Consider the following 114,163-nt stretch of genomic DNA (forward strand, 5'->3'; position numbering starts at 1 on the left):
CGGATTGCCACTGGTTTGATAGATGGTCATCTGACCGTTTTTATCCGGTGACAGGAACATGTGGCTGGCACGCGCGGCGCGAATCGCATCGACCGCGATCTGCACGTTACCGTCGGTGCCGTTTTTGAAACCGACTGGACAGGAGAGCGCTGACGCCATTTCACGATGAATCTGGCTTTCGGTGGTACGCGCGCCAATCGCGCCCCAGCTGATTAAGTCGGCAATAAACTGGCCGATCACCATATCGAGGAATTCAGTGGCGGTTGGCATGCCCAGCGCGTTGATATCCAGCAGCAGTTTGCGCGCAATGGCGATGCCGCGGTTTACATCGTAGCTGCCATCCAGATCGGGATCGGAGATCAGGCCTTTCCAGCCAATCACGGTGCGCGGTTTTTCGAAATAGGCACGCATCACGATTTCCAGACGATCTTTATGGCGCTCACGCAGCACGTTCAGACGTTCAGCATACTCAATCGCCGCTTTAGGATCGTGCAGCGAGCAAGGGCCAATAATCACCAGCAGACGCGGATCTTCACCGGTCAGAATGCGCGCGATGCGCTGGCGGGAAGCGGTGACGTTGGCGGCAATCTCTGCCGAAATAGGGTGTTCATGCGCGAGCGCAGCCGGAGTCAGCAGGCTACCGATGCGCGCGGTACGCAGTTCATCAGTCTTGTTCATTGAGATTCTCAAAAATTTGTTCTTCGCAGCGGTGAAATACCGGGAAGTGATGGTGATCACAATAAACTAATAGCCTGCGAATTCAACCTGCTAAAAACAAAGGTCTTAAAACCAGACGGAAGCCAGACTTTACGATTGCAATACAGGCCAGGTATGTGGCGGGAGGTCGCCATTTATGGCGACCGGCAGAGAAACCTAATACATGCTGCGGCTCAGACCCATGATATCGAGGATTTTGGTGGCGATCTCTTCCACCGAATAGTTGGTGCTGTTGAGATAACGAATCTGGTTGGTACGGAACAGCGCTTCCACTTCGCCTACTTCGAGACGGCACTGGCGCAACGAAGCGTAGCGGGTATTTTCCGCGCGCTCCTGGCGAATCGCCGCCAGGCGTTCCGGGTCGATGGTTAAACCAAACAACTTATGCTGATGTGCACGCAGCGCCGGCGGCAGTTTCAGGTTATCCATATCATCGGCGATAAACGGATAGTTAGCGGCACGCACGCCAAACTGCATTGCCAGATACAAGCTGGTGGGCGTCTTCCCGCAGCGAGATACGCCGAGCAGAATCACCTGCGCATCTTCGAGGCCGCGCAGGGAAATGCCATCATCATGCGCAAGGGTGTAATCGATGGCGGCGATGCGCGCGTCATATTTGCCGAGGTTGCTGGCGGTCAAACCGTGCGTGCGGTGCGCCACCGGCATTGACGCCACGCCGAGTTCGCTCTGCAACGGTGCTACCAGCGCCTGCACGATGTCCTGACAAAAGCCTTCGCTTTCGAGAATAATTTCACGGACGTCGGGTGTGACGATGGAGAAGAACACCAGCGGGCGCACGCCGCTCTGCTGGTAGAGCGCGTTGATCTGCGCTTTAACCGCCTGAGCGCGTTGCACATTCTCGACAAATGGCAGCGTCACGGTGTGGGTCATCACCGGGAACTGGGACAACACCGCATGGCCCAGCACTTCGGCGGTAATGGCGGTGCCATCAGAGATGTAAAATACGCTGCGTTCAGTGTTCATAGTGCAAATATCCTCTTGCCTGGCAATGCCCAAATTGTCGATGGTAATATTTCATTTTAAATAATAATAAAATGAAATATCCATATTGTCCGCTATTGCGCTCACAAAGATGAATCAGCGAATAATCAATATTAGATGAAATGCTGTTTTGAAAAGCATTATTTTCGCGCATTTTCCTTTTCGCGCATGAAATAAAGTTTGACGGCGTTGCGCAACAAAAATCAATCGCTAACCCTCTGAAAAGGGGAAAAATATCGCTACAGCAATCTATTAGCGTGAAATAGGGTGGTTGCGCAACACAATTAATTCTAAGTACTAATCCGATTTTGTCTTTCTTTTCCTGCTTTAACGATTCAACACTTAGTCTTTATTAATCGGTTGTGCCAGGCTGGTTTGGCGAATAGCAAAATGTTCCATGTGTGTTCACATCATTTAAAAGGATAATCTCAATGTCCAATCAAGACCAACAGTCGCTAGTGCTCTGGTACAACCAGCTTGGCATGCATGATGTTGATCGGGTGGGAGGCAAGAATGCTTCCCTTGGAGAAATGATTACGAATTTGTCGTCGCTGGGTGTTTCCGTCCCAAACGGTTATGCGACCACATCTTACGCGTTTAATCTGTTCCTCGATCAAAGCGGACTGAACCAGCGGATCTATGATTTGCTGGATAAAACGGATGTTGATGATGTTGCTGAGCTCGCGCAAGCGGGTAAACAGATTCGTCAATGGGTGATCGATACGCCATTCCAGCCTGAACTGGAAGCGGCAATTCGTAGCGCCTACGAACAACTCTCTGCTGATGATGCCGACGCCTCCTTTGCGGTGCGCTCGTCAGCCACCGCCGAGGATATGCCCGACGCCTCGTTTGCCGGCCAGCAGGAGACTTTCCTTAACGTGCAGGGTTATGACGCGGTCATCATCGCGGTGAAGCACGTTTATGCCTCCTTATTTAACGATCGTGCCATCTCCTACCGTGTGCATCAGGGCTACGACCATCGAGGCGTGGCGCTCTCGGCCGGTATTCAGCGCATGGTGCGATCGGACCTCGCCTCGTCGGGCGTGATGTTTACCATTGATACCGAATCGGGCTTTGATCAGGTGGTGTTTATCACGTCCGCCTTTGGTTTGGGCGAAATGGTGGTGCAGGGCGCGGTGAACCCCGACGAGTTCTACGTGCACAAACCAACACTGGCCGCCAATCGTCCGGCGATTGTGCGGCGCACCATGGGCTCAAAAAAGCTGCGCATGGTGTATGCGGATTCGCAGGAGCATGGCGAGCAGGTGCGGATTGAAGATGTCGAGCAGGAACAGCGCGATCGCTTCAGCTTAACCGATGACGAAGTGCAGGCGCTGGCGCGTCAGGCGGTGCTGATTGAGCAGCACTACAAACGCCCAATGGACATTGAATGGGCGAAAGATGGCCACACCGGCAAACTGTTCATCGTGCAGGCGCGTCCGGAAACGGTGCGCTCCAACGGTCAGGTGATGGAACGTTATACGCTGCAGGGCAAAGGCAACGTGGTGGTCGAAGGCCGCGCCATTGGTCATCGCATCGGTGCGGGTGAAGTCAAAGTCATCCACGACATCAGCGAGATGCATCGCATTGAAAAAGGCGATGTGCTGGTAACTGATATGACCGATCCCGATTGGGAACCGATCATGAAGAAAGCCTCAGCCATCGTCACCAATCGCGGCGGTCGTACTTGCCACGCGGCGATCATCGCGCGTGAGCTGGGCATTCCGGCGGTGGTGGGCTGTGGCGATGCCACCGATCACCTGAAAGATGGCCACAAAGTCACGGTTTCCTGCGCCGAAGGTGATACCGGTTATGTCTATGACGAACTGCTGGACTTCGAAGTGACCAGCTCGCAGGTCGATACCATGCCGGAACTGCCGCTGAAGATCATGATGAACATCGGTAATCCGGATCGTGCTTTCGATTTCGCCTGCTTGCCGAACGAAGGTGTTGGCCTGGCGCGTCTGGAGTTCATTATCAACCGTATGATTGGCGTGCATCCCAAAGCGTTGCTGGAGTTTGATCAGCAAACGCCGGAATTGCAGCAGCAGATTCGTCAGATGATGAAAGGCTTTGATGACCCGATTGAGTTCTACATCGGCCGTCTAACCGAAGGGATTGCGACGCTGGGTGCGGCATTTGCGCCGAAACGGGTGATTGTTCGTCTTTCCGATTTTAAAACCAACGAATACGCCAACCTGGTGGGTGGCGAGCGTTATGAGCCGGAAGAAGAGAACCCGATGCTCGGTTTCCGTGGCGCCGGTCGCTACGTTGCTGACAACTTCCGCGACTGCTTCAAGCTGGAGTGCGAAGCGGTGAAGCGCGTGCGTAACGAAATGGGGCTGACCAACGTTGAAATCATGATTCCGTTCGTGCGTACCGTCGATCAAGCCGAAGCGGTGATCGCCGAGCTGGCGAAAAACGGTCTGAAGCGCGGCGAGAATGGCCTGAAAGTGATCATGATGTGTGAGATCCCGTCCAACGCCTTGCTGGCTGAGCAGTTCCTCGAGCACTTCGATGGCTTCTCCATCGGCTCTAACGACATGACACAGCTGGCTCTGGGCCTCGATCGTGACTCTGGCGTGGTTTCCGCGCTGTTTGATGAACGTAATGATGCCGTGAAAGCGCTGTTATCGATGTCGATCAAAGCGGCAAAAAAACAGGGCAAATACGTCGGTATTTGTGGTCAGGGACCGTCGGATCATCAGGACTTCGCGGCATGGTTAATGGAGCAGGGCATTGATAGCCTGTCGCTTAATCCGGATACCGTGGTTGAAACCTGGTTGAGTTTGGCAGAGCTGAACGCATCCTAACATTAACCAGGCGGTAATTTGATGCATCAGATGAGAATCTGATGTGTCATTAGTGTAATTATCAAGGTCAGCGCCGCTGGCCTTATTTTTTTATCTAAAAAAAGCCAAAAAAAAGCCCATCACAGGGGATGGGCAAAGACTACACACAGCAATTCTTCACTTTACTCAGGGGAATAAGGTTGTTTAGAAATCAGTAGCTTGATTCAAAACATAGGAAACATGTTATTGATCAGGCTCGCTGGCGTCTTTAAGAATCCTCTTATTAGTTTAAAGCTGATAACCTTTCGTGGCCTTTTTCTTCCCTACTAAGCGGCAATTCAGCTGTAAAAATAATCATTCCGTAAGAGAATTCCGCCTAAAGCGCCTAAAACTGCGTTTTTTCTTAAAAACCGCTTATGAAAAAAAATTATTATCAGTAAGAAATGCGCGGGGGCGATGTTGGGGCATTAGGCGGGTTAAAGTAAGGCCAGTGTAAAACTGAGAGAACGTGTATCTTCGCTGAGTGGGCGTTAATGTGAATGAGGTCGCCATGAACGGCGACCCGGCGGGGAACGCTTAATGAAGTTCTTCTTCGTGATCGGCCAACGCTTCGATGGCGGTCTGCACATCGTCATCCGGTTCGGGCGCTTCATGCATCCACACTGAAACCAGACGATAAGAAACCGCTAAGACCACCGGACCGATAAACAGCCCAATCATACCGAAAGCAATCAATCCGCCAATAACGCCGGAAAGAATAAGGATCATCGGTAAATCGGCACCCATGCGAATCAACACCGGACGCAACACGCTGTCCAGCGTACCCACCACGCAACTCCATATCAGCAGCACCGTGCCCCACGTGGTATCGCCGCTCCAGTACAGCCAGATAATCGCTGGCACTAACACTACCAGCGGTCCGAGCTGCACCAGACAGGTCAGAATCATCAACACGGTTAACAGCGTGGCGTAAGGAATGCCGGAAATGGCTAAACCGATGCCGCCGAGCACGCCCTGAACCAACGCGGTGACCACCACGCCCAGCGCCACAGCACGAATCGCCTGACCGGCCAGCAGCACCGCAGCATCGCCACGGCGTCCACTCATGCGATAGGCAAAATGACGAATCCCGTGACCCACCTGCTCTCCGCGCCAGTACAGCAGCACGCTGAACAGCAGCATCACGATGAGATGCATCATAAAGCGACCAAAGTGGCCGGCCTGTGCCACGAAGAAGCCGGTGGTGCGACCAATATAAGGCTGCACCTGATTCAGTATCGCCGCGCCGCCGCCATCCACTAATTTGTGGTAGCTCGAGTAGAGTTTCCTGCCGATATAGGGAATCTGTCGCAACCAATCGAAGTCAGGCATCACCAGATGGCGCTGCGTTGCCCAGGCGATCACCGGCGCACTGTTATCAATCAGGCTGCTGACCAGCAGGGCGATAGGAATAATAAACAATAGTAAGAGCAAAATGGTCATGGCGATCACCGCCAGAGAGCGCCGTCCCCATAACATGTGCTGCAGACGAATCATCAACGGCCAGGTGGCGATCACCACCATGCTGGCCCAGGCGAAGCCGAGAATAAAGGGCTGCACCACCCACAGACTGGCGATGATCATGATCAGAATGAACATCAGCGAAAACAGCATTTGCGGTAAATCCATACCGCGTTGCAGGTCTTTCATCACAACGGTTAACCTCGATTGAGTCCTTCAGAGTGGGGCTGAACAGCCCTGATTAATGATGATCTATTTCCTGAAAATTAAACAGGAAAAGCAGCGACGGCGGTGCGCTTTCCTGAAAAAACAGCAGCCAGCAGAAAAGTATGATAAAACCAAGGGCTGAAAAAAATTACGACGCAAACGTTTACAACATCTCGGTCACTCAATAATGATCCCACAGATTTCTCAGGCACCGGGCCTCGTTCAACTGGTGCTGACATTCCTGCAGTCCTTAAAAGAGCAAGGCTTTACCGGCGATACCGCCACCAGCTATGCCGATCGCCTCTCGCTTGCCACCGACAATAGTATTTATCAGCTGCTGCCTGATGCGGCGCTGTTTCCACGCTCGACGGCGGATGTGGCGTTGATTGCGCGCCTTGCCGGTGAAACCCGCTTTACCAGCCTGGTGTTTACGCCACGCGGTGGCGGCACCGGCACCAACGGGCAGTCGCTGAATCAGGGCATCGTGGTGGATATGTCGCGCTACATGAACCGCATCCTGGAAATCAACACCGAGCAAGGATGGGTGCGTGTTGAAGCCGGCGTGGTGAAAGATCAGCTCAATGCGTGGCTCAAGCCGTATGGCTTCTTCTTCTCGCCGGAGCTCTCCACCAGCAACCGCGCCACGCTCGGCGGTATGATCAACACCGATGCTTCGGGCCAGGGTTCGCTGGTGTATGGCAAAACCTCCGATCACGTTGAAGGCCTGCGCGCGGTGCTACTGGGCGGCGATATCCTCGATACGCGCGCCATGCCGACCGAACTGGCGGAACAGCTGGCCAGCACGCCGACCGCGGAAGGGCGCATTTACCAGCAGGTGTTGAGTCGCTGCCGCGAACAGCGCGATTTGATTCTGGAGAAATTCCCCAAGCTCAATCGCTTCCTGACCGGCTACGATCTGCGCCATGTGTTCAGCGACGATTTGCAGACGTTTGATTTGACGCGCCTGCTGTGCGGCGCGGAAGGCACATTGGCCTTTATTACCGAAGCGCGCCTCGACATCACACCCATCCCTAAAGTGCGTCGTCTGGTAAACATCAAATACGATTCCTTCGACTCGGCCCTGCGTAACGCCCCTTTTATGGTGGAAGCCAAAGCGCTGTCGGTAGAAACCGTTGACTCGAAAGTACTGAATCTGGCGCGCGAAGATATCGTCTGGCATTCGGTTAATGAATTGATTACCGATGTGCCAAATAAAGAGATGCTGGGCCTCAACATCGTGGAGTTTGCCGGTGATGATGGCGAACTGATTGAGCAGCAGATCAGCACGCTGTGCCAGCGCCTGGATGAGCTGATGACCCAGCAGATGGGCGGCGTGATTGGCTATCAACTGTGTGACGATTTAGGCGGCATTGAGCGCATCTATAATATGCGCAAAAAAGCGGTTGGCCTGTTGGGGAACGCCAAAGGGCGCGCCAAGCCGATTCCGTTTGTGGAAGATACCGCGGTGCCGCCAGAACAGCTGGCGGATTACATCGTCGATTTTCGCGCGCTGCTCGACAGCCACGGCCTGAGCTACGGCATGTTTGGTCACGTGGATGCTGGCGTGCTGCATGTGCGTCCGGCGCTAGATATGTGCGATCCGCAACAGGAGCTGCTGATGAAGCAGATCTCCGATGAAGTAGTGGCGCTGACCGCGCGCTACGGCGGTTTATTGTGGGGCGAGCACGGCAAAGGTTTTCGCGCGCAGTACAGCCCGGAATTCTTTGGCGAAACGTTATTCAATGAGCTGCGCCGCATCAAAGCCGCGTTCGATCCTGACAACCGCATGAATCCCGGCAAAATCTGTACGCCGCTTGGCAGTAATGAACCGATGATGCAGGTTGATGCGGTGAAACGCGGCACCTACGATCGGCAGATTCCGGTTACGGTGCGCAACGAGTGGCGCGGTGCGATGGAGTGTAATGGCAACGGTTTGTGCTTCAACTTTGATGCACGTAGCCCAATGTGCCCGTCGATGAAAATCACCCGCAACCGTATTCACTCGCCGAAAGGGCGCGCCACACTCACGCGTGAATGGCTGCGTTTGCTCTCCGAGCTGGGCGTAGATCCAACCCAACTTGAGCAGGCGCTGCCGAAACAGGGCGCCAGCTTGCGTACGCTGATTCAGCGCACGCGCAATACCTGGCACGCGAATCAGGGCGAATATGACTTCTCGCACGAAGTGAAAGAGGCGATGTCGGGTTGCCTGGCGTGTAAAGCCTGCTCGACGCAGTGCCCGATCAAGATTGATGTGCCGAACTTCCGTTCACGCTTCCTGCAGCTGTATCACACCCGCTATCTGCGCCCGATGAGCGATCATCTGGTGGCCACCGTGGAGAGTTACGCGCCGTTGATGGCCAAAGCGCCCAAGGTGTTCAACTTCTTCCTTAAGCAACCGTGGATGCGCGAGCTGAGCAAAACGCATATCGGCATGGTGGATTTGCCGTTGCTGTCGTCGCCAAGCCTCAAGCAGCAGCTGAGCGGCCATCCGGCGATGAACCTGACGCTGGAGCAGTTAGAGGCGCTGGATGCAGCGCAACGCGAAAATTGCGTGCTGGTGGTACAAGATCCTTTCACCAGCTATTACGAGGCGCAGCTGGTTACCGATTTCGTCAAGCTGATTGAGAAACTCGGTTATCGTCCGGTGCTGCTGCCGTTCTCACCGAACGGCAAGGCGCAGCATGTGAAAGGCTTCCTGCAGCGCTTTGCACGTACCGCCAGCAAAACAGCCGATTTTCTCAACCGCGTAGCGAAACTGGGCATGCCGATGGTCGGCGTCGATCCGGCGACCGTACTCTGTTATCGCGATGAGTATAATCAGGTGCTGGGCGAGCAGCGCGGCGAGTTTAACGTGCAGCTGGTGCATGAGTGGCTGCAAACCGCCTTGTCTCCACGCGCGGAACAAACCGCCAGCGGCGAAGCCTGGTATCTGTTTGCGCATTGCACCGAAGTGACCGCGCTACCGTCCACGCCGAATCAGTGGCAGAGCATTTTTGCGCGCTTTGGTGCGAAGCTGGAAAACGTCAATGTGGGCTGCTGCGGAATGGCGGGAACCTATGGCCACGAAAGCGTAAACCTGGAGAATTCGCTGGGGATTTATGAGCTGTCCTGGCATCCACAATTGCAAAAGCTGCCGCGTCAGCGCTGTCTGGCAACCGGTTTTTCGTGTCGTAGTCAGGTAAAACGCGCAGAGGGCAATGGTATGCGTCATCCACTGCAAGCATTACTGGAAATGATGTAAACAAATTGTAGGAGACGTCACAAAGCTGGATTAGAATATCCAGCCTGCGTGGCGAACAAAATCACTCTGTAGGCGGGTAGCTTGATCCCACTCGCCGCTGAGCGCCAGTTGATGACACAAACGTGTTAATGACAGGCGCGCCAGTTGATAGGCCTGAATCCGAAACAAACGGTCACGATCGGCATTGCCCATCTCCTGCACTAAGCGGTGATGGAGTTTGCCCATGGCATGTAGAAAGCTGTGATCGTCGCCGTTGAGTTCGCAGATTTCTGCCATATCGAGGCAGGTGTCGTTGAAGCGACGCAGTTGGTCGAGAGTGCAATCGGTGCGGTTGAGCTTTGCCTGAGCCATGTAGAAGTCAACGGTGATATCGCGCACCGAAAACTTATATTCGTCGATTTTATGTTGTAACCAGGCTGAGACGGTAAGCGTCATATTGCCACCTATTTAGGTTAATGATAATCATTATCATATTAAACCGCGTCAGGAATGCAATTCCCGCTGTGAAATTTTATTGATTTCTTCTGCCTGTTACTAAAATCGGCAATAACAATTTCTTTACATAGTGGAAAGGCGTAACCTATCAATCAGGATTAAATCGTAAAATTGATTTTAAAAAAATTGCGTCAATTTAACGGGTTACGCAGGTCAGGCGCGCACGGGAATGCCGCCGTCAATCTGCTTTGAAGCGACTATGCTTAATAAAGCAGCAATGAAAAATAGCACGAGATGATTATCCCTGCAAAACAAGAGGTTGAAGTGATACCTGATATCACTACCATAGAGGGATAGCCTGAAAAGGCCCAGACATACGAGGTAGCACAATGTCATCAGTAAATGCCGACTCCTTTTCACCCGAAGATTTCGTCTGGAAAGGGCTCACGCTGACCGAATCGGCAGCGAAACAGATTCTTAACCTGGTAGAACAAGACCCTGAAGTCAAGGGCTTTAAACTGGGTGTGAAAACGTCCGGCTGTGCCGGCTTTGGGTACGTTATGGACCTGGTGAAAGATCCTGCCGATGACGACCTGCAGTTTGAGCAATTCGGCGCAAAACTGTTTGTGCCACTTCAGGCGATGCCGTTTGTTGACGGTACCGAGCTGGATTATGTCCGCGAAGGCCTTAACCAGATTTTTAAATTCAACAACCCTAAAGCTCAACACGCCTGCGGGTGCGGTGAAAGCTTTGGCGTCGAGTAAGTAAAACATGTCACGACACACCGAAGCATCTGATGATGTACAAATGTGGGAAGGCAAGCTCAATTATAAAGAGGGCTTCTTTACCCAGTTACAAACCGAAGAATTTGCCCACGGCATCAATGAAGATGTGGTGCGTGCGATTTCGGCTAAACGTAACGAACCTGAATGGATGCTTGAATTCCGTCTCAAGGCGTTCCGCGCCTGGGAGCAAATGGAAGAGCCGCACTGGCTGAAAGCGCACTACGAAAAACTGGATTATCAGGATTACAGCTACTATTCCGCGCCGTCCTGCGGCAACTGCGATGACAGCTGTGCTTCTGAACCGGGCGCGACCCAAACTTCTGGCAGCGTCGCGTCCAGCGACTACCTGACGAAGGAAGTGGAAGACGCGTTCAACCAGTTAGGCGTTCCGGTGCGTGAAGGTCGTGAAGTGGCGGTGGATGCGATTTTCGACTCCGTCTCGGTTTCAACCACCTATCGCGGCAAGCTGGCGGAGCAGGGCATTATCTTCTGCTCGTTCGGCGAAGCGATTCACGATCACCCTGAGCTGGTGCAGAAGTATCTCGGCACCGTCGTGCCGCCAAACGATAACTTCTTCGCTGCGCTGAACTCCGCTGTGGCCTCTGACGGTACCTTCGTTTATATCCCGAAAGGCGTACGTTGCCCGATGGAGCTGTCGACCTATTTCCGCATCAACGCGGCAAAAACCGGTCAGTTCGAGCGCACCATTTTGATCGCCGATGAAGACAGCTACGTCAGCTACATCGAAGGTTGCTCTGCGCCTGTGCGTGACACCTATCAGCTGCACGCCGCAGTAGTAGAAGTGATCATCCACAAAAACGCTGAAGTGAAATACTCCACCGTACAGAACTGGTTCCCAGGCGGCGAAGGCGAGGGCGGTATCCTCAACTTCGTGACCAAACGTGCCCTGTGCGAAGGCGATCACAGCAAGATGTCCTGGACGCAGTCTGAGACCGGTTCGGCGATCACCTGGAAATATCCAAGCTGCATTCTGCGCGGTGATTACTCGATCGGTGAGTTCTACTCGGTCGCACTGACCGCAGGCCGCCAGCAGGCGGATACCGGTACCAAGATGATTCACATCGGTAAAAACACCAAGTCGACCATCATCTCCAAAGGTATCTCTGCCGGTAAGAGTCAGAACACCTATCGTGGCCTGGTGAAAATCATGCCAACCGCGACCAACGCGCGTAACTTCACCCAGTGTGACTCGATGCTGATTGGTGCCGAGTGCGGTGCGCACACCTTCCCGTATGTGGAAACGCGCAACAACACCGCCCATCTGGAGCACGAAGCCACCACCTCGCGCATCGGTGAAGATCAGATGTTCTACTGCCTGCAGCGTGGCATCAGCGAAGAAGATGCGATCTCAATGATTGTCAACGGCTTCTGCAAAGACGTTTTCTCCGAGCTGCCACTGGAATTCGCCGTGGAAGCGCAAAAATTGTTAGCTATCAGCCTTGAGCACAGTGTGGGCTGATGCCCGTTGCCGGAAGCAATGTGAAGGAAAGAGTATGTTAAGCATTAAAGATTTGCAGGTTAGCGTTGAAGACAAAGAGATTTTGCGCGGTCTGAACCTCGAAGTGAAACCGGGCGAAGTCCACGCCATCATGGGACCGAACGGTTCAGGTAAAAGTACCCTGTCTGCAACGCTGGCTGGCCGTGAAGATTACGAAGTCACTGGCGGTTCTGTCACCTTCAAGGGCAAAGACCTGCTGGAACTTGAGCCAGAAGAGCGTGCCGGTGAAGGCATCTTCATGGCGTTCCAGTATCCGGTAGAAATTCCGGGCGTCAGCAACCAGTTTTTCCTACAGACCTCGGTCAACGCGGTACGTAAATACCGTGAGCAGGAGCCGCTGGACCGTTTCGACTTCCAGGATTTCATCGAAGATAAAATCCAGCTGCTGAAGATGCCAGAAGATTTGCTGACCCGTTCAGTTAACGTGGGCTTCTCCGGTGGTGAGAAGAAGCGTAACGACATCCTGCAGATGGCGGCACTGGAACCTGAGCTGTGCATCCTTGATGAAACCGACTCCGGTCTGGATATCGATGCGCTGAAAATCGTGGCAGAAGGCGTAAACAGCCTGCGCGACGGTAAGCGTTCATTCATCATCGTGACGCACTACCAGCGTATTCTGGATTACATCAAGCCAGACCACGTACATGTGCTGTATCAGGGCAAGATCGTTAAATCTGGCGACTTCTCGCTGGTGAAACAGTTGGAGGAGCAAGGCTATGGCTGGCTTACCGACCAAGAGTGATAACGCCCTGCAGCAGTGGCATCATCTGTTTGAATCGCGCGGTGACGTACGTTCTTTGCAGGCGCAGCAGCACTGGCAGCAACTGATGCGTGTCGGCCTGCCGACGCGTAAGCATGAAAACTGGAAATACACGCCGCTTGATGGCCTGTTGGCGCAGCAGTTTGTGCTGCCGCAGCCGCAGGAAGTGAGCGCGGAACAAGTTGAAGCGCTGGCGCTGCCGGTTGATGCGGTGCGTTTGGTGTTTGTTGACGGTCGTTTTCAGGCTGAATTGAGCAGCCGTGATACCGGCCTGTTTGAAATTCAGCATGCGCAGGCTTCTGAGCGTCGTCCGCTACCGGCACCGATTCAGCCGGAAGTGTTCCTGCATCTGACTGAAAGTCTGGCAGAAGAAGCCACGACAATTCGTCTGGCGCGTGGTAAATCAGCGGCTAAACCGCTTTATCTGTTGCACATCACCAGCGGTCAGGATGCGGGCACTAACACCGTGCACCATCGCCACCATCTGCAGCTGGAAGCCAGCGCAGAAGCGGAAGTGATTGAGCACTACGTCACGCTGAATGACGTGGCGCACTTTACCGGCGCGCGTTTCACATTCGATGTGGCCGACAATGCCAAACTGCAGCACATTAAACTGTCATTTGAGAGCGAGAAGGCTTACCACTTCGCGCACAATGATGTGGTGATGGGCCGCGATGCGAATGTGGCCACCACTAGCTTCCTGCTGGGTGCGGGCTTATCGCGTCACAACACCAGCGCGCAGCTGAATGGCGAAAATACCAATCTGGCGATCAACAGCTTGTCGTTGCCGGTGAATCAGGAAGTGTGCGATACCCGCAGCTATCTGGAGCACAACAAAGGCTACTGCACCAGCCGTCAGATGCACAAAGTTATCGCGCGCGATAAAGGCCGTGCGGTGTTCAACGGCATGATCAAAGTGGCGCAGCACGCGCTGAAAACCGATGGACAGATGACCAACAACAACTTGTTGCTGGGCCGTCTGGCTGAAGTGGACACCAAGCCGCAGCTGGAAATCTATGCTGATGACGTGAAGTGCAGCCACGGTGCGACCATTGGTCGTATTGATGAAGAGCAGATGTTCTACTTGCGCTCGCGCGGTATCGATGAGACCGCCGCACAGCGTATGATCATCCATGCCTTTGCCGCTGAACTCACCGAAACGCTGGAGAATCCGGTATTGCGTCAGGTGGTGCTGCAGCGCATTGCCGCGCGTATCCCGGGAGTTGAGTCATGAGTTTCGATCTCGAACGCATCAGAGCGGAATTTCCGATTCTGAAACGTGAGGTCAACGGACATCCGCTGGCCTACCTTGATAGCGCGGCCAGCGCACAGCGCCCGCTCGCGGTCATCAATGCGGAAAGTTATTTCTACCAGCACGGCTATGCGGCCGTGCACCGTGGTATCCATTCGTTGAGCGCGCAGGCGACCACCGACATGGAGAACGTACGTCATCAGGCCGCGCGTTTTCTTAACGCCGCTTCGCCAGAAGAGATTATTTTCGTCAAAGGCACCACGGAAGCCATCAATCTAGTGGCGAACAGTTGGGGCGGCAGTCAGTTGCAGCCGGGCGACAACATCATCGTCACCGAGATGGAGCATCACGCTAACATCGTGCCGTGGCAGATGGTGGCGCAGCGTACCGGCGCAGAAATTCGCGTTCTGCCGCTGAATGCGCAGGGCGAGCTGGCGCTGGAACAGCTGAGCGGTTTGATGGATAGCCGCACCCGTTTGCTGGCGGTCACCCACGTTTCTAACGTGCTCGGTACCGTCAACCCTGTGAAAGCTATCGTGGCGCAAGCAAAAGCCGCTGGCGTGATTACGCTGGTGGATGGCGCGCAGGCGGTGATGCATCACAAGGTGGATGTGCAGGATATTGACTGCGACTTCTACGCTTTCTCCGGCCATAAGATTTATGGTCCGACCGGCATTGGTGTGTTGTATGCGCGTAAAGCGTTGCAGGAGATCATGCCACCGTGGGAAGGCGGCGGTTCGATGATTTCGGAGGTTGTGCTGCCAACCGGCACCACCTTTAACACTACACCATGGCGTTTCGAAGCGGGCACGCCGAATACCGGCGGCATCATTGGTTTGGGTGCGGCGTTAACGTGGATCAGCGAACTGGGCCTGGACGTGATTCATCAGCGCGAATCGATGCTGATGCGTTATGCGCTGGATAAACTGGCTTCGGTGCCGGATCTGGTGATTTACGGTCCGGAAAGTCGCAGCGGCGTGGTGGCCTTCAACCTCGGCAACCATCACGCCTTTGATGTCGGCAGTTTCCTTGATCAATACGGTATTGCGATCCGCACCGGCCATCACTGTGCGATGCCGCTGATGCGTCATTATGCGGTGCCGGCCATGTGTCGTGCCTCCTTCGCGCTGTACAACACCGAAGAAGAAGCCGATCGTCTGGCCGCAGGTTTGACCCGTATTCATCGTCTGCTGGGCGGTTGAGCAGATTTCAGGAGTGATTCATGGCGAATTTGCCAGATAAAGAGAGACTGGTTCGTAACTTCAATCGTTGCGCTAACTGGGAAGAGAAGTACCTCTACATCATTGAACTCGGTGGGAAATTACCAGAATCCTCCGAAAGCTTACAGCAGCCGGAACATGTGATTTCAGGTTGTCAGAGCCAGGTGTGGATACGCATGACCCCGCAGGCCGATGGCACCATCGCCCTCGAAGGCGACAGCGATGCCGCCATTGTTAAAGGGTTGATTGCAGTGGTATTTAGCCTGTATCAAGGGCTTAAGGCGTCAGAGGTTCTCGATCTCGATGTGCGTCACTGGTTCAGCGAATTGGCGCTGACCTCACATCTCACTCCCTCGCGTTCGCAGGGGCTGGAAGCCATGATCCGCGCGATCCGGCATAACGCTCAGACCCTCAGCTAAGTTACACTCTCCAGACCCCGGCTTGATCGGGGTCTGTTCTATCCGACAAAGAGAAAATTGCATGAAACCAGCCTTACGTTTAGCCGGTGCATTGCTGTTGTCCTGTTGCGGACTCTCTGCACCTGCATTTGCTACGGAATATCCCCTACCAGCCGATAACAGCCGTTTGATTGGCGAAAACACCCTGACCACCGTGCCGGATGATAAGCGGCCGCTGGAGAGCATTGCCGCACGTTACAAGATAGGCATGCTTGGCATGCTGGAAGCGAATCCAGGCGTTGATCCCTGGCTGCCCAAGGCCGGCACGCAATTAACCGTGCCGCTGCAGATGCTGCTACCCGATGCGCCACGTGAAGGTATTGTGATTAACCTCGCGGAGCTGCGGCTTTACTACTATCCGAAAGATGAAGATCGTGTGGTCGTCTATCCGATCGGGATTGGTCAGTTAGGCGCCATGACGCCAACCATGGTCACCAGCATCAGCCAGAAAATACCGAATCCTACCTGGACGCCAACCACCAATATCCGCAAGCGCTATGCCAAAGAGGGCATCACCTTGCCGGGCGTGGTGCCTGCCGGGCCAGACAACCCGATGGGGTTGTTTGCGATGCGTCTGGCGCGCGGAACCGGTCAATATCTGATTCACGGTACCAATGCCGACTTTGGTATTGGCATGCGCGTAAGTTCTGGCTGCATTCGTTTGCGACCGGATGATATTGAAGCGCTGTTCAACAGCGTGCCGAAAGGGACGCGCGTGCAGGTGATCAATCAGCCCATCAAGTATGCGATTGAGCCCGATGGGAAGCGCTACGTCGAGGTGCATCAGCCGTTATCGCGTAACGATAAGGACGATCCGCAAACCATGCCGATTGCGCAGTCAGCGCAGCTGAAAGCCTTCTCGAAGAGTGAGAAGAGTGATACGGCGCTGATTAAGGAAGCGATAGCCCGACGTTCCGGGATGCCGGTATTGGTAAGCAGCGGTGAGCCGGTGACGGATGAAAGCGCAGTAACAACGGAGCAGAGTGGTGAAGCCGTAGCGCAGCCCTGAATTCGGACCAGAGAAACGCAGAATCAGGACAAAAAAAATGGTGCCACATGGGCACCATTTTTCAACCAGTACTCTTACTTACGGTAAGAGTGAGCCTGGTTGTCCAGACGCTGGTTAGCGCGAGCTGCGTCATCTTTAGCAGCCTGAACGTCAGAACGGATTGCGTTCACGTCGTTGCTCAGCTGATCAACTTTAGCGTTCAGAGTCTGAACGTCTGAAGACAGTTGGTCGATTTTAGCGTTGCTTGAGCAACCAGCCAGCATAGTTGAAGCCAGGATTACAGCGCCCAGTACCAGTTTAGTGCGATTCATTCTTTATACCCTCTAGATTGAGTTAATCTCCATGTAGCGTTACAAGTATTACACAAAGCTTTTTGAGTTGAGAATAAATTTTTGATGAGAACATGCTTAAATTTGATCGTTCGCTCAAAGAAACAGCATTTAACAGAAGATGATGAAAATAATTAGCTAAAACAGAGAGATTTAATCGGACTAACCTTAATCATACGAGATTTTGAATAGTTAATTTCGATTGGAAATTTCTGGCTTTTGTATTACCTCTGCAATAAAAAAAGCGCCTTTAAAAGGCGCTTTTAAATAAAAATTCAGTTGCTAATCAGATTACATGTACAGACGCGGTGTTTGTCGTTCCGCTTGGTACTAATGCACCTGAAACCATTACCACCACATCGCCTTTCTGCGCATATCCGCTTTCCAGCGCCATTTCTTTACCAATGCGGTAGAAATCATCAGTCGAGGCAATTTCTCTCACCAGATGAGTTTCGATACCTTTGCTCAGAATCAGCTGACGAGCGGTGGTTTCGTTGGTGGTGAGCGCCAGAATGGTGGCATCCGGGAAATACTTACGGATAGCTTTAGCAGATTTACCACCTTCGGTGGCTACAACAATCAGTGGTGCTTCCAGCTTCTCTGCAGTCTCAACGGCACCGCGGCATACCGCTTCGGTGATGCGCAGCTTGCGTGAGTCCTGTAGTGAATCGATGCGGGATTTCATCACGCGATCGGTACGCTCACAGATGGTCGCCATGATGGTAACCGACTCCAGCGGATAACGACCTTTAGCACTCTCGCCCGACAGCATGACCGCATCGGTACCATCGAGGATGGCGTTCGCCACGTCGCCGGCTTCTGCGCGGGTAGGGCGCGGGTTTTTGATCATGGAATCCAGCATCTGCGTCGCGGTGATGACCACTTTGCGTGCTTTATTACACTTCTTGATCATCATCTTCTGCGCGAAGATCACTTCTTCAACCGGGATCTCAACGCCGAGGTCGCCACGAGCCACCATGATGCCGTCTGACGCTTCGAGGATCTCGTCGAAGTTGTTCAGGCCTTCCTGGTTCTCGATTTTTGAGATGATCTGAATGTGCTCGCCGCCGTGCGCTTTCAGGTGCTCACGGATTTCCAGCACGTCTGAACGCTTACGGATAAACGAAGCGGCGACGAAATCAACGTTCTGCTCGCAACCAAAGATCAGGTCGCGCTTATCTTTTTCCGCCAGTGCAGGCAGCTGAATGGAGACACCTGGCAGGTTAACGCCTTTGTTCTCACCCAGATCGCCATTGTTCAGGACATTACAAATAACTGAGTTCTCAGTCACTTCTGTGACCTGCATACCGATCAAACCATCGTCGACCAGAACGGTGTTACCAATTTTCAGGTCTTCAGTGAAACCGGCGTAGGTCACGGCAACACGTTCGCTGTTACCAATGACTGACTGATCGGTGGTGAAGGTGAAGGTCTGGCCGGCTTTCAACGACACATCGTTACCGCCTTCCAGTTTCATGGTACGAATTTCCGGACCTTTGGTGTCCAGCAGAATAGCGGCCTGACGACCGGTTTTTTCCATAACGGCACGCATGTTGGTGATGCGTTGGCCATGTTCAGCGTAATCCCCGTGCGAGAAGTTAAGGCGCATCACGTTCATGCCCGCTTCCAGCAGTTGGGTCAGCATCTCTTCGGACTCGGTTTTTGGACCGATAGTACAAACGATTTTGGTCTTTTTCATGTCAGGTTTTCTATAAGTTGTGATGGATGATAAAGGTCGGGATTCGATGCGCACGGCACCGAAGTGAGAATATTTATGGTGTTGGATCGGATTTCACAGAAATAAGAATAGGAGACGAAAGCAAAGCGTGCAGAGAAGTTATGCAGTACGCGAGGGAACTGAGTGATCAGTGTTGCGCAAATCATTGGAGTTGTTTGCATAGGCACGTTAGCGCTGAAACCTTTCAGGTGGAACAACGCGGCATAGTATAGTCGCTAAGTATGCGAAAACCAATATAAAATCGGCGTGATAAAGACGATGCAGATCAAGAAAAGGGTGTTGCGCAAGGAGATAAAACCAGAGTGGTGCGCTCTAATGGACTCGAACCATCGACCCCCACCATGTCAAGGTGGTGCTCTAACCAACTGAGCTAAGAGCGCATTGAGGAAATTCACTAATTGGTGCGTCCGAGTGGACTCGAACCACCGACCCCCACCATGTCAAGGTGGTGCTCTAACCAACTGAGCTACGGACGCACTTGGTGCGCTCTAATGGACTCGAACCATCGACCCCCACCATGTCAAGGTGGTGCTCTAACCAACTGAGCTAAGAGCGCAACACGCTGTCAGGGCGACAGCGGGGACGAATATTAACGGCAGGCCGTGATGCTGGCAAGGGGAAAAAGTGTTTTTCCCCTACGACTGACCAGCAACTGTGCTATGCGTCGTTTTTTTCGCCGTTACCAGCCACTTAGCGCGCGGCGCGCGCCAGGATGACCTGCGCAGGCAGGCGCTGCAAACGACGGATGCGCCAAATCATCATCACTGCTGCGGAGGTCAGGCCGATAATGAAGCCACACCAGAAACCGGCGGGACCCAATTTCGGCAATACCCAATCGGTCATCGCCAGTACATAACCCACCGGCAAGCCCAACACCCAATAGGCGATAAAGGTAATGAAGAAGATCGAGCGTGTGTCTTTATAACCGCGCAAGATACCGCTGCCGATCACCTGAATCGAATCTGAGAATTGATAGATCGCCGCCAGCAGCATCAGCTGCGCCGCAAGGGTAATGACTTCCGGATTTGCCGTGTACAGACCTGCGATATCATGGCGGAAAATCACGGTAAACAGCGCGGTGATTGCTGCCATGCTGATGCCGACGCCTTGCCCGGTCCACGCGGCAACGCACGCCTGTTCGGCTGAACCTTGCCCGAGTCGATAGCCAACGCGAATAGTGGTGGCAACGCCGAGCGACAGCGGCAACACGAACATCAGCGAACTAAAGTTGAGTGCAATCTGGTGTCCGGCCACTTTGACAATGCCGAGCGGTGATACCAACAGCGCCACCACGGCAAACAGCGTCACCTCAAAGAACAGCGCCAATGCCACCGGCAAACCCAGCGTGAACAGGCGTGACAAAATCCCGCGTGACGGTGCGGACCAGCGCGTTTTCATACGGATATCGCGCATGCTTGCCATGCGTTTCACCCAGAAGCGCATCACCAGGAACATCACCCAATAGACCGATGCCGTCGCCACGCCGCAGCCGACACCGCCTAAGGCCGGCATACCAAAATGGCCGTAAATGAACACATAGTTGAGTGGAATGTTCACCATGAGACCGAGAAAACCGAGCAGCATCGCCGGTTTGGTTTTCGACAAACCTTCACATTGGTTGCGCATCACCTGGAACAGCAGGTAACCCGGCGCCCCCCACAGCAACGCATGCAGGTATCCTTCGGCTTTGGCGGCCAATTCAGGATCAATGTCATGCATGGTGTTAATCAGATAACCGGCGTTCCACAGCACCACCATAATCAGTAGCGCAACGCCGATTGCCATCCAGTATCCCTGGCGCACTTGTTCCGCGATACGTTCGCGTCGTCCTGAACCGTTGAGTTGCGCAACGGTAGGCGTCAAAGCCAGTAGAAGACCATGACCAAACAGAATGGCGGGAAGCCAGATAGAGGTGCCGACAGCGACGGCGGCCATATCCGTGGCGCTTACCGCACCGGCCATAACAGTATCTACAAATCCCATCGCAGTCTGGGCCACCTGAGCAAGGATGACCGGGATCGCGAGGGCCAGCAATTGACGCGCTTCGGTAAAATACTTCTGCACGTTACACCTGCTTAATTAATGAAGAGAGCGGGGCGAAATCCCCAAAGAATGCGCGCACAGTGTAGCGGCAGCGCTGGCTTCCGCCAAACGTTGATCGCATTTTGTTTAGCAATTTGTGTAAAGTTTGAACTCCGCCAAATTAAGCTGCCGCCGACAAGCTGTGATAAACTGACGCAAACTTTGCAGAGGCTGAGATTATGTTTACTGGAATTGTGCAAGGCACGGCAGAAATTGTCGGCATTGAAGAGAAAGATCTGTTTCGTACCCATATTGTGCGCTTACCGGACGATCTGTTACCGGGACTGGCGCTGGGCGCATCGGTAGCACACAACGGCTGTTGCCTGACCGTGACCGAGATTAACGGCGACTTGGTCAGCTTCGATTTGATTAAAGAAACATTGCGCATTACCAACCTGGGTGAATTACAGGTGGGTGATGTGGTGAATATTGAGCGTGCAGCGAAGTTCAGCGATGAAATTGGCGGCCATTTAATGTCCGGCCATATTATGACCACGGCGGAAATCTGCAAAATCATCCAGTCAGAAAACAACCGCGAAATCTGGTTTAAATTACAGGACGCCACACAGATCAAATATATTCTGCATAAAGGTTTTGTGGGTATCGACGGAATTAGTTTGACCGTTGGCGACGTAACCAAAAGCAAATTCTGTGTGCATCTGATTCCGGAAACGCTGGAGCGCACTACTTTAGGCGCGAAGAAGTTTGGTCAGAAGGTCAATATCGAGATTGATCCTCATACGCAGGCCATTGTGGAAACCGTTGAACGCGTATTAGCGCAGCGTGAAGCCGCCGCACTGGCGCAGATTGCTAGCGCTGAATGATGGCGTTAAAAAAGGCGCCCTGCGGCGCCTTGATTTATTTCCAAAAGCTCATTAACGCGCCACGCGTAATCCGCCATCCTTGCCGCGACTGAATACCACCTGCCACAGCTGAATATCACGGGCACGAAACGCACCGGCGCAGGCGTTGAGATAATAGTCGAACATCCGTTTAAAACGTTCGCCATATTTCTCAGCCAGCTGTGGCCACGCCGCCTGAAAACGATCATACCAGGCCATTAACGTCGTATCGTAATCTGCGCCAAAGTTATGCCAATCTTCCATGACGAAATGTGGCTCACTGGCATCAGCGATTTGACGTACCGACGGCAGACAACCGTTCGGGAAGATATATTTATCAATCCACGGATCGACATTCATATCCGTTGTGAGAGCACCAATGGTGTGCAGTAAAAATATGCCGTCTGGTTTGAGGTTGCGGTCTACAACATCAAAATAAGTGGCATAGTTTTTCGGCCCGACATGTTCAAACATTCCGACAGAAACAATGCGATCATATTGATTATTCAGGTCGCGATAGTCCTGCAGTAATATAGTGACATCCAGTCCTTCACAGCGTTGTTGTGCCAGTTTTTGTTGCTCAGCAGAAATAGTAACGCCATGCACCGTGACGCCATAATGGCGCGCGGCATATTCCGCCAGTCCGCCCCAGCCACAACCGATATCCAACAGCGTCATGCCTGGTTCAAGTTGTAACTTGCGGCAAATCATATCAAGTTTTGCCTGCTGCGCGTTTTCTAACGTATCAGCATCTTTCCAGTAGCCGCAGGAATATTGCATATAAGGGTCAAGCATCAGTGAGAAGAGATCATTACCCAAATCGTAATGCTCTTTACCCACAATCCAGGCGCGTTTTTTGGATTGCAAATTAGTAAGACGCGCGGCGGCGATGCGCAACGTATCTTTAAAATGTCGCGGTAATTGTTTATCCAGATGGTGTTTTAAAACGCGATGGAAGAACATATCGAGCTGTTCGCACTCCCACCAACCATCCATGTAACTTTCACCTAATCCAAGCGATCCTTCCTCGAGCACGCGTTTAAAAAAATCTGGATGCTTTACCTGAATATCCCAGGGACGAGTGCCATTAACTGCAATATCAGCACGTTCTAGCAGTTCATTGACGATCCGAAACCAGTGGTTTTCTTCAAGGCTCACTTCTTCTATAACAGATGAACTCATAGCTTCTCCATCACCTTCCGATCTGAACCTGAGAAAAAGAATAGCCAATTTCCCAAGGCCTGTGAGAGAACTCACGGAAAATCCGTCCGCCAGAAATCCGACGTTTTACAGAGGCATGAATTTGAATAGAAAAGTTGGAGGCAACACTGGAGTATCGTGCAGACGCCATCCCGCGACAGAGTCGCTAAAGGTCTTACATTTATATTATTGATTTAATACAGAATTACTGACCCACAGAGTATATGCTCACGCGGGTCAATATTCAACGGGTTATCGTTAGTTTGCTAACGAAAAGCGTTGGGTTAGAGATTATCTTCGCAGGGACGGGGAGTGTGGGCAATATCACTTTGTGCGTTTGCCAATCGCTGGCAGACAAAGCCCGCCCACGCCAGTACCACGGTGGCGACCATCACTAACGTGGTGTTGAACAGCGCCTGCTCAAGGCCGGCGGAGACCAGCAGGCTGGCGACAAAGCACAATCCCAACTGGAATAAGTTCTGTAATCCTGCCGCTTTACCGGTGGCGTGCGGGAAGGGCGCTAATGCGCTGGCAACCACAATCGGATAGATCGCGCCATTGGCCAGCGCCATGCCGCAGAAGGGCATCAGCAGCACAAACAGCGGCGCTGAAGGCATCAGGGCGATGACAAACAGACTCAAAATACTCAGGCTGTACAGCACCAGCAACCACGGCAATAGTTGCGCGCCCTGATAACGATTTAACAGCGTGCGACAGCCAAAGCCGCCAATCAGAAACGCAATGGTCTGCGGAATATAACTCAGGCCAATGTCGCCCGGCGTCAGGCCAGCAGCGAAGAGAATGAAAGGTGAGCCCGTCAGCCAGGCAAAAAAGCTCGCCGAACATGCCGAATAGATCAAGACGTTACCGCTGTAAACGCGGGTGCCCAGCAAGGTGAACCAGCCGGGCTGTTTGCCTGTGGCAACTTTCTCGCGCTGAGGCGAGGTTAACTGCAGCGTACCGATCAGTAACACCACGGCAACCAGCGTCAGCGTGATAAAGATGCTGCGCCAGTGGAAGTGGCCGATAAGCCAGGCGCCGAGCAGCGGTGCCAGCGCCGGCGACAGCGCAACCAGCGGCATAATCGTCGCAAACACTTTATTGGCTTTGGCTTTTGGATAGTGATCCACCACCAGCGCCTGCCAGCTCACGGCAGCGGCACACACGCCAATCGCCTGCACAAAACGCAGCGCCAGCATCAGGCGGACATCGGTCACCCACAGCATCCCCAGACAGCCGAGGGCGAAGATGGCTAAGCCCGCCAGCAAAATCGGCTTACGTCCGTAACGATCCGACAGCGGTCCCCAAAAAACCTGGGCACAGGCAAAACCGCCAAGAAACAGACTCAGGCTGGCGCTGATGGTGCCGGGTGCGGTAGCAAAATCACGCTGCATATCGCCAAAGGCGGGTAAATACATATCCGTGGCAAGAAAGCCGAGCATGCTGAGCACGGCGAGATAAGGCATAAATGCTTTAGACGACAACATGTTGATTCTCTTTTGGGCAGGTTGAACGCCGGGGAGTGTAAAAGGATGCAGCGCGCTTTGTGAAACGCTAATATTTGCATAGTGCTGTTAAATTTTTTGAAGGCAAAATCATGTGGTCAGAATATGCGCTTGAAGTAGTGGATGCGGTGGCGCGCACCGGCAGTTTTAGCGCGGCAGCGCAGGAGCTGCATCGCGTGCCTTCTGCCGTCAGCTATACCGTGCGCCAGCTGGAAACCTGGCTGGCGGTGCCGCTGTTTGAACGCCAGCATCGCGAAGTGGTGATGACACCGGCGGGCGAGCATTTTGTGCGAGAAGGCCGATCTGTTATCAAAAAAATGCTGGCAACTCGCCGACAGTGTCAGCAACTGGCAAATGGCTGGCGCGGCGAGTTGAGCATCGCGGTCGACTGCATTGTAAAACCGCAGCGTACGCGACAGTTAGTGAAAGACTTCTACCGCCATTTTCCCGACATGGAGCTGATTATCAGCTACGAAGTGTTCAACGGCGTGTGGGATGCGTTGGCTGATGGTCGGGTGGATGTGGCGATTGGCGCAACTCAGGCCATCCCGGTGGGCGGACGTTTTGCCTTTCAGGATATGGGCGCGCTGAACTGGCGCTGTGTGGTAAGTCCCGATCATCCGCTGGTTAACAGCACGGAGCTGGATGATGAAACCTTGCGGGCGTGGCCATCGCTGGTGCTGGAAGATACCTCGCGTGCGTTGCCGCGCCGTATGACATGGACGCTGGATAATCAGCGGCGGTTGGTGGTGCCAGAGTGGGAAACCGGGATGGATTGTTTGCTGGCAGGATTGTGCGTCGGAATGGTACCGGGCCATTTGGCGCGTCCGCTGCTGGACAGCCAAAAACTGGTTGAACTGGCGCTGCCGCAGGCGTTTCCAGACAGTCCGTGCTGCGTTAGCTGGTCCGAACAGCGCGCGTCACCGGCGCTGGCGTGGTTACTGGCTTATCTCGGGGATGCCGAAACGCTGAACCACGAATGGCTCAGCGAAGTGTCGGCTTAGCGGCGATAGTCGCGGAACGGACCGTACGCCACCGAACGGCGTTCAATCAGCGTTGGCTGAACCTCGATGGTTTGCGGATCTTCACGCTTGCTGGTGATGCGATCCAGCAGCATTTCCAGCGCTTTTTCACCCAGTTCAGCTTTTGGCTGGTGCACGGTAGTCAACGCTGGGGTGAAATAGCGCGCGTTGCGCACGTTATCGTAACCAATCACCGAGATATCCTGCGGTACGCGTAAACCCATCTCATCAGCGGCGCAAATCGCGCCCATCGCCATGATATCGCCACCGCAGAACACCGCAGTTGGACGCTGTTTCTGATTTAAAATCTGCTGCATCGCCTGATAGCCCGATTCAGGTTCAAAGTCGCCCTGAACCACCCATTCCGGACGCACCGTGATGCCCGCTTCGTTCATTGCCTGCAGGAAGCCCGCATGACGTCCACCGCCGGTGTTGCGCTCCATTTGGCCAGGAATAGCACCGATATCGCGATGGCCACGTTCAATCAGATAACGCCCGGCGAGATAGCCGCCCTGAAATGCATTGTCCTGCACGGTATCGGTGAAATCACCGCGTGACGCGCCCCAATCCATCACCACCATGGGGATATTGCGGTTCTCTTCCAGCATCTGCAGCAAATCGTCTGGATATTCCGAACACATCACCAGCAGACCATCGACGCGCTTTTGCGCCATCATTGACAGGTAAGCGCGCTGCTTTTGCAGATCGTTGTGCGCATTGCCGAGAATCAGCGTATAGCCGCGTTCGAAGCAGCGGTTCTCCACCGCTTCGATAATTTCAGCGAAGTAGGGCGCTTCGCTGGAGGTCGCCAGCAGACCCAAGGTTTTGGTGTGATTGACTTTGAGACTACGCGCCACGGCACTGGGCGAGTAGTGTAATTCTTTGATCGCTTCCCATACGGCGTTACGCGTCTCTTCCGCAACAAAACGCGTTTTGTTGATGACATGCGAAACCGTGGTGGTTGAGACACCCGCGCGTTTTGCGACATCTTTAATTGTTGCCATGAAAATGGTGCTCCTGGGCTTATCGCAACTTACTGATAAGTATATTGTTAAACGTTTGCGTCTGCTAATGCTTTTACAGCCCAAAAAAAGGGGCAAAACGGCATGTTCAAGCAGGCGAAATCACTTCATCACGCTGTAAATACAGCCTGCGCAGAATCTGTTGCGCAACGAAAGGCGGCGATTCTAGCAAGCTGGCGCGGATAACACGAGATTTTTGCCTATTGCTGTGCGAAAATCGTCTTAACCCTGATAATTGTGTGACTAAGGAGTTGTGATGAATACCGACCTGAAGCTGGCGCTGATGACCACTGTTGGCGCACTGTTGATGATTATCGCCTTCAGCTTTACCGCGATCATGCATTAACAAAAAAGCCGGAGCTGAGAACAGCATCCGGCTTTTTTATGTCTGTTGCGCAACAACTAGCGAATTGTTTTCGGCGTCATCATACGACGCGCGCCCACATAGTGTTTCTGCCAGTAATCCTCACCCAATGCGCTAATCTGAATATCTTTGCCGGTACGCGGCGACTGAATGAATTTACCATTACCAAGATAAACGCCCACATGGTCGGCGGTACCGCGATTGTTGATGCGGAAGAACACCAGATCGCCTTTCTCCAGCATTTCACGCTTAATCGGTGCCGCATCCCGCAGGTGATACATCTCATTGGCGGTGCGTGGCAGTTTGAATTTCACCAGATCTTTATAGGCGTACCACACCAGGCCGCTGCAGTCGAAACCGGTATGTGGTGAAGCGCCGCCCCACTGATAAGGTTTGCCGAGTTGACCCATTAATTTGGTCATCACCGTTTCACGCGCTTTTTGATAACGCTGGCGGTGCGCTTTACTCATTTTGATGCCGGTCAGCGCTAACGCTTCATCATCGACGGCGATCTCAGGCGTTTTCTTCGCTAAACGTTGATGACCGTATTTCTTAGCAGAGAGTTTCAGCGGGGATTTTTTGCTGGTGGTTTTGTGCAGCGCGGTTTCTGTTTTGGTCTGTTTTTTGAGTTTGAATTTTTGAACAGCAGTCAGGCGCGATTTTTTAGTAGTGGTTTTCACCGGACGTCGTTTGCGGCGCTCGTCTTCACGTGCACTCTTTTTCTCTGCTTTAAGCGAACTGGCGTTAACGGGCGCATGCGGAGATGCAGCGGCCACATTAAAGAACAGTTGGGCTAAAGCCAGTATGAAAAGCGTAATTAGTAGACGCATAATCCGGTTACAGGTTAAGCAGGCTGAATCAAAGCAGACTGCGTAAAAGTGAGAGAAATCTGATCAAGTGACCAGCGCCGAGGCAATTCTAATCCACTTTTTTTGCAAAAGGTAAGGCCTTTTTCCATTAATATGTTACCAGATTGATTCTGTAGCAAAAATGAGCGATTTCAGCTGGTTAACACAGCGAAACTATTGCTAATTATTAATTTATTAATGCCAATTAATGATATGAAAATGTTATTTGTCATACGTTAACTTAACAAACATGGCGATTAGCCCGTGCAAACGCAAAATCCCGTTTTCAGTCCGGGAGCGAAATCGCTACAATAAACAAACACGAAGTAGAAGATTAAGGAAGGCAATAATGAGTACTGTTGAAAAAATTCAGCGTCAGATCGCAGAAAACCCGATTCTGCTGTACATGAAAGGTTCTCCAAAGCTGCCAAGCTGCGGTTTCTCGGCGCAAGCCGTGCAGGCGCTTTCCGCGTGTGGCGAGCGTTTCGCTTACGTGGACATTCTGCAGAACCCGGATATTCGTGCTGAAATGCCAAAATATGCTAACTGGCCAACCTTCCCGCAGCTGTGGGTCGATGGTGAACTGGTCGGCGGCTGCGACATCATCGTTGAGATGTTCCAGCGCGGTGAACTTCAGCCACTGCTGAAAGAGACCGCTGAGAAGTATAAAGAAGCGGAATAATGCAGAAGGCCGACAAATGTCGGCCTTTTCTTTGATTACCCGGCAGACGCCTCGTCTGCGGATTCTTCACTAAAAGCCAGCGGCCAGCCGCCCAGGCGTTTCCAGCGGTTTACCAACTCACAGAACAGCGTCGCGGTTTGCTCGGTGTCATACAGCGCCGAATGCGCTTGCGTGCTATCAAACTCCATTCCCGCCGCTTTACAGGCTTTCGCCAACACGGTTTGCCCCAGCACTAAACCGCTCAGTGCCGCGGTATCAAAAGTGGCAAACGGGTGGAACGGATTGCGCTTCAGGCTGGCGCGCTCGGCAGCCGCCATCACGAAGTTAAGATCGAAAGTGGCATTGTGCGCCACGATAATGGCGCGATTGCAGCCGCTATCTTTGGTGCCTTTGCGCACCATTTTAAAAATCGCGTGCAGGGCTTCATATTCACTTACCGCACCGCGCAGCGGATTGGTGGGGTCGATGCCGGTAAACGCCAGCGCCGCAGGATTCAGAATGGCGCCTTCAAACGGTTCCACATGGAAGTGCAGCGTTTCATCGCGGTGCAACCAGCCGTCTTCATCCATTTTCAGCGTGGTGGCTGCAATTTCCAGCAGTGCATCGGTTTGTGCATTGAAACCCGCGGTTTCAACGTCGATCACAACAGGATAAAAACCGCGGAAGCGTTGGTGGAGAGCGTTTAAAGCGTTCGATTCAGACATCAGGATCTCATGGCAATAAATAGGGCAGCGCGCATTATGGCAAAAATCGCAGGAGGGTGCAGCAGGAGAGGGAAGTCAGCCTGCAAATAGCAGGCTGACGAGCAACCTTAGTTGCCTAAGCCGTGACCGGCATGTTTGTTTTCAATCAGCTCGATTTTGTAGCCGTCCGGATCTTCAACAAATGCAATAATAGTCGAACCGCCTTTTACCGGGCCCGCTTCACGCGTCACGTTGCCGCCTGCGCTGCGAATGCGTTCGCAGGTATCAGCTACGTTGTCCACGCCCAGCGCGATATGGCCGTAAGCGTTGCCGAGATCGTATTTATCCACGCCCCAGTTGTAAGTCAGCTCAATCACCGCGCCTTCGCTCTCTTCGGTGTAGCCAACGAATGCCAGAGTGTATTTATACTCGGTGTTTTCGCTTTGACGCAGCACGCGCATGCCGAGCACGCGGGTGTAGAAATCGATAGAACGTTGCAAATCGCCAACGCGTAACATGGTGTGAAGTAAACGCATAACATCCTCTTTTTTAAAACGTCATCAGTGCATGACAAGCAACTTAGTATACACACTGATGAAACAACGCTGCCGCCTATCCGCCGCGGCAGCTATTTTCTTACAGGGTTGGATAATCGGTATAACCTTCCGCGCCGCCGCCGTAGAAGCTCTCAGGACGCTGCGGATTGAGTGGCGCATCCTGCTGCAGACGGGCAACCAGATCCGGGTTGGCGATAAAGTCGCGACCAAACGCCACCGCATCAATCAGACCACGCGCAATCAGATCGTCGGCTTTCTCAACAGTGTAAGCACCGGCACCGATGATCACGCCTGGGAACAGGGCGCGCACTTTTTCACGGAATGCGTCGCTGTAAGGCTGTCCGCCCGCCCAGTCTGGCTCAGAAAGGTGCAGATAGGCGATGCCGCGCTTGCCCAACTCGGCGATGTACCACAACGCCGCTTTTTCTTCTTCCGGGCCATTTTCCAGATTCTGGAAGGCACCGATTGGCGAAACGCGGATACCGATACGATCGGCAGACCAGTTAGCAATCGCCGCATCCACCACTTCCAGCGCGAAACGACCACGTTTCTCAATCGAACCGCCGTACTCATCGGTACGCTGGTTTGAGCCCGGTGCGAGGAACTGATGCATCAGATAGCCGTGCGCGGAGTGCAACTCCAGCAGGTCGAAATCGGCTTCGCGCGCATTGGCAGCGGCCTGACCAAAATCTTTTACGATTTGCTGAATTTCAGCCACTGACAACTCGCGCGGCACGGAAGTGTCTTCACGATAAACAGAACCATCCGCGGCGCGCAGGGAGGTGCGCGTACCCGCCGCCAGCGCGGTTGGCGCGACCGGCGCTTTGCCTTCGGGCTGCACGCTGTGATGAGAAATGCGTCCGGTGTGCCACAGCTGCACGGCGCTGTGACCGTTGGCGGCATGAATGCCTTCGTTAATCACTTTCCACGCGGCAATTTGCTGCTGTGTGTGCAGACCCGGCGCACCGGCATAGCCTTTCGCCTGGAAAGAGATCTGAGTGGCTTCGGTGATGATCAAACCGGCACTGGCGCGCTGTTGATAATATTCTGCCATCAGCGGCGTAGGGATATCGCCCGGCTCAATGCTGCGCAAACGCGTCAACGGGGCCATGAAAATGCGGTTCGGTACGGTAATCGCGCCCACTTTGAGTGGGGAGAACAGCTGCTTACTCGCCATATTGATTGCTCCAGGAAGACCGGTCGTCTAGTCACGACGCTTTTTAAAAATCAGTGACTTATCAGCCACTGTTCGATGGTGTTGAGCGCCAGGCTAATCGGGCCTGGCTCTCGGGAAATCTTGCTCTGCAAACTGGCTCCGAGCCACAGCAAGTAGCAGCGCTGCGCCAGCTGCTGCGGCGTTTGCCCAAACGGCAGTGGCTGCTCAGCCGCCACCTCAGTCAAACAGCGCGTATAGGCAGCGATGATGGCGTTGGCACCCTGTTGCAGTGCATCGCGCATCGGTTCAGAGAGATCGCACACTTCGGCTGACAACTTCACGCCAAGACAGCCAACAATATGACCTTGCTCGATAAACAGCCGTTCGCCATAGCGGAAATGCGCTAACAGGCGCTCGGTCGGCGTTAAATCGGGCAGATTCAACTGCTGATCAATCTGCTGCTGGAAGTGTGTGAAGTAGCGCTCAATCAGCGCAACGCCAAAGGCCTCTTTCGAACCGAAATAGTGGTAGAACGAGCCTTTGGTGACCTCCGCCAGCGCCAGCATCTCGATCAATCCCATGCCGGTAAAGCCGCGCTGTAAGCAAACCTGCTCGCCAATAGCGAGCAGATGTTCACGGGTATCGTTGCGTAGCAGAGTCTTATTCATGGGTCGCAGGTTATTAGACCAGTCAGTCTAACGCAACCCTCAGGCGGCAGTTTGGCACGATCTGATCATGTCCAGCTGTGGCTGATACTGCTGCGTCTGGATATTGAACATGCCTAAAACCGTATGGAAAAGATTATCTTGTGAAACCCTGACGTCGGCGGCTTGCTGGCGCAAACAGGCTTCATTGATGTGGTTCGCCGCCGCGTATCCCGGTGACATCCACATCAGCAGCGGAATGTGTGTTTGCTGCGCAGGCGCAAACAGGTAAGGCGCGCCGTGCAGATACATCCCGCGCTCGCCAAGCGATTCGCCGTGATCGGAGAGATAAACCAGCGCCACATTAAAGCGATCACTCAGGCCTTTAAGCTTATCGATGGTGCGACTCAGCATGTCGTCGGTATATAGCAGCGAATTATCGTAGGTATTCACCAGCGCCTGATGATCGCAATCCTGGATCTGCTTGCTGTCACAAGTGGGCGTGAAACGGCGGAACTCAGCCGGATAGCGCTGATAATAGGCTGGGCCGTGGCTGCCCATCTGATGCAGCACGATAATGCCGTCGTTGTGCAGGCTGGCAACATAGTTATCAAAACGATGCAGCAACACATCATCCTGGCAAAAACCATCATGACAATATTGCGGCAGTTTCCACTGCGTCATATCGGTGTGCGGCACGCGGTCACAGGCGCCTTTGCAGCCGCCATCATTTTCGCGCCACAGTACGCTCACGCCCGCATGGGCAAGGATGTCGAGTACGCCTTCCTGATGGTGCGCCAGATTGGCGTCGTAATGCACGCGGGGCATATTGGAGAACATACAGGGCACGGAAATAGCGGTTTCTGTGCCACAGGAACTGGCGTTGGGATAGTAAATCACCTGCTGTTTTTTCAGTTCTGGATTGGTCTCTCGCGCGTAACCGCCCAACGAGAAGTTCTCGGCGCGCGCCGTTTCGCCCACCACTAACACCACCAGCGTTTTACGGGTTGCTGCGGAGATGAACGGACCTTTATGCGCATCTTCACCGATTTTCACCAGCGCCTGGCTACCTTGCAGATAACGTTGATCGACATAGTGGCCGGTACCGCTGACGATATTGGCCGGGGTAATCATCTTGATCAGGTTTTTATTATTGCGAATCAGCGAGGCGTAATCTTTGTAAAACAGCGCCGCCATCAGCAGTATCACCAATATTGCGCCCAGTGCGCCCGTCAGGCGTTGCAGCAGATTCCACCACCAGCGCGGTCCACGACGAATACGCACGCCGCAAATCAGCGCCACCGGCACCATCCCCATCAACAGCATCCAGAGTAGATAGCGGCTGCTGAACAACGCTGAGGCTTCCTGCGGGTCAGATTCAAAGACGTTTTGCATCATATTGGTGTCGATCACCGTGCCAAAACTGTGCATGAAGTAATTGGCGGCGGCGCTGACGAACACCAGCACGATCAGCAACGGCTTGCGCAGATAAGGCCAGGCAGCAAGCGAGAAAATAAAATAGAAAGCCGAGGCCAGCACCAGTGGAATACTGGCGGCGAACAGATAATCGTGGGGATGATCGTAAGGAATCATTTCCCAGGCACGCAGCAAGAACAGGGCATTTAAAACTAGTGCGAAGAACAGCGCAGCAATAAGGTTAAATCCGCTGGTGCCGCACTGCAGGGTGGTCGGGAATCTCATGAAAACTCAACGGTAAGAAGTCGTGTGACAATCGTATGAAGACAAGCTGAGGAAAACCTTAACCAAGAGTAAACATAAACCATCCAAATTCTGTAAATGCTGGCTATTTGGTAAACAGGCGTAACCAGACGCCGTAATGGCTTGATTATGCGCAATCGGCGTCTACGCTTTGCACAATGTCATTAAGCTGTTATCAATGTGATATGAGATGTTAATTGCGGAGTGGATGTGGCCGAGCAACTTGAGTTCTTCCCCGTTCCCAGCCCGTGTCGCGGCATTTGCCAGAGCGACGCGCGTGGCTATTGTCGTGGCTGTTTACGCAGCCGGGAAGAGCGCTTTAACTGGATGAAATTCAGCGATGCGCAAAAGCGCGATGTGCTGCGCTTGTGCCGGCAACGCTTTTTGCGCCTGCAGCGGCAGCAAAAAGTGGATGAAGATCATGATCCACAACAACCGGAACTGTTTTAAGAAAACGATGATTTGCCTTTCCGTTATACTCCCGCTTTCGTCATCTGGAACCGTGTTTAGGGAGTTTAACCATGTTACAAGCGCAGGCTATTGCACCGCAGGGACCCTCATTTTCACCGCTGATCGCCGGTTACTGGCGTTTAATGGAGTGGGGCATGACGCCGCAGCAAGTGGTGCAGTTTATTGAGCACCATTTAGCGCTGGGCATCACCACCGTCGATCACGCCGACATCTACGGCGATTACCAATGTGAAGCCGCCTTTGGTGCCGCGCTGCGCCTCGCGCCAGGGTTACGTGAGAAGCTGCAAATCGTCACCAAATGCGGCATTGCGACGCGCGCAAAGCCTGAACACCGTATTGGTCACTACATCACCGAAGCCAGCCACATTCTGCACAGCGCCGAAAATTCGCTGCGCCATTTCCATACCGATTACCTCGATTTGCTATTGATTCATCGCCCGGATCCGTTGATGGACGCGGATGAGATTGCCGAAGCCTTTACGGCGCTGCATCAGAGCGGCAAAGTACGCCATTTTGGCGTCTCCAACTTCACCGCCTCGCAGTTCACGCTGCTGCAATCGCGTTTGCCGTTCAGTCTGGTCACCAATCAACTGGAGATCTCTCCGCTGGAACAAACGTCGCTGCTGGATGGCTCGCTTGACCAGTGCCAGCAAAATCGCATTCGCCCGATGGCGTGGTCATGCCTCGGCGGCGGTCGCCTGTTTAACGATCCGCATTATCAGCCGCTGCGCGATGAGCTGGAGCAGGTGAAGCAGGAGATCGGCGCCAGCAATATCGAGCAAGTGGTGTATGCATGGGTGATGAAACTGCCAAGCCGTCCGCTGCCGATTATTGGATCAGGTAAAATCGAACGTGTTAAAGAGGCGGTTGGCGCGTGCCAATTGACGCTGGATCGCCAGCAATGGTTCCGCATCCGTAAAGCCGCCATCGGCTACGATGTGCCCTAAAGCGTAAAGCTGCGTCAAATTACGGCAGCCTGGATGAAAGCAGTCCAGGCTTAGAGGGAATCTAACCGTAAGGAGACGTTATGAAGAAAACCCTCATTGTTATGCTGGCTCTGGCCTGCGCCGCGGGTGCGCAGGCGGCGTCAGAAGAAGTCACGCTGCATGAAACCACGGCGCAAGGCATCGGGACAGCGATTGGCACCGTCACGCTTAGCGAAACGCCATACGGTGTGCAATTTACCCCAGCGTTAAGCGGCCTGAAACCCGGCATTCATGGTTTCCACGTCCATGCTAAAGGCAGCTGTGAACCGGGCGAGTCGGACGGTAAAACGGTGGCGGCCGGTGCGGCGGGCGGACATCTCGATCCGCAAAAAACCGGCAAGCATCTTGGTCCGTATGCCGATGGTCACCTTGGCGACTTACCCGCGCTGTTTGTAACCGAAGATGGCAAGGCGACCTATCCGGTGGTTGCGCCACGCATCAAATCCCTGAGTGAAATCAAAGGTAAAGCCTTAATGGTGCATGTGGGCGGCGATAATCATGCCGACCATCCGCAACCGCTTGGCGGCGGCGGGGCGCGTTTTGCCTGCGGCGTAATTTAATGCTTTGGGCGGCAGCAGCTTGTCGCCCCAATTTCCTCACGCTGAAAAAAGTTGACCCATTTTCTTGCTACTCTCAGCGCTTTTTCCGTCCTATGATATTGATTCAGGAATAAAACCTTCAGGGGCAGGAATGAAAGCGCGTGGGATGATGTTGTTATGTTTATTGCTGGTGGGATGCGATCAACCCAACGACACACAGCTGCGTTTAGATGCCAGTCGACAACTGCAACGCACCATCGATACCAATCCGCTGCGCATCGGCTGTGAGAAGATTGCGCGCGGCCGTGAATGGCTGACACAGCACACACTTCATCGGCTCGAAGCTAACGGCTGCGAAAATGTCCTGCGCAGCGCCACCGAAACCAACTTCACCCACAGCGAAACTTATCGTCATGCGATGACGGTGGTGTGCGGCGGCATTCAGGGCAAAAGTTTCACCGGCACCACTTTGTATCGCCGCTTTATCTACTCTTCAGAGGAGAAGGCGCTGGTGATTGAACCGATGTCCGATCAGGATAAAACCCGCTTTGAAGGACAGAAATCACTGCATCAGTTGCAGGACGATTTTAATCGCCAAACCACGCAATATTGTCAGTAATCAATCCGGCACCGCCTGCGCTAACTGGGCGAGTGAGCAGCGCAGGCGCCACAAAATGCCCGCCAGCGTATTGGCTTCGCTCTCCTGTTGCTGCTGCAGTTGCTCAATCAGGGTTTCCAGCTCATCCAGCGCGGCCTGCAGCGCCGTGTGATGCACGCCGCGCAGACTCACAATCCGTTGCAGATCCTGCAGGCTGCTATCACGCATTTGCCCGAGCGTAGCCGACGTCGGCTGCCATTCGCGCAGCTGCCAGACAATGTGGGAACAGTTCAGCAACACCACGCCCCAGCGCAGCAGCCAGACGCGCGCTCGCTCGTCACGACTGTTACTGAGCTGACTGATGTGATGATAAATTTGCGATTCAAAGTGGCTTTCACTCAGGCGCGGATGACGGCGGAGCTGGTCGAGAAACGCATGGCGCAGGGCACGAATATGCCGACGACTGCGACGCGCATCGGAACTGGGACGCAGCACCTGAAACGCCAGCCACGCCAGCAGTACGCCGCACACCTTGGCGATATTGTCATTGAGGAAGCTTTGATAATCCCAGTCCGGCGGATTGGTGACGGCGATAAAGGATCCCATAAAAACAATGAATTGCCCCCACATCCCGGCACGTTTCTTCTGCTGCAGTTTGAACAACTGCAAGGTGAGCAGCAGCGGGAACAGCACCAGTAAAAACTGCCACAGCGCGCTGATTTGCACCATCAAACCGAACTGCAGCACAAAACTAAACAGTGACAGCCACAGCAAGGTTTTCAGCAACAGCGAGACGCTGCCACTGGGCGAGGGAGCGGAGGAGTAAAGCACGCAGGCGATGGCGGTAAGCGTCAGGGCGGCGGCACCGGAATCCCATTGCGTGGTGATCCAAAAGGCGCAGCCCAGCATGATGACGCTAAAGGTGCGCAGCGCGCTCCAGCCGGCTTCAGCACTGTCGCTTTCGCGCGCCAGCGAGGGCGCATACGGCGGCTGAAAACGGGTATCGGCATCGGCGCGTTCAATCAGGCGAATCCAGCGATTCACATTGAGATACACCCAGCAGAAATAACGCAGTCGCTGGACGAAGGCGCGTTGACGGTAATCACCGGTTGCTGATGGCGTGATGCCACGCAGAATCAGCGCCAAACGGTATTTGTCGCACTGCGGCTGCGCCAGTTCCTGCAACAGTTTGGCCATGGCGTCGTAAAGTTCGGGTGGCGCGTCGGGCCAGTTCAGCAACATGCGGCGCAGGCTGGAGAGTACGCTGGTGAGACGCAGCTGCTGGTGCAGTACATAGTTCAGCACGTTGTTCTGGCGGCGGAAGCGATAGTGGCTCCAGAACGCCTGAATGCGCAGCAGATTCATGGTGAGAATCTGGCTAATGACATTCTCATGGGCGGTGCGCACGTTATCAGTGCTGCCTTGCTGCAGTAATAACACCGCATGATCCAGCAAACGCGCGTGCATCTGACGCAGTGAACTCATCAGCGCGTTGCCATCTGAGGTGCTGGGCAGAATCATCATCATCAATCCGGCACACAGGATGCCGGAGATCACTTCGCACACGCGCGCCTGGGCGATATCCCACAGCTGAGTGACATCGGTGATGTTGACGCTGCTAAAGGCGATGATAGCGGCGGTATATCCCGCCAGCGAAAACGCGTAGGCCACGTTATTTTGGTAGTGATTGGCGATCCAGGTACAGAACGCCAGCCACCCGGCCATGAAAAAGGCAAACAGCCAGGGTTCGTTCAGCGTGTGTCCGGCGATCAGCAGCGCGGCGCTGGCACCGAGCAAACTGCCGACGATGCGCCCCAAACTTTTACTGATGGCACCGCCGACGGTGGGAAAACTCACCACCGCCGCCGAGGTCATGGCCCAGTAAGGTTCATCGAGTTGCAGTGCATAGGCGATGGTCAAGGCGAGACACATCGCGATGCCATTACGCAGCGCGTAGCGCCACTCGCCCCAACTTGCTTTTATCCACGGCAGATTTTGCCACGCCAGCCACTGAAAATTCATCACAACCTCAGTGAGCGATGGAGATGGTGCAGGTGGTGCCCGCCACCAGCGGCACGCCTTCCGGCAACGCATCTAAGCGAATACGCACCGGCACGCGCTGCGCAAGGCGCACCCACGGCACATTAGGCTTGATATCCGGCACCAGCCCGCCATCGCTGGCGACGCTTTGGTCATAAATGGCGCGTCCGATACTCTCCACCGTGCCCTGCAAATGCGCGCCGTTGCTGTACAACACAATTTGCGCGGCCGCGCCGGGCTGAATATGGCGCAGCTTGGTCTCTTCGAAATAGCCCATCACGTAATAAGAGTGGCTGTCGACCAGCGCAAACAGCGGCGTACCGGCGCTGGCGTAGTTGCCGGTGCGCAGCGTCAGGTTGCTGATCCAGCCATCGGTGGGCGCGGTGATGGTGGTTTGATCGAGATTCCAGCGTGCCTGATCAAGGCTGGCCTGCGCCGCTTTCGCCGTTGATGCCGCGGCATTGGCGGTTAAGCGCGCTGCGTCCATATCTTCCGCTGAAATAACGTTGCGCGGCAGGCTGGCGCGGCGATTGGCTTCATGTTGCGCTTTCGCCAGATCGGCCTGCGCTTTGGCCAGTTGGGCTTCGGCGTTGGCCTGCGCAATTTGCCACGGAACTGGATCGAGCTTCAGCAGCACGTCGCCTTTATGCACGAACTGATTGTCGCGCACTTGCAGAGCGATGATGCGACCGGACACTTCGGGCGTGATATCCACCAGCTCGGCGCGCACTTTGCCGTCACGCGTCCATGGCGATTGCATGTAGTAATTCCACATCCACCATCCGGCAAGCAGGGCCAGCGCAAAGATCACCAGAGTTGAAAAATACTTAAAAGGGTTGAATTTCATAGTGATTTATCCGAGGCTCAGTAACCACAATGCGCCAGCGACGCACAGCACAAACAGGGAAAGGTCCATTAAGGTGGGATGCCAGACATCGCCGGAGTAGATCCAGCCGCGTATCAGCGGGTGAATCAACAACCAGAAAAAGAAACCGAGTAACACCGCTTTAAACAGCGGCGGGAAAAACAGCGACGCACCGAACACCAGGTCGGTAAGCGGGGCGCTGGGGGAAAAAGCGGTTAGGGACACGTGTCATCATCCTTTTTGACCGGGAATCATCTAAATAGAGCGTAGACGGCAAGCGTATATGCAGGCCTGGTATTTGTAATTTGCCAGGTAAACTCGCAGAATAGTGTAAAATCTGGCTTAATAGCTAGCAAGCTAATTATAAGGAGATGCAATGGATACGCCCTTGGGAACCGATCTGTCTCGTCTGGTGCGCATTTGGCGCGCGTTAATCGATCAGCGCTTGAAACCGCTTGAGTTGACACAAACACACTGGGTGACGTTACACAATATTCATCAACTCCCGCCAGAGCAGTCACAGATTCAGCTGGCAAAAGCGATCGGCATTGAGCAGCCTTCGCTGGTGCGCACCCTGGATCAGCTGGAAGAGAAGGGATTGATCACCCGCGCCACCTGCGCCAACGATCGCCGCGCTAAGCGCATCAAGCTGACTAAGCAGGCCGAGCCGATTATTGAGCAGGTTGAGAATGTGATTGATGCCACGCGCGATGACATCCTTTCCGGCATCAGCCTGGAAGAAATCAATCAGATGGTGACGCTGATTGCGCGGCTGGAAAAAAACATTCTCGAGTTTCATAACCGCGAGAAATAAAAAAACCGACGCCAGGCGTCGGTTTTTTTTATCTGTTCGCTTAACGTGGCGAAACGGTAACCTGGCTGCCGTTTGACGCCATCACGACGCGCTGGCCAACCGAGTAACGAGTGGCCGCTTGCTTCTGCACCACCATGATGGTGTTGCCATCATCCTTGCGGATTTCCAGCTCGACACCGTCAGATTTGTTGACCGCACCCTGAACGCCCTGACCGGCTACGCCACCGAGTACCGCACCGCCAGCGGTTGCCAGACTGCGACCGCTGCCGCCGCCAATGGTGTTACCGAGGAAACCGCCCAGTACCGCACCACCAATTGCGCCAATCACGTTGTTTTCATCGCCGCCCTGGATTTTCACCGGACGAACAGAAACCAGCGTGCCATAGGAAACACTTTGTACTTGTTTAGCTTCGCTGGCGCTGTAAACGTCACCGGAAAGGGTGCTGTCGTTGGCACAACCTGCCAGAGTTAAGCCGGTCAATGCCACGGCTACAAAACGCTTAATCATCAGAACGCTCCTTAATGCAAAATAACGCCATGTTTCTCATCCTGTACTGCACAGAGTATAAGACAGAAAACTGGCAAATGACGCTAAGTCCGTATAAAACGCGGCTGGGGCGAAGCATAGACCATCGTCCCTCAACAAAAATTCAATTACCCAACGAAAATATTTCTGAGCTGCAATGCACTGTGCAGTGACGCTGAAAAGCGGAATTTTATCATAGAATTAGACCCGGTAATTTGCCAGGCTTAAGCCAGACGATGTTAAGGGAGTGAACCGCTATGAAATCAGGACGCTATATTGGCGTGATGTCCGGCACCAGCCTTGATGGCGTGGACGTGGTACTGGCGGCCATTGATGGGCAAATGGTGGCGCAGCAGGCCAGCTATTGTCACCCCATCCCGCAGGAATTACGCCAGCAGGTGCTGGCCATTTGTCAGGGACAAACCTTGACGCTGTCGCAGCTCGGGCAACTGGACACGCTGCTGGGCAAGCTGTTCGCCGAGGCGGTTTTAACCCTGATGCACCAGCAGTCGCTGGAGGCCAGCGACATTATGGCGATTGGCTGCCACGGACAAACAGTGTGGCATGAGCCGCAAAGTGATGCGCCGAATACGCTGCAAATTGGCGATAACAACCAGATCGCGGCGGCAACCGGCGTCACAGTGATTGGAGATTTTCGTCGCCGCGATATGGCGCTCGGCGGGCAGGGCGCGCCGCTGGTGCCAGCCTTCCATCAGGCGCTGTTGATGGACAGCGTCGAGCGCCGCATGGTGCTGAACATCGGCGGCATCGCCAATCTTTCACTGCTGATCCCCGGCCAGCCGGTACGCGGTTTTGATACCGGGCCGGGCAATATGCTGATCGATGCGTGGATTTGGCGTAATAAAGGTTTGCCGTACGACAAAGATGCCGCCTGGGCGCGCAGCGGTCAGGTGGTTCCAGCGCTGCTGGAGTTGATGCTGAGCGATCCGTGGTTTGCCCTGCCGCCGCCAAAAAGCACCGGGCGCGAATATTTCAATCTCAGCTGGATCGAGCAGCAGTTGCAGCGTTTCCCGGCGCTGCCACCACAGGATGTGCAGGCCACGCTGACCGAGCTGACGGCGTTAACCATCGCGCAGCAGGTGCAGCTCAACGACGGTTGCGATCGTCTGTTGGTTTGCGGGGGAGGCAGCCGAAATCCGCTGCTGATGGCGCGGCTAGCCACGCATTTGTCGGGAACTGAAGTTGGTACCACCGACGAAGCGGGCATTAGCGGTGATGATATGGAAGCGCTGGCCTTTGCCTGGCTGGCGTTTCGCACAGTAAATGGATTACCGGGCAACCTGCCAGCGGTAACGGGCGCGCGGGACATGAGCGTATTGGGCGCAATTTATCCGGCCAACCCCCGACCTGGTCGTTAAGAGGTAAAGATGAAAAAAATAATGATGATACTGAGCAGCGTGGCGCTATTAAGTGGCTGCGGCATGATGCATAAGCAGGAAGAGACGCCGCAACAGCTGCGCTATCAGTGCGGGACTTTGCCGCTGACGGTCACTCAGGATAACGCGAAGCAGCAGGTGAGCTTTATTCTGGACGGTAAGCCACTTACGTTGGCACAAACGGTGTCGGCCTCTGGCGCGCGCTACAGCGACGGCACTTACGTCTTCTGGTCAAAAGGCAATGGCGCTTTTGTTGAACGTAATAACAAAATCGTGATTAATGATTGTGAATTGCAGAACGCGGATACCTCCGTTCAGTAAACGTGAGAAAGAGAAACAGCATGAGCGACAGTGACAGCTTGCAACATATTGCCCATCTGCGTCGTGAATACACCCGCGGCGGGCTGCGACGTAAAGATCTGCCCGATAACCCTTTGGCGCTGTTTGAGCAGTGGCTGCAGCAGGCCTGCACCGCCCAACTGCCGGATCCGACTGCGATGACGGTTGCCACCGTTGACAGCAGCGGCCAGCCTTATCAGCGCATCGTGCTGCTGAAGCATTACGACGAGCAAGGCATGGTGTTCTATACCAACCTCGGCAGCCGCAAGGCGCTGCAGCTGGCAGAGAATCCGCGTATCTCGCTGCACTTTCCGTGGCACTTCCTTGAGCGTCAGGTGATGGTGCTGGGCGAAGTGGAAAAACTGTCGCCGCTGGAGGTGCTGAAGTACTTCAGCAGCCGCCCGCGTGATAGCCAGATTGGCGCATGGGTGTCGAAGCAATCAAGCCGCATCTCGGCGCGCGGCGTGCTGGAAGGCAAATTCCTCGAACTCAAACAGAAATTCCAGCAGGGCGACGTGCCGCTGCCGAGTTTCTGGGGCGGCTACCGCGTTAAATTTCACACCGTGGAGTTCTGGCAGGGCGGCGAACATCGCCTGCACGATCGCTTCCTCTACCAGCGTAATGACAATGGCTGGTCGATTGACCGATTAGCCCCGTAAAACTGCGTTTTATCCCCTTTCAATGCTGGCGCAGTTGGCGTCAGCGCTTTATGCTATAGCCCTCTTTTTTTCGTCTCCGCACGTCAGCGGAAAGCTGTGTACCAGCCTAGGTGCAGTCTGATCAATTTGGAGTCAGTGATGACCAGCAGTAACCTGATACAACAATTGCAAGAAAGGGGCTTAGTCGCCCAGGTAACGGATGAAGAAGCGTTAGCAGAGCGACTGGCGCAAGGGCCAATTGCACTCTATTGCGGCTTCGATCCTACCGCTGATAGCTTGCATTTGGGCCATCTGGTGCCGCTGCTCTGCCTGAAACGTTTTCAGGATGCCGGACACAAGCCGGTCGCGCTGGTGGGTGGTGCCACCGGTCTGATTGGCGATCCCAGCTTTAAAGCAGCAGAACGTAAACTTAACACCGCTGAAACCGTTGGCGAGTGGGTGGATAAGATCCGCAACCAGGTTGCGCCTTTCCTCAGCTTCGATTGCGGCGACAACAGCGCGATTGCCGCGAACAACTACGATTGGTTTGGCGGCATGAACGTGCTGACCTTCCTGCGCGACATCGGTAAGCACTTCTCTGTGAATCAGATGATCAACCGCGAAGCGGTGAAACAGCGTCTGAACCGCGAAGATCAGGGCATCTCTTACACCGAGTTCTCCTACAACCTGCTGCAGGGTTATGACTTTGCGGAGCTGAACAAGCGTCACGATGTGGTGCTACAGATTGGCGGTTCCGATCAGTGGGGCAACATCACCTCCGGTATCGATCTGACGCGTCGTTTGCATCAGCAGCAGGCGTGGGGCTTGACCGTACCGCTGATCACCAAGTCTGACGGCACCAAGTTCGGTAAAACCGAAGGTGGCGCAGTGTGGCTGGATGCGAAGAAAACCAGTCCATACAAGTTCTACCAGTTCTGGATCAACACTGCGGATGCCGACGTATATCGCTTCCTGAAGTTCTTCACCTTCATGAGCATTGAAGAGATCAATGCGCTGGAAGAAGAAGACAAAAACAGCGGCGCAGCGCCACGCGCGCAATACGTGCTGGCTGAGCAGGTGACGCGTCTGGTGCACGGCGAAAGCGGCTTAACTGCGGCAAAACGCATCACCGAGAGCCTGTTCTCCGGCAGCCTGAGCGCGATGACCGAAGCGGACTTCGAGCAGCTGGCGCAGGACGGCATGCCAACCATCACGCTGACGGCAGAAGACGATTTGCAGCAGGCGCTGGTGGCGGCTGAGCTGGTGCCATCACGCGGCCAGGCGCGCACCATGATCGGTTCTAACGCGGTATCGCTGAATGGCGAAAAACAGTCAGATGCGGAGTACCGTTTCAGCGACAGCGATAAACTGTTTGGACGTTTCACGTTGTTGCGTCGCGGTAAAAAACATTACTGCCTGATTAACTGGCAGTAAGCGTTCAGGGCCGGCTTCCGGCCCTTTTTTATGGCAAGACAGCAGTACAGGGCAAAATGAAAAATATTCTCGCAATTCAATCTCACGTTGTTTACGGACACGCCGGTAACAGCGCTGCCGAATTCCCGATGCGCCGCATGGGCGCAAACGTTTGGCCGCTGAATACCGTGCAATTTTCTAATCACACCCAATATGGACACTGGACCGGCACCGTGATGCCCGCCACGCATTTGACCGACATCGTTAAAGGCATTGCGGCGGTTGACCGCCTGAAGACCTGTGATGCGGTGTTGAGTGGCTATTTGGGATCGGCGGAGCAGGGCGAACAGATTCTGGAGATCGTGCGTCTGGTGAAAGAAGCCAATCCAAACGCGTGGTACTTCTGCGATCCGGTGATGGGCCATCCGGAAAAAGGCTGCATCGTGGCGCCGGGCGTGGCGGAGTTTCACTGCAAAATGGCGTTGCCTGCCAGTGACATCATTGCCCCAAACCTGCTGGAGCTGGAGATGCTCAGCGGCCATGAAGTGGCCAACGTGGAGCAAGCGGTGGTTGCCGCGCGTGAACTGATTAGCAAAGGCCCAAAAGTGGTGCTGGTGAAGCATCTGGCGCGTGCCGGACGTCGCAGCGACCGCTTTGAGATGCTGCTGGTAACCGCCGATGAGTGCTGGCACATCAGCCGTCCGCTGGTGGACTTTGGCGTGCGTCAGCCGGTTGGCGTGGGCGATCTCACCAGCGGTCTGCTGCTGGTCGATCTGCTGCACGGCAAGTCGCTGCAGGATGCGCTCGAGCACATCACCGCGGCGGTTTATGAAGTGATGCTGAAAACCCACGAAATGGGCGAGTACGAATTGCAGTTGGTGGCCGCGCAGGATGCGATTGCCAAGCCGACGCAGCATTTCGCGGCAGAAAAGCTGTAAATTCCCGTAGGGTGCGCATTAATGCGCACCTGTAATTGAGGTCGCCATTAATGGCGACCCTACGACAGGATTAAACCAAACCTTCCGCCTTCAAAGCCGCTTGCACCGCTGGGCGCTCCGCAACCCGATTAAACCAGGCGTCCAGCGCATCCAGTCCCGCTAAATCCAGCTTGATGGCTTTAGCCCAGCGCGTCACCACGAACAGATAGACATCGGCAACGGTAAAGCGCAATCCCAGCAACCACTGTTTATCCTGCAACGCCTCATTCACATGATGATACTTTTTCTCCAGTTGCGCACGCGCAATGGTTTTGTACTCTTCCGGCGTATCAGGACGGAACAGCGGGCTGAAACCCTTGTGCAGTTCGCTGCTGACAAAACTCAGCCACTCCAGCGTGTGATAGCGCGTCAGGCTACCGGTTGGTGCCAGCAGGTTGCGATCCGGCTTGAGATCCGCCAGATACTGCACAATCGCCACACCTTCGGTCAGGATGCTGCCATCGTCAAACTGCAGCGCCGGCACTTGTCCTTTCGGGTTAATCTGCCAGTAATCTTCTCCCTGCTCGGTCACTTTCTTCTGCAGGTCCACGTTCACCTGGGTGAAGTCGAGTCCGCATTCCAGCGCGACAATATGCGGTGATAGCGAACAGGCACCGGGCTTACAATAGAGTTTCATCATGGCTTCTCCTTGAGTGTTGTGGTGATCGAAGCAGCATAAGTCTGCCAGGGATTTTTACCCGTGACTGCGATCAGGAATTGTGGTCACCATTCAGGTTTATTCAGCAAAGCATGGCAGTAACGGCAGCTTTTCGAGCGCAAAATCCCAAAATTGCCGCACTTTAGGCGTCATATTCTTCACGCGCTGGGTGACTAACTGCACCGGCAGCGGCGCCGGTTCCCATTCAGGCAGTAAACGCAGCAGTTTCCCGCTGTGGATATCGTCGAGAACCTGATACGACAGCAGCCGTCCAATGCCGTGTGCGCTGCGCAGCGCTTCCAGCTGGCTCTCCACATCATTAACCCGCAGACGCGGCGTAATGCGCACGCGCAGGTCGTGAGCGAAGCGCCACTCACGCGTATGGCGCAGGCTGGTCACTAACGCATGTTGAGTCAGTTCAGCGGGATGAAGAGGCGTGCCAGCCTGATGCAGATAGTCGGGGCTGGCAATCAGCGTTGAACGCACCGTGCCAACCTGACGCGCCACCATCGAAGAGTCCTGCAGTTCACCAATGCGTAATGCGATATCGAGGCCGTTTTCAATCAGATCCTGATAGGTGTCGCTGAGCACCACTTCAATCTGCATCTCCGCATGCTGTTGCAGGAAGGCATTCACTAAAGGCATGACGTGGCGACGACCAAACTGCACCGGCGCGGTTAAACGCAGCAAGCCATGCAGGCCGCTATGGTGAGCGCTGTCGATGGCGCGCTGATAATCGCTTAGTACGCGTTGTGCCTGCTCAAACAGCTGCCAGCCGGCTTCGGTGGGTGCCAGCTGACGCGTGGTGCGTTCAATCAGGGTGATGGCGAGACGGGCTTCGAGGGTATTAAGAGTGCGAGTGATCACCGGTGGCGATCGCTGTAACAAACGCGCGGCACCAGCCAAACTGCCTTGCTGGATAACCGCGACAAACACCTCAAGCTCATCAAACCTGTCCATGCTTCTTCCACGTTGATTAACAGTGAGCCGACATCATGAAGTTAAGCGAGCAAAAAGCGAAGTGTGGGTAGCAGAAATCGTTAAAGGAAATGTGAATGGCGGCGAAATAGTGGGTAGAAAAAAGCCGGGACATGCCCGGCTTTCTGCTTACTGATTGGCGCTGGCGCGTTTCAGTTCAGTTTGACTATCATCCTGCGTCATGCGGTTCAGCATTGGCGCGGTGATTAACATCAGCAGGGCGATCACGCCGGTGGCGATACCAATCTGCTGGAACACATGGCTGTAGACCGCCAGTGACGTGTGTGGATCGGTCACATCATTCGGCACCGCCATCAGGTTCGCGACTTTACCGGCAATCATTGCCGCACCCGCGGTGGTCAGGAACCACGAACCCATGATGAAGCCCATTAAACGTTGTGGTACCAGTTGTGCCACCATTGCCAGGCCCAGACCGGAAATCATCAGCTCACCGATGCTCTGCAGCGCATAGCTAAGGATCAGCCAGTTCACTGAGACGATACCGGCTTCGTTGGCAAATTTGGCACCAAACGGCAGCACCAGGAAGGCCGCTGAACACAGCACCATACCGAAGGCGAATTTGTGTGGCATCGGCATTTTATCGCCAAGCTTGTTGTACACCGCGGCCAGAATCGGGCTTGCCAGCATAATCCAGAACGGGTTCAGCGCCTGGAACTGCTCCGGCTCAAAGGTGATGCCGAGAATCGCGTGCTCAACGTTGCGGATAGCGAAGAAGTTAAGTGAGGTCGGCATCTGCATGTAGAGCACGAAGAACACAATCGCTTCAACCATCAGCAGGAAGGCCACGATCATCTTACGACGTGCGGCCCCCTTCAGCGCGAAGGCTTCTTTAGCGAAGATCACCACGATACCTGCGGCGATGACGCCCAGCGTCATACGTGCGATGCTCTGGTGATGCAGCAGCCAGGCCGCCAGCGCAATCAGTGCTACCACGCCAATCAGCGTCATCAGCAGTTTACCCATCTGCAGCGGGGCAAAATCCGGCTTGGATCCGTAGTTTTTCACTACACGCTGGAAGAACAGGAAGTTCAGCAGCGTGATCACCAGACCGACAACCGACAGCGAGAACGCGGCGCCCCAGCCATATTTCGCCGCCAGCCACGGGGTCAGCATCATCGAGAACAGGGAACCGATGTTGATCGACATATAGAACATGGTGAAGGCACCGTCGAGGCGCGCGTCATCTTTCTCATAGCAGGTCGACAGCAGGGAAGACGGGTTAGCTTTAAACAAACCGCTACCAACGGCGATGGTCGCCATACCGATATACACCATTGAGGTGTCATGGCCGGAGAAAGCAATCAGCGCATAACCCAGCGCCAGCACCATTACGCCGAGCACGATGACGCGTTTGGTACCCAGTACTTTATCGCCGAGCCAGCCGCCGATGGCGACTAAACCATATACCAGCGCGCTAAACGAGGTGAACAGCGTAATGGAGTCCGCTTCGGACATGCCCAGCTGTTTAACCAGGTAAACCGCCATGATGGCTTGCAGGCCGTAGTAACCAAAACGTTCCCACAGCTCGATGGAGAAGATCAGATAAAACGCTTTCGGTTGCTTAAAAGCGTTGAGGCTTGGCGCCCCGTCAGTGTGTTTGTTTGCAGTTGACACTTGTACCTCAGTTTTAACATAGCCTGTTTTGCGACAGGAATTAAGTCTGCGTCGGGCTGGGTAATCCCGCGCAACATTGTTATTAGAAAGGAAAAACGGCGACTAATTTGGCTGAATCAGTCCAACAGGGCAAGCATTTTCTGCACGCTGTAATACTTGCAATAGATAGGGTTAATGCCGCTATACAAAGTTGTAAATCAGTGTTAAATCTCGCTGGGTGGCATTATATCAGGATAAACAGGTGAAATGCAGATCGGGAAGATCATTTTCCTGATATAAACTGCTCAAAGAGGCTTTATCAGAACATAACGCTAAAGTTCATAATTTATACAGAGATTATTATTGCCGTTGTGCGCAATATAAGCACAACAGCTTGATTGGTGAGCGTAATAAGCAGTCAAAAGATTCCAAAACGCTAATTAGTTGATCCTGCGCACAAAACCGCGAATTAATTATCAGGGTAAAAGAAGAAAACGTTTGCGTAGCTGACATCTGGCGAAGATTAGCGCGGTCTGACACCTTATTTGGCAGATAAACAGGCGGCCAAAAGCGCAATGCGTGGAAACGAAAGCCGCATAAATCGACGTTTAAAGGCGTTTAGACAGCGGGTTAACTTTGCTGTAACCTCCTTTTTTCCCTGAAAGGACGTAGTCATGATGAAGTCGATTCGTGTCGCCCTGATTGGCGATTACCGTGCTAATGCCGTTGCGCATCAGGCCATTCCTCCCGCTGTACAACTCGCTGCAAAAACCCTTTCACTCAACGTCAGCGCCGACTGGATCGCCACGCCGGAACTCAATCAGCACAACCTGAATGATTACCAGGCGATTTGGCTGGTTCCGGGCAGTCCTTATCTCAATGATGCGGGCGTGTTTGCCACCCTTCGCTGGGCGCGGGAAAGCGGTAAGCCATTTTTGGGCTCGTGCGGCGGATTTCAGTACGCCATCGTTGAGTACGCGCGCAATGTGCTGGGCTGGGAAGATGCGGCGCATGCGGAAACCGATCCCAGCGGTCGCTGGGTGATTGCGCCGCTGGCGTGTTCGCTGGTGGAACAGCGTGGCAGCGTGACCTTCCAGCCGGGTTCACGTATTGCTCAGGCTTACGGTGCGTTACAGAGCGATGAGGGCTACCACTGCAACTTTGGCGTCAACGCAGAGTTCAGCGCAGCGCTGGCGACGCAGAATCTGCAGATCACGTCATGGGATTCGGAAGGCGACGTGCGCGGCATTGAATTGACCGATCACCCGTTCTTTGTCGCCACCTTGTTCCAGTCCGAAAGGGCGGCGTTACAAAACCGACTGTCGCCGCTGGTGGTCGCCTGGCTGCAGGCCGCCGCAGGTTAAAATATACAGCTTGTTGTAAGGTCGCCATTCATGGCGACCCTACAACTGATCTGCAACAACGGCTTACGATCGCGCCCCGATTGGTGATAGCACTGAATAGCATCACGCCAGTTCTCCAGCGGGAAAATCTCCACCTCGCCACACTCACTGGCACGTAAGAGCGGCCAAAGCTCACCGAACAGCTGTTGCCAATTCTGATGCGCTAAACCTTCCAGCGTATGCCGCACGTGGAACCAGTGCAGCGCCGGACGTGGCGCATTGACCCGCACCGGCTTGCCGCTCAGCACGCCATAAGCAACGAATTCAGCGTCGACAGACAACGATTGCCAAATCAACTGGCCGATGTCCCCGCCGACCGCATCAAATACCCGATCGCACTGCTGAGCGACAGCCGCAATCTCTTCCCGCTGCGTTTCAAGTAGCGCAGCGATCCCCAACTGCTGCAACCGTGCGCCATGCTGCGGCGCACGATGAATCGCGGTGATGCTGCTCGCGCCCATCTGCCGCGCCCACTGCGCCAATAGCAGGGCACAAGCGGAACCGCCTGCGGTGATCAGTACGCGTTTACCGGCTGGCGACCACTGTTTGAACATCAGCAACGCCGCCAGCGGATTGATATAGGCGCGCGCCGCCAGCGTGGTGCTGATGTCGGGCGGAACCGGCACCGCAATCCGCGGGTCGCAATCAACATAACGCTGCCAGGTACCGGCGCAACGCAACGGCAGCACGCGCTGGCCAAGCAAATGGCTAAACGCGGGCGGAGCAGCGATCACCGTGCCGACGCCTTCATAGCCGGCGATGAGCGGCGGAGAGACGCGATGACGATAGGCGCCGGTAATCGGAATCAGGTCGGAAGCATTAATAGGAGCAAACTGCATCGCCGCGCGCAGCAGGCCAGCAGCGCAGGGCGCTAAAACAGAAGATTCGAGCGTGAGTACGCTAACAGGATCGCCAAACTGCCGATAAGTGAGGGCAAGATTGCTTAGCGGCAGCGATTCAGAGTTCAGTTTTGGCGTCGAATTCACACAAATCTTCGATCAGACAGGATCCGCAACGCGGTTTGCGCGCCACGCAGGTATAGCGACCGTGCAGAATCAGCCAGTGATGGCAATCGACTTTAAACGCCGCCGGCACCACTTTCAGCAGCTTATCTTCCACTTCTTCCACATTCTTGCCCGGCGCAAAGCGGGTGCGATTGCTGACGCGGAAAATATGGGTATCAACGGCGATGGTCGGCCAGCCGAAAGCGGTATTCAATACCACGTTGGCGGTTTTACGCCCGACGCCCGGCAGCGCTTCCAGCGCCGCACGATCTTCCGGCACTTCGCCACCGTGCTGTTCCAGCAGAATGCGGCAGGTCTTGATAACGTTCTCCGCCTTGCTGTTAAACAGGCCGATGGTTTTGATGTACTCCTTCACGCCATCCACGCCCAGTGCCAGCATCGTTGCCGGGGTATTCGCCACCGGATAGAGCTTCGCGGTAGCTTTGTTGACGCTGACGTCGGTGGCTTGCGCGGAGAGTAACACCGCAATCAACAACTCAAACGGCGTGCTAAAGTTCAGTTCTGTGGTCGGATGCGGATTCTCATCACGCAGGCGCGCCAGGATCTGCGCGCGTTTCTCTTTATTCACACCGCTTTCCCGGTTGCGCCTTGCGGCTCCGTTTCAGGCGCTGCCGCACGGGTGGCCGCACGCTGTTTCATCTTCTGATCGATCAGGTATTTTGCCGCCAGCAGCATGCCAAGGCCGATAAAGGCTCCCGGTGGCAGCATCGCCAGCAGCATCGGCGAATCAAAGTGCACCACTTCAATACGCAGCGCTTTGGCCCACGGCCCCAGCAGCTGATCCGCCCCGTTGAACAGCGTGCCGCTGCCAATCAGTTCACGAATCGATCCCAGCGTTACCATCGCGCAGGTTGCGCCCATGCCGATGGCAAAACCGTCCAGCGCCGAGAGCGGAATGCTGCTCTTTGAGGCGACCGCTTCGGCGCGACCCACCACAATGCAGTTAGTGACGATCAGCGGGATAAAGATGCCGAGCGACTGATACAAACCGTACGCATAGGCGTTGATCAGCATTTGCACGCAGCTCACCACTGAAGCGATGATCATCACGTAAATCGGAATACGGATTTCGGCCGGCACCCAACGACGCGAGGCGGAAATTGCGCTGTTGGTGATGGTCAGCACCAGCGTGGTCGCCAGGCCTAAACCGAGAGCGTTGGTCGCGGTTGAGGTCACCGCCAGCAGCGGACAGAGACCGAGCAGCTGCACCAGCGCGGAGTTATTTTTCCACAGGCCGCCGACCAGTAAATTTTTGGCTTCACTCATTTGCATCTCCACATTCAGGCAGCGAAGCAAGCTTCGCTGGCAGTGTTTCAATCAGCAGCGCGGTGCGCTTGGTGGCGTTGACCACCGCGCGTGGCGTAATGGTTGCGCCGGTAAATTGGTCGAATTCACCGCCGTCTTTTTTCACCGCAAAATTTTTGTCATCCGCGCCGTGGATCACTTTGCCATTGAAGCTGTTAATCCAGTCTGAAATACGCAGTTCGATTTTATCGCCGAGGCCCGGCGTTTCATGGTGCTCAACCACGCGCACGCCCAGCACTTTGCCGTGGAAATCGGCACCGACCAGCATCTGAATCGCCCCAGAATAGCCGTCTGGCGCGGTGGTCTCAAGCGCTGCGGCCACCGGCTGATCGCCTTTACGCGCTAAATAGAGATGGTGCGGGCGATCATTGCCCAGCGCCAGCGCATCGGTCACCAGATAACACTCTTGCTGGATGTGATTGTCGTACAGATCGGTCGGCACCACCTGATCTAACAGATTTTTCTGTTGCAGCGCAGTTTGATGCTCCACCGTCGGCTTGGTGACATAGTTAACCACCGCCGTTACGCCAGTGGTGATCACCGCAAAGGCCGCCAGCGTCACCGCATTTTTACGAATAGCTTCGATCATCTTCAATCCTTGCGATGGCCGTACACGCGCGGCTGAGTGTAGTAATCAATCAGCGGCACACAAATGTTGGCCAGCAATACCGCGAAGGCGACGCCGTCCGGATAGCCGCCAAAGCTGCGAATCAGCCACACCAGCAAACCAATCAGCGCGCCGTAAACCAGGCGGCCGCGATTGGTGGTGGAGGCGGTCACCGGATCGGTAGCAATAAAGAACGCGCCGAGCATGGTGGCACCGGAGAACAGATGAATCAGCGGTGAGTTAAGCGACGCCGGCGAGAAAATCCAGCCTAGCGTGGCGCAGAACGCCAGCGAGAAGAGGAAACTGACCGGAATGTGCCAGCGGATAGCATTCTTTGCCAGCAGCAGTGCGCCGCCCAGCAGATAACCGAGGTTAACCCACTGCCAGCCAACACCGGCTAACACGCCGCTGTAGATCGGCTCCGCCAGCAGCTGTTCGGCGCTGTGCCCAGCACGCAGGCCGGTTTTAAAGGTATCGAGCGGTGTCGCCTGGCTAACGCCATCAACGCCGAGCTGCAGCTGCTGCATGGTTTCACCGGCCAGCGTGTGGTGGGTGAAGATCATACTGAGCGAATCCAGCAGGCCGGGTTTGATCGCCTGCAGGCTATCGGGCGGCAGCCAGCTGGTCATCTGCACCGGGAAGGAGATCAGCAGCACCACGTAACCCACCATCGCCGGGTTAAACGGGTTTTGCCCCAAACCGCCGTACAGCTGTTTGGCAATGACGATGGCGAAAATGGTACCTAACACCACCAACCACCACGGCGCGAGCGGCGGCAGGCTGATGCCCAGCAGCAACGCGGTGAGCAGGGCAGAGTTATCGGATAAGGTCGGCAACACCGGCGTTTTACGCAGGCGCAGAATCGCCCCTTCGGTGGCCCACGCGGTGGCGGTGGCCAGCAAAACCTGAATTAAGAAACCGACGCCAAAGAAATACCATTGTGCGGCCATGCCCGGCAGCGCGGCAAACACCACCAGCAGCATGATATTGCCGGTGCTGCGGCGGTTGTGGGTATAGGGAGAACTTGCAATACGAAAAGCCATTTAATCCTCAGTCGTCGAAGGCTGCTGCTGCGCTTTACGCGCTTTGGCACGGGCGACCGCAGCGGCAATCGCCGCTTTGCGTGGGTCGGCGGAGTCAGGAGAGGCAGCAGCCTCCACTTCAGGAGATGTGGCTTCAGCCTGCTGCGCGGCAGCCGCGGCTTTCTTCGCTTTGGCGCGCGCAATCGCCGCTTCAACGGCGGCCTTGCGCGGGTCAACTTCAGCGGCAGGTGCATCAGCTGACGGCTCGGCGGGTGCCGGTGCAGCGGGTTGTGCGGAAGCGGCGGCTTTTTTGGCTTTGGCGCGCGCAATCGCCGCTTCAACGGCGGCCTTGCGCGGATCGACTTCAGCAGCAGGCGCGACGGCTGGCGGCTCAGCGGGTGCTGGTTCTGCCGCCGCGGCAGCTTTTTTCGCTTTCGCACGCGCAATCGCGGCTTCCACCGCCGCTTTACGCGGATCGACTTCTGCCGCAGGCGCATCAGCTGGCGGCTCGGCAAGCGCGACGTCAGCCGCTGGTGCGCCCACTTTCTTCGCTTTCGCACGGGCAATTGCCGCTTCCACCGCCGCTTTACGCGGATCGCCGGACTGACGACTCAGCGCCTGCGTTTCAGCTTGCTTCTCGGCCTGCTGCGCTAAGGCTTGTGCATGACGCGCTTCGCGTTCCGCAGCATCCTGCTCCGGCGTTTTTTCCTGACGCGCTTTCACACGTGCCACCGCAGCGTCTCGTTCACCCTGATCGCTACGCGCCACGCGCTGTTTAGCCTGTTCATGACGCGCTTCACGCGCCTGTTTTTCGCGTTCGAGACGTGCCAGACGCGCTTCAAAACGCGCTTTCGCTTCGGCGGTACGTTTCGCTTCGAGATCGATGGCGCGCAGTTCGGCTTTTTCCTGACGATAATATTGCACCAGCGGAATGTTACTCGGGCAGACGTAAGCGCAGGCGCCGCACTCAATGCAGTCATCAATATTGTGCGCGCGTGCTTTTTCGTGATCGCCGCCCTGGCTGTACCAGAACAGCTGCTGCGGCAGCAGTTTCGCTGGGCAGGCATCCGCGCAGGCGCTGCAGCGGATACAGGATTGCTCTTGCTGATCGTTGCCCATTTCGCTGGCCGACGGCGCCAGAATACAGTTGGATATTTTCACCAGCGGCACGTTCAGCGACGGCAGGGTAAAGCCCATTAGCGGACCGCCCATGATCACCATCTGGCGCGATCCCGGCGTAAAACCGGCATGCTGCAGCAGGTGGCTGATCGGCGTACCGAGCCGTCCCCAGACGTTGCGCGGGCGCGCCAGCGCTGCGCCGGTCAGCGTCACCACGCGTTCGGTGATCGGTTCGCCGTCTACGATGGCGCGTTTTACCGCCCACGCGGTGCCGACGTTTTGCATCAGCACACCGATATCGGTGGAACGTCCGCCGTGTGGCACTTCAAGGCCGGTGAGAATCTGCGTCAGCTGTTTCGCGCCGCCAGACGGATACTTGGTAGGAATCACGCGAATCTGTAATTCACGATCGCCGCCCAATGCCTGTTTCAGCGCGGCAATGGCTTGCGGTTTGTTATCTTCTATGCCGATCAGCACGCGTTCCGCCTGCAACACCCACGCCAGAATGCGGCAGCCTTCCAACACTTCGGCGGCACAATCCTGCATTAAACGGTCATCGGCAGTGATGTACGGCTCGCACTCGGCGGCGTTGATGATCAGGGTTTTTACGCCGCGCAGGCCGCCGCGCAGTTTGGTGGCGGTCGGGAAGCCCGCGCCGCCTAATCCGGCGATGCCGGCATTGTGAATGCGTTTTACCGCTTCTTCACGCGACAGGGCGCGGTAATCGGGCTGCGGATCGAGCGTGGTCCAGCGATCTTCGCCGTCGGCACGCAGGAAAATGCACAGCTCGGAGAGGCCAGAAGGGTGCGCCGTCATGTGTGGCGCAATCTCTTCGATGGTGCCGGACGTTGGCGCGTGCACCGGCAGCATGCGTCCGCCGCCAAAGGTCAGCGGCTGGCCGCGCAGCACTTTGTCGCCGGGCGCCACGCAAATCTCGCCTTCATGGCCGATATGCTGTTTTAACGGAATGATAAAGCGCTCAGGCAGGGGTAACTGGCTCAGCGGCGTACCGTTGGACTGTGTTTTCATCTCAGGCGGATGGATGCCGCCCTGAAAATCCCACAACTTCTCTTTGCGGAACAGGTTTAACAAATTAAGCATGGGTTTCTACCGGGATCACCCGTACAGGAATGGTGTCGAGATTCCACTTCCAGTTGGCCGTGGTGGTTGCAACCGGGCGCATCTCAATGCAGTCGGTCGGGCAAGGCGCAACGCAGAGATCGCAGCCGGTGCAGACATCGCTCAGCACGGTGTGCATGGCGCGCGTGGCACCCACGATGGCGTCCACCGGGCAAGCCTGAATACATTTGGTGCAGCCGATGCAGTTCTCTTCATCGATCCATGCCACGGTACGTATCGGCTCCAGCACGTCTGCGCCGCCGTCGAGCGGTTGCGGTTCAACGTTGAGCAGCGCGGCCAGCTTGAGCATGGTCTGCTCGCCGCCAGGCGCGCACTTATTGATGGCTTCACCGTTGTTGCCCACCGCATCGGCATACGGCCGGCAGCCGGGATAGCCGCACTGCCCACACTGGCTCTGCGGCAAAATCTCATCGATCTGCTCAACAATCGGATCTTCTTCCACCTCGAAGCGACGTGAGGCGTAACCCAGCAGGGCACCAAACACCAGGCCCAATGCAGCCAGCGCGATAATCGCAATCCAAATCGCGGTCATTAGAATTTCACCAGCCCGGTAAAGCCCATAAAGGCCAGCGCCATCAGACCTGCGGTGATCAGCGCAATCGAGTTACCTTTAAACGGCGCGGGAACATTCGCCAGTACCAGACGCTCGCGCATGCCCGCGAACAGCACCATCACCAGCGAGAAGCCGAGTGACGCACTGAAGCCATACAGCGCCGCCTGCAGGAAGGTGTGATTGAGGTTAACGCTCAGTAATGGCACGCCCAACACCGCACAGTTGGTGGTGATCAGCGGCAGAAAAATGCCCAGCAGGCGATAGAGTGACGGACTGGTTTTACGCACCACCATTTCGGTGAACTGCACCACAACAGCAATCACCAGGATATAGGCGAGGGTGCGCAGATAGACCAGATCGAGCGGCACCAGAATCAGGTGATTCACCAGCCAGGCGCAGATCGCCGCCAGCGTGATCACGAAAGTGGTGGCAAGTCCCATGCCAATGGCCGTTTCCAGTTTTTTTGACACGCCCATAAATGGGCAAAGGCCGAGGAATTTGACCAACACAAAGTTGTTCACCAGCACCGTGCCAACAAAGAGAAGTAAGTAATCGGTCATTTTTTAACCTGGGAAGCCGAAAGGCGTCTATTATCCGGAATTGAGAGGTGCATCTCAACCTTCAACGGGTTTGTGGGCGCGTTGAGAGCACTCAGAATTAAATTGCTGACGAAACTCACGTCATTATGGCTGGATAAACGTCTGTTTTACACGCTGAGAACGTTTGAAATAGGGCACAAACACCGCAGCAGCCAGCAGCGACAGCAGCAAAGTCTGAATCGCTTTGCCATCGGCCACCGGCGTGAAGGCAAAGGTTTTTAACGCCAGCAAGATGGTCATCAGCAGCCACAGAATGTAATGGCGCGGTAAGCGACGCGAACGTTTACAGAAAATCCAGCACACCCAAATGCTATATGCCCATACTACCGCAGCAGTCAGCAGCGAGATCGACCATTGCGTCAGCAAAGTGCCGCCGTGTGAGAACAGCGTCGTGCGTAATTCGGGTTTAAACAGCGGGCTCAGATACATCGCCACCACCAGCGCACTGGTCAGCATGGTCATGATCAGCCACGCCAGCGGCAGCAGTAGCCAGCCAGCAATACGTGGCGGGTTCACCGGTTGGGTCATCGACAAGATCCTGTTTGCAGAGAAGAGGGCGATGCAGAGCGTATCATGTCCAAACGGGGCACGCCCGACCTGGACAACGCAAGAGCGCAGATAGAGAGGGGATAAATCAATTAGATCACGTAACGCCAGACGGTTTTCGGCACGCGGCCCATATCGAACAGACGTCCGCCAGAGACCAGTTCAGCACGTCGATGGTCGGCGGCACGATACATATTGATGATCTCTTTATCATCAGTCAGCGAATAATTCAGATGGTCGTAGAGTTTTTCCAGACTATCGAGATTATTCACTTTGCGGAATTTCAGCAGGTAATCTAATGCAGTCATGATTGCCATTTAAATATAAAGTACTTGGAAGTGCCCAAGTATAGGGAGCACGCAGCGAGAGTCCATATGCGACTCATAAAAAAATACAAAATTCAGACAACATGCGCTAATTCGCTCATGAAACGACACTTTTTTGGCTTTTACGCGTTTTAAACGCGCATATAAAGTACGATTTAAGGCAAATTCAGGCCGGTATTTAGCGGGCTTGTGAGAAAATATCACGCTATTAACGCATGATTGGAAAGCCGTTATTTCTCCGTCTCTATAATAGGTATTTGCGATCGTGCTGCGAATGAATCCGCTGTTTATTCCGCTCTGGCCAGCAAATTTATGCACACGCCATGAAACCGGCACTCACATTCTGTGCGAGTAGTCACAAAACCAATAATTGATTGTCGCTGCAGACAATAACCATTCTTTACGCGCCCGCTGTAATCGTTTCCAGTAGTGAGAAGCATAACCGATTCTGTTTATTACATTTATTTAACCCCCTCCGTAATAATTAGCAGGCATTTTGTCCATAATGCCACGATCCATAAAGCATTGCCTGTTCGCGTAACTCCTTTAATTCACTCTGATTTGTGAAGTATGTCGCGCTTGTTTACGCGCTTTTCAGCCAGGCTTAATTCGCGTTTTGTACCCCTACAACACACTCCCTTCAGAGGAATGAAATTATGTGGAAACGTTTACTCTTGACCGCCATGGTGAGCTCGGCACTGAGTACGTCGGTGTTGGCTGCTGATATGACGGTGGGCTTCTCACAGGTTGGCTCGGAATCTGGCTGGCGTTCAGCAGAAACCAATGTGGCAAAAAGTGAAGCGCAAAAGCGCGGTATCACGCTGAAAATCGCCGATGGCCAGCAGAAACAAGAGAACCAAATCAAAGCGGTGCGCTCGTTCATCGCGCAGGGCGTTGATGCCATCTTCATTGCGCCGGTGGTGCAAACGGGATGGGAACCCGTGCTGGAAGAAGCCAAAGACGCCAAAATCCCGGTGTTCTTACTCGATCGCGCCATCGTGGTGAAAGACAAATCGCTGTACATGGCGGTGGTCACTGCGGACAACGTGCTGGAAGGCAAGTTGATTGGCGACTGGCTGGTGAAAACGGTCGCGGACAAAAAATGTAACGTCGTCGAGTTGCAAGGTACCGTCGGCGCCAGCGTGGCGATTGACCGTAAGAAAGGCTTCGCCGAAGCCATCGCCGGCCACGACAATATCAAAGTGATTCGCTCGCAGTCCGGTGACTTTACCCGCAGTAAAGGTAAAGAGGTGATGGAGAGCTTTATCAAGGCGGAAAACAACGGCAAGAACATCTGCATGGTTTACGCGCATAACGATGATATGGCGATCGGTGCGATTCAGGCGATTAAAGAAGCTGGCCTCAAGCCAGGCAAAGATATCCTGACCGGTTCGATTGATGGCGTGCCCGATATCTACAAAGCGATGCTGGCCGGTGAAGCCAATGCCAACGTGGAGCTGACGCCTAATATGGCCGGTCCAGCATTCGACGCGCTGGAGAAATTTAAGAAGGACGGCACGATGCCGCCGAAAATCATCAAAACAGAATCGAAACTGTATCTGCCGGACTCCGCACAGGCGCAGCTCGATACCAAAAAAGGCATGGGTTACTGATCCCCGCAACCGCCCTTCGGGGCGGTTTTTGATGACGTAAGGCGAGGTAGAACCTGATGAGCACCTCCGATGAAACCGCACTGCTGACCATTAGCGGCGTCAGCAAAGGCTTTCCCGGCGTGAAGGCGCTGGATAATGTCTCGTTCAGCATCCGCAAGGGCGAGATCATGGCGTTGCTGGGCGAAAACGGCGCGGGCAAATCCACGCTGATTAAAGTCCTGACAGGCGTGTATACCCGCGATGCCGGCACGGTAACCCTGAACGGCAAGGCGATTACGCCGCACAACACCGCCGATGCACAGGAGATGGGCATTGGCACGGTTTATCAGGAAGTGAATCTGCTGCCGAATATGTCGGTGGCGGATAATTTGTACATTGGCCGCGAGCCGCGTCGCTTCGGCATGATTGATCGCAAGCGCATGGTGCGCGACGCCGATGCGCTGATGCGCAACTACGGCTTTGTACTCGACGTAACGCGTCCGCTGGGGCATTACTCGGTGGCGATGCAGCAGATCATTGCGATTTGCCGCGCGGTCGATCTCTCCGCGCAGGTGCTGATCCTTGATGAACCGACCGCCAGCCTCGATGCCAATGAAGTCGAAATGCTGTTTACCTTGATGGCGCAGCTAAAAGCCAAAGGGATGAGCCTGATTTTTGTTACCCATTTTCTCGACCAGGTTTACCGCATTACCGATCGCATCACCGTGCTGCGTAACGGCCAGTTTATTGCCACGCGCGATACCGCCACGCTGCCGCAGATTGAACTGATCAAGCTGATGCTGGGACGCGAGCTGCTGGAAACCGCTTTGCAGCGTCAGGGCAGCACGCTGCGCAGCAATCAGCCGGTGGTGTCATTTGAAGATTATGGCAAGAAGGGCACCATTGAACCCTTCAACCTGCAGGTGCGTCCGGGTGAAGTGGTGGGACTGGCGGGATTGCTCGGTTCAGGCCGAACCGAAACCGCCGAAGTGCTGTTCGGCATTCGCCGGGCGGATCGCGGCACCGCGACCATCAAGGGCAAAGTGCAGAACATCCGCACGCCCGCGAAGGCTTCGCGCCTCGGTATGGGTTTCTGTCCGGAAGATCGTAAAACCGACGGCATCATTGGTGGCGCGTCGGTACGCGAAAATATCATTCTGGCGCTGCAGGCGCAGCGCGGCTGGCTGCGACCGATCAAGCGTCGTGAGCAGCAGGAGATCGCCGAGCGCTTTATCAAGAGTCTCGGCATTCGCACGCCGCATGCGGATCAACCGGTTGAGCTGTTGTCCGGCGGCAACCAGCAGAAGGTGCTGTTATCGCGCTGGCTGGTGACCAAACCGCAATTCCTGATCCTCGACGAGCCAACGCGCGGTATTGATGTGGGCGCGCACGCCGAGATCATTCGCTTAATTGAAACCCTGTGCGCCGACGGATTGGCGCTGCTGGTTATCTCCTCTGAACTCGAAGAACTGGTGGGCTATGCCGATCGCGTGTTGATCATGCGCGATTTGAAGCAGGTGGCCGAAATCCCGCTGGAGCAGCTGTCGGTGGCCGCGATCGTCAACGCCATCGCCGATGGAGGAGCACAACATGCTTGAATCCCCTATGACACATGACAAACCCGAACGACGTAAGCCGAAGCTGCCGCCTGGCATGCCGCAGATTGTGGCGCTGATTCTGGTGCTGCTGGTGGATAGCCTGGTAGCGAATAACTTTTTTGCCATTCACATTCAGGATGGCCGTTTGTTCGGCAGCCCAATTGATATTCTCAATCGCGCCGCGCCGGTGGCGTTGCTGGCAATTGGCATGACGCTGGTGATTGCCACCGGCGGGATCGATCTGTCGGTGGGCGCGGTGATGGCGATTGCGGGCGCGACGGCGGCAACTTTGACGGTGGCGGGGCACAGCTTACCGTTCATCATTCTGGTGACGCTCGGTACCGGCCTGGCTTGCGGTTTGTGGAATGGCATTTTGGTGGCGCTGCTAAAAATTCAGCCGTTTGTCGCCACCCTGATTTTGATGGTGGCGGGACGCGGCGTGGCGCAGCTGATCACGCAGGGCCAAATCGTCACCTTCAACAGCGATAGCCTGGCGTGGTTTGGCAGCGGTTCGCTGTGGCTGCTGCCGGTGCCGGTATGGATTACGCTGCTGGTGGCGTTAGTGGTGTGGCTGCTGACGCGCAAAACCGCGCTCGGACTGTTTATCGAAGCGGTCGGTATTAACCTGCGCGCGGCGCGCAATGCCGGTGTGAATGGCTGGCTGGTGGTGATGTCGACCTATGTGATTAGCGGCATGTGCGCGGCGGTGGCGGGCATGATCGTCGCTGCGGATATTCGCGGTGCCGATGCCAATAATGCCGGTTTGTGGCTGGAGCTGGATGCCATTCTGGCGGTGGTGATTGGCGGTGCTTCGTTGATGGGCGGGCGCTTCAATCTGGTGCTGTCACTGATTGGCGCGTTGATTATTCAGTCGATGAATACCGGTATTTTGCTGTCCGGCTTCCAGCCTGAACTCAATCAGGTGGTGAAAGCGGTGGTGGTGATGTGCGTATTGCTGCTGCAGTCGCCACGCTTTATTGCCATGTTGAAACGGAGACGCCCGAAATGATGAAACGTCATCTGCCCTTGATGATCACGCTGCTGGTGTTTGTGGCGGGTTATCTGTTTTGCCTGAGCCAATTTCCCGGCTTCGCTTCAACGCGCGTGATCTGCAATATCCTCACCGATAACGCTTTCCTCGGCATCATCGCCGTGGGGATGACGTTCGTGATTTTGTCCGGCGGGATTGATCTGTCGGTGGGCGCGGTGATTGCCTTTAGCGGCGTGTTCCTGGCACGGGTGATTGGTGATTATCATCTCGATCCGCTTCTGGCGTTTGCGCTGGTGCTGGCGATGGGCGCGCTGTTTGGCGCGATGATGGGCTGGCTGATCGATGCGCTGAAAATCCCGGCGTTTATCATTACGCTGGCGGGGATGTTTTTCCTGCGCGGCTGCAGCTATCTGGTGTCGGAGAATTCGATTCCTATCGATCATCCGCTCTATACCACGCTGTCGAGTCTGGCGTGGAAGATCCCTGGCGGCGGACGCCTGAGTTTGCTGGCGCTGATTATGCTGGTGGTGGTACTCGGCGGGATTATTCTGGCGCACCGTACGCGCTTTGGTAATCAGGTGTATGCGATTGGCGGCAGCCTGACTTCGGCGCAGTTGATGGGCGTGTCAACGCGCGCGACCACCATCAGGATTTATATGTTGTCGACCACGCTGGCGACATTAGCGGGCATTGTGTTCTCCATTTATACCTCGGCAGGCTATGCGCTAGCGGGATTGGGTGTGGAACTGGACGCGATTGCCTCGGTGGTGATTGGCGGCACCTTGTTGTCTGGCGGCGTGGGCACGGTGTTGGGCACGCTGTTCGGCGTGTTGATTCAGGGATTGATTCAGACCTGGATTAACTTCGACGGCACCTTGAGTTCATGGTGGACCAAGATCGCCATCGGCATTCTGCTGTTTGCGTTTATCGCGCTGCAACGCCTGCTCACCGTGATGTGGGATCGCCAGCAGAACGCACCTGTTAAGCGTTTGACCTCTTAACTTCTTCACCCGCCTTTCCCTCACCCCAACCCTCTCCCGCGCGCGGGAGAGGGAGCCGCCGGTGCAGCGATAAGCAGCACTCTTCCCTGAAGCAAAAACACACGTTGAGTTCGGAGTGACAGCGTTTATAAAACGGTTCCTTCCCCCGCTTGCGGGAGAAGGTTAGGATGAGGGGAATATCGCAGAGGACGAAATCAACGTGCCAGGCGGTAATACGCCTCATTCCAGCGCAGCGCATCTTTAAATGCCGGTAAGCGCGTCTCCTCATCAATCACCAGCACTTCAATGCCATTCAGCTCGCCGTACAGATACATATCATCCAGATCCAGCGCCTGGCTGAACACCGTGTGGTGCGCGCCGCCGGCCAGAATCCAGGCCTCTGATGCGGTGGCCAGCGACGGCTGGGCACGCCACAGCGCACGGGCCACCGGCAATTTTGGCAGCGGTTTTGGCTGTTCGATAGCATCCACCACATTCACCAGCAAACGGAAACGATCGCCAAGATCGATCACGCTGGCATTCACCGCGCGTCCTGCTGGCGTGGAGAAGATCATGCGCGCCGGATCGGCTTTGTCGCCAATGCCGAGGAACTGCACATCAATCAGCGGCTTCTCCTCTTTGGCGATGGACGGGCACACTTCCAGCATATGTGAGCCCAGCACCAAATCATTGCCCGGTGAGAAGTGATAGGTGTAATCCTCCATAAAGGATGTGCCGCCAGCGCGTGCGCCCGCCTGAATTTTGAGGATGTGCAGCAGCGCGGCGGTTTTCCAGTCGCCTTCACCGGCAAAGCCGTAGCCCTGGCCCATCAAGCGCTGCACCGCCAAACCGGGCAGCTGCGTCATGCCATGCAAGGTTTGGAAGTTGGTGGTGAAGGCTTTGCAGCCTTCAGCTTCGAGGAAACGTTTCAGACCGAGCTCAATGCGTGCCGCATCCAGTACGTTTTGACGTTTGTCGCCGTTGACGGCGGCGGCATCGGTAAAGCGATATTGGCTTTCGTATTCATCGATCAGCGCGTTGACGTCGCCATCGCTGACGCTGTTCACCACCTCGACCAAATCGCCCACGCCCCAGCCATTCACGGAGTAACCAAATTGAATCTGTGCTGCGACTTTATCGCCTTCGGTCACTGCCACTTCGCGCATGTTGTCGCCGAAGCGCGCCACTTTCAGCTGCTGGCTGGCCTGTTTTGCCAGCGCGGCATTGATCCAGCGTCCGATGCGCTGCTGGCTGGCTTTATCCTGCCAGTGACCGGTCACCACGCTGTGTTGCAAGCCCATACGCGCGCCGATAAAGCCGAACTCGCGGCCGCCGTGCGCGGTTTGGTTAAGATTCATAAAGTCCATATCCATGCTGTCCCACGGAATCTCCGCGTTGAACTGGGTATGGAATTGCAGCAGCGGCTTATTCAGGATGCTCAGGCCACCAATCCACATCTTGGCTGGCGAGAAGGTGTGCAGCCAGGTAATGATGCCGACGCACTGATTATCGTGGTTGGCGTCGCGGCACAATGCCAGCGCTTCGTCTGGTGATTTCACCAGCGGCTTCAGCACCAGCGATACCGGCAAGGTGCCGGCCTGATTCAATCCGTCCATCACCTGGCGAGCGTGCTGTTCTACCTGACGCAAGGTTTCCGCGCCGTAAAGGTGCTGCGTACCAATAACAAACCACACCTGTTGTGCGTTGTGCTGTTCCATTAAATCTCTCCTTTACTGAGCGGATACGGTGCGCGCGGCGTACTGCGGTTCAGCGGCCTGGCACCAGTTTTGATAACGTTGATAAAGTTGCTGATAAACCACCACGCGCTCGGCGTTGGGTTGCAGCGTCACATCAATCGGACTGGCCATCACCTGCTGGGCGGCAGGCACATCGGCATACACGCCCGCAGCAACGGCGGCAAAAATGGCGGCGCCGAGCGCACAGCATTCGTCAGAGGCGACGATATCCAGCGGACGGTTCATCACGTCGCAGCACGCCTGCATGATGGCGGGGGATTTGCGCGCGATGCCGCCGAGCGTCAGGATGCTCTGCACCGGAATCTGCTGCTGTTCGAAACACTCCATAATGGCGCGCGCGCCAAACGCGGTGGCGGCGATCAGGCCACCAAACAGCGCCGGCGCATCGGTGCCGAGATTGAGATCGGTGATCACGCCTTTTAAGCGCTGATTGGCGTCAGGCGTGCGGCGGCCGTTGAACCAGTCGAGCACCACCGGCAGATGATCGAGTTGCGGATTAGCCGCCCAGGCTTCGGTGAGGTTGCGGATCAGATCTTTTTGCAGCGCGGCTAACTGCGGTTGCAGCTCCGGATGGTGCTGCGCCGCCTGCTGCAGTGGCCAGCCAAGCAGGCGGCTGAACCAGGCATAAATATCGCCAAACGCCGACTGGCCGGCTTCGCAGCCAATCGCGCCCGGCACCACGCTGCCATCCACCTGGCCGCAGATGCCTTTGATCGCGCGGTCGCCAACGGTGTCGCTGTCGGCAATCAGAATGTCGCAGGTTGAGGTGCCAATCACTTTCACCAGCGTATAAGGCTGCGCACCGGCACCAACCGCGCCCATGTGGCAGTCAAACGCGCCGCCCGAAAGAATCACCTGTTGCGATAAGCCGAGGCGCTGCGCCCATTCGCTGCTGAGCGTGCCCACCGGCACATCGGCGGTCCAGGTGTCTGCGAATAAGGGGGAATCGAGCTGCTCGACCAGCAGAGGATCGAGCGCGCGGAAGAAGTCAGCCGGCGGCAAACCTTGCCACTCCGGATGCCACAGTGATTTGTGCCCGGCGGCACAGCGTCCACGACGCAGCTGCGCGGGTGCGGTAGTGCCGCTGAGGAGCGCGGGAACCCAATCGCACAGTTCCACCCAAGACACTGCCGCTTCACGTACCGCAGCATCGGCGCGTGACACGTGCAGTATCTTGGCCCAGAACCACTCCGACGAATAGACGCCGCCAATATAGCGGGTGTAATCGTTGAAACGACCGCTACGACACAGCTGATTGATCTCTTCGGCTTCTTCAATCGCGGTGTGATCTTTCCACAGCACGAACATCGCGTTGGGGTTGGTGGCGAATTCCGGGCGCAGCGCCAGCACGTTGCCATCACGATCGATAGGCGCAGGCGTCGAGCCGGTGGAATCCACGCCAATCCCCACTACGGCGGCGCGCTGTTCAGGCGTTAAGGCGTTAACCACGGTGACAATCGCCTGTTCTAACGCATCGATATAGTCCTGCGGATGGTGACGAAAGCGGTTGGTGTGCGCATCGCAAAATTCGCCGTTGGCCCAGCGTGCATAGTTGACCACCGCTTTTTCCAGCTCTTTACCACTGTGACAGTCCACGGCCAGCGCACGCACCGAGTCACTGCCAAAATCCAGCCCAATTGTTATGGCGCCAGCACCCATTGGGATTCTCCTGTGTGAGTTATCTGGCTCTATCCTGGAATGGGGCAGCAGAAGCGGTTAGTCATCAGTCGCTGAGAATATGCACTTTTCTGCCATCGGCGGGGATGTGTGATCGACTGCAAAAGTTAATGACCGGTTAAATTTGCTGAATATATGGAGGATTTTGTCATCGTTTTGGGATGTGATACCGCTCTACATTTTTCCCGTCCATTCCCGCTACAACTAGCCCAGCGTTTGCGCAGCCTTTGTACAACCTTTGCGCTAACGCGCTGATTTTTAGCTGTACCCCACAAAATTATTTGATTGGTAGCGTTTACACCGATTGGTTAATAACAGCCTAAAACAACATTATGCCGGAGAGCATCATGCATAAATTCACTAAAACGCTGGCGGCGCTAGGTCTCGCTGCGGTTATGTCACAATCCGCTATCGCCGAGACCATGAAACTCGGTTTCCTCGTTAAACAACCGGAGGAACCCTGGTTCCAGACCGAATGGAAATTCGCGGATAAAGCCGGCAAGGATCTCGGCTTTGAAGTGATCAAAATTGCCGTGCCCGACGGTGAGAAAACCCTCAACGCCATCGACAGCCTGGCCGCCAGCGGCGCGAAAGGCTTCGTCATCTGTACGCCAGATCCGAAACTCGGCTCCGCGATTGTCGCCAAAGCGCGCGGTTACGGTCTGAAAGTGATTGCCGTCGATGATCAGTTCGTGACCGCCAAAGGCAAGCCGATGGATACCGTGCCATTGGTGATGATGGCGGCAACCAAGATCGGTGAGCGTCAGGGGCAGGAACTGTATAAAGAGATGCAGAAACGCGGCTGGGATGTGAAAGAGACCGGCGTGATGGCCATCACCGCGAACGAACTCGACACCGCACGCCGTCGCACCAGCGGTTCGATGGACGCGCTGAAAGCCGCCGGTTTCCCGGAGAAGCAGATCTATCAGGTCCCGACCAAATCCAACGATATCCCAGGCGCATTTGACGCCGGTAACTCGCTGCTGGTGCAGCATCCGGAAGTGAAACACTGGCTGATTCTCGGCATGAACGATAACACCGTGCTGGGCGGCGTTCGCGCCACCGAAGGTCAGGGCTTTAAAGCGCCCGATGTGATCGGTATCGGCATTAACGGTGTTGATGCCGTGAGTGAGCTGTCGAAAGGTTCCGCCACCGGCTTCTACGGTTCGCTGCTGCCAAGCCCGGACGTGCACGGTTATAAGAGCAGCGAGATGCTCTACAACTGGGTGACCAAAGATCAGGAGCCGCCGAAGTTCACCGAGGTCACCGATGTGGTGCTGATTACCCGCGATAACTTCAAAGCCGAGCTGGATAAGAAAGGGCTGAAGTAATCACGTTGTTCGTTGTTTGAGCAGCACCATCTAAATGTTTAGCCAAAATGATTCGTGCTGTAACAAGGCGGCAAGTGCACTTATCCCCAGGAGCTTACTTTTGTAAGTGACCGGGGTAAGTTCACGCAGCCAACGCAGTTACAGTGCGAAGCATGAAGGCTTAGAGGAGTCACCATGAACATAGATCAAGCCTTTCTGTCGTTTCATGGCATCAGCAAAACCTTTCCCGGCGTGAAAGCGCTGCAGGACATCTCATTCAGCTGCCGTGCCGGCGAAGTGCACGCGCTGATGGGGGAGAACGGTGCCGGTAAATCGACGCTGTTGAAGATCCTCAGCGGTAGCTACCAGCCCAGCGGCGGCGAGATCCGCATTAAAGGCCAGCCGAAGAGTTTCAACACCACCGTGGATGCGCTGGATGCCGGCGTGGCGATCATTTACCAGGAACTGCATCTGGTGCCGGAAATGAGCGTGGCGGAAAATATCTATCTCGGCCAGCTGCCGCACAAGCGCGGCCTGGTGAATCGCAAACTGCTGCGCTATGAAGCCGGTTTGCAACTGCAAAATCTCGGCATGGATATCGATCCAGACATGCCGCTGAAATATCTGTCGCTCGGCCAGTGGCAGATGGTGGAGATTGCTAAAGCGCTGGCGCGTAATGCGCGCATCATCGCCTTTGACGAACCGACCAGCTCGCTGTCGGCGCGCGAGATTGATCACTTGTTCCGCGTCATCCGTCAGCTACGCGAGCAGGGCCGCACCGTGTTGTACGTGTCGCACCGCATGGAGGAGATTTTTGCCCTGAGCGATGCCATCACCGTGTTTAAAGATGGCCGCTACGTGCGCACCTTCACCGACATGAAAAACACCCATCACGACGATCTGGTGCAGGCGATGGTGGGACGCAATCTGGGGGATATTTATGGTTACGCGCCGCGTGAACTGGGCCCGGTGCGTTTGCAGTTGGACGCGGTAGAGGCGAAGGGCGTGCGTACGCCGATTTCGCTGACGGTGCGCGCTGGTGAAATCGTTGGTCTGTTTGGTCTGGTTGGCGCGGGCCGCAGTGAACTGATGAAAGGGCTGTTCGGTGCCACCAAACTGCGCGGCGGCAGCGTGACGCTGGATGGCAAAAAGCTCAACATTCGCCAGCCGATCGACGCCATCCGCGCCGGCATCATGCTGTGCCCGGAAGATCGCAAATCCGAAGGCATCATTCCGGTGCATTCGGTGCGCGATAACATCAACATCAGCGCGCGTCGCCACAATCTCACCGCTGGTTGCCTGATCAAACCGAGCTGGGAAGCGAAAAACGCCGATATCCACATTCGTTCACTCAACATCAAAACGCCAGGCCCGCAGCAGCTGATCATGAATCTTTCCGGAGGCAACCAGCAGAAGGCGATTCTGGGCCGCTGGCTGTCGGAAGAGATGAACGTGATCCTGCTCGATGAGCCGACGCGCGGCATTGACGTCGGTGCTAAACACGAAATCTACAACCTGATTTATCAACTGGCGAAAAAGGGGATTGCGGTGCTGTTTGCCTCCAGCGATCTGCCGGAAGTGATGGGATTAGCTGACCGCATTCTGGTGATGCGTGAAGGTTCCATTGCCGGTGAACTGTCCCACGACACGGCCACAGAGCAGCTGACACTGAGCCTGGCGATGCCGAAAACCACTCAAGCGGCCGCCGTGGCCTGATGTAAAGGAGAGCAATAATGGCTTCATCTACCACTTCCAACACGCCACCGGTGCAGCGCAACGGGCTGCAACTGGGGCGGATTTGGGACAACTTCGGCATGCTGGTGGTGTTCGCACTGCTGTTTATCGTGTGTGCCATTTTCGTGCCGAACTTTGGTTCCATCATCAATATGAAAGGGCTCGGGCTGGCGATGTCGATGTCCGGCATGGTGGCGTGCGGCATGCTGTTCTGCCTCGCTTCCGGCGACTTTGACCTGTCCGTGGCGTCGGTGATTGCCTGCGCCGGTGTGGTCACTGCGGTGGTGATCAACATGACCGAAAGCCTGTGGATTGGCGTGGCGGCCGGTTTGCTGCTCGGCATGGCCACCGGCTTTATCAACGGTTTCGTCATCGCGCGGCTGAAAATCAACGCCCTGATCACCACGCTGGCCACCATGCAGATTGTGCGCGGCCTGGCTTACATCTTCTCCGACGGCAAAGCGGTGGGGATTGAAGACGAGCGCTTCTTTACCCTCGGTTACGCTAACTGGCTCGGCGTGCCGGCACCGATTTGGCTCACCATCGCCACCATGGTGCTGTTCGGTTTCCTGCTGAATAAAACCACCTTTGGTCGCAACACGCTGGCGATTGGCGGCAATGAAGAAGCAGCGCGTCTGGCCGGCGTGCCGGTGGTACGCACGCGTATCATCATCTTCATTCTGTCCGGTTTAGTGTCGGCGGCGGCGGGCATCATTCTGGCGTCGCGCATGACCAGCGGCCAGCCCATGACCTCGCTCGGATACGAGCTGATTGTGATTTCAGCTTGCGTGCTGGGCGGCGTCTCGCTGAAAGGCGGCATCGGCAAAATTTCCTATGTGGTGGCGGGCGTGCTGATTCTGGGCACGGTTGAGAATGCGATGAATTTATTGAATATCTCGCCATTCTCACAGTATGTAGTGCGCGGTTTGATACTGTTAGCGGCGGTGATTTTTGACCGCTACAAACAGAAAAGTAAAGCCGCCTGATAACCCAGGCTGAGCGTGCCAGTAAGTGGGCGCGCTCAGCGCCGCGAAACGGAAGAGTGAGGGCATTATGTATCATCGCGAACCCCCGAGTGAGCAGCAGAATCCCTTATTGCCGGGCTATGCGTTCAATGCCTGGCTGGTGGCAGGCTTAACGCCGATCAATGCCAATGACGCGCTCGATTTCTTTATCGATCGTCCGCACGGCATGAAAGGTTACATCCTTAATCTGACCATCAAAGGTCAGGGCCGCGTGTTTGATGGCGAATCCGCTTTCGACTGCGAGCCGGGCGATCTGCTGCTGTTTCAACCGAAAACGCCGCACTATTACGGCCGCGCGCCAGACAGTCCGTGCTGGTTCCATCGCTGGGTCTATTTCCGTCCGCGTGCTTACTGGACCGATTGGTTGCAGTGGCAGGATGAAAGTCAGGGCGTGGGGCGCTTGCGTCTGTCAGAAGCGCAGCGTGCCGAGTTTGATCGCCTGTTCGCCAGCATCGAGCAAACACATAACTCCGGACGTCGTTTCGCCGAAGAGTTGGCGATGAACCTGCTGGAGCGCTTGCTGCTGCGCGCGGTGGAAGAGGATCCGCGCAGCCATCAACAGATCCGCGATCCGCGCGTGATTGAAGCTTGTCAGTACGTCACCAATCATCTGGCGGGTGAAGTGAAAATTGAAGAAGTGGCGCGCCATGTATGCCTGTCGCCGTCACGGCTGGCGCATCTGTTCCGCGAGCAAATGGGCATTAATCTGCTGCGCTGGCGCGAAGATCAGCGGGTGATCCGCGCCAAACTGCTGCTGCAAACCACCCAGGAACCGATCGCTTCCGTCGGGCGCGAAGTGGGCTACGATGACCAACTCTACTTCTCACGCGTGTTCCGCAAACGCGTTGGCGTCAGCCCCAGCGACTTCCGCCGCCGCAGTCAGGATGCGCAGGATGCTTTGGTGGCGCATGAGAGCTGGCAATCCGCACGGAGTGCTATTTCCTGAGTTTTCAGGTGATTCCGCCTTGTTCTTATAGACCGATTCGTCTTAAATCAGTCTGGTAACGAACAAGAGGAATGAGAATGAGCGATAAATTACGTGTCGGCCTTATCGGCTACGGTTTTGCCAGCAAAACCTTTCATGCACCCTTGATCGCCGGTACGCCGGATGTTGAGCTGGCGGCGATCTCAAGCAGCGATGCCAGCAAAGTGCATGCTGACTGGCCGTCAGTGCAGGTGGTTTCCGATCCACAAGCGCTGCTGGATGACCCGACACTGCAACTGATTGTTATTCCGACCCCGAATGACACACATTTCCCATTAGCCAAAGCGGCCCTCAACGCCGGTAAACACGTGGTGGTGGATAAGCCGTTTACTGTGACGTTGTCACAAGCGCGTGAGCTGGATGCGCTGGCCAAAGCCAAAGGTCTGCTGCTGTCGGTGTTCCATAACCGTCGCTGGGACAGCGATTTCCTGACGCTGAAATCCCTGCTGAACGACGGCACGCTGGGCGAAGTACGCTATTTCGAATCCCACTTCGACCGTTTCCGTCCGGAAGTGCGTCAGCGCTGGCGTGAAATGAAAGGCGCAGGCAGCGGCATTTGGTTCGATCTCGGACCGCATGTGCTGGATCAGGCTTTGCAGCTGTTTGGCACGCCGGTCGCGATTAATGTCGATATGGCTGAACTGCGTCCGGGCGCACAAACCACCGATTACTTCCATGCGGTGTTGACCTATCCAACGCGTCGCGTTGTGTTGCATGCCAGCATGCTGGTGGCGGCGGAATCCGCGCGCTTTGTGGTGCACGGCACGCGCGGCAGCTACGTGAAATATGGGCTGGATCCGCAGGAAGATCGTCTGAAAGCGGGTGAACGTCCGCCGCAGGAAGATTGGGGCTACGACATGCGCAACGGCACGCTGACGCTGGCGGAAGGCGATGTGATGGTGGAAAAAGAGCTGTTGACCTTGCCAGGCAACTATCCGGCGTACTACGCAGGCATTCGTGATGCGATTGCGGGCACAGGTGCGAATCCGGTGCAGGCAGAAGAGGCGATTCAGGTGATGGAGTTGATCGAGCTGGGCTTGCAGTCCGCCGAGAAGCGTCAGACCCTGTCGTTGCGTTAATTCTGTTAAAAGATCGCCAGGAATGGCGACCCTACGATCTAAGGTGCGCGTTATGCGCACCTTTTTTTATCCCGCTACGCGCGCGCGCAGCGCGGCTTTCTCTGCATCACTCAGGAACGCGATGGTCACACCATTATCCTGTGCCTGACGCATCTCTTCTGCCGTCAATCCCGCTTGCGGTGCCGCCACTTCATACTCATGGGCCAGCTCAACGCCCTGAACCGCCGGGTCGTCGGTGTTAATGGTGGCGAGAATGCCGTGCTGCAGGAAGGTTTTCAGCGGATGGTTGCTCAGCGACGAAACGGTGCTGGTCTGAATATTCGAAGTGAGGCATGACTCAATCCCAATGCGCTGCTCAGCAAGGAAATCCATCAATGCACGATCTTCAATCGCCTTCACGCCGTGACCAATACGCTCCGCGCCCAGCTCGCGAATCGCTTGCCAGATGCTTTCCGGGCCTGCGGCTTCACCGGCGTGAACGGTAATGCGGAAACCGGCGTCACGCGCACGATTAAAGTGGCTGAGGAATTCACTGCCTGGGAAGCCTAGCTCGTCACCGGCCAAATCGACGGCGGTGATGCCATCGCGATGCGCCAGCAAAGCTTCCAGCTCGCGCAGGCAGGCTTCTTCACCAAAGGTGCGGCTCATAATGCCGGTCAGGCGCACATCGACGCCGTATTGCTGAATACCGGTGCGCACGCCATCAATCACCGCTTCAACCACGCCGGCAATCGGCAGCTTGTGGGTCATAGCCATATAGCCCGGTGAGAAGCGCAATTCCGCATAGTGAATGCCGGCGCGCGCCGCATCTTCGACGTTTTCCAGCGCGATACGACGGCAGGCATCAAGATCGCCCAGCACTTTCACGCCCCAGTCGAGTTTCTGCAGGAAACTCACCAGATCCGGTTCATTCGCGGTGACCTGCACATGCGGACGCAATGCATCAAGCGTATCAGCGGGCAGCGTAAGATTATGCTGGCGACCTAAATCGAGGATGGTTTGTGCGCGGATATTGCCATCAAGGTGGCGGTGAATGTCGGTGAGGGGGAGTTTTAGATCAATCATGGCGCACTCGCTTCAGTTTCATAAAGTGCAGAGGATTATAAAAACATCTTGCGCAACAGCGCCAGCGATTTGCGCAAACAGCAAAACGGATGCTGAATTAATCAGCATCCGTCGCATTTCAGAACGATTTTAACGCGGCGATCAGACGATCCAGCCCATCATCCAGTTTGCTGCGCGGGCAACCGGCGTTGAGCCGCAAATACCCGCGACTGGCCGCGCCGTAAGTCGAACCGGGCATGATCGCCACTTTATGTTGATGAATCAGACGCTGTTGCAGCGCCTGTTCGTCAATGCCAAGCGGATTGAGATCGATCCACGCCAGATAAGTGGCGGCTGGCAGCTGCCAGTTAAGCTGCGGAAACGCCGTGTTCAGGCGCTGCGCGATATGCTGCATATTGCCACGCAAATGGACGCGCAGCGCATCCAGCCACGGCGCACCCTCGCGATACGCGGCGATGGTGGCGGCAAGCGCCATCACCGCTGGCGAGGATAAACCATCCTGCTGCTTCAGCGCGTGGAACCACGCCTGACGATCGCGCTCGTCCGGAATGATGCCCCACGCGCCGGTCAGTGCCGGAATGTTGAAGCTCTTGGAAGCCGAGGTGAACAGCGCCCAATCGGACTGCGCAACCTGGCTCCAGGGCGTATGCCGCGTATCACTTAGCACCATGTCCATATGGATCTCATCACTGATCACCTTCACGCCATGCTTTTCACACAGCGCGGCCATCTGGCGCAGCTCCTCTTCGCGCCATACTTTGCCGCTAGGATTGTGCGGACTGCACAGCAGCATCACTTTACAGCGCGGACGCGCCAATAAAGTTTCCAGCTGCGCCATGTCGCACAGCCATTCGTTAGCGTGGCGCTGCAGCGGCAGCTCCAGCACGCGACGCTGATTGCCATTGATGGTGTTATAAAACGCATCGTAAGCGGGGGTGTGAATAAGCACTTCATCGTCCGGCTGCGTCCAGTGGCGCAACAGCTGCGCCACCATGTAAATCACCGACGGGCCATAAACCAGCGATTCTGCCGCCACGTCAGTAGCGAAACGGCTACGCATCCAGTGCTGAATGGCAAAAAGAAAATCATCATGCTGCCAGCGGCTGTAACCAAACACCCCGTGCGTGAGGCGCTGTTGCAGCGCCTCAATGATGCAAGGCGCAGTCGCGAAATCCATATCGGAGATGGTGAAGGGCAGCAAGTCCGCCACGCCAAACCGATCGGCCACGAAATCCCACTGCGTACACCAGCTGCCGTGGCGATCCACCACCTGATTGAAATCAAAACCTTGCATCATTACACCGTCGCGCTCATCAGGTGTGCCATCTCATCTTTAACCGACTGCACCTGCGGGCCCATCACCACTTGCAGATTGGTAGCATTGACATGCACCACACCAATCGCGCCGTTGGCTTTCAGTGTTGCATCATCCACTTTGCTCATATCAACCACGGTAATGCGCAGACGCGTCAGGCAGTTATCCAGTGAAGCGATGTTTTCCACCCCGCCCAGCGCAGACAGAATCGCTGGCGTGTTGAAGCCGGATTTACCGACAGCCGCGCGATTAAACTGCTGCGCTACGCTGTTGGTTTCTACTTCACGGCCTGGTGTTTTGATGTTGAAACGGGTGATCGCCACGCGGAAGATGGCGTAGTACGTCACGAACCACACCGCAGCAATCACCGGTACCCAGTACCATTTGGTGGAGAGGCCGTGCAGCACGCCGAAGACGAAGAAGTCGATCACGTTGCCGTCGGTGTTACCGATCGTTACACCGAGCATCGCCATCACGGTGAAGCCCAAACCGGTCAGCAGCGCGTGAATCAGATACAGCACCGGCGCGACGAACAGGAACAGGAACTCCAGCGGTTCAGTGGTGCCGCCCACTACACAAGCCACCACGCCAGAAATCAGCAGGCCTTTAATTTTATGACGGTTTTCCGGACGGGCGCAGTGATACATCGCCAATGCTGCGCCCGGTAAACCACCGAGGAAGGCCGGCATTTTACCCTGCGACAGGAAGCGCGTGGCGCTCTCGGCAAAGCCATGCGTATCCGCACAGGCCAGTTGTGCCTGGAAGATGGTTAACGCACCGCTGACGCTTTTACCGCACACATCCATTGTGCCGCCCGCATCGGTAAAGCGGATGATCGCCACCAGAATGTGCTGCAAACCAAACGGTAAAAGCAGACGTTCGCCGGTACCGAAGATCATCGGACCAAATTCACCGGCGCTGTTAATCACCCAGCCAAGGCCGGTAATTGCACGTGCGAAGAATGGCCAGATATGCGGAACCACTAAGCCCAGCACGCCCATCGCCATCGCCGTAACGATCGGCACAAAACGCGTACCACCGAAAAACGCCAGCGCATCTGGCAGGCGAATGTTGTGGAAGCGCTCATGTAACCAGAACACCACGATACCGACGATCACCGCGCCGAGAATACCGGTGTCGATGGACTGAATGCCGAGGATGTTTTGTACGTTATTGGCTTTCAGCACTGCCGCATCTGTGGTCGGCAGAATGCCATTGATGTTGAGCCAGAAGTTGATACTCAGGTTCAGTACCGCGTAGCCAACAAAACCGGCAAAGGCGGCGACGCCTTTGTTCTCGCGCGCCATACCGAGCGGAATGGCAATGGCAAACATCACCGGCAGATAGCTAAAGGCAAAAGAGCCGATTTTCGCCAGCCAGATAAACAGATATTGCAGGAAAGGCTGATTAAGCGCGGGGATAAGCGTAAGGACATCACGACTGCTTAACGAACTGCCGATGCCGAGCAGGATGCCGCAGAAAGAGAGCAGCGCGACGGGCAACATAAAGGTTTTGCCCAGACTTTGGAAAAACTCCCAAAGTGACATTTTGGGACGACTGGCGGACATAGACTCTCCTGGTATTAAAAGTGAAAGGCTTCAAATTTGGTCAAGGATGATAAAACGTTTTACCACTTATTTTTGTGGCTATAATCACAAAGAGTGACTAATTGCAGACTTTATTTTTGGTGAAATCAGTGTAACGTTTTATCCCTTTGTATCTGGACGTTGGTAACGGAACGCTATGTCCCAGCAGAAAACCACTATTCATGATGTGGCGTTGGTCGCCGGGGTGTCGGTCTCTACCGTGTCGTTGGTGCTCTCCGGTAAAGGACGTATCTCGCCCGCTACGGCCACACGCGTCAATCAGGCGATTGAGCAGCTTGGCTATGTGCGTAATCGCTCAGCCTCGATCTTGCGCGGCGGCGAAAGCGGCGTGGTCGGCTTGATCGTGCGCGATCTCAGCCAGCCCTTTTATGCCGCGATGACGGCCGGACTCAGCGAAGTGCTGGAGCAGCAGGGCAAAGTGCTGGTCCTGACACAAAGCGGTCAGCACGGACAACATCTTAAACGCTGTTTTGACACGCTGGTGGCGCAGGGCGCGGAAGGGATTGTGCTCGGCGGCGCGGTGGCGCAGGCGGAAACGCTGGTGCCGCAGGCGCAGGAGCAAAACATTGCTTTGGTCTGCGCCTCGCGCGCCAGCAGCCTCGACAATGTCGACTCACTGCGGCCCGATAACAGCCAGGCGGCGCGCATGGCGACGGAGTATCTGATACGTCAGGGACACCAGCGCATTGCCTGGATGGGCGGTTTGGGATCGTCGCTGACGCGCGCCGAGCGGATTGGCGGCTATTGCGCCACTTTGCTGCAATACGGCTTATCGTTCCGGTCCGACTGGATTATTGAGTGCGACGATCGTCAACAAAGCGTGTCGGCGTTGACGCTGCAGTTGTTGCGCCAACATCCCGGCATCACCGCGATTCTGGCGCATAACGGCAGCACCGCGCTCGGCTGCTATTTCGGCGCGTTACGCTGTGGGCGAACCTTTGGTGAAGGCGCGGTGGATAGCTACTACACGCAGCAGCTGGCGCTGGTGGGCTTTAACGACGATCCGCAGCGGGAGTTGCACGATCCCACCATGACCTTTGTCAGTAGCGAAGCGCGTGATGTGGGAAGAAGGGCGGCGGAAAGGATGTTGCAGCGGCTGGCGCAGCCGGAAGCGGAGATTCAAAGCTTGATTGTGCCACCGCAGTTGATGCGCGGCGAAGTATAAGGGCGGCCAGTTGGCCGCCCCACGAGTTACTCAGGCATACCTTCGCTGGTTGGTGCGCCCAGCATATAGCGTGACAGGAACTGCTCCAGCGTCATCTTGTCGCCATTCATGGTGACCTGGCCGTTGCCGTACTGCAGGCTGGTGACGATGTTATCATCCTGCTGCTGCGTCAGGCGGAACATCTGGCCCATTGCCGCTAAACCTTTCACCTGCTGATCCGCCAGTTTCTGCGCATCGTCGCCCTGATAACCTTCCGCTAAACCGACATGACGCATGGTTTCGGTCGCCATTGGCATATTGATCGCCAGTTTGCCGTCAAGGGTTTTTAGTACGCGATCCACTGCGGCACCCAAACTCTGCGCCTCGCCGCTCACGGTGGCCGGATCGTTAAAGCCCACGTTCAGGTTAAAGGTGCTTTCACCTTTATCATTTTTCCAGCTCAGCGGCGCGATGCTCAGCGTTGGCGAGCCTTTCAACAGCGTTGGCAGGTTATTACGCAGAATGGTTTGCACGCTGGCCTGATAGCGAATCGGATCTTCCGCCACGCCCGGCTGGTTCAGCAGATCCTGCATCTGCGCATTGTAGGTATCGGAGAAGGCTTTCACCGCCTGCGCATCGAACTGCGCAAATTTCATCGCCAGCTTAGCTTCACCAAACGGCTGTTTCTGCAGGGTAATCTTGTCAACATTGACATCCAGCTGGCCGCCAATCTTGCCCTCTTTGTTGTCGAAGGAAGAGGTGGTTTTCAGCTTCTCCAGCGACAAACCTTCCTGACCGTTGATGCTGGCATCCAGTTTATCCAGAGAGATCGATTGATCGCCGACGCGCACGCCTTCCGGGCTGAGGTGGGTATCGCCGCTCAGCTTCAGGCCATTCAGCGTGAACAGCACCGGCAGTTCAACCTGGTTTTTGCTGGTTACCGCGATGCTGGAGAAGTCACCGTCGAGGCTGACTTTGTCACCTTTGCTGTCGGCGCTGATGTTCAGCGTGCCGCCATTGGTGGCCAGACGATCGCCGGTCTGCGGATTGTTGTAATCCACCGCCAGCAGGTTGAGATCGGTATTGGTCGCACCGCTGTAGCCGACGCGGGTATCAGCGTTAACCAGCGATTTGCCGTTGGTCAGTTCAAACAGTTTCTTCACCGCATCGGTGTTTTCCAGCTCGGTATGCACGGACGCCATACTTGGGATCAGGCTGCCGCGCTTCAACTGGGCGAACGGGAACGGACCGTGATCGATCGTCTCGTTCAGCACGATGCTTTGACCAGGCTTCAACAGCGGGTTGTCATTGGTTTGCGAGCTGGCTTGCACCACCAACTTGGTTTTGCTGCTGAACACACCGCGCTGATAATCCTGATAGCTAAGCGTCAGTCGGCTGTTCGGCGCGTAAGCATTCAGCTGCGCATTGGCATTCTGCAACATCTGATCCATGTGGCTTTCCAGTTGTTTACCGGTAAACCATGCAGCACCAGTCCAAATCACGCCGAGCGCCACAATTACACCTACGGCAACCTGGGTCTTTTTCATCGCTGTGTCGTCCTTATCCTTGCGTCCGCACGCCGCTGGTCGGTGCGCGACGGGTGAAGAAAAACGCCCGCAGGCGTTTTAAATTAATAGTTTGAAAGAATAGCAGTTAATCCTGGCAGCGTCAGCCGGATCTCAGTTGAGCGTATTAAACACGCGCGCCAGACGTCCGGTGCCTGCCGCGTTCACCGGCGACTCATTGGCAGCCACAAAGCAGGATTCACCCGGCTTCAGCACCAGCTGTTGCCCGGACTTCTCAATCACCGCCTGACCTTCAATGCAGAACAGCAGGGCCGCGCTGTTTTGTGCCAGCGCTTGCGGCGCAGCGGAAAGCCCATGAATGGCAAAGGCAAAGTCTTCAACCGGAATCGGGAAGTTCAGGGTTTCGCCGTCGCGCTGCGGCTGCGTCAGCAGCGTCGCGGCCGGTTTTGCCTGGAACTTCAGGTTAGCCAGCAGTTCCGGGATATCGATAAACTTCGGCGTCAGGCCGGCGCGCAGCACGTTATCGGAGTTCGCCATAACTTCCAGCGCCACGCCTTTCAGGTAGGCGTGCGGCGTTTCGGCAAACAGGAACATCGCTTCGCCCGGCTGCAGGGTAATAACATTGAGCAGCAGCGGCGAAAACAGCCCGCTGTCGTCCGGATAATCCGTGGCGATGGATTTGATCGTCTGCCACGGCTCGCCTTCACGCGCGTTGAGCGCCGATTTCAGTACGCCGATGGCGCGCGATTTGGCATCGTCTTGCAACGAAAGCAGCGTGGCGAACAGTTTGGCCAGATTGCCTTCGTTAGCGTTTTCGAGGAAGTGAGCGATTTGCGGATGCGCACCGGCCACCGGTTCCAGCATCGAGACAATTTCATGCAGCTCACGGAAACCGTTCATCGCCTGGAACGGCGTCAGCGCATACACCAGCTCGGGCTTGTGATTGGCGTCTTTATAGTTACGTTCGGCAGCGCTGAGTGGAATGCCAGCGGCATTTTCACGCGCAAAACCTTGTTCGGCAGCAGCTTTGCTGGGATGTACCTGAATCGACAGCGGCTGATCGGCGCACAGCACTTTAAACAGGAACGGCAGCTCGCCGAAACGTTCAGCTACCGTTTTGCCGAGCATGGCGACTTTGTCGGCGTCAATTACCTCACGCAGCGAACGCACTTCGCCGTTGACCTCAACGTTAGACGGGCTTTTCGGGTGCGCGCCCATCCACAGTTCTGCCATCGGCAAGCCTTGTGGATTTTCGATGCCATAGAGTTCGGTCAGCGCAGTTTTGCTGCCCCAGGCGTAATTTTGCAGCGAATTGTTCAATTTTTGCATCGTTTACCCTTAATAACCGTAAGTAAATAGGCTTATTAAAGCAGAAAGTGCCATAGAAAATACACGAACAAGTGCAATAAAGGCGATAGGCTCGCATAATGTTAAATTCTTGTATGTGACAATCTTGCTCGCTCAATGGCGTCGCGGGAAGGCGTTTAGAGCGGAAACCTCAAAATCTGAGCTAAGGAGACGTAGTCATGGCAGCCAATCGCATTGAAAAAGACTCAATGGGACCGATCGAAGTACCGGCAGATAAGTTGTGGGGCGCACAAACCCAGCGTTCGCTGGAACATTTCAAAATCTCAACCGAGAAAATGCCCGTGGCATTGGTGCATGCGCTGGCGCTGACCAAGCGCGCGGCGGCGCAGGTGAACCAGGATCTCGGCTTGCTTCCGGCCGATCGTGCCCAGGCGATTCTCAAAGCCGCCGACGAAGTGCTGGCAGATAAACACAGCGAGGAGTTTCCGCTGGCAATTTGGCAGACCGGCTCCGGCACCCAGACCAACATGAACATGAATGAAGTGCTGGCCAACCGCGCCAGTGAAATTCTTGGCGGCGAGCGTGGCATGTCGCGTCTGGTGCACCCAAATGACGACGTGAATAAAAGCCAAAGCTCCAACGATGTGTTCCCCACCGCCATGCACGTGGCCGCGGTCATCGCCGTGCGGGAGCAGCTGATTCCGCAGATTCACGTGTTGAAAAAGACGCTGAGTGAAAAATCCGACGCCTTCAAAGATATCGTCAAGATTGGTCGTACCCACTTGCAGGATGCGACACCGCTGACGCTCGGTCAGGAGATCTCCGGCTGGGTAGCGATGCTTGAGCACAATCTCAAACACATTGAGAACAGTATTCCGCACGTAGCGGAGCTGGCGCTGGGCGGCACCGCGGTCGGGACCGGCCTGAATACCCATCCGGAATACGCGGTTCGCGTCGCTAAAGCGCTGGCCGATTTGACCAAACAGCCGTTTGTCACCGCGCCGAACAAGTTCGAGGCGCTGGCGACCTGCGATGCGCTGGTGCACGCGCACGGTGCGCTGAAAGGCCTGGCAGCTTCGCTAATGAAAATTGCCAACGACGTGCGCTGGCTGGCCTCTGGCCCGCGTTGCGGCATTGGCGAACTGGCGATCCCGGAAAATGAGCCAGGCAGCTCGATCATGCCAGGCAAAGTGAACCCCACGCAGTGCGAAGCGCTAACCATGCTGTGTTGTCAGGTGATGGGCAACGACGTGGCGGTGAACATTGGCGGCGCGTCCGGCAACTTTGAGCTCAACGTGTTCCGTCCGATGGTGATCCACAACTTCCTGCAATCGGTGCGTCTGCTGGCCGACGGCATGGACAGCTTCAATCACCACTGCGCGATCGGCATTGAACCGGTACGCGAGCGCATCGATCAGCTGCTGAACGAATCGCTGATGCTGGTGACCGCGCTGAATACCCATATCGGCTACGACAAAGCGGCGGAAATTGCCAAGAAAGCCCATAAAGAAGGCCTGACGCTGAAAGGCTCAGCGCTGAAGCTGGGCTATCTGACCGAAGAGCAGTTCGATGAGTGGGTGCGTCCGGAAGAAATGGTTGGCAGCATGAAGCAATAGCTGTTGAATAAACTAAGGCCGTTCAGATGAACGGCCTTTTTCGTTTACAGCTGCCCGCTATACAGCACCGGACCGGTTGGCTGGCCGGTTGGCGAGCCGCCGCGCGGTTCAAGGCTGATGGCAATCATGCCGGAACGCGCCAGCTCAGGATCTTTTAGCGCGATCTCCGTGGCATTTTCACTATCCACTAAACCGAGCGAAATCGGCGCTTTTCCCGCCGGAATCACCCAGAGTTCAAGGCTGTTACTGGCCGTCAGCGCCGCCGGATGTAACGGCGTCAGGCTCAGCTGCGCCAGCTTGCTATCGGCGCTGAGCACCCACTGTTCGCGGTGCTGCGCATCGCTTAATACCGTTAACGGCGTCAGCGTCGGTTGCTGCAGGAAGATTGAGGCCACCAGCGCGATAGCCGCAATACTGGCCGCCATCATCCAGCCCACGTAGCGGCGTTGCGGCGGCGGCACGCTTTTCTCCGGTAAGCTCAGCGTGATTTTCTTCCACACCTTTTCCGGCGGCGTGACCGGCGCAAGTTGATTATCCAGGCCCGCCAGCATGGTTTGCCAGCGCGCAACGTTGGCCGCAAGGGCAGGCTCGTTACGTAACCTGCGTGCAAAGCGCAAACGCGCCAGCCCGCTTAAGGTGCCCAGCGCATACTCGGCCGCTAAGGCATCATCGCGTTGTAATTTATCGTTCATAGGCCCACACACTCCCGCAGATGCTCCAGCGCGCGGCGAATCCAGCTTTTTACCGAGCCAACCGGCTGATGCAGCCAGGCGGCAATATCACTATGTGACATCCCCTGATAATAGGCGAGCGTGATGCTTTGCTGCTGTTCGCTGCTCAGATGACCAATGCAGTGTCGCAGGCGATCGGCTTGTGCAGGATCGTGCCAGTTATTCTGTTCGTCTTCGCTGGTGATTTGTAGCAGGTCGCTAAACTCTTCTGCCTCCAGCGTCAGGCGCGCTTGTCCGCTGCGTAACCCGTCAATGCAGCGATTGCGCACAATGTGCGTCATCCACGTCATCGGCGCGCTCAGGGCAGCATCGTACGAGGCGGCTCGGTTCCAGATGGTGAGGTAGCAATCGTGCAGCACCTCTTCCGCCCAACCTTGCTGACGCAGCATGCGCAGGGCGAGGGCGAACAGATGCGGCGAAGTGAGTCGATACAGTTGTTCAAAGGCGCGGCGATCGCCCTGTGCGATCGCCGGCAATAACGTCACTAATTGTTCTGTTAGCCTATTATCCATAATCTTCCCGGTTGGCTAAAATGCCCAACCCGAGTATAGGCAATTACTTAGGCATTAAGACGGTATCAATCACATCGATCACACCATTTTTCTGATTGACGTCATAAGTGCTGATATTCGCCACATTGCCTTGACCATCTTTCAGCTGAATATTGTGCGGGCCATTATTCATAATCCACAACGGTTGGCCGTTGACGGTTTTCAGCTCGGCATGACCGCCACCTTGCTTGATTTTCATCTCCAGCGCTTTCATGTCGTATTTGCCCGCCACCACATGATAAGTCAGGATGCTGGTCAACTTCGCTTTGTTCTCCGGTTTCACCAGGCTTTCAACGGTGCCCGCTGGCAACTTGGCGAAGGCCGCATTGGTTGGCGCGAAGACGGTAAACGGACCTTTACCTTCGAGGGTTTCCACCAAGCCCGCCGCTTTGACGGCAGCAACCAGCGTGGTGTGATCTTTGGAGTTCAGCGCGTTTTCAACGATGTTTTTTTGCGGATACATCGCCGCTCCGCCTACCATCACGGAGCCATTATCCATCGCGGCGAATGCGCCTGTGGTGAACAGTAAAGTGCTGGATACGACTGCAATGCCCATTAGCTTTTTCATCATAAATCCTCGTAGTAGGGAGCGAAGAAGTTGCTCACACTCTGATATACGAGGGCAGCGAGTGAATTGGATGCAGCGATTTAAAAATAAATTTTACACCAGCCGATCGCTCCACAAATGCAGGCGCGGAATGATCAGATGCAGCGGCTCGGCCAGCGGTTTATGACGCCAGGCAACGTTATCGGCATCGTAGTTCAGCAGTTCTCCAAGAATCGGCACCTGGGTGCGATCGCGGCACAGCACCAGCAGCGGAGAAGGGCAGGCAAGCTGCACCTGTTTCTTCTCGCTGGCGCGCCACACGCGGGCAATCGGCTGCACTTTTACCGGACGCTTGATTTTCAGTTTCGCACCCGCCGGTAATGCAAGGATCGCTTCCAGCTCCAGTTGCACTTTTTCCGCCCACTGTTCCCGCGTCCACGGAGCCTGCGCGCGGTTGGCTTTGAGGCTGCGCTCCAGCTGCTCTACCACTGCATCACGCGTGACGTTTTTGATGATGTTTTTATTCGCCCAGCCAAAGCGCAAACTGTCCGGCGCGTTGAGCAGCGTTACGCTGCGGTAGGCGTTAAGCGTAATTAACCCGCGCAGATGCTGGTGGACGAACTCAAAGCGCGCCTCGCTCGGCAAGCCCGACTCCACGGTGATCAGCTGTTCCAGCCGCTGCTTCAAAGTATTAATCTCGGCAACCTGCTGCGTAATCTGCGCATGCACATCGCCATCGGCTTCAATGCAAATCGCGCCCGGCAAGCGCACGGCGGCTTTGGTGCTGAGCTTTTCCGATTGATGCTGCATAAACAGGCGGCAGTAATGCGTCAGCGCCATGTCGCGTGCCGTTTTGCCAAGATGCTGTGTCACCGCGATGCGTTCAATTTCATCATGTTCGCGGCCTTTCTCAATTTCCGGCAGGCTGAACACGCGCGCAATCAGTAGTGGTTGCTGCTCAATGTGTTGACGTAACGCGCCCAAACCCGCCTCCAGCGCGTTAACGCAGTCGTGCAGATCGGCAACCAAATCATAACGAGCCATAAAATGCCCTCCCATAGTTACAACATACTTTTAGTGTACTGGCTTGGGCGCCGGTCTGCCAGCGTAGCGCTGGGATTTTGTTAAGCAGGGAAAGACGAGATTTTTCCAGCGGGTTGAACGTGTTATAACAATGCTTTGCCTGCTAACGGAATAATGTTGTGAAGCCTCAGCCAAAGCCACCTGCCGCCGCCATAGTTACGCTTGGCGTAGTACAAATCCTGTCGTGGGGCGGATCCTTCTATTTGATGGCGGTGATGGCCAATCCGATCGTGGCGGAAACCGGCTGGTCGCAACAATGGGTGTATGGCGCGCTATCGCTTGGCATGCTGATTTCCGGTTTGCTGGCGCCGCTGAGTGGGCGACTGATTTCCCGCTCCTATGGCCGTGCATTGCTGGCGGCGAGCGGAGTGGTGATGGCGCTCGGTCTGGTGATCATGGGATTGAGCCATAATCTGCCGCTGTTTCTGTTTGCCTGGCTGATTATCGGCGTGGGTATGGCGATGGGCCTGTACGATGCGCTGTTTGCCACGCTCGGCACGCTCTATGGCGGCCAGGCGCGCGGCGCGATTACCGGCATCACGCTGATCTCCGGTTTCTGTACCACCATCGTGTGGCCGGGCACCGCGCTGCTGATTCACTGGCTGGATTGGCGCAGCGCCTGTTTTGCCATCGCCGGACTGTTATGTGTTTCCGTGTTGCCCGCCTATCTCTATGCGCTGCCCGCGCCAGAAGGCAAAATCGCCGCCGCCAAAGCAAAACCAACCGCGCAGGGCAACGAACTGGCACCCACGCTGTTTTGGCTGCTGTGCAGCATTTTCACCCTCGCATCGGTGATCATGACGGCGATTTCGGTGCAGCTGATCACCTTGCTGCAGGCCAGCGGCCACACGCTGGCGTCGGCGCTGGCTATCAGCGCGATTCTCGGTCCGTGTCAGGTGGGATCGCGCATCGTGGATATCGCCTTTAAGCGCGGCCACCCGATCTGGACCACCTTTTTCTCGGTGGGATTGGTGGCGCTTGGCTTGCTACTGCTGGCGTGTTATCCGCAGTTTGCGGTGCTCAGCATGGTGCTGTACGGTGCCGGAAATGGTTTGCGTGCTATTGTGCGGGGAACTTTACCGCTGGTGATGGTCAAACCAGAGGCCTACGCGATTGTGGTGGGGCGCATGGCGCGTCCCGCCTTAATCGGTCAGGCCTTGACGCCATTGGTTGGCGGCTATGTATTTCAGCACCTCGGTGCCAGCGCCACGCTGTGGTTGTTATCCGTTCTGGCGTTGATAAACGTGCTGTTGGTGATGCTTTTGCAGCAGAAATTGCCGCAGGCCAGCCCACAGTCGGAAAGGGGAGTGATAAACTAAGCAGCCTGTGCGCTTCTGCCCGATTTAATGGGGAATACGTGCCTGGATCACGGACGTTGACTTCTAAAAAGCAACAGTGTTTGTTATATTTATTGCTCATTGATTACTCACTGTCGCGGCATAAAAACAACAAGATAACCGCAACTCAGGATATTGAAATGCTTGATTACCGCTTCCCGACAGCTTTGCAGATGGTTTTGAGCGTAGCGATGGCGGAGCAACTGGGCAAACGCTCGACCAGTGCCATATTGGCGTATGGTCTTGAAGCGAACCCCAGTTTCATTCGGAAACTTATGGTACCGCTCACGCGTGACGGCATCATCGTCTCAACGCTTGGCCGCACCGGTTCCATTCATCTGGGTCGCCCGGCCGCCGAAATCACACTGCGCGACATTTATACTTCTGTGATTGAAGATAAAAAACTCTGGGCGTCACGTCCCGACGTGGCACCGCGTTGTCTGGTCAGTGCCAACCTGTGTTGGTATTTCAAATCGATTGCTGAAGAGGCTGAAGAAGCGTCGCTGAAAGTGCTGGAAACCCGCACCGTAGCGGACGCGCTGGCCGAACTGAAGCATAACGACACCAGCAACTGCGAAGAGTTGCCCGATCTCGAACTCGCCGACCTGTGTAAAAAAGGCCGCTAAAACCACTCTCATCCGTAAGGGCGTCATTCATGACGCCCTTTTTTATTGCCTCAATCTGCACGCAAAAAAATCCGGGCACTTGGCCCGGATTGTTCATTTCACCTAAAACCCTTACACCGTTTGCACTTCAGCCTGTGGTTGCTTGCGCGTCACCAGCTTACGCAGCGTCACATAGAACACCGGCGTCAGGAACAGGCCAAACAGCGTCACGCCCAACATGCCGGAGAACACGGTAATCCCGGTTACGCCGCGCACTTCTGCGCCCGCACCTTCGCCAAGAATCAGCGGGATGGTACCGGCGATAAAGGCAATCGAGGTCATAACGATCGGACGCAGACGCAGACGACAGGCTTCCAGCGCTGCATCGACAATGCTCTTGCCTTGCATCTCCAGCTCGCGCGCAAACTCGACGATAAGAATCGCGTTCTTACACGCCAGTCCCATCAGCACTACCAGCCCAACCTGCACAAACACGTTGTTATCGCCACCGGTCAGCCACACGCCGACCAGGGCCGAGAGCATGGTTACCGGCACAATCAGGATCACCGCCAGCGGTAGCGTCCAGCTTTCATACAGCGCCGCCAGCACCAGGAATGCGAGTAGGACCGCGACCGGGAAGACGATCAGCGCGGTATTGCCCTGCGTTGATTGCTGATAGCTCAGGTCGGTCCATTCAATGTTCATGCCGTTCGGCAGCACCTGCGTCGACATCTCCTCCAGCTTCTGCATCGCCTGCGCCGAAGAGAGCACGCGCGGATCGGCATCACCAATCAGGTCCGCCGCCGGATAGCCGTTATAGCGAATCACCGGATCCGGGCCGTACGTGGTGGTGATATTCACCATGCTGCCAATCGGCACCATTTCGCCGCGATCGTTGCGGGTACGCAGGTTACCGATATCCTGCACGCTATCGCGGAAATCGCCGTCCGCCTGCGCCATCACGCGCCAGGTGCGACCAAACTTATTGAAATCGTTGACGTACGACGATCCCAGATAGGTTTGCAGCGTGCTGAACAGTTCGGTCAGCGACACGCCTTGCGCTTTGGCTTTATCCCGATCCACCTGCACATCCAGCTGCGGCACGTTGGCCTGGTAGGATGAAATCGGGAACATCATGCCCGGCGTCTGCAACACCGCACCGGTCATGGTGTTGATGGCGGTTTGCAGCGCACCGTAACCGAGCCCCGCGCGATCCTGCACATACAGCGAATAACCCGAACCTTGTCCCAGACCTAAAATCGGCGGGGGCATAATCGAGAAGCCAAAACCTTGCTGGATTTTCGAGATCTTAGCGTTGATCTCAGCATTAATTTCCGCGGCGGTGCGCGTACGTTCACTGAACGGCTTCAAACCGAAGAACACCGTGCCGGTATTCGGCGTGTTGGTGAACTGCAACGCGTTCAAACCGGGGAAGGCGACCGAATAAGCCACGCCTTCGGTGTTCATGCCGATCTCGCTCATCTTGCGAATCACTTCATCGGTACGCGCCAGCGACGAACCTTCCGGCATCTTCACGCCGCCAATCAGGTAGAGCTTGTCCTGCGTCGGAATAAAGCCGCCCGGCACGGTATGGAACATAAAGCCCGCACCGGCCAGCAGCAGCACGTAGACGCCGAACACCGCGCCACGACGACGCAAGGTTTTACCCACCAGCGATTCATAGCCATCCGAACTGCGCTGGAAGAAGCGGTTGAACGGACGGAACAGCCAGCCGAGCAGGCGATCGATAATGCGCGTCGGCATATCCTTTGCGGCATCATGTGGCTTCAGCAGCAGCGCCGCCAGCGCCGGTGACAGCGTCAGCGAGTTGATGGCGGAGATCACCGTTGAAATGGCAATCGTCACCGCAAACTGCTTATAGAATTGACCGGTCACGCCGGACAGGAACGCCATCGGCACGAACACCGCACACAGCACCAGCGCGATGGCGATAATCGGCCCGGACACTTCCCGCATCGCCTGATGCGCCGCCGCCGTCGGCGACAAACCTTGCTCGATATTACGTTCGACGTTCTCCACCACGACAATGGCGTCATCCACCACGATACCGATCGCCAACACCAGCCCAAACAAACTTAAGGTATTGAGCGAGAAGCCGAGCAGATAAAGGATGCTGAAGGTACCGACCACCGAAACCGGCACCGCCAGTAGCGGGATAATCGAGGCGCGCCAGGTTTGCAGGAACAGAATCACCACCAGCACCACCAGCACAATCGCTTCGAACAGCGTTTGCACCACGGCACGGATCGAGTCACGCACGAATACCGTTGGGTCGTACGGCGCGGCCCACTGCACATCGTCCGGGAAACGGGTGGCCAGTTCGGCCATTTTGTCGCGCACCGCATTTGACAGATCGATGGCGTTGGCGCCCGGCGCCTGGAAGATACCGATGCCGACCGCATCTTTGTTGTTGAGCTGTGAACGCAGCGCGTAGCTGCCAGAACCCATCTCGATGCGCGCCACGTCACGCAGGCGCACCAGCGTGCCGTCGCCGGCGGTTTTCAGGATGATATTGCCGAACTGCTCTTCGCTCTCAAGACGACCCTGGGTGTTGATCGACAGCAGAAAATCGCTCTGTTTCTTCAGCGGCTCCGCGCCAAGCTGGCCGGCAGACACCTGCACGTTCTGCTCCTGCATCGCGCTGACCACATCGGAGGCGGTCAAACCACGTGCCGCCACCTTATTGGGATCGAGCCAGACGCGCATCGCGTATTCACCGGCACCGAAGATCTGAATCTGACCGACGCCTGGCAGGCGCGCCAGTTCATCCTTCACCTTCAGGGTGGCGTAGTTACGCAGATAGAGGGAATCGTACTTGCCGTGCGGCGAGAACATGTGCACCACCAGCGTCAGCGTCGGCGACATCTTCTGCGTGGTGAGGCCAAGTTGTCGCACCTCTTCCGGCAGACGCGCTTCTGCCTGCGCCACGCGGTTCTGCACCTGAACCTGCGCCTGATCCGGATCGGTGCCCGGACGGAAGGTCACGGTGGTGACCAGCACGCCATCGGAACCCGCCACGGATTTCATGTACATCATGTTTTCCACCCCGTTGATGGCTTCTTCCAGCGGCGTCGCCACGGAATCTGCAATCACTTTGGGGTTGGCGCCGGGATATTCCGCGCGCACCTGCACGCTCGGTGGCACCACGTTGGGATATTCACTGATCGGCAGCAGCGGAATGGCGATCAATCCGGTGGTAAAGATCAAAATCGACAGCACCGCGGCGAAAATCGGTCGGTCGATAAAAAAGCGGGAGAAATCCATAAAAGGCAGTCTCGAAGGTTATTGAGCGGAGCGCATCGCCACCGGTTGGGCGGTCACCGGCATGCCAGGCATAAAGACTTTCTGCAAGCCGTTAACGATCACCTTGTCGCCAGGCTTCAGGCCTTGCTGCACAATGCGCAGACCATCGGCTAAATCACCGGCCTGAATATCGCGGCGCTGGGCTTTACCTTGCGCATCGACCACGTAAACGTACTTACGATCCTGATCGGTGAGCACGGCTTTATCGTCGATTAACAGCGCGGTGAAGTCGGCGCGGCCCGGCAGGCGCACGCGCGCAAACAGGCCCGGCGTGAACTGACGCTGCTGATTATCCAGCGAAGCGCGCATGCGGATGGTGCCGGTGCTGGCGGTCAGCTGGTTATCAAGAAAATCCACGGTGCCGCGATGCGGAAAACCCTCTTCGCCGGTCAACGCCACTTCCACCGGCAGCGATCCGCGATTTTCGCCTTTACGCGCCATCGCCTGATAATGCAGATAGGTGGCTTCGTCGACGTCGAAGTAGACGTACATGCGATCCTGCGACACCAACGTGGTCAGCACGCTGGCGCTGTCACCGGCGGTAACTAAGTTGCCGGTGGTGATCATCGCGCGGCTGGCGCGACCTTCAATCGGCGCGATAACGCGGGTGAAATCGAGATTCAGCTGCGCCATATCCACCGCCGCCTGCGCCGACAGCACGCTGGCCTGCGCCTGATTAGCCGCCGAACGACGCTGTTCCCACTCTTCGCGTGACACGACATTGGTGCCGATCAATTTATCGGTACGCGCCGATTCACTGCGGGCCAGCGTGGCCTGGCTGCGCGCGTTGGCGAGTTCGGCCTGCGCCTGCTCGAGCGTGGCGCGATAGGTGCGATCGTCAATGGTGAACAACACCTGACCTTTTTTCACCTCATCGCCTTCGCGATAATTAACCTGATCGATATAGCCCGAAACGCGCGGCCGCAGCTGCACGCTCTGCACCGCTTCGAAACGGCCATTGAAGCTATCCCATTGGCTGACTTTCTGCTCTACCACCTGCGCGACACTTACTTCGGGCGGCGGCGGTGGGGCGTTTTGCGCCACCCCGCGATCGCAACCGGCCAGCAGGCTTCCCAGCAACATCACTCCTGACAGGCTTACCGCCCATTGAACCCTATATGTTTGCAGATGCATTGTTGTTATTCCGCATTGGTGAAAAAGAAAGGAGACGTACGAAAAATCTGCAACTTTTATGATTGCATTAAAACGCCACGAGTGTAGGCTTGCTCAAACTGCATCTGCAAGAATATCTGATACACTTTATGTGCGGTTTTGATCATTACGTTGCAGAAGGATCAAAGCCCCTACGCGCAGTGCGGCATTTAATGCAATAATAAAACTTGCATTAACTGGCATAGTCGTTCAACCTTAAAGTGTAATTGCAACTGATACTGATACTGTTCGCAACGGCGACCGGAGAAAACGAGATGATGACCACCGCATTTATTCACGATTTGATCGACTGGATTGACAACAATATTGAAACGCGTCTGGATCTGGATACCGTAGCGGGGCGCGCCGGTTATTCGAAATGGCACCTGCAGCGTATGTTCAAAGAGCACACGGGTTTGCCTCTGGGCGAATACATTCGTGAGAAGAAGCTGAAGAAGTCAGCGGATCGCTTGACCACCAGCAATGAACCGATTCTTAACGTGGCGATTTCACTCGGTTTCGACTCGCAGCAGTCGTTTAACCGCAGCTTTAAACGCCAGTATGGCGTAGCGCCGGGAGCATGGCGTCGTCACGCCGCGCCATCCGCCAGCGCGATGCAGTAAACCCCGCCAGGGCCAGCTTTGCTGGCCCGCGTTTTTCCCTGCCCTAAATCTGTTATTATCGTCGTCCTGTTTTTCAGGATGCCACCATGTCAAAAAAACTCTGGATTGCCTTAATTCTGATCCTGGCCGCGTTGTGGCTCGGGCTAAAACCGCGTTTGTCCGATAAATGGGCCACCAGCCACCCCGATATTTCACAGCTCACCGATGCCAACACCGTGGCGCGTTGGCTGCAGCAGCATCACACATTACCCGATCTCTATCTCACCAAAAATGAAGCGCGTCGTCAGGGCTGGAATCCCAGCAAGGGCAACTTGTGTGAAGTGTTGCCGGGCCGCGCGATTGGTGGCGATCGCTTTAGCAACCGCGAAAGAAGGCTGCCGATGCAGGCGGGTCGACAATGGTATGAAGCTGACGTGAATTACGATTGCGGCCACCGCGACGCCGATCGTCTGCTTTACTCTTCTGATGGCTTGATTTTCCTCACCACCGATCACTATCGCAGCTTCAAACAGGTGCCTTAACCATGTTGACGCTCCATTTTGACTTTGAAAGCTTGTCAGATCGCCAGGCGTTTTACCGCGCGCTGGTGCAGCAGAGTGCCTGCCCAGTGGATTTCGGTAACAATCTTGATGCGTTATGGGATTGGCTGACCGGCGGCATGGCGCTGCCGGCCACCTTCTATTTAGCGCATGCCGATGACGTCAGCGAGAGTGCCGAATTTGCGCCGGTGCTGGCGTTACTGGAGGAGGCGCAGCAGCAGTTGCAAGGCGAGCTGCGCCTGGTGCGTGGGGAATAAACTACGCGTGCAGTGGTAACAGCAAAATCGCCAGCATCTGTCGCGCATTCGCTGGCAGATCGCCGCCGCCGGTGTAGCCATTGTTCTCAACGATCACCGAATTCAAACCCACCAACCAGTCATAGATGTAGTAAGCGGTATGATTAGCGGGCGCGGCCGAAAGACGCGTCAAACGCTGTCCCGGCGAGAAGCTGACGCTCGGCGCAGGCGGACGGGCAAAAATCGTCTGACCGCGATTGACGCGACTTTCAGGACGCTCGCTCTCCGGACGCTGTAAAAAGCCCAGCCACGCCACGAAATCCCCCAGCACCGTCATGGCGCGTGAAACCTGACGATCGGTACGCGCTTCATGGGCGCTGGCCTGCGCATCCGGCTCGTTAAGCGCGCTTTGCAGTTTGCTCAGCACCTTGAGACGGAAGCTAGCGGTTATTAACTCTTCCACCAGCATCTCCAGCGTCGGCTTATCGACGTTGAGCAGCGCCAGCAGGCTGCGGCTCTCCGGCAACTGACGCAAGTGCTCCAGCCACAGCGCAAACACCTGCTGCGGGAACTGCTGATCGCGCTGACCGCCCGAACTGCGCGGCTCAGCGGCAGCTACCGGCTCATCTTTAAACAGATCGAACTCGAAGCCGATGCCGAAATAGCTCTGCTCAGCGGCCGCCGTTTTGGCGCTGTGTTGAATGTGATGGCTGCTGCTCTGGCTCAGCCACAGCTGGCGCACCGCTTCACGCGACGGCTGCAAACGCTCCAGCAGTTCGCCGTGCAAACCGGTGCGATGTTGCAAACATTTCAGCAGCGTATCGGAGATCGCCTGCTTGCGAGCTGCCTGTTCTTGCGTGGCGCTGGATTCGGTCCACGGCTGCAAACGTTCCACCAGCTTGTGCTGCAGCGCGCTGAGCTGCAGCGCAAGACGATCGCGGCGCGCTTCCGGCTGCATCTCATCCTGCAACCAGCTGCCCATGCGATCAACGCCTGCGCGATCGAGCGCCAGCATTGAACCCCAACTCTGTCCCGGCTGACCAATCTGGCGTTGTACCGCTTCGTCAACGTTAATCTGCTGCTGCTGATAGCGCGCGTCATGTGGCGTGATCGCCCAAATCAGACGCGGCTTCTCACCGCTGGCGGCGATGGTTTGATGTATGTGCCACTCGCGCAGCGCGCTGGCGGCGACATCGGTATCCTGACGCTGGCTGGCGGCGGTACAGATCAGCATCAAATCAATGCCCTGACGCGCGGCGTAAAGCCCCGGCAGCAGCGCGCGTTTCTGTTCCAGCAGCGTGGCGCGCAGCGGATCGCGTTTGCGCAGCTGCGCCAGTTCATCCTGTTGCGCGCGATCGGCTGGCGTGCCCGGCGCGGGCAGCTCCAGCATATCTGCATCATCGTACAGCGCCTGACGCGGCGTGGAGCTGAGTGGCAAGGTGATCTCCAGCGTCAGCAGCGACAGCAATCCCAGCGGCACATGCTGCGCTTTCCCCACGCGATTGGCGACGATAGGACACACTTCGATCATCTCCTGCCAGTCGGCATCGTTACCAATCAGTTTTTCTGCTGGCAGCGCGGCATCGTCCACCAGCACGCTGAGCGGCGCTAACACGCGCGGCGCGTGGCGCAGCTGGTGGCGCAAGTGCATCAGGCTACGCAGGCTTTCGTTCATCGCGTTTTGGCCCGGCCACAGCAGGGCAAACAGCTGCACGCGATCGTCGACGTTGAGCCACGGCGCCAGCGCCACCGCCTGCGGCCAGAAGTGACGATCGAGAATCTCGGCATGACGATGGTGACGACGGCTCCACGCCCACAGCGTGATCAGCGCATCGCTGTCGAGGCCAGGCTGCGGTTCATCCTGACGATGGCGCTGCAAACGCTGCAAAGCAGCATCGATCTGCGCCGTGTCCGGCTGAAGTTCGCTGTTGGCGCAGGCCAGCATCAAACGAATCAGTTCCACTTCGCTCAGCAGCGTCATCTCCAGCGGCCAGGCGTTGGATTGAGTTTCACGCTGGTGGCTGAAGCGGGTGGCGATGGCGAAATCGAGATTGCCGGGATTGATGTTCTGGAAATAATTCAGAGTTTTATCGCCAAGACGCGCGATCAACTGGCCTTGCGCATCGCCGACCATCTCACTCAGCAGCCAGGCTTTGCCCGCCTGCGACTGGCCAAACAGCGCCAGCGTCACCGGACGCGCCAGCTGGCGCGCCAATGCATGGCTCTCCACGCGCGCGCGGCGCAGCTGCAGCGTCAGAGTTTCAGCTTCCATCGCCAGACGCGGTGCGTGCGCCTGATGGGTTTCCACCCAGTTCAGCGCGCCATCCAGCGTTTCCTGCATCAGGCTCAGACGTTTCGCGGGCGTAACCGGCGAGGCTTTTTTGGCAGTTCTCATCGTTTGCAGACGCTCCCGCTGTCGATCCAATATTGCGCATTCGCGTTGCCGGTGGCGGAGAGAGTATTCAGTTTCAGACTCAGCTGCTCCAGCGGCACGCGCGTGCCGTCATCCATGCGCGCATCGCTCAGCACCAAACGCTCCGGGCCGAGATTATCCGGGCCGGGCTGCACCGCCAGCTTAATGCGCAGTACGCTTTCGCCGGCAACCTGACGCGCCAGCGTCGGGTCAACAATGCTCAGGCTATACAGCGGCGAGGCCGGCCAGCGATCGTTCTCCAGCTGGCGGAAACCGAGGCAAACGTTGCCGCGAATGCGGAAGCTGCTTTTGCGATCGAGCGCGAAACTGCTGCTGTCGAGATCGATCTCGCTGTAACACAGATTATCGTCGCTGAGCGCCGAGGTCTCATCCAGCACGCCGAGATAGCGAATGGTGGAGTAAGGTTCGAAATCACCGGCGCGGAACCAGAAGCTGCTGAGGCGCAGATCGAGCGCCAGCAGGCACAGCATCGCGCCGACTGCGGCGGTGGATTTCGGGTTATCAATGCGGCCTTGCTTGTTGAACGGATACCAGTCGCTGGTGTGATAGCCTTCCAGCGACAAAATACGGCTGCCCGGCAGCGGTTGCAGATGGCGCACCAGCGCCTGAATGCCGGGGAAGCGTGATGGACGACCGGTGAGCAGCAGCACATCACACTGATACAGCGACACCACTTCACACATCGCGCGCAGCGCCGGAATTATCGCCATACGGTGTTGCAGGAACTCGCCGTGCAACTGCGCCATGCTGACCACCAGCGGCACTTCGAGCAGATCGAATCGGCTGTCGCCGCCGAGCGTGCGCTGAATTTCGCCATTCACAAACGCCAGCACGCTGCTGGCCGGTTTTTGCGGCACCAGCTCGCCGAACAGCGCGTTGATCTCGCTATGGCTGTCGAGCGGATCCCAATTTTCATACTGCTCCAGCACCGCCTGCGCCAGCGGAATAAACAGCTGTAGCGTCACTTGCTGACGCAGCGTGGCTTGTCCGTCCATACGGCTGTCGTGACCGAACAGCTTGTTCATCAACGGTTCGGCCAGCTGCAAACCGGCTTTCTGCAAGCTCTGCTGCAACGCTGGCAGAATCCACAGCTGAATCACGTCCAGCAGAATATCGTCACCGGCGACTTTGAAGCCTTCGCGGAACAGTAAGCGCGGGGTGATTTTGACATTGTTGCCCTGGCCGTCATCGAGGCGATATTGGGTAATGGCTAAATCGGTGGTGCCGCCGCCGATATCAATCGAAGCGATGCGCAGGCTTTTACCCGGCAGCTCGTCAACTTCACGCGGACGATCCGGGCGCGCCATGCTGCTGAAGAAATCTTCTGCGCGGCCGGCAAAGTTGACCTGGGTTTCGTTGAATAGCCACACCATTTGACCACAGGTGGCTTCGTCCCACTCCATCTGCACATCCGGTACCGGACGCAGGCTGTTTGCCTGGCTGGCGGCGGTAAACGCTTCTTCGGCCGGATGCCAGCCCTCGGCTTTCCATACCAGCGCGATGGCTTCCTGCATGCGGCGACGGAAAATCTCACGCTCAGGCTTTGGCATCGCTGACGGCAGCGTCAGAATCACATGACGCAGCTGGCGCGGGGCCTGGCTTTGCGGCATGCGCTGGCGCTGCGCCACGCTGTTCATCTGCATCATCGCCTGCGCCAGCAGTTCGCACAGCATAAAGGTCATCAGCGAACTGCGGCTGTAGCTGGCGGAGAACACCGGTAGACGATCGTCTTCCGCCAGCGCGTGCAGCGGCTGGCCTTCGTCGTTGATCAGTAAGGCGAACGGCAGCGCGGTGGCCTGCGGCTCATCGCTGCTGCCGTTGGCGTTGAAGCGCCAGCCTGGCTGATAGCGCGCTTCATCCCACAAATAGCGGCGCGGGCTGGACAACCCGGTGCTGCCTTCGGTGCCGGCACGCAGCAGCGCCAGACGGCTGGCTTCACGGCCTACGCGCGTCAGTGACGGCCACATAAAGGCGTTTTCGCGGCCGCTCTCCAGCGAGAAGTTGGCCTTGCCGAAACGGGTTTCAGCAAACTCCAGACGGCTGTCGAACAGCTCGTTGTAAACCTGATGTGGCTCGGAGAGATCGCGCAGCTGCAGCTCATAGGTTTGACGCAGGCCGCTGCTCTCTTCGGCGTGATCTTCCACCAGAATGCCGCAGGTGTGCGAGTTGCCGACGTCGAGAATGATATCGACGTTGACCGCCGGCGTTTGCAGCGACGTTGCCTGAATGTAGATTTCCGCCAGATCGAGTTGTTCGCCCAGCAGTTCCAGTAAGTTGAGATAGTGCGCCTGATATTCGAATTCACGCAGCGCCTGATTCAGCTCCTGCTCACGGCGTGATTCCAGCGCATGCACCTGCTGGCTAAAGGTTTCACGCAGCCAGCCATCAACCCACGTATGGTCGAGGAATTCACCCAGCTCGTAGTTGTGCCAGGCGAGGGCGAAGCTGACGCCGTTCTGCGCATCGGCTTTGCTTAAACCGTGCTGCTCGCCACCATCCTGCTCAGACACAATGCGCGTATCAAAGGCGAGGGTGATGCGATGGGTGTTGCCTGCCGCGTCGGGTTGCGCCAGCGGCGCCAGATGCAGACGTGCCCAGTTGTCCGGGCCGCCGATAAAACGACGTCCGCTGGTGCAGCGCAGCACCGGCAGCGGCAGCCATTGATGAGCCAGCAGCTTCAGGGAATCGGCTAGCGCGATATCCGTTTCCGGACGCACCACTTCCGCCGCGCCGCCATCTTCCGGATAGAGCAGGAACTTGCCGCTGTTACCGTCGACGTTAAGGCGCAGCAGCGGGCCGTTGGCGGTTTGCCGCACGAACTGACGACGTGCCTGCAACGCAGGTAAACGCAAACCGAAATCAAGAAACTGCACACCGCTATCTTCAATCAGCGTGATTTTCTGTTTGTCATCGATGAGGGGAGCCAACATGTTTACTTACTCTCACGCTTAATCGTCAACGGGAAGACCTGATCTGCGCCATATTGCGCAGTACAGCTGGCGATGCCATCACCGGCTTTACACACCAGTTCCGGCATGCGGTAACGCGATTTATCGCTGCAGGTCGCAGTATAGCGGCTGCGCACTTCCATGCTGCCGGCGGTGGTCATCGCGGCGGTGACATCGGCTTTACAGCGGATGTTGTCGCCCTGGGTAATGGTAGCGGTGCCTTTGCCGTTGCGGATTTGATAACGCAGGCTTGGCGGTTTGCCGGTCGGCAGATTGGTTTGACGCAATGTGACGCGCCAGGTGCCGTTAATAAATTTCACCGATCCAACGCGCGCATCTTCGGTGGTCATCACCAAATCATCCGCTTTGGCCGGTTCGGTGTGTTCAGCGACCACCTCAGGCGGCGCGACAGGTGTGGCAACCGGCGCGGCGGCAACGACGGTGGCGGCGGTTTGTGGCAGCGTGGCGGCGAGTTTTTCCGCTTTAACCATCACGGCAGGCGGCTTACTCACCGGCACCGGCACATCCGCAACGCTAATCGCAGCAGGCTGCGGCGCGCTGTGCAGCCAGTAGGCGACGCCCGCAGCCACCAGCGCCGCAACCGGCAACAGCAGCATCAGCGGACGCACGGCAAAGGCGCGACGTGGCGGCGAGACAGGTTCGGGTAGCGGTTCAGGCGCGGCCTCAGCAATGACTTCAACCGCCGGTTCTTCGGCTTCAGGTTCCGGCTCAATCACCGGTTGAGCAGCGGCAGGCGGCACCTCGATCAGCGGCGCAATTACCGGCGCAACCACCAGCGGAGCAGGTGCTGGCGGTTCTGGCAGCAGCGGCGGCAGCGCATCTTCCAGCGAATCGCGCAGGCAGGCCAGCGCGTCATCACGCGAACGCGCCTGCGGATCAACAAAGCCCCAGAAGGTGATCACCGGTTTGCCATCCACCAGATAAACGTACTGCTGATCCGGGAACTGCAACGTTTTGCTCAGCAACGCACCAAACAAGCGCATCGCCGGATTCTCCGCGTCGCGCGCGCGCAGGCTCAGCGCCTGCAGATCCTGCTGGTTCAGCGTCAGCAGTTCCAGCGCCTGACGGCGCTCGTGATCGCTGGCACCCAGCCAGGATTTTACTTTGCCAGTAAACGGGGCGTACCAATCGAGGCGGTCACCGCGCTCGTTGACCTGCGGGATCGCGAGGCAATTGGCCAGCGTGGTTTGGCGGCGCAGGCGCAGGGTTTCACGGATTTGCAGCGCGGACGTCCAGACCGGCTGGCCGTTTTCACCCAGTGCCAGTACCGTGTCCAGATTGCCGCTGCGCAGAAAAGTTTTTGCCACTCGTTGGGCCCTTATCGGTGGTTGTCTGAGGCAGAACAGTGTGTGTTTTTGGCGATGATAGTGATCTTAAGCCAAATGCAGCGAAATCAAACGGCTGATAAAGGGGGAAAAACAGGGCGTTTTTCCCCCGTGCGGAGGAGATTGCTGAAATTTTAAGCGCGGCTGCGCGGGGAAAGGATCACATAGGTCAGCATGCCGCCGAGCAAACCCCAAAAGGCGGAGCCGATGCCGAGCAGCGAAACACCGCTGGCGGTGATCAGAAACGCCACGATGGCGCTGTCGCGCTGATCCGGTTCGGCTAAGGCGCGCTGCAAACTGCCGGACAGCGTAGCCAGCAGCGCGAGACCCGCCAGCGTGGCAATCAACACCGGCGGCAAGGCGCTCAGCATGATGGCGATCAATCCGCCGGTAAATCCGGTCAGCAGATAGAACACGCCCGCCAATGCCGATGCCATCCAGCGGCGCGCCGGATTCGGATCGACATCGTCGCCCATACAGATAGCAGCGGTAATCGCAGCGATACACACCGAAAACCCGCCAAATGGCGACAGCACTAAAGCGATAAAGCCGGTCCAGCCGGTGAGCGCAGATACCGGCGGCTGATAGCCGTGCGCCTGCAAGGTGGCGATGCCGGGCGCATTTTGCGACGCCATGGTGACGAGAAAATAGGGCAAACCCACGCCAATCAGCGCCGTCAGATTAAACTGCGGCATGATGAATTCCGGCCGACTGATCGCCAGCGCATGCGGCGGAAAGTGGATCGATTGCTGGCCGAGCGCCACCAGCACGCCCGCGAGCAACGCCAGAATGATGGCGTAGCGCGGCAGCCAGCGGCGGCTCAACAACCACACCAGACACATGCTGCCGCACAGCGCGAAATTGCTCTGCAAACCGCTAAAGGTGCCGATGCCAAATTTCAGCAGAATCCCGGCCAACATCGCGGCCGCCAGCGATTGCGGAATGTGATTCATCAGGCGGGCGAACAGGCCGGTAACGCCGCATAACACAATTAACAGGTTGGTGGCGACAAACACGCCCACCACTTCATTCAGCGTCAAACCCTGCACGCTGGTGGCGAGCAGCGCCGCGCCAGGCGTCGACCAGGCCGCGAGGATCGGCATGCGTGTCCATAGCGATAAGCCGAGCGAGGCCAACCCCATACCTACGCCGAGCATCGACAGCCAGCCGCCAATCTGCGCCGGCGAAGCGCCCGCCGCCTGCGCCGCCTGGAAGATCAGCGCTGCCGTGCTGCTGTAGCCCACCAGCACGGCGATAAAACCCGAAATCAGCATCGGGAAAGAGAAGGCACTGCGTGTGGTGGCGGTGGTCATCAGGTCACATCCGATTGTGCGTTATAACGCACATTGTGGCATGGAGCGTTATAGCGCACAAGTGCTACACTGCGCGCGAGCTTTTCGGGAGAACACATGGAAAATTTGCATCAACATTTGAGTCTGGCGCTGAAACAGCTGCGTCAGGCCAACGGCTGGAGCCTGACGCTGGCAGCGGATCGCACCGGCGTGAGCAAAGCGATGCTCGGCCAGATCGAGCGCGGTGAATCGAGCCCCACGGTGGCGACGCTGTGGAAAATTGCCACCGGCTTTAACGTGCCATTTTCCTTCTTTGTGCAGGGCAGCGATCAACCGCCGGGCAGCGTGGCGACCTTCAGCGAGCCCAACGCGCAGATGCAGGTTAAGCCGCTGCTGCCGTACGATGCCAGACTGCATTTTGATCTGCTGGAAGTGACACTGGCGGGTGGCGCGCAGAGTGATTCATCAGCGCATGAAAGCGGGGTGATTGAGCAGGTTGTGGTGCTGGAAGGCGAATTGTTGCTGGGCGTGGAAGGCACATGGCGCCGCTTGCTTTCGGGCCAGGCCAGCCAGTTCGCCGCCGATACGCCGCACAGCTACCGTAATCCCCTCAGCACGCCGCTGCGTTTCCACAGTTTGATTCATTATCTGCAGCGCGCCTAGGATCGCCATGCATGGCGACCACCTAACAATCTTGCACAATTACAAATTGATACGAAGGTAAACTACCCAGTTTGCCTTCGTATTTATATACTCGCGGCTCATCAGTAAGGAGAAGGTGCCATGAGCGACCTCAACAGCGCGGCGGCGTTACTGCGCAGCATCAATGGCAAACTGGCGCGTCGCCTGCGTGAATCGGCGCCGCCGGGCGATCTCACCTGGCCGCAGGTGTCGGTACTTGGCTATCTGGTGCGCGATGGCGCGATGACGGTAACAGAATTGGCTACGCTGGAAGGGGTGCGCACGCAGTCGATGGGTGCCACCGTGGCGAGCCTGCAGACGCTGGGTATGGTGCAGGGCGCAGCCGATCCGCTGGATGGCCGCAAAACCCGCTATCAACCCACCGATGCCTGCCTGAAACTGATTGCTGCCAACCGCGCACAACGCGATGACTGGCTGCTCAACAGCATCGCAACGCAACTGAGCCCGCAGGAACAGCACACGCTGCTGGCCGCGCTTCCCTTACTGCAACGACTTGCCGACCAATAATCCTGAGAGGACTCAACATGGCTTTAACTACCCTTGACGACAACACCGCGCTGATTGTGATTGACCTGCAAAACGGCATTGTTGCGCTGCCGGTCGCACCGTTAGAGGCGCATGAAGTGATTGAGCGCTCAGCGCGTCTGGCCGATGCATTCCGCGGGCAAAAGCGCCCGGTGGTGCTGGTCAACGTTGCGGGCGGCGCGCCTGGCCGTAATGAGCAGCCGAAACACGCTGGCGATTTGCCAGCCGATTGGGCGACGTTGGTGCCGGACCTGGCGCAGCAGCGCGGTGACATCATCATTACCAAAAAAACCTGGGGCGCTTTCCATAACACGGATCTGCACGAGCAGCTGCAGCAGCGCGGCATCACACAAGTGGTGATTTGCGGCATCGCCACCAGCATCGGCGTGGAATCCACGGCGCGTCAGGCGTATGAGCTGGGTTACAACGTCACGTTGGCAACTGACGCCATGACCTGCCTGAATGCCGAAACGCATAAAAACAGCGTCGAGCGCATTTTCCCGCGCCTGGGCGAAACCGGCACCACCGATGATGTGCTGGCGTTGTTGAAGTAAGGATCATCATAGGGTGCGCATTCATGCGCACCTGGCTTTTAGGTCGCCATGAATGGCGAGCCTACAGTTCCTGCCACGGATTCAGCAACATCACGCCAGTGGTATCAAAATCCCGTACGTTACGCGTGACCAGAATCAGCTCGTGATGAATCGCTGTCGCCGCGATCAGCGCGTCGGTATGTGGGCGTTCATCAGGAATATGCAGCTGAGCGCAAAGGCGGGCCACGCTGCTATCAATTGAAAGTGTGCGCCAGGCAAATTCTGTCAGAACCTGCTCTTGATACCAGCGCTGTAAATGATGGGCTTGCTGAGGGTCTTTACGGGCGAACTTAAGAATACCTTTTTCAATTTCCATCAGCGTCAATGCTGAAATAAACATCTCTTCAGCATCAATGCTTTTAGCCCAGGCAATCACCTGAGGATTGGCTTTAGGCGTCCCTGCCTTACGTAATTCTGAAATAATATTGGTATCCAGCAAATAGCGCATTAGAACTCCACATCCCTGTTGATTATGGTCGCACGTTCTGGCTCAAAATCGATATCTACGCCGTCCGGCATGGCGAGTGAATCTACGATGCTTCGGTTTGAACCCGTGAGTTTTTTATACGCTTCAAATGTCAGTAAAACATGTGCAGGATTGCCACGGTCAGTAATATAAACCGGGCCTTCCTCGGCGGCTTTCTTGGCCCGGGATACCTCCTGATTAAAAGCTCGACTGCTGATTCTCGTCACTGTCATCACGACCTCCATGATATGTAGAGATGTTGCTACATAACTATAAAGCAATATGCCATGCTGGACAATATTTAACCAATAAAAAGCCCCACAAGCGACTTGCAGGGCTTTGATATCATCTATCCCCCGCGTTTATTTACTGAAACGCATAACTCACCGTCAGGCCCACGCTGTAATTGCGGCCCGGCGCCGGTTCGTAATAGCGACCGTTGCTTTCATTCACGATCACCGAACCGATGTAGTTGCGATCAAACAGGTTATCGACGCGGCCAAACAGATCCAACGTCCAGTTCTGCACCAGCCATTTATAACCGCTGTTCACGCCGACCACGGTATAAGACGGCGCTTTTACGTCATTCTCATCATCCGCCGCGATATCGCTCAGGTAGCGCACATCGGTTCCGGCATACCAGCCTTGATCGGGCGCGTAAGCCAGTCCGGCGTAAGCCATGTTACGGGCAATGCCGGGAATGCGGTTGCCGTCGCAGCTTTCGGTGCCGCAGGCGTTAGAGCGGTAGCGGGCATCCAGCAAGGTCCATGCGGCTTTGAAGCGCCAGCTCTCGCCGAATTGCTGGTCGAGGCCCAGCTCCAATCCACGACGGCGGGTTTCCCCGGCGTTTTTGTAGCTGGTGCGGCCTTCAAAGCTGCTGTCAGAAACGATCTCGTTTTTGGTGTCAGTCTGGAAAATCGCCGCCGTTAACAGTCCGTTGCCGATGCGTTTTTTACTGCCCAGTTCGACCGTTTCGCTGGTGGCAGGCTGCAGGTTGAGATTCAGCCCGGCCTGATCGGCGGCGCGATAGGACAACTCATTCAGCGTCGGCGTTTCGAAGCCGCGACCAGCAGAAACGTAGGCGTTCCAGCTGTTATCAATGGCGTAATTCAGCGCAGCGGCAGGCAACCAGCGGTGATAGCGACGATTGCCGCTGTCATCGGGATCGCTGTCGGTGACGTAATAGTCATTGGAGTCGAAATTCACCGTGCTGAAACGCACGCCAGCATCCAGTGACAGTTTATCGGTTAGCTGCCACGCGGTTTGCAGATAGGGATCGAGGTTCCACATCAGGTTGCGTTCATTACGACGCATCTCGCCCTGTACGCCCAACCCGTCGCCGTTAAAGTTTTGATAACCTTTACGCTTCTCAGTCATGGTTTCATAGTCGAGCCCGCCAGTGAAGGTTACCGGAATGGTGAACAGCGCGTCGCGGTGCGTCCAGCGGGTATCAATGCCCTGATAATGACGCGACAAAGCAATCACGCCGCCGGGATAACCTGCGCGCAGCTGAGTGGCTTTAGGAATGGATTGATACTGCGTTGTTTCACGTTCACCCGCGTACATCATCACGCTCAGGTCATCGTTCTCACTCATCTGGCGCTGATAGTGCAGGCCTGCTTGCGTCTGATCGACGGTTTTACGCGCGTCGTACAAGCTCACGTTGCTGGCGACCTGGCGTGGATTATTTTTCCACTGCTCAGCGGTCAAACCGCCCGGGTCCTGCGCTTCAACGTGCACGCTGTTGAACAGCAGCGTCAGGGTGCTGACATCATCGATGCGCACGCCGAGTTTGGCGTTGCCGAGGTTTTTCTGCGCCGAGCTGTGATCGCGGAAGCCGTGCGTGGTAAAACGCGAGGCGGAAACCGTGTAGTTGACGTCGCCGGCTTGCGTACCGTCGCCGGTTGCACCGCTGGCTTTAACGCTGTTGCGCCAGCTGCCGTAACTGCCGTACCAGCTGCTGGCTTCCAGCGTGGTGGGTTGCTGTCCGGTTTCGGTTTCAACGTTAATCACGCCGCCCGACGAGTTGCCGTACAGCGCCGAGAAGGGGCCGCGCAGCACGTCGATGTGATCGATGGAGCCGATATCGATGTTGGAAGTTTGTCCCTGGCCATCGGGCATGGTGGCGGGGATCCCGTCGACGTACATACGAATGCCGCGCAGGCCAAAGGTGGAACGCGAACCAAAACCGCGCACCGAAATCTGCAGGTCCTGCGCATAGTTCTGGCGGTTTTGAATTTGCAAACCGGGCACGCTGCTGAGGTTTTCTGACAAATTGACGCGCGGTGCCGCGTGGCGCATATCGTCGCCGGACACCACACTAACTGCCGCTGGCGTATCCAGTTCAGACAGTCCAGATGCGGACGGCGCCGCGCTCACCACCATGGTGTTGCTGGCCGCGTTTGCCGCCAGCGCCGAGACCGTTAACATCGCAGGCAGCATCAGCAGCGAAGCCTGTCGCAGTAAAGCTATTTTCATTATGAAAGACCGTAAAAAGGGCGTGGAATGTACCGAATGGAACATTAATGGCGCGTATGTTAATCGTTTTATCATTTGTTTGAAAAGCGTAAATAGTATGACGGATTATTCATCATTGCGGCGTTGAAAATGTTTTTTCATGGCATCTCTGGCTGGCTGCGACAGGGAAATTCTGTCAGTCTGGCGGTTTTGTCTTAAGGCACAAAAGAGAGGGAATGATGAGTCAACAACCTGTGGTCGCGGTATTGGGATTGGGCGCGATGGGGCATGCGTTTGCCGCTAACCTGTTGAAAAAAGGCTTCACGGTGCGCGGCTGGAACCGCACGCGTGCCAAAGGCGAAGATCTGCTGGATGCAGGCATCACGCTGGCCGACAGCGCCGCGCAAGCGGTTGAAGACGCGGATGTGGTGATCGCCATGCTGGCCGACGGCGATACCACGCGTCAGGCACTGAACGACGCCAGCACCGCGCTCAAGCAGGGCGCGACAATTTGCCAGATGGGCACCATCGGCGTGGCCGCCACCGATCAACTGATTGCGGAATTCAAAAGCACGCGTCCGGACGTGGTGTTTATCGATGCACCGGTTTCTGGCACCAAAGCGCCAGCAGAGAATGCGCAAATCCTGGTGATGGCCAGCGGCGATCAGAGCAACGCGCAGGCCGCCGAGCAGGTGTTCGCCGCGATCGGTAAAGGCACGCAATGGCTGGGCGAGGCGGGCGCCAGTTCGCGCATGAAGCTGGTGGTGAATAGCTGGCTGATTGGTCTGATGCAGAGCCTGGCGGAAAGTACGCGTCTGGCGGAAGAGTTTGGTTTCAGCACCGACGATCTGTGGAAAGTGCTGGATGGCGGTCCGCTGGCGGCACCGTACGCCAAAATGAAACTTGGCATGATTGCCAGCGGTGATTTCACGCCGCAGATGCATCTGGTGTGGGCGCTGAAAGACGCCAAACTGGCGCTGGATGCGGCGGGCGATAGCAAACTGCCGGCGCTGGAAAACATTGTGGATGTCTGGCAGCAAGCGGTAGATGCCGGTTACGGCGAGCAGGATCTGGCGGCGGTTTATCAATATCTGAAACGCTAACATGAGTGCGCGGCTCAACTTCGACTTCGCCTATCGTCCGCTGGTGCCCTATGCGCACGATTATGCGCATGGCGACGCGGAGCCGTGGCATCACCACGCCTGCGCCCAGCTGATCCACACGCTGAGCGGCGTGGTGAAAGTGGAAACGCAGCACGGCAGCTGGATTGTGCCGCCGAGTCGCGGCGTCTGGCTGCCGGCGGGGACGCGTCACGCACTGCACATTGTTGGCGCGGTGGCCGCGCGCACGCTGTTTGTGGATCCGCTGGCGCGCGCCGATCTGCCCGCCAGTTGTCAGGTGGTACAGATTTCGCCGCTGCTACGTGAGTTGATTGTCAGCGCGCTGGCGCTGCCGGAGCAGTACGTTCCCGGCAGCCGCGCCGAGCGTATTTACGAGCTAATCCTCGATGAAATTCGCGTAATGGATGTGCTGCCGTTTGGCCTGCCGCTGCCGGAAAGCGAGCGTTTGCTGAGTCTGTGCCAGCACATCCAGCAAGCGCCCAGCGAAAACTGGACGCTGGCCCGCGCCGCCACGCAACTCTGCGTGGCCGAACGCACGCTGGCGCGCCATTTCAGCCGCGAAACCGGTTTACAGTTCAGCGACTGGGTGCGCCGCGCGCGACTGAGCGTGGCGTTAACCCGCTTAGCACAGGGCGAGAGCGTGCTGACGGTGGCGCTCGATCTCGGTTACGACAGCCCAAGCGCCTTCAGTGCGATGTTTCGTCGCGTGCTCGGCGTTACGCCAGCGAACTACTTTCCTGCGGCAGAAAAGCGTGCGCTGCGTTGAGCAGCGCCTGCAATGAAGCGCGCGCCACATCGTTATCAATGCCCACCCCCCACGCGCGTTCACCGCGTGCGTTAATACAACTAATGTACGTCACCGAACGGCTGTCGCTGCGTTTGCCCAGCGTGTGTTCGTGATAATCCTCAATGGTGATGACGATGTCGTAGCGCTGACGCAGCGCGCTGACGGCGGCAGAGAGCAAGCCGTTACCTTTGCCTTCCAGCGTCACCGGCTGTGCGCCCTGTTGCAGTCGCGCTTTGAAGCGCGTTTCGCCTTTATCGTCGCTGTGACTTTCCGCTTCCAGTAAACGACGCGCGGGCTGGGTTGAGCCGTAATGCTGACAAAACAGCTGCCAGAGCGCATGGTGCGTCATCTCCTGACCGTGCTGGTCGGTTTGCTGCTGCACCAGGCGGCTGAAATCCTGCTGCAAGCCGCGCGGCAGTTGCAGGCCGTGATTCTGCTCCAGCAGCCACGCGGCGCCACCTTTGCCGGATTGACTGTTGACGCGGATTACCGCTTCGTAACTGCAACCGATATCCAAAGGATCGAGCGGCAGATAGGGCATCTGCCAGAGGGTTTCTTCACGCTCAGCGCGTTCGGCAAAGCCTTTGCGAATCGCATCCTGATGCGAACCGGAGAAGGCGGTAAACACCAGCTCACCGGCATATGGATGGCGCGGATGCACCGGCAGCTGGTTGCAGCGCGTCACCACTTCCAGCACCTGCTGGATATCGCTGAAATCGAGTTGCGGCGCCACGCCTTGGGTATAGAGATTGAGCGCCAGCGTGACGATATCGACGTTGCCGGTGCGCTCGCCGTTGCCGAACAAACAGCCTTCGACGCGATCGGCACCCGCCAGCAGCGCCAGCTCGGCGCAGGCGATGCCGGTACCGCGATCGTTATGCGGATGCACGCTGATCGACACCTGCGATCGCTGGCTGAAGTGGCGACAGAAGTACTCAATCTGATCGGCATAGACGTTCGGCGTATTCACTTCGACGGTGGCGGGCAGGTTAATGATCATCGGACGCGCCGGGCCCGGCTGCCAAATCGCCGCCACCGCTTCGCAAATCTCCCGCGCAAACTCCGGTTCGGTAAAGCAGAAGGTTTCTGGCGAATATTCGAAAGTCCATGCGGTATCCTGTTGCGTTTCGCAGCGGGCGCGAATTTGCCGTGCACCGGCGCAGGCCAGTTCAATAATTTCGGCTTTGCTCTGGCGGAACACGCGCTCGCGGAACAGCGGCGCGGTGGCGTTGTACAGGTGAATAATGGCGTTCGGTGCGCCACGCAGCGCCTCAAAGGTACGTTCGATCAGGTCGCTGCGCGCCTGGGTCAGCACCTGAATCGCCACATCGTCTGGAATGTGGTTCTGCTCAATCAGCAAACGGACAAAATCAAAATCGGTCTGCGATGCCGCCGGGAACGCGACCTCAATCTCCTTGAAGCCACAGCGCAGCAGCAGTTGCCAGAACTCCAGCTTGCGCGCGCTGTCCATCGGCGTCGCCAGCGCCTGATTGCCATCGCGTAAATCGGTAGAGAGCCAGCGCGGTGCCTGCGTCAGCTGGCGCGATGGCCATTGACGCTCGGGTAAGTCGATGACCGGAAACGGGCGGTATTTTGCAGCGGGTTGCATGAGCATAACGATCTCCTTGTGATGTTGTATTCAGTCTCACCCAGCAGCACGCGGCGCGGCTCGCGCATTGCTGACAACCCTACGCGCAAAAGTGACAACCTTTATGCGCCACGCGGCATATCTCATGCGAAATCGGCATCGGTCATTTGGCGCGCACGGGTTAGGCTGGGGTTTTGCGCGATGGGATAAAACACAATGAAAAGAGCAGCTTTGGCACTATTGATCGTGGCAGCGGGCAGCGCGGCAGCGGCAGAACCCGTGACGCTGCGCATTGCCGATCAGAAGGGAAATATGCACGCGGAAATGGAAGCGGCGCAGCAGTTAAACAACCTCAATTACAAAATCGAATGGGCTGAGTTCCCGGCGGCGGCACCGCTGGCGGAAGCGCTGAATGCCGGTGCGGTGGATGCCGGTATTATCGGCGATGCGCCACTGCTGTTCTCGCTGGCGGCCGGTTCGCAGGTGAAAGCGGTGGCGGTGAGCAAATCGATACCCGAAGGTTTGGCGGTGCTGGTCAGCCCGGATTCACCCATCAAAACCGTGGCCGAGCTGAAGGGCAAAAACATCGCCACCGGACGCGGATCGATTGGCCACTTTGAGGCGCTTAAAGCGCTGGAGCAGGCGGGCGTCAGCGATAAAGACGTCAAATGGCGCTTCTTAACGCCGGCGGATGCGCGCATTGCGCTGGCAAACGGCTCGGTGGATGCCTGGTCAACGTGGGATCCCTATACCGCGCTGGCGGAAGTGACCCATACCGGCCGCGTGCTGGTGAACGGCGTCGGGCTGTCCAGCGGCAACAGCTTCCTCGCCGCTACCGACGCCGCGTTGCAAGATGAGGCGAAACGCGCGGCGCTGCAGGATTACGTCAATCGTTTAGCGGCTGCCGATCGTTGGGCCAACAGCCATGTCGATGAGTACTCCACCACACTGGCGAAAATCATCGGCTTCCCGAAAGAGGCGGCGGCGAAATCCTTCTCACGGCGCAAATCGCACTGGCAGAGCATTGATGATGCCACCATCGCTCAACAGCAGGAGACCGCCGATTTCTACCAGAAATACGGGTTAATTCAAAAACATCTGGATGTGAAACCAACCTTCTATCACGGCTTAAAGGTTGCGCAGAACTAACCCTTTGTGCGCCCGTATTTGGCGAAACAGCAGCGCGCGCGTAGCATGGCGGCATGTTGTTTCGTCAAGATCCCACTATGTTGCTAAAAACCTTCGACGGTCATAACGACCTGCTTCTCAATCTGTGGCTGCACCATCGCGATGATCCGGCGCAGGCATTTTTTCACGGCATCGAAAAGGGCCACCTCGATTTTCCGCGCATGCAGCAGGGCGGTTTTGCCGGTGGGCTGTTCGCGATGTTCGTGCCGCCACCGCTTTATGTCAAAGAAGTTGCGCCTCAGCGGGCGGAGGAGAATCTCGATCCGCTGGCGATTCTCTGGCAGCAGCTCGACATCCTGAAAACGCTGGCGGCGCAATCTGACGGTCGCGCGCGTTTATGTCTCCGTGCCTCAGATATTGCCGCCTGTCGCGCGGACGGCGTGCTGGCGCTGGTGGCGCACATTGAAGGCGCGGACGGGTTTGATGGCGATGGCGTCGCGCTTGATGCGTTTTACAAAGCGGGCGTGCGCAGCATCGGGCCGTTCTGGAATCTGCCTAATCGCTTTGGCGAAGGCGTCAGTGGATCATTCCCCAGCTCGCCGGACAGCGGACCGGGTTTGACCGCACAAGGCGAGCAATTGATCGCCGCAGCCAATCGCCATCGCATGCTGATCGATATGTCGCACATGAACGAGAAAGCCTTCTGGGACACCGCGCGCCTGTCAACTGCACCGCTGGTGGCGACGCACTCTAATGCGCACGCGCTCTGCGCCCAGCCACGCAATCTTACTGACGATCAGCTGCGCGCCATTCGCGACAGCGGCGGTGTGGTGGGCGTGAATTTCGGCAACGCGTTCTTGCGCAGCGACGGAAAACGCGATAGCGACACCGCATTGATCGAAATTGTTAAACATGTTGAGCACCTGATCGCGATAATGGGCCGCGATCATGTGGCGCTGGGCTCCGATTTTGATGGCATCAGCGTGCCTGATGCGCTGAAAGATGTCAGCGGATTACCGCATCTTTATGCGTTGTTGCGTTCGTTCGACTACGATCAAACAGCACTTGAGCAGCTCGCATGGGGCAACTGGCAGCGCGTGTTGCAACAAATTTGGCAGGATTAACACAATTCCCTTACCGAATCAGGGTTGATCTGCTCGCTACATTGGCGCAACATCTGCGCGCGTACGGATTGCGATGTGATCCAAGTCACAACCGCAATTCACTTCAGCAGAGATTTCTCTGCGTTTTAGCTTTAAGAGGAAGACCGTTATGTGGAAAAAACCTGCGTTTATTGACCTGCGTCTGGGCCTGGAAGTGACTCTGTACATCTCCAACCGCTAAGACTTCTGCCCGCCGTTCGTGCGGGCATTTTGTTTTCTCTCTCTGGTCAACTTTCATGTTTATTAAAGTCCTCGGTTCAGCGGCGGGCGGCGGTTTCCCGCAGTGGAACTGCAACTGCGCCAATTGCAGCGGCCTGCGTAACGGTACTCTTCAGGCTCAGGCGCGCACGCAATCTTCGATCATTGTCAGCGACAACGGTGAAGATTGGGTGCTGTGTAACGCCTCGCCGGACATCAGCCAGCAAATTGCCCACACGCCAGAACTGATCAAAAAGGGTGTGCTGCGCGGCACGGCGATTGGCAGCATCATTCTGACCGACAGCCAAATCGATCACACCACCGGCTTGCTAAGCCTGCGCGAAGGTTGTCCGCATCAGGTGTGGTGCACGCCGGAAGTGCATGGCGATCTCACCAGCGGTTTCCCGATTTTCACCATGTTGCAGCACTGGAATGGCGGCTTGCAGCATCATGCGTTAACGCCGCTGGAACCGTTTCGCGTTGATGTCTGCCACAGTTTGCAGTTCACCGCGATCCCGATTCTCAGCAACGCGCCACCGTATTCGCCGTATCGCGATCGCCCGCTGCCGGGCCACAACGTGGCGCTGTTTATTGAAAACACCGCCAACGGCCAAACGCTGCTGTACGCGCCGGGCCTTGGTGAGCCGGATGCGGTGATCATGCCGTGGCTGCAAAAAGCCGATTGCCTGTTGATTGATGGCACGGTGTGGCAGGACGACGAGCTGCTCGCTACCGGCGTCGGCAAAAATACCGGCAAAGCGATGGGCCACTTAGCGCTGGCTGAAGAACAAGGTTTAATGGCGCTGCTGGCCGCGCTGCCGGCCAAACGCAAGATTTTGATTCACATTAACAACACCAATCCCATCCTTAATGAGCAATCGCCACAGCGCGCCTATCTGACGCAGCAGGGCATTGAAGTGAGTTGGGATGGTATGGCGATTCATCTGCAGGAGTTTGCATCGTGATCATTACTGAAGCGTTATCGCCCGCCGCGTTTGAGCAGGCGCTGCGCGACAAAGGCGCGTTCTACCACATTCATCACCCGTATCACATTGCCATGCACAACGGCAATGCTACGCGCGAGCAAATTCAGGGCTGGGTGGCGAACCGCTTCTATTATCAGACCAATATTCCGCTTAAAGACGCGGCGATCATGGCGAACTGCCCGGATGCGGCGACGCGGCGTAAATGGGTACAGCGCATCCTCGATCACGACGGCAGCAACGGTCACGAAGGCGGGATTGAAGCCTGGCTGCAGTTGGGTGAGGCGGTGGGGCTGGATCGTGACGTGTTGCTGTCAGAGAAGCTGGTGCTGCCGGGCGTGCGTTTTGCGGTGGACGCCTACGTGAACTTCGCGCGCCGTGCTAACTGGCAGGAAGCGGCCTGTAGCTCGCTCACCGAGCTGTTTGCGCCGCAGATTCATCAGTCGCGCCTCGACAGCTGGCCGCAGCACTATCCGTGGATCAAAGAGGAAGGCTATTTCTACTTCCGCAGCCGTTTGAGCCAGGCGAACCGCGATGTGGAGCATGGACTGGCGCTGGCGCTTGAGGTGTTCACCAGCGCCGAACAGCAAAACCGCATGCTGGAGATCCTGCAGTTTAAGCTCGATATTCTCTGGACCATGCTCGATGCCATGACCATGGCGTATGCGCTGCAACGTCCGCCTTATCATACGGTCACCGATCAGGTGTCCTGGCACAGCACAAGACTGGTATAACAACATGAAAGATAATGTGATTCCGGCTTTCCGTCGCGGCTACCGCATGCAGTGGGAAGCGGCGCAGGATAGCCATGTGGTGCTCTATCCTGAAGGCATGGCCAAGCTGAACGAAACTGCGGTGGCGATCCTCGAACTGGTGGATGGCAAACAAGATGTGGCGGCGATCGTTGCCACGCTGGATGCGCGTTTCCCGGATGCGGGCGGCGTCGGCGATGACGTTAAAGAGTTCCTGCAATCAGCCATCGAACAAAAATGGATACAGTGTCGTGAACCCGAGTAAAAGCGTGACGCCGCCGCTGTGGCTGCTGGCAGAACTGACCTATCGCTGCCCGCTGCAGTGTCCGTATTGTTCCAATCCTCTGGATTTTTCCCAGCAGGAGAAAGAGCTGACCACCGAACAGTGGATTGAGGTGTTTCGTCAGGCGCGCGCCATGGGCAGCGTGCAGCTCGGTTTTTCCGGCGGCGAACCGCTGACGCGTAAAGACCTGCCGGAACTGATTCGCGCCGCGCGCGATCTCGGTTTCTACACCAACCTGATCACCTCCGGCATTGGCCTGACGGCGAAAAAACTCGACGCCTTTGCTGACGCCGGGCTCGATCATATTCAGATCAGTTTCCAGGCCAGCGATGAAACGCTTAATGCCGCGCTGGCCGGGTCGAAAAAGGCTTTCCAGCAAAAGCTGGAGATGGCGAAAGCGGTGAAAGCACACGGCTATCCGATGGTGCTGAATTTCGTGCTGCATCGCCACAATATCGACCAGATCGACAAAATCGTCGATCTCTGTATCGAACTGGAAGCCGACGATGTCGAGCTGGCGACTTGCCAATTCTATGGCTGGGCGCAGCTCAATCGTGAAGGATTGCTGCCGA

106 protein-coding genes, 3 tRNA genes and 1 other RNA gene (2 of these 110 only partly in view) are annotated in these 114,163 nt (G+C 56.2%); 52 read left to right on the top strand and 58 right to left on the bottom strand.

Going from position 1 to position 114,163, the window contains the following annotated elements; translation table 11 throughout:
- Positions 1 to 678, bottom strand: the 5' portion of a protein-coding gene (locus K5Y32_RS04435) for a 3-deoxy-7-phosphoheptulonate synthase (protein WP_101764565.1). Its footprint begins 369 nt before the window's first position; the window shows 678 of its 1,047 coding nt (coding positions 1-678); it begins with the start codon at positions 676 to 678; its stop codon lies off the left edge, out of view.
- Positions 679 to 873: 195 nt separating this feature from the next.
- Positions 874 to 1,701: a pyruvate, water dikinase regulatory protein gene (locus K5Y32_RS04440; RefSeq protein ID WP_222181894.1), complete on the bottom strand. Its 828-nt coding sequence runs from the start codon at positions 1,699 to 1,701 to the stop codon at positions 874 to 876.
- A gap of 449 nt (positions 1,702 to 2,150) precedes the next feature.
- Here K5Y32_RS04440 and ppsA point away from each other — a divergent pair, with 449 nt between their 5' ends.
- Positions 2,151 to 4,532: a phosphoenolpyruvate synthase gene (gene ppsA / locus K5Y32_RS04445; protein ID WP_222181895.1), complete on the top strand. Its 2,382-nt coding sequence runs from the start codon at positions 2,151 to 2,153 to the stop codon at positions 4,530 to 4,532.
- A gap of 104 nt (positions 4,533 to 4,636) precedes the next feature.
- Here ppsA and rprA read toward each other — a convergent pair.
- Positions 4,637 to 4,744, bottom strand: an RNA gene (gene rprA, locus K5Y32_RS04450) — antisense sRNA RprA.
- 343 nt (positions 4,745 to 5,087) lie between these two features.
- Entirely contained in the window at positions 5,088 to 6,200 is a 1,113-nt protein-coding gene (gene ydiK, locus K5Y32_RS04455) for an AI-2E family transporter YdiK (protein WP_222181896.1), read from the bottom strand.
- A 205-nt stretch (positions 6,201 to 6,405) separates the two neighbouring features.
- On the opposite strand from ydiK, the gene K5Y32_RS04460 reads away from it, so the two are divergent.
- The gene (locus K5Y32_RS04460) at positions 6,406 to 9,459 is read left to right on the top strand and encodes an FAD-binding and (Fe-S)-binding domain-containing protein (protein ID WP_222181897.1); all 3,054 of its coding nucleotides are present in this window, start codon (positions 6,406 to 6,408) and stop codon (positions 9,457 to 9,459) included.
- Between the two features lie 30 nt (positions 9,460 to 9,489).
- On the opposite strand, the gene K5Y32_RS04465 is transcribed toward K5Y32_RS04460, so the two are convergent.
- Positions 9,490 to 9,894, bottom strand: a complete 405-nt coding sequence (locus tag K5Y32_RS04465) for a hypothetical protein (RefSeq protein ID WP_008102969.1) — start codon at positions 9,892 to 9,894, stop codon at positions 9,490 to 9,492.
- Positions 9,895 to 10,283: 389 nt separating this feature from the next.
- Here K5Y32_RS04465 and sufA point away from each other — a divergent pair, with 389 nt between their 5' ends.
- The 7 genes from sufA (at position 10,284) to K5Y32_RS04500 (ending at position 16,897) form a co-directional block, all read left to right on the top strand.
- Entirely contained in the window at positions 10,284 to 10,658 is a 375-nt protein-coding gene (gene sufA, locus K5Y32_RS04470; protein ID WP_222181898.1) for a Fe-S cluster assembly scaffold SufA, read from the top strand.
- A gap of 7 nt (positions 10,659 to 10,665) precedes the next feature.
- A complete protein-coding gene (sufB, locus tag K5Y32_RS04475) occupies positions 10,666 to 12,159 on the top strand; it encodes a Fe-S cluster assembly protein SufB (RefSeq protein WP_008102971.1) in 1,494 nt (497 codons plus the stop codon).
- A 34-nt stretch (positions 12,160 to 12,193) separates the two neighbouring features.
- Positions 12,194 to 12,940, top strand: a complete 747-nt coding sequence (sufC, locus tag K5Y32_RS04480; RefSeq protein ID WP_008102973.1) for a Fe-S cluster assembly ATPase SufC — start codon at positions 12,194 to 12,196, stop codon at positions 12,938 to 12,940.
- Positions 12,915 to 14,192 (top strand): Fe-S cluster assembly protein SufD, encoded by a 1,278-nt coding sequence (gene sufD / locus K5Y32_RS04485; protein ID WP_110866026.1) that lies wholly within the window; start codon positions 12,915 to 12,917, stop codon positions 14,190 to 14,192. The genes sufC and sufD overlap by 26 nt, the downstream gene beginning before the upstream one ends.
- Positions 14,189 to 15,412: a cysteine desulfurase SufS gene (gene sufS / locus K5Y32_RS04490; RefSeq protein ID WP_222181899.1), complete on the top strand. Its 1,224-nt coding sequence runs from the start codon at positions 14,189 to 14,191 to the stop codon at positions 15,410 to 15,412. Before sufD ends, sufS begins: the two co-directional genes overlap by 4 nt.
- 20 nt (positions 15,413 to 15,432) lie before the next feature.
- Entirely contained in the window at positions 15,433 to 15,849 is a 417-nt protein-coding gene (gene sufE, locus K5Y32_RS04495; protein WP_222181900.1) for a cysteine desulfuration protein SufE, read from the top strand.
- A 61-nt stretch (positions 15,850 to 15,910) separates the two neighbouring features.
- Positions 15,911 to 16,897 carry a L,D-transpeptidase family protein gene (locus K5Y32_RS04500; protein WP_176971549.1) on the top strand — a complete coding sequence of 329 codons (987 nt, stop codon included), beginning with the start codon at positions 15,911 to 15,913 and terminating at the stop codon, positions 16,895 to 16,897.
- 74 nt (positions 16,898 to 16,971) lie between these two features.
- Here the strand turns inward: K5Y32_RS04500 and K5Y32_RS04505 are convergent, their stop codons facing one another.
- The 6 genes from K5Y32_RS04505 to K5Y32_RS04530 form a co-directional block, all read right to left on the bottom strand.
- Positions 16,972 to 17,208, bottom strand: coding sequence for a major outer membrane lipoprotein (locus tag K5Y32_RS04505; RefSeq protein ID WP_007892735.1), 237 nt, complete (start codon positions 17,206 to 17,208; stop codon positions 16,972 to 16,974).
- 304 nt (positions 17,209 to 17,512) lie between these two features.
- Complete coding sequence (gene pykF, locus K5Y32_RS04510) at positions 17,513 to 18,925, bottom strand: pyruvate kinase PykF (protein ID WP_110866028.1); 1,413 nt, start codon at positions 18,923 to 18,925, stop codon at positions 17,513 to 17,515.
- Between the two features lie 342 nt (positions 18,926 to 19,267).
- Positions 19,268 to 19,344, bottom strand: a tRNA-Val gene (locus K5Y32_RS04515).
- Between the two features lie 19 nt (positions 19,345 to 19,363).
- Positions 19,364 to 19,440, bottom strand: a tRNA-Val gene (locus K5Y32_RS04520).
- Between the two features lie 3 nt (positions 19,441 to 19,443).
- Positions 19,444 to 19,520: transfer RNA gene (locus K5Y32_RS04525), tRNA-Val, on the bottom strand.
- Positions 19,521 to 19,654: 134 nt separating this feature from the next.
- Positions 19,655 to 21,028 (bottom strand): MATE family efflux transporter, encoded by a 1,374-nt coding sequence (locus K5Y32_RS04530; RefSeq protein WP_222181901.1) that lies wholly within the window; start codon positions 21,026 to 21,028, stop codon positions 19,655 to 19,657.
- A 197-nt stretch (positions 21,029 to 21,225) separates the two neighbouring features.
- Here K5Y32_RS04530 and K5Y32_RS04535 point away from each other — a divergent pair, with 197 nt between their 5' ends.
- Entirely contained in the window at positions 21,226 to 21,870 is a 645-nt protein-coding gene (locus K5Y32_RS04535) for a riboflavin synthase subunit alpha (protein WP_176971547.1), read from the top strand.
- A 51-nt stretch (positions 21,871 to 21,921) separates the two neighbouring features.
- On the opposite strand, the gene cfa is transcribed toward K5Y32_RS04535, so the two are convergent.
- A complete protein-coding gene (cfa, locus tag K5Y32_RS04540) occupies positions 21,922 to 23,070 on the bottom strand; it encodes a cyclopropane fatty acyl phospholipid synthase (RefSeq protein WP_222181902.1) in 1,149 nt (382 codons plus the stop codon).
- Between the two features lie 302 nt (positions 23,071 to 23,372).
- Complete coding sequence (gene punC, locus K5Y32_RS04545; RefSeq protein WP_222181903.1) at positions 23,373 to 24,575, bottom strand: purine nucleoside transporter PunC; 1,203 nt, start codon at positions 24,573 to 24,575, stop codon at positions 23,373 to 23,375.
- Between the two features lie 110 nt (positions 24,576 to 24,685).
- Between punC and punR the strand changes: the two genes are divergently transcribed.
- On the top strand, positions 24,686 to 25,597 hold the full coding sequence (punR, locus tag K5Y32_RS04550; RefSeq protein WP_222181904.1) for a DNA-binding transcriptional activator PunR: 912 nt from the start codon (positions 24,686 to 24,688) through the stop codon (positions 25,595 to 25,597).
- Here punR and purR read toward each other — a convergent pair.
- Positions 25,594 to 26,619, bottom strand: a complete 1,026-nt coding sequence (gene purR / locus K5Y32_RS04555) for an HTH-type transcriptional repressor PurR (RefSeq protein WP_008110309.1) — start codon at positions 26,617 to 26,619, stop codon at positions 25,594 to 25,596. The two genes, punR and purR, sit on opposite strands and share 4 nt — an antisense overlap.
- Positions 26,620 to 26,893: 274 nt before the next feature.
- On the opposite strand from purR, the gene K5Y32_RS04560 reads away from it, so the two are divergent.
- Complete coding sequence (locus K5Y32_RS04560) at positions 26,894 to 26,983, top strand: YnhF family membrane protein (protein ID WP_007892756.1); 90 nt, start codon at positions 26,894 to 26,896, stop codon at positions 26,981 to 26,983.
- Between the two features lie 56 nt (positions 26,984 to 27,039).
- Here K5Y32_RS04560 and K5Y32_RS04565 read toward each other — a convergent pair whose 3' ends face one another.
- On the bottom strand, positions 27,040 to 27,831 hold the full coding sequence (locus tag K5Y32_RS04565; protein WP_222181905.1) for a C40 family peptidase: 792 nt from the start codon (positions 27,829 to 27,831) through the stop codon (positions 27,040 to 27,042).
- 364 nt (positions 27,832 to 28,195) lie between these two features.
- On the opposite strand from K5Y32_RS04565, the gene K5Y32_RS04570 reads away from it, so the two are divergent.
- Complete coding sequence (locus K5Y32_RS04570) at positions 28,196 to 28,531, top strand: Grx4 family monothiol glutaredoxin (protein WP_175501675.1); 336 nt, start codon at positions 28,196 to 28,198, stop codon at positions 28,529 to 28,531.
- Positions 28,532 to 28,566: 35 nt separating this feature from the next.
- On the opposite strand, the gene rnt is transcribed toward K5Y32_RS04570, so the two are convergent.
- The 5 genes from rnt to eptA form a co-directional block, all read right to left on the bottom strand.
- Complete coding sequence (gene rnt / locus K5Y32_RS04575; protein ID WP_110866034.1) at positions 28,567 to 29,235, bottom strand: ribonuclease T; 669 nt, start codon at positions 29,233 to 29,235, stop codon at positions 28,567 to 28,569.
- A gap of 107 nt (positions 29,236 to 29,342) precedes the next feature.
- Positions 29,343 to 29,750: a lactoylglutathione lyase gene (gene gloA, locus K5Y32_RS04580; RefSeq protein ID WP_007892766.1), complete on the bottom strand. Its 408-nt coding sequence runs from the start codon at positions 29,748 to 29,750 to the stop codon at positions 29,343 to 29,345.
- Positions 29,751 to 29,850: 100 nt separating this feature from the next.
- Positions 29,851 to 30,948, bottom strand: a complete 1,098-nt coding sequence (locus K5Y32_RS04585; protein WP_222181906.1) for an alkene reductase — start codon at positions 30,946 to 30,948, stop codon at positions 29,851 to 29,853.
- 50 nt (positions 30,949 to 30,998) lie between these two features.
- Positions 30,999 to 31,595 (bottom strand): TetR/AcrR family transcriptional regulator, encoded by a 597-nt coding sequence (locus K5Y32_RS04590; RefSeq protein ID WP_222181907.1) that lies wholly within the window; start codon positions 31,593 to 31,595, stop codon positions 30,999 to 31,001.
- A gap of 39 nt (positions 31,596 to 31,634) precedes the next feature.
- On the bottom strand, positions 31,635 to 33,272 hold the full coding sequence (gene eptA / locus K5Y32_RS04595) for a phosphoethanolamine transferase EptA (protein WP_222181908.1): 1,638 nt from the start codon (positions 33,270 to 33,272) through the stop codon (positions 31,635 to 31,637).
- A gap of 228 nt (positions 33,273 to 33,500) precedes the next feature.
- Between eptA and K5Y32_RS04600 the strand changes: the two genes are divergently transcribed.
- From K5Y32_RS04600 to K5Y32_RS04615, 4 genes are all read left to right on the top strand, one after another.
- Positions 33,501 to 33,740, top strand: coding sequence for a DUF1289 domain-containing protein (locus K5Y32_RS04600; protein ID WP_008110296.1), 240 nt, complete (start codon positions 33,501 to 33,503; stop codon positions 33,738 to 33,740).
- Between the two features lie 71 nt (positions 33,741 to 33,811).
- Positions 33,812 to 34,708, top strand: coding sequence for an aldo/keto reductase family oxidoreductase (locus K5Y32_RS04605; RefSeq protein ID WP_137385685.1), 897 nt, complete (start codon positions 33,812 to 33,814; stop codon positions 34,706 to 34,708).
- An 80-nt stretch (positions 34,709 to 34,788) separates the two neighbouring features.
- A complete protein-coding gene (sodC, locus tag K5Y32_RS04610; RefSeq protein WP_222181909.1) occupies positions 34,789 to 35,307 on the top strand; it encodes a superoxide dismutase family protein in 519 nt (172 codons plus the stop codon).
- Positions 35,308 to 35,437: 130 nt separating this feature from the next.
- Entirely contained in the window at positions 35,438 to 35,905 is a 468-nt protein-coding gene (locus K5Y32_RS04615; RefSeq protein ID WP_222181910.1) for a hypothetical protein, read from the top strand.
- Here K5Y32_RS04615 and K5Y32_RS04620 read toward each other — a convergent pair whose 3' ends face one another.
- Genes K5Y32_RS04620 through K5Y32_RS04630 form a run of 3 tightly spaced genes read right to left on the bottom strand, consistent with a single transcriptional unit; the run spans position 35,906 to position 39,014 of the window.
- On the bottom strand, positions 35,906 to 37,906 hold the full coding sequence (locus tag K5Y32_RS04620; protein WP_222181911.1) for an FUSC family protein: 2,001 nt from the start codon (positions 37,904 to 37,906) through the stop codon (positions 35,906 to 35,908).
- Between the two features lie 7 nt (positions 37,907 to 37,913).
- Positions 37,914 to 38,771 (bottom strand): HlyD family secretion protein, encoded by an 858-nt coding sequence (locus tag K5Y32_RS04625; protein ID WP_176971537.1) that lies wholly within the window; start codon positions 38,769 to 38,771, stop codon positions 37,914 to 37,916.
- A gap of 6 nt (positions 38,772 to 38,777) precedes the next feature.
- Positions 38,778 to 39,014, bottom strand: a complete 237-nt coding sequence (locus tag K5Y32_RS04630; RefSeq protein WP_008110284.1) for a DUF1656 domain-containing protein — start codon at positions 39,012 to 39,014, stop codon at positions 38,778 to 38,780.
- Between the two features lie 151 nt (positions 39,015 to 39,165).
- Here K5Y32_RS04630 and slyA point away from each other — a divergent pair, with 151 nt between their 5' ends.
- On the top strand, positions 39,166 to 39,603 hold the full coding sequence (slyA, locus tag K5Y32_RS04635) for a transcriptional regulator SlyA (RefSeq protein WP_007892783.1): 438 nt from the start codon (positions 39,166 to 39,168) through the stop codon (positions 39,601 to 39,603).
- Between the two features lie 40 nt (positions 39,604 to 39,643).
- Here slyA and slyB read toward each other — a convergent pair whose 3' ends face one another.
- The gene (slyB, locus tag K5Y32_RS04640; protein WP_008110282.1) at positions 39,644 to 40,111 is read right to left on the bottom strand and encodes an outer membrane lipoprotein SlyB; all 468 of its coding nucleotides are present in this window, start codon (positions 40,109 to 40,111) and stop codon (positions 39,644 to 39,646) included.
- A 275-nt stretch (positions 40,112 to 40,386) separates the two neighbouring features.
- On the opposite strand from slyB, the gene anmK reads away from it, so the two are divergent.
- The 5 genes from anmK to pdxY all read left to right on the top strand — a co-directional run bounded on the left by anmK (position 40,387) and on the right by pdxY (position 44,854).
- Positions 40,387 to 41,508 (top strand): anhydro-N-acetylmuramic acid kinase, encoded by a 1,122-nt coding sequence (gene anmK / locus K5Y32_RS04645; RefSeq protein ID WP_222181912.1) that lies wholly within the window; start codon positions 40,387 to 40,389, stop codon positions 41,506 to 41,508.
- 9 nt (positions 41,509 to 41,517) lie between these two features.
- Entirely contained in the window at positions 41,518 to 41,847 is a 330-nt protein-coding gene (locus K5Y32_RS04650) for an MliC family protein (RefSeq protein WP_222181913.1), read from the top strand.
- A gap of 20 nt (positions 41,848 to 41,867) precedes the next feature.
- Positions 41,868 to 42,524, top strand: a complete 657-nt coding sequence (gene pdxH / locus K5Y32_RS04655) for a pyridoxamine 5'-phosphate oxidase (protein ID WP_222181914.1) — start codon at positions 41,868 to 41,870, stop codon at positions 42,522 to 42,524.
- 138 nt (positions 42,525 to 42,662) lie between these two features.
- Entirely contained in the window at positions 42,663 to 43,937 is a 1,275-nt protein-coding gene (gene tyrS, locus K5Y32_RS04660; protein ID WP_222181915.1) for a tyrosine--tRNA ligase, read from the top strand.
- Between the two features lie 56 nt (positions 43,938 to 43,993).
- Positions 43,994 to 44,854 carry a pyridoxal kinase PdxY gene (gene pdxY, locus K5Y32_RS04665; RefSeq protein ID WP_222181916.1) on the top strand — a complete coding sequence of 287 codons (861 nt, stop codon included), beginning with the start codon at positions 43,994 to 43,996 and terminating at the stop codon, positions 44,852 to 44,854.
- A gap of 70 nt (positions 44,855 to 44,924) precedes the next feature.
- Here the strand turns inward: pdxY and gstA are convergent, their stop codons facing one another.
- The 3 genes from gstA to dtpA all read right to left on the bottom strand — a co-directional run bounded on the left by gstA (position 44,925) and on the right by dtpA (position 48,164).
- Entirely contained in the window at positions 44,925 to 45,530 is a 606-nt protein-coding gene (gene gstA, locus K5Y32_RS04670) for a glutathione transferase GstA (RefSeq protein ID WP_222182893.1), read from the bottom strand.
- Between the two features lie 99 nt (positions 45,531 to 45,629).
- Positions 45,630 to 46,511, bottom strand: a complete 882-nt coding sequence (locus K5Y32_RS04675; protein ID WP_222181917.1) for a LysR family transcriptional regulator — start codon at positions 46,509 to 46,511, stop codon at positions 45,630 to 45,632.
- A 147-nt stretch (positions 46,512 to 46,658) separates the two neighbouring features.
- Complete coding sequence (gene dtpA / locus K5Y32_RS04680) at positions 46,659 to 48,164, bottom strand: dipeptide/tripeptide permease DtpA (protein ID WP_222181918.1); 1,506 nt, start codon at positions 48,162 to 48,164, stop codon at positions 46,659 to 46,661.
- A gap of 653 nt (positions 48,165 to 48,817) precedes the next feature.
- On the opposite strand from dtpA, the gene K5Y32_RS04685 reads away from it, so the two are divergent.
- Positions 48,818 to 49,507, top strand: coding sequence for a CTP synthase (locus K5Y32_RS04685; protein ID WP_222181919.1), 690 nt, complete (start codon positions 48,818 to 48,820; stop codon positions 49,505 to 49,507).
- Here the strand turns inward: K5Y32_RS04685 and K5Y32_RS04690 are convergent.
- The 10 genes from K5Y32_RS04690 to ydgT form a co-directional block, all read right to left on the bottom strand.
- A complete protein-coding gene (locus K5Y32_RS04690) occupies positions 49,504 to 50,385 on the bottom strand; it encodes a zinc-dependent alcohol dehydrogenase family protein (RefSeq protein ID WP_222182895.1) in 882 nt (293 codons plus the stop codon). The two genes, K5Y32_RS04685 and K5Y32_RS04690, sit on opposite strands and share 4 nt — an antisense overlap.
- A gap of 118 nt (positions 50,386 to 50,503) precedes the next feature.
- On the bottom strand, positions 50,504 to 51,139 hold the full coding sequence (nth, locus tag K5Y32_RS04695; RefSeq protein WP_222181920.1) for an endonuclease III: 636 nt from the start codon (positions 51,137 to 51,139) through the stop codon (positions 50,504 to 50,506).
- Positions 51,136 to 51,837, bottom strand: coding sequence for an electron transport complex subunit E (locus K5Y32_RS04700; protein ID WP_110866050.1), 702 nt, complete (start codon positions 51,835 to 51,837; stop codon positions 51,136 to 51,138). Before K5Y32_RS04700 ends, nth begins: the two co-directional genes overlap by 4 nt.
- On the bottom strand, positions 51,830 to 52,465 hold the full coding sequence (gene rsxG, locus K5Y32_RS04705) for an electron transport complex subunit RsxG (RefSeq protein ID WP_101764528.1): 636 nt from the start codon (positions 52,463 to 52,465) through the stop codon (positions 51,830 to 51,832). The genes K5Y32_RS04700 and rsxG overlap by 8 nt, the downstream gene beginning before the upstream one ends.
- A gap of 2 nt (positions 52,466 to 52,467) precedes the next feature.
- The gene (gene rsxD, locus K5Y32_RS04710; RefSeq protein WP_222181921.1) at positions 52,468 to 53,526 is read right to left on the bottom strand and encodes an electron transport complex subunit RsxD; all 1,059 of its coding nucleotides are present in this window, start codon (positions 53,524 to 53,526) and stop codon (positions 52,468 to 52,470) included.
- Positions 53,527 to 55,725 carry an electron transport complex subunit RsxC gene (gene rsxC / locus K5Y32_RS04715; RefSeq protein WP_222181922.1) on the bottom strand — a complete coding sequence of 733 codons (2,199 nt, stop codon included), beginning with the start codon at positions 55,723 to 55,725 and terminating at the stop codon, positions 53,527 to 53,529. It abuts the gene before it with no gap.
- A complete protein-coding gene (gene rsxB, locus K5Y32_RS04720) occupies positions 55,718 to 56,296 on the bottom strand; it encodes an electron transport complex subunit RsxB (protein WP_110866053.1) in 579 nt (192 codons plus the stop codon). Before rsxB ends, rsxC begins: the two co-directional genes overlap by 8 nt.
- Entirely contained in the window at positions 56,296 to 56,877 is a 582-nt protein-coding gene (gene rsxA / locus K5Y32_RS04725) for an electron transport complex subunit RsxA (RefSeq protein ID WP_101764524.1), read from the bottom strand. Before rsxA ends, rsxB begins: the two co-directional genes overlap by 1 nt.
- Before the next feature lie 123 nt (positions 56,878 to 57,000).
- A complete protein-coding gene (locus K5Y32_RS04730; protein WP_222181923.1) occupies positions 57,001 to 57,444 on the bottom strand; it encodes a DUF2569 domain-containing protein in 444 nt (147 codons plus the stop codon).
- 110 nt (positions 57,445 to 57,554) lie between these two features.
- Positions 57,555 to 57,770, bottom strand: a complete 216-nt coding sequence (gene ydgT / locus K5Y32_RS04735) for a transcription modulator YdgT (RefSeq protein WP_167391211.1) — start codon at positions 57,768 to 57,770, stop codon at positions 57,555 to 57,557.
- 674 nt (positions 57,771 to 58,444) lie between these two features.
- Between ydgT and ytfQ the strand changes: the two genes are divergently transcribed.
- From ytfQ to yjfF, 4 genes are read left to right on the top strand one after another with little or no spacing between them, the layout of a single operon-like run.
- The gene (gene ytfQ, locus K5Y32_RS04740; RefSeq protein ID WP_008110249.1) at positions 58,445 to 59,401 is read left to right on the top strand and encodes a galactofuranose ABC transporter, galactofuranose-binding protein YtfQ; all 957 of its coding nucleotides are present in this window, start codon (positions 58,445 to 58,447) and stop codon (positions 59,399 to 59,401) included.
- Between the two features lie 56 nt (positions 59,402 to 59,457).
- Complete coding sequence (locus K5Y32_RS04745) at positions 59,458 to 60,978, top strand: sugar ABC transporter ATP-binding protein (protein WP_154194182.1); 1,521 nt, start codon at positions 59,458 to 59,460, stop codon at positions 60,976 to 60,978.
- Positions 60,971 to 61,987: a galactofuranose ABC transporter, ATP-binding protein YtfT gene (gene ytfT / locus K5Y32_RS04750; protein ID WP_008110246.1), complete on the top strand. Its 1,017-nt coding sequence runs from the start codon at positions 60,971 to 60,973 to the stop codon at positions 61,985 to 61,987. The genes K5Y32_RS04745 and ytfT overlap by 8 nt, the downstream gene beginning before the upstream one ends.
- A complete protein-coding gene (gene yjfF / locus K5Y32_RS04755) occupies positions 61,984 to 62,970 on the top strand; it encodes a galactofuranose ABC transporter, permease protein YjfF (RefSeq protein WP_101764518.1) in 987 nt (328 codons plus the stop codon). The genes ytfT and yjfF overlap by 4 nt, the downstream gene beginning before the upstream one ends.
- A 194-nt stretch (positions 62,971 to 63,164) precedes the next feature.
- Here the strand turns inward: yjfF and araA are convergent, their stop codons facing one another.
- Positions 63,165 to 64,667 carry an L-arabinose isomerase gene (araA, locus tag K5Y32_RS04760; RefSeq protein WP_176971861.1) on the bottom strand — a complete coding sequence of 501 codons (1,503 nt, stop codon included), beginning with the start codon at positions 64,665 to 64,667 and terminating at the stop codon, positions 63,165 to 63,167.
- 12 nt (positions 64,668 to 64,679) lie between these two features.
- Entirely contained in the window at positions 64,680 to 66,365 is a 1,686-nt protein-coding gene (locus K5Y32_RS04765) for a ribulokinase (RefSeq protein ID WP_222181924.1), read from the bottom strand.
- A 365-nt stretch (positions 66,366 to 66,730) separates the two neighbouring features.
- Between K5Y32_RS04765 and K5Y32_RS04770 the strand changes: the two genes are divergently transcribed.
- From K5Y32_RS04770 to K5Y32_RS04790, 5 genes are all read left to right on the top strand, one after another.
- Positions 66,731 to 67,714, top strand: coding sequence for an arabinose ABC transporter substrate-binding protein (locus tag K5Y32_RS04770; RefSeq protein ID WP_101764515.1), 984 nt, complete (start codon positions 66,731 to 66,733; stop codon positions 67,712 to 67,714).
- A 174-nt stretch (positions 67,715 to 67,888) separates the two neighbouring features.
- Positions 67,889 to 69,409 (top strand): L-arabinose ABC transporter ATP-binding protein AraG, encoded by a 1,521-nt coding sequence (gene araG, locus K5Y32_RS04775; protein WP_192411919.1) that lies wholly within the window; start codon positions 67,889 to 67,891, stop codon positions 69,407 to 69,409.
- Between the two features lie 17 nt (positions 69,410 to 69,426).
- The gene (gene araH / locus K5Y32_RS04780; protein WP_008110235.1) at positions 69,427 to 70,413 is read left to right on the top strand and encodes an L-arabinose ABC transporter permease AraH; all 987 of its coding nucleotides are present in this window, start codon (positions 69,427 to 69,429) and stop codon (positions 70,411 to 70,413) included.
- Between the two features lie 67 nt (positions 70,414 to 70,480).
- On the top strand, positions 70,481 to 71,398 hold the full coding sequence (araC, locus tag K5Y32_RS04785; RefSeq protein WP_008110234.1) for an arabinose operon transcriptional regulator AraC: 918 nt from the start codon (positions 70,481 to 70,483) through the stop codon (positions 71,396 to 71,398).
- A gap of 77 nt (positions 71,399 to 71,475) precedes the next feature.
- Positions 71,476 to 72,516: an oxidoreductase gene (locus K5Y32_RS04790; protein WP_061720150.1), complete on the top strand. Its 1,041-nt coding sequence runs from the start codon at positions 71,476 to 71,478 to the stop codon at positions 72,514 to 72,516.
- A gap of 66 nt (positions 72,517 to 72,582) precedes the next feature.
- On the opposite strand, the gene add is transcribed toward K5Y32_RS04790, so the two are convergent.
- The 3 genes from add to malX all read right to left on the bottom strand — a co-directional run bounded on the left by add (position 72,583) and on the right by malX (position 76,464).
- On the bottom strand, positions 72,583 to 73,581 hold the full coding sequence (add, locus tag K5Y32_RS04795) for an adenosine deaminase (RefSeq protein WP_222181925.1): 999 nt from the start codon (positions 73,579 to 73,581) through the stop codon (positions 72,583 to 72,585).
- A 118-nt stretch (positions 73,582 to 73,699) separates the two neighbouring features.
- A complete protein-coding gene (locus tag K5Y32_RS04800; protein ID WP_222181926.1) occupies positions 73,700 to 74,878 on the bottom strand; it encodes a MalY/PatB family protein in 1,179 nt (392 codons plus the stop codon).
- Complete coding sequence (gene malX, locus K5Y32_RS04805; protein WP_222181927.1) at positions 74,878 to 76,464, bottom strand: maltose/glucose-specific PTS transporter subunit IIBC; 1,587 nt, start codon at positions 76,462 to 76,464, stop codon at positions 74,878 to 74,880. Before malX ends, K5Y32_RS04800 begins: the two co-directional genes overlap by 1 nt.
- 175 nt (positions 76,465 to 76,639) lie before the next feature.
- On the opposite strand from malX, the gene malI reads away from it, so the two are divergent.
- Entirely contained in the window at positions 76,640 to 77,668 is a 1,029-nt protein-coding gene (gene malI / locus K5Y32_RS04810; RefSeq protein ID WP_222181928.1) for a Mal regulon transcriptional regulator MalI, read from the top strand.
- A 26-nt stretch (positions 77,669 to 77,694) separates the two neighbouring features.
- Here malI and K5Y32_RS04815 read toward each other — a convergent pair whose 3' ends face one another.
- On the bottom strand, positions 77,695 to 79,194 hold the full coding sequence (locus tag K5Y32_RS04815) for a YdgA family protein (protein WP_222181929.1): 1,500 nt from the start codon (positions 79,192 to 79,194) through the stop codon (positions 77,695 to 77,697).
- A gap of 132 nt (positions 79,195 to 79,326) precedes the next feature.
- Positions 79,327 to 80,502, bottom strand: coding sequence for a mannose-6-phosphate isomerase (manA, locus tag K5Y32_RS04820; RefSeq protein ID WP_222181930.1), 1,176 nt, complete (start codon positions 80,500 to 80,502; stop codon positions 79,327 to 79,329).
- A gap of 197 nt (positions 80,503 to 80,699) precedes the next feature.
- Between manA and fumC the strand changes: the two genes are divergently transcribed.
- Positions 80,700 to 82,097 carry a class II fumarate hydratase gene (gene fumC / locus K5Y32_RS04825; RefSeq protein WP_101764505.1) on the top strand — a complete coding sequence of 466 codons (1,398 nt, stop codon included), beginning with the start codon at positions 80,700 to 80,702 and terminating at the stop codon, positions 82,095 to 82,097.
- A 44-nt stretch (positions 82,098 to 82,141) separates the two neighbouring features.
- Here fumC and K5Y32_RS04830 read toward each other — a convergent pair whose 3' ends face one another.
- From K5Y32_RS04830 to tus, 4 genes are all read right to left on the bottom strand, one after another.
- Positions 82,142 to 82,789 carry an anti-sigma factor domain-containing protein gene (locus K5Y32_RS04830; RefSeq protein WP_222181931.1) on the bottom strand — a complete coding sequence of 216 codons (648 nt, stop codon included), beginning with the start codon at positions 82,787 to 82,789 and terminating at the stop codon, positions 82,142 to 82,144.
- Positions 82,786 to 83,340, bottom strand: coding sequence for a sigma-70 family RNA polymerase sigma factor (locus K5Y32_RS04835; RefSeq protein ID WP_222181932.1), 555 nt, complete (start codon positions 83,338 to 83,340; stop codon positions 82,786 to 82,788). Before K5Y32_RS04835 ends, K5Y32_RS04830 begins: the two co-directional genes overlap by 4 nt.
- 43 nt (positions 83,341 to 83,383) lie before the next feature.
- Complete coding sequence (locus K5Y32_RS04840; RefSeq protein ID WP_222181933.1) at positions 83,384 to 83,947, bottom strand: fasciclin domain-containing protein; 564 nt, start codon at positions 83,945 to 83,947, stop codon at positions 83,384 to 83,386.
- Positions 83,948 to 84,040: 93 nt separating this feature from the next.
- The gene (tus, locus tag K5Y32_RS04845) at positions 84,041 to 84,970 is read right to left on the bottom strand and encodes a DNA replication terminus site-binding protein (RefSeq protein WP_222181934.1); all 930 of its coding nucleotides are present in this window, start codon (positions 84,968 to 84,970) and stop codon (positions 84,041 to 84,043) included.
- Positions 84,971 to 85,128: 158 nt separating this feature from the next.
- On the opposite strand from tus, the gene K5Y32_RS04850 reads away from it, so the two are divergent.
- Together K5Y32_RS04850 and K5Y32_RS04855 are read left to right on the top strand one after the other, a co-directional pair.
- On the top strand, positions 85,129 to 86,328 hold the full coding sequence (locus K5Y32_RS04850) for an MFS transporter (protein WP_222181935.1): 1,200 nt from the start codon (positions 85,129 to 85,131) through the stop codon (positions 86,326 to 86,328).
- A 158-nt stretch (positions 86,329 to 86,486) separates the two neighbouring features.
- A complete protein-coding gene (locus tag K5Y32_RS04855; protein WP_008110154.1) occupies positions 86,487 to 86,972 on the top strand; it encodes an Rrf2 family transcriptional regulator in 486 nt (161 codons plus the stop codon).
- A 111-nt stretch (positions 86,973 to 87,083) separates the two neighbouring features.
- Here K5Y32_RS04855 and oqxB read toward each other — a convergent pair whose 3' ends face one another.
- Positions 87,084 to 90,236 carry a multidrug efflux RND transporter permease subunit OqxB gene (gene oqxB / locus K5Y32_RS04860; protein WP_222181936.1) on the bottom strand — a complete coding sequence of 1,051 codons (3,153 nt, stop codon included), beginning with the start codon at positions 90,234 to 90,236 and terminating at the stop codon, positions 87,084 to 87,086.
- A gap of 18 nt (positions 90,237 to 90,254) precedes the next feature.
- Entirely contained in the window at positions 90,255 to 91,409 is a 1,155-nt protein-coding gene (locus K5Y32_RS04865) for an efflux RND transporter periplasmic adaptor subunit (protein ID WP_222181937.1), read from the bottom strand.
- Between the two features lie 293 nt (positions 91,410 to 91,702).
- On the opposite strand from K5Y32_RS04865, the gene K5Y32_RS04870 reads away from it, so the two are divergent.
- The 3 genes from K5Y32_RS04870 to K5Y32_RS04880 all read left to right on the top strand — a co-directional run bounded on the left by K5Y32_RS04870 (position 91,703) and on the right by K5Y32_RS04880 (position 92,846).
- Positions 91,703 to 92,050 carry a helix-turn-helix domain-containing protein gene (locus K5Y32_RS04870; protein WP_008110158.1) on the top strand — a complete coding sequence of 116 codons (348 nt, stop codon included), beginning with the start codon at positions 91,703 to 91,705 and terminating at the stop codon, positions 92,048 to 92,050.
- 86 nt (positions 92,051 to 92,136) lie between these two features.
- On the top strand, positions 92,137 to 92,571 hold the full coding sequence (locus K5Y32_RS04875) for a ribonuclease domain-containing protein (RefSeq protein WP_110866071.1): 435 nt from the start codon (positions 92,137 to 92,139) through the stop codon (positions 92,569 to 92,571).
- Positions 92,572 to 92,573: 2 nt separating this feature from the next.
- A complete protein-coding gene (locus K5Y32_RS04880) occupies positions 92,574 to 92,846 on the top strand; it encodes a barstar family protein (protein WP_222181938.1) in 273 nt (90 codons plus the stop codon).
- A gap of 1 nt (position 92,847) precedes the next feature.
- Here K5Y32_RS04880 and K5Y32_RS04885 read toward each other — a convergent pair whose 3' ends face one another.
- From K5Y32_RS04885 to K5Y32_RS04900, 4 genes are all read right to left on the bottom strand, one after another.
- Positions 92,848 to 95,220, bottom strand: coding sequence for a virulence factor SrfC family protein (locus K5Y32_RS04885; RefSeq protein ID WP_222181939.1), 2,373 nt, complete (start codon positions 95,218 to 95,220; stop codon positions 92,848 to 92,850).
- The gene (locus K5Y32_RS04890; RefSeq protein WP_222181940.1) at positions 95,217 to 98,189 is read right to left on the bottom strand and encodes a virulence factor SrfB; all 2,973 of its coding nucleotides are present in this window, start codon (positions 98,187 to 98,189) and stop codon (positions 95,217 to 95,219) included. Before K5Y32_RS04890 ends, K5Y32_RS04885 begins: the two co-directional genes overlap by 4 nt.
- Before the next feature lie 2 nt (positions 98,190 to 98,191).
- On the bottom strand, positions 98,192 to 99,535 hold the full coding sequence (locus K5Y32_RS04895; protein ID WP_222181941.1) for an SrfA family protein: 1,344 nt from the start codon (positions 99,533 to 99,535) through the stop codon (positions 98,192 to 98,194).
- Positions 99,536 to 99,687: 152 nt separating this feature from the next.
- Positions 99,688 to 100,866 (bottom strand): benzoate/H(+) symporter BenE family transporter, encoded by a 1,179-nt coding sequence (locus K5Y32_RS04900; RefSeq protein WP_222181942.1) that lies wholly within the window; start codon positions 100,864 to 100,866, stop codon positions 99,688 to 99,690.
- Between the two features lie 96 nt (positions 100,867 to 100,962).
- Here K5Y32_RS04900 and K5Y32_RS04905 point away from each other — a divergent pair, with 96 nt between their 5' ends.
- The 3 genes from K5Y32_RS04905 to K5Y32_RS04915 all read left to right on the top strand — a co-directional run bounded on the left by K5Y32_RS04905 (position 100,963) and on the right by K5Y32_RS04915 (position 102,626).
- A complete protein-coding gene (locus tag K5Y32_RS04905; protein WP_192411907.1) occupies positions 100,963 to 101,508 on the top strand; it encodes a helix-turn-helix domain-containing protein in 546 nt (181 codons plus the stop codon).
- A gap of 120 nt (positions 101,509 to 101,628) precedes the next feature.
- Positions 101,629 to 102,054, top strand: a complete 426-nt coding sequence (locus K5Y32_RS04910) for a MarR family winged helix-turn-helix transcriptional regulator (RefSeq protein ID WP_192233724.1) — start codon at positions 101,629 to 101,631, stop codon at positions 102,052 to 102,054.
- 17 nt (positions 102,055 to 102,071) lie between these two features.
- A complete protein-coding gene (locus K5Y32_RS04915; RefSeq protein ID WP_192411905.1) occupies positions 102,072 to 102,626 on the top strand; it encodes an isochorismatase family protein in 555 nt (184 codons plus the stop codon).
- A gap of 61 nt (positions 102,627 to 102,687) precedes the next feature.
- Here K5Y32_RS04915 and K5Y32_RS04920 read toward each other — a convergent pair whose 3' ends face one another.
- From K5Y32_RS04920 to pqqU, 3 genes are all read right to left on the bottom strand, one after another.
- Positions 102,688 to 103,113 (bottom strand): type II toxin-antitoxin system VapC family toxin, encoded by a 426-nt coding sequence (locus K5Y32_RS04920; RefSeq protein WP_222181943.1) that lies wholly within the window; start codon positions 103,111 to 103,113, stop codon positions 102,688 to 102,690.
- On the bottom strand, positions 103,113 to 103,364 hold the full coding sequence (locus K5Y32_RS04925) for a type II toxin-antitoxin system prevent-host-death family antitoxin (RefSeq protein WP_101764487.1): 252 nt from the start codon (positions 103,362 to 103,364) through the stop codon (positions 103,113 to 103,115). Before K5Y32_RS04925 ends, K5Y32_RS04920 begins: the two co-directional genes overlap by 1 nt.
- 133 nt (positions 103,365 to 103,497) lie before the next feature.
- On the bottom strand, positions 103,498 to 105,609 hold the full coding sequence (pqqU, locus tag K5Y32_RS04930; protein ID WP_222181944.1) for a TonB-dependent receptor PqqU: 2,112 nt from the start codon (positions 105,607 to 105,609) through the stop codon (positions 103,498 to 103,500).
- A gap of 152 nt (positions 105,610 to 105,761) precedes the next feature.
- On the opposite strand from pqqU, the gene K5Y32_RS04935 reads away from it, so the two are divergent.
- Entirely contained in the window at positions 105,762 to 106,691 is a 930-nt protein-coding gene (locus K5Y32_RS04935) for an NAD(P)-dependent oxidoreductase (protein ID WP_255602501.1), read from the top strand.
- A gap of 1 nt (position 106,692) precedes the next feature.
- Complete coding sequence (locus K5Y32_RS04940) at positions 106,693 to 107,475, top strand: helix-turn-helix transcriptional regulator (protein ID WP_222181946.1); 783 nt, start codon at positions 106,693 to 106,695, stop codon at positions 107,473 to 107,475.
- On the opposite strand, the gene leuA is transcribed toward K5Y32_RS04940, so the two are convergent.
- Positions 107,426 to 109,111 carry a 2-isopropylmalate synthase gene (gene leuA / locus K5Y32_RS04945; RefSeq protein ID WP_222181947.1) on the bottom strand — a complete coding sequence of 562 codons (1,686 nt, stop codon included), beginning with the start codon at positions 109,109 to 109,111 and terminating at the stop codon, positions 107,426 to 107,428. The two genes, K5Y32_RS04940 and leuA, sit on opposite strands and share 50 nt — an antisense overlap.
- Positions 109,112 to 109,300: 189 nt before the next feature.
- Here leuA and K5Y32_RS04950 point away from each other — a divergent pair, with 189 nt between their 5' ends.
- From K5Y32_RS04950 to pqqE, 7 genes are all read left to right on the top strand, one after another.
- The gene (locus tag K5Y32_RS04950) at positions 109,301 to 110,233 is read left to right on the top strand and encodes an ABC transporter substrate-binding protein (protein ID WP_222181948.1); all 933 of its coding nucleotides are present in this window, start codon (positions 109,301 to 109,303) and stop codon (positions 110,231 to 110,233) included.
- 77 nt (positions 110,234 to 110,310) lie between these two features.
- A complete protein-coding gene (locus K5Y32_RS04955) occupies positions 110,311 to 111,336 on the top strand; it encodes a dipeptidase (RefSeq protein ID WP_222182897.1) in 1,026 nt (341 codons plus the stop codon).
- Between the two features lie 148 nt (positions 111,337 to 111,484).
- A complete protein-coding gene (pqqA, locus tag K5Y32_RS04960; protein ID WP_002905689.1) occupies positions 111,485 to 111,556 on the top strand; it encodes a pyrroloquinoline quinone precursor peptide PqqA in 72 nt (23 codons plus the stop codon).
- 55 nt (positions 111,557 to 111,611) lie between these two features.
- Entirely contained in the window at positions 111,612 to 112,538 is a 927-nt protein-coding gene (gene pqqB, locus K5Y32_RS04965; protein ID WP_222181949.1) for a pyrroloquinoline quinone biosynthesis protein PqqB, read from the top strand.
- Positions 112,535 to 113,290 (top strand): pyrroloquinoline-quinone synthase PqqC, encoded by a 756-nt coding sequence (pqqC, locus tag K5Y32_RS04970; protein WP_222181950.1) that lies wholly within the window; start codon positions 112,535 to 112,537, stop codon positions 113,288 to 113,290. The genes pqqB and pqqC overlap by 4 nt, the downstream gene beginning before the upstream one ends.
- A 4-nt stretch (positions 113,291 to 113,294) precedes the next feature.
- Complete coding sequence (gene pqqD / locus K5Y32_RS04975) at positions 113,295 to 113,573, top strand: pyrroloquinoline quinone biosynthesis peptide chaperone PqqD (RefSeq protein WP_061720121.1); 279 nt, start codon at positions 113,295 to 113,297, stop codon at positions 113,571 to 113,573.
- Positions 113,560 to 114,163: the 5' portion of a pyrroloquinoline quinone biosynthesis protein PqqE gene (gene pqqE / locus K5Y32_RS04980; RefSeq protein WP_222181951.1), read on the top strand. The gene runs 536 nt beyond the window's last position; the window shows 604 of its 1,140 coding nt (coding positions 1-604); it begins with the start codon at positions 113,560 to 113,562; the stop codon falls past the right edge of the window. Before pqqD ends, pqqE begins: the two co-directional genes overlap by 14 nt.

This window comes from Pantoea sp. DY-15, assembly GCF_019795935.1.
Taxonomy (GTDB): domain Bacteria; phylum Pseudomonadota; class Gammaproteobacteria; order Enterobacterales; family Enterobacteriaceae; genus Pantoea; species Pantoea leporis.

What these genes read in the sequence shown, in the direction of transcription:
- slyB (WP_008110282.1), bottom strand. Translation starts at nt 40,111, where the DNA reads ATGATTAAGCGTTTTGTAGCCGTGGCATTGACCGGCTTAACTCTGGCA.
- K5Y32_RS04835 (WP_222181932.1), bottom strand. Translation starts at nt 83,340, where the DNA reads ATGGATAATAGGCTAACAGAACAATTAGTGACGTTATTGCCGGCGATC.
- sufB (WP_008102971.1), top strand. Translation starts at nt 10,666, where the DNA reads ATGTCACGACACACCGAAGCATCTGATGATGTACAAATGTGGGAAGGC.
- K5Y32_RS04880 (WP_222181938.1), top strand. Translation starts at nt 92,574, where the DNA reads ATGTTGACGCTCCATTTTGACTTTGAAAGCTTGTCAGATCGCCAGGCG.
- araH (WP_008110235.1), top strand. Translation starts at nt 69,427, where the DNA reads ATGGCTTCATCTACCACTTCCAACACGCCACCGGTGCAGCGCAACGGG.
- K5Y32_RS04465 (WP_008102969.1), bottom strand. Translation starts at nt 9,894, where the DNA reads ATGACGCTTACCGTCTCAGCCTGGTTACAACATAAAATCGACGAATAT.
- sufE (WP_222181900.1), top strand. Translation starts at nt 15,433, where the DNA reads ATGGCGAATTTGCCAGATAAAGAGAGACTGGTTCGTAACTTCAATCGT.
- K5Y32_RS04650 (WP_222181913.1), top strand. Translation starts at nt 41,518, where the DNA reads ATGAAAAAAATAATGATGATACTGAGCAGCGTGGCGCTATTAAGTGGC.
- punR (WP_222181904.1), top strand. Translation starts at nt 24,686, where the DNA reads ATGTGGTCAGAATATGCGCTTGAAGTAGTGGATGCGGTGGCGCGCACC.
- K5Y32_RS04910 (WP_192233724.1), top strand. Translation starts at nt 101,629, where the DNA reads ATGAGCGACCTCAACAGCGCGGCGGCGTTACTGCGCAGCATCAATGGC.
- K5Y32_RS04875 (WP_110866071.1), top strand. Translation starts at nt 92,137, where the DNA reads ATGTCAAAAAAACTCTGGATTGCCTTAATTCTGATCCTGGCCGCGTTG.
- rsxB (WP_110866053.1), bottom strand. Translation starts at nt 56,296, where the DNA reads ATGACCGCGATTTGGATTGCGATTATCGCGCTGGCTGCATTGGGCCTG.
- K5Y32_RS04925 (WP_101764487.1), bottom strand. Translation starts at nt 103,364, where the DNA reads ATGACAGTGACGAGAATCAGCAGTCGAGCTTTTAATCAGGAGGTATCC.
- rsxG (WP_101764528.1), bottom strand. Translation starts at nt 52,465, where the DNA reads ATGATCGAAGCTATTCGTAAAAATGCGGTGACGCTGGCGGCCTTTGCG.
- pykF (WP_110866028.1), bottom strand. Translation starts at nt 18,925, where the DNA reads ATGAAAAAGACCAAAATCGTTTGTACTATCGGTCCAAAAACCGAGTCC.
- K5Y32_RS04955 (WP_222182897.1), top strand. Translation starts at nt 110,311, where the DNA reads ATGTTGCTAAAAACCTTCGACGGTCATAACGACCTGCTTCTCAATCTG.
- K5Y32_RS04500 (WP_176971549.1), top strand. Translation starts at nt 15,911, where the DNA reads ATGAAACCAGCCTTACGTTTAGCCGGTGCATTGCTGTTGTCCTGTTGC.
- K5Y32_RS04505 (WP_007892735.1), bottom strand. Translation starts at nt 17,208, where the DNA reads ATGAATCGCACTAAACTGGTACTGGGCGCTGTAATCCTGGCTTCAACT.
- K5Y32_RS04700 (WP_110866050.1), bottom strand. Translation starts at nt 51,837, where the DNA reads ATGAGTGAAGCCAAAAATTTACTGGTCGGCGGCCTGTGGAAAAATAAC.
- sufS (WP_222181899.1), top strand. Translation starts at nt 14,189, where the DNA reads ATGAGTTTCGATCTCGAACGCATCAGAGCGGAATTTCCGATTCTGAAA.
- K5Y32_RS04685 (WP_222181919.1), top strand. Translation starts at nt 48,818, where the DNA reads ATGATGAAGTCGATTCGTGTCGCCCTGATTGGCGATTACCGTGCTAAT.
- K5Y32_RS04690 (WP_222182895.1), bottom strand. Translation starts at nt 50,385, where the DNA reads ATGCAGTTTGCTCCTATTAATGCTTCCGACCTGATTCCGATTACCGGC.
- K5Y32_RS04905 (WP_192411907.1), top strand. Translation starts at nt 100,963, where the DNA reads ATGGAAAATTTGCATCAACATTTGAGTCTGGCGCTGAAACAGCTGCGT.
- eptA (WP_222181908.1), bottom strand. Translation starts at nt 33,272, where the DNA reads ATGAGATTCCCGACCACCCTGCAGTGCGGCACCAGCGGATTTAACCTT.
- K5Y32_RS04535 (WP_176971547.1), top strand. Translation starts at nt 21,226, where the DNA reads ATGTTTACTGGAATTGTGCAAGGCACGGCAGAAATTGTCGGCATTGAA.
- K5Y32_RS04940 (WP_222181946.1), top strand. Translation starts at nt 106,693, where the DNA reads ATGAGTGCGCGGCTCAACTTCGACTTCGCCTATCGTCCGCTGGTGCCC.
- pqqB (WP_222181949.1), top strand. Translation starts at nt 111,612, where the DNA reads ATGTTTATTAAAGTCCTCGGTTCAGCGGCGGGCGGCGGTTTCCCGCAG.
- K5Y32_RS04840 (WP_222181933.1), bottom strand. Translation starts at nt 83,947, where the DNA reads ATGAAAAAGCTAATGGGCATTGCAGTCGTATCCAGCACTTTACTGTTC.
- leuA (WP_222181947.1), bottom strand. Translation starts at nt 109,111, where the DNA reads ATGCTCATGCAACCCGCTGCAAAATACCGCCCGTTTCCGGTCATCGAC.
- K5Y32_RS04890 (WP_222181940.1), bottom strand. Translation starts at nt 98,189, where the DNA reads ATGTTGGCTCCCCTCATCGATGACAAACAGAAAATCACGCTGATTGAA.
- K5Y32_RS04885 (WP_222181939.1), bottom strand. Translation starts at nt 95,220, where the DNA reads ATGAGAACTGCCAAAAAAGCCTCGCCGGTTACGCCCGCGAAACGTCTG.
- rsxC (WP_222181922.1), bottom strand. Translation starts at nt 55,725, where the DNA reads ATGCTTAATTTGTTAAACCTGTTCCGCAAAGAGAAGTTGTGGGATTTT.
- rsxA (WP_101764524.1), bottom strand. Translation starts at nt 56,877, where the DNA reads ATGACCGATTACTTACTTCTCTTTGTTGGCACGGTGCTGGTGAACAAC.
- K5Y32_RS04950 (WP_222181948.1), top strand. Translation starts at nt 109,301, where the DNA reads ATGAAAAGAGCAGCTTTGGCACTATTGATCGTGGCAGCGGGCAGCGCG.
- K5Y32_RS04830 (WP_222181931.1), bottom strand. Translation starts at nt 82,789, where the DNA reads ATGAACGATAAATTACAACGCGATGATGCCTTAGCGGCCGAGTATGCG.
- K5Y32_RS04915 (WP_192411905.1), top strand. Translation starts at nt 102,072, where the DNA reads ATGGCTTTAACTACCCTTGACGACAACACCGCGCTGATTGTGATTGAC.
- K5Y32_RS04585 (WP_222181906.1), bottom strand. Translation starts at nt 30,948, where the DNA reads ATGGCGAGTAAGCAGCTGTTCTCCCCACTCAAAGTGGGCGCGATTACC.
- gloA (WP_007892766.1), bottom strand. Translation starts at nt 29,750, where the DNA reads ATGCGTTTACTTCACACCATGTTACGCGTTGGCGATTTGCAACGTTCT.
- ppsA (WP_222181895.1), top strand. Translation starts at nt 2,151, where the DNA reads ATGTCCAATCAAGACCAACAGTCGCTAGTGCTCTGGTACAACCAGCTT.
- K5Y32_RS04605 (WP_137385685.1), top strand. Translation starts at nt 33,812, where the DNA reads ATGTTACAAGCGCAGGCTATTGCACCGCAGGGACCCTCATTTTCACCG.
- K5Y32_RS04770 (WP_101764515.1), top strand. Translation starts at nt 66,731, where the DNA reads ATGCATAAATTCACTAAAACGCTGGCGGCGCTAGGTCTCGCTGCGGTT.
- sufC (WP_008102973.1), top strand. Translation starts at nt 12,194, where the DNA reads ATGTTAAGCATTAAAGATTTGCAGGTTAGCGTTGAAGACAAAGAGATT.
- anmK (WP_222181912.1), top strand. Translation starts at nt 40,387, where the DNA reads ATGAAATCAGGACGCTATATTGGCGTGATGTCCGGCACCAGCCTTGAT.
- sodC (WP_222181909.1), top strand. Translation starts at nt 34,789, where the DNA reads ATGAAGAAAACCCTCATTGTTATGCTGGCTCTGGCCTGCGCCGCGGGT.
- fumC (WP_101764505.1), top strand. Translation starts at nt 80,700, where the DNA reads ATGGCAGCCAATCGCATTGAAAAAGACTCAATGGGACCGATCGAAGTA.
- pqqD (WP_061720121.1), top strand. Translation starts at nt 113,295, where the DNA reads ATGAAAGATAATGTGATTCCGGCTTTCCGTCGCGGCTACCGCATGCAG.
- cfa (WP_222181902.1), bottom strand. Translation starts at nt 23,070, where the DNA reads ATGAGTTCATCTGTTATAGAAGAAGTGAGCCTTGAAGAAAACCACTGG.
- gstA (WP_222182893.1), bottom strand. Translation starts at nt 45,530, where the DNA reads ATGAAACTCTATTGTAAGCCCGGTGCCTGTTCGCTATCACCGCATATT.
- yjfF (WP_101764518.1), top strand. Translation starts at nt 61,984, where the DNA reads ATGATGAAACGTCATCTGCCCTTGATGATCACGCTGCTGGTGTTTGTG.
- K5Y32_RS04920 (WP_222181943.1), bottom strand. Translation starts at nt 103,113, where the DNA reads ATGCGCTATTTGCTGGATACCAATATTATTTCAGAATTACGTAAGGCA.
- K5Y32_RS04900 (WP_222181942.1), bottom strand. Translation starts at nt 100,866, where the DNA reads ATGACCACCGCCACCACACGCAGTGCCTTCTCTTTCCCGATGCTGATT.
- K5Y32_RS04790 (WP_061720150.1), top strand. Translation starts at nt 71,476, where the DNA reads ATGAGCGATAAATTACGTGTCGGCCTTATCGGCTACGGTTTTGCCAGC.
- pdxH (WP_222181914.1), top strand. Translation starts at nt 41,868, where the DNA reads ATGAGCGACAGTGACAGCTTGCAACATATTGCCCATCTGCGTCGTGAA.
- K5Y32_RS04815 (WP_222181929.1), bottom strand. Translation starts at nt 79,194, where the DNA reads ATGAAAAAGACCCAGGTTGCCGTAGGTGTAATTGTGGCGCTCGGCGTG.
- rsxD (WP_222181921.1), bottom strand. Translation starts at nt 53,526, where the DNA reads ATGGCTTTTCGTATTGCAAGTTCTCCCTATACCCACAACCGCCGCAGC.
- ydiK (WP_222181896.1), bottom strand. Translation starts at nt 6,200, where the DNA reads ATGAAAGACCTGCAACGCGGTATGGATTTACCGCAAATGCTGTTTTCG.
- K5Y32_RS04615 (WP_222181910.1), top strand. Translation starts at nt 35,438, where the DNA reads ATGAAAGCGCGTGGGATGATGTTGTTATGTTTATTGCTGGTGGGATGC.
- rnt (WP_110866034.1), bottom strand. Translation starts at nt 29,235, where the DNA reads ATGTCTGAATCGAACGCTTTAAACGCTCTCCACCAACGCTTCCGCGGT.
- araG (WP_192411919.1), top strand. Translation starts at nt 67,889, where the DNA reads ATGAACATAGATCAAGCCTTTCTGTCGTTTCATGGCATCAGCAAAACC.
- ytfT (WP_008110246.1), top strand. Translation starts at nt 60,971, where the DNA reads ATGCTTGAATCCCCTATGACACATGACAAACCCGAACGACGTAAGCCG.
- K5Y32_RS04590 (WP_222181907.1), bottom strand. Translation starts at nt 31,595, where the DNA reads ATGAATAAGACTCTGCTACGCAACGATACCCGTGAACATCTGCTCGCT.
- punC (WP_222181903.1), bottom strand. Translation starts at nt 24,575, where the DNA reads ATGTTGTCGTCTAAAGCATTTATGCCTTATCTCGCCGTGCTCAGCATG.
- K5Y32_RS04620 (WP_222181911.1), bottom strand. Translation starts at nt 37,906, where the DNA reads ATGAATTTTCAGTGGCTGGCGTGGCAAAATCTGCCGTGGATAAAAGCA.
- K5Y32_RS04745 (WP_154194182.1), top strand. Translation starts at nt 59,458, where the DNA reads ATGAGCACCTCCGATGAAACCGCACTGCTGACCATTAGCGGCGTCAGC.
- malX (WP_222181927.1), bottom strand. Translation starts at nt 76,464, where the DNA reads ATGTCCGCCAGTCGTCCCAAAATGTCACTTTGGGAGTTTTTCCAAAGT.
- malI (WP_222181928.1), top strand. Translation starts at nt 76,640, where the DNA reads ATGTCCCAGCAGAAAACCACTATTCATGATGTGGCGTTGGTCGCCGGG.
- K5Y32_RS04730 (WP_222181923.1), bottom strand. Translation starts at nt 57,444, where the DNA reads ATGACCCAACCGGTGAACCCGCCACGTATTGCTGGCTGGCTACTGCTG.
- sufD (WP_110866026.1), top strand. Translation starts at nt 12,915, where the DNA reads ATGGCTGGCTTACCGACCAAGAGTGATAACGCCCTGCAGCAGTGGCAT.
- sufA (WP_222181898.1), top strand. Translation starts at nt 10,284, where the DNA reads ATGTCATCAGTAAATGCCGACTCCTTTTCACCCGAAGATTTCGTCTGG.
- K5Y32_RS04565 (WP_222181905.1), bottom strand. Translation starts at nt 27,831, where the DNA reads ATGCGTCTACTAATTACGCTTTTCATACTGGCTTTAGCCCAACTGTTC.
- K5Y32_RS04625 (WP_176971537.1), bottom strand. Translation starts at nt 38,771, where the DNA reads ATGAAATTCAACCCTTTTAAGTATTTTTCAACTCTGGTGATCTTTGCG.
- araA (WP_176971861.1), bottom strand. Translation starts at nt 64,667, where the DNA reads ATGGAACAGCACAACGCACAACAGGTGTGGTTTGTTATTGGTACGCAG.
- K5Y32_RS04675 (WP_222181917.1), bottom strand. Translation starts at nt 46,511, where the DNA reads ATGGACAGGTTTGATGAGCTTGAGGTGTTTGTCGCGGTTATCCAGCAA.
- K5Y32_RS04800 (WP_222181926.1), bottom strand. Translation starts at nt 74,878, where the DNA reads ATGATGCAAGGTTTTGATTTCAATCAGGTGGTGGATCGCCACGGCAGC.
- K5Y32_RS04765 (WP_222181924.1), bottom strand. Translation starts at nt 66,365, where the DNA reads ATGGGTGCTGGCGCCATAACAATTGGGCTGGATTTTGGCAGTGACTCG.
- manA (WP_222181930.1), bottom strand. Translation starts at nt 80,502, where the DNA reads ATGCAAAAATTGAACAATTCGCTGCAAAATTACGCCTGGGGCAGCAAA.
- oqxB (WP_222181936.1), bottom strand. Translation starts at nt 90,236, where the DNA reads ATGGATTTCTCCCGCTTTTTTATCGACCGACCGATTTTCGCCGCGGTG.
- araC (WP_008110234.1), top strand. Translation starts at nt 70,481, where the DNA reads ATGTATCATCGCGAACCCCCGAGTGAGCAGCAGAATCCCTTATTGCCG.
- K5Y32_RS04865 (WP_222181937.1), bottom strand. Translation starts at nt 91,409, where the DNA reads ATGCATCTGCAAACATATAGGGTTCAATGGGCGGTAAGCCTGTCAGGA.
- K5Y32_RS04440 (WP_222181894.1), bottom strand. Translation starts at nt 1,701, where the DNA reads ATGAACACTGAACGCAGCGTATTTTACATCTCTGATGGCACCGCCATT.
- purR (WP_008110309.1), bottom strand. Translation starts at nt 26,619, where the DNA reads ATGGCAACAATTAAAGATGTCGCAAAACGCGCGGGTGTCTCAACCACC.
- K5Y32_RS04460 (WP_222181897.1), top strand. Translation starts at nt 6,406, where the DNA reads ATGATCCCACAGATTTCTCAGGCACCGGGCCTCGTTCAACTGGTGCTG.
- K5Y32_RS04855 (WP_008110154.1), top strand. Translation starts at nt 86,487, where the DNA reads ATGCTTGATTACCGCTTCCCGACAGCTTTGCAGATGGTTTTGAGCGTA.
- pdxY (WP_222181916.1), top strand. Translation starts at nt 43,994, where the DNA reads ATGAAAAATATTCTCGCAATTCAATCTCACGTTGTTTACGGACACGCC.
- add (WP_222181925.1), bottom strand. Translation starts at nt 73,581, where the DNA reads ATGATTGATCTAAAACTCCCCCTCACCGACATTCACCGCCACCTTGAT.
- K5Y32_RS04870 (WP_008110158.1), top strand. Translation starts at nt 91,703, where the DNA reads ATGATGACCACCGCATTTATTCACGATTTGATCGACTGGATTGACAAC.
- K5Y32_RS04560 (WP_007892756.1), top strand. Translation starts at nt 26,894, where the DNA reads ATGAATACCGACCTGAAGCTGGCGCTGATGACCACTGTTGGCGCACTG.
- slyA (WP_007892783.1), top strand. Translation starts at nt 39,166, where the DNA reads ATGGATACGCCCTTGGGAACCGATCTGTCTCGTCTGGTGCGCATTTGG.
- ydgT (WP_167391211.1), bottom strand. Translation starts at nt 57,770, where the DNA reads ATGACTGCATTAGATTACCTGCTGAAATTCCGCAAAGTGAATAATCTC.
- tus (WP_222181934.1), bottom strand. Translation starts at nt 84,970, where the DNA reads ATGGCTCGTTATGATTTGGTTGCCGATCTGCACGACTGCGTTAACGCG.
- ytfQ (WP_008110249.1), top strand. Translation starts at nt 58,445, where the DNA reads ATGTGGAAACGTTTACTCTTGACCGCCATGGTGAGCTCGGCACTGAGT.
- tyrS (WP_222181915.1), top strand. Translation starts at nt 42,663, where the DNA reads ATGACCAGCAGTAACCTGATACAACAATTGCAAGAAAGGGGCTTAGTC.
- pqqU (WP_222181944.1), bottom strand. Translation starts at nt 105,609, where the DNA reads ATGAAAATAGCTTTACTGCGACAGGCTTCGCTGCTGATGCTGCCTGCG.